The 115,343-nt window shown below is 48.6% G+C and carries 86 protein-coding genes, 1 tRNA gene and 4 rRNA genes (1 of these 91 only partly in view); 45 read left to right on the forward strand and 46 right to left on the reverse strand.

Going from position 1 to position 115,343, the window contains the following annotated elements:
* Positions 1-198: 198 nt before the first annotated feature.
* Positions 199-417, forward strand: coding sequence for a DUF2795 domain-containing protein (locus tag KDW_RS18370; protein WP_151757445.1), 219 nt, complete (start codon positions 199-201; stop codon positions 415-417).
* A gap of 167 nt (positions 418-584) precedes the next feature.
* Here KDW_RS18370 and KDW_RS18375 read toward each other — a convergent pair whose 3' ends face one another.
* Positions 585-1,787: a transposase gene (locus tag KDW_RS18375; protein WP_151757446.1), complete on the reverse strand. Its 1,203-nt coding sequence runs from the start codon at positions 1,785-1,787 to the stop codon at positions 585-587.
* A gap of 41 nt (positions 1,788-1,828) precedes the next feature.
* The gene (locus tag KDW_RS31850; RefSeq protein WP_162005369.1) at positions 1,829-1,984 is read right to left on the reverse strand and encodes a hypothetical protein; all 156 of its coding nucleotides are present in this window, start codon (positions 1,982-1,984) and stop codon (positions 1,829-1,831) included.
* A 463-nt stretch (positions 1,985-2,447) separates the two neighbouring features.
* Between KDW_RS31850 and KDW_RS18380 the strand changes: the two genes are divergently transcribed.
* From KDW_RS18380 to KDW_RS18405, 6 genes are all read left to right on the forward strand, one after another.
* Complete coding sequence (locus KDW_RS18380) at positions 2,448-3,806, forward strand: ABC transporter substrate-binding protein (protein ID WP_151757447.1); 1,359 nt, start codon at positions 2,448-2,450, stop codon at positions 3,804-3,806.
* A 158-nt stretch (positions 3,807-3,964) separates the two neighbouring features.
* The gene (locus tag KDW_RS18385; RefSeq protein WP_151757448.1) at positions 3,965-4,894 is read left to right on the forward strand and encodes a carbohydrate ABC transporter permease; all 930 of its coding nucleotides are present in this window, start codon (positions 3,965-3,967) and stop codon (positions 4,892-4,894) included.
* 49 nt (positions 4,895-4,943) lie between these two features.
* A complete protein-coding gene (locus KDW_RS18390) occupies positions 4,944-5,846 on the forward strand; it encodes a carbohydrate ABC transporter permease (protein WP_198925363.1) in 903 nt (300 codons plus the stop codon).
* Positions 5,847-6,329: 483 nt separating this feature from the next.
* Positions 6,330-7,910: a PTS transporter subunit EIIC gene (locus KDW_RS18395; RefSeq protein WP_151757449.1), complete on the forward strand. Its 1,581-nt coding sequence runs from the start codon at positions 6,330-6,332 to the stop codon at positions 7,908-7,910.
* Positions 7,911-7,934: 24 nt separating this feature from the next.
* The gene (locus KDW_RS18400) at positions 7,935-8,384 is read left to right on the forward strand and encodes a PTS sugar transporter subunit IIA (protein ID WP_151757450.1); all 450 of its coding nucleotides are present in this window, start codon (positions 7,935-7,937) and stop codon (positions 8,382-8,384) included.
* A 213-nt stretch (positions 8,385-8,597) separates the two neighbouring features.
* A complete protein-coding gene (locus KDW_RS18405) occupies positions 8,598-9,788 on the forward strand; it encodes a cytochrome P450 (protein WP_151757451.1) in 1,191 nt (396 codons plus the stop codon).
* A gap of 50 nt (positions 9,789-9,838) precedes the next feature.
* On the opposite strand, the gene nth is transcribed toward KDW_RS18405, so the two are convergent.
* On the reverse strand, positions 9,839-10,522 hold the full coding sequence (gene nth / locus KDW_RS18410; protein WP_151757452.1) for an endonuclease III: 684 nt from the start codon (positions 10,520-10,522) through the stop codon (positions 9,839-9,841).
* A gap of 163 nt (positions 10,523-10,685) precedes the next feature.
* On the reverse strand, positions 10,686-11,573 hold the full coding sequence (locus tag KDW_RS18415; RefSeq protein WP_151757453.1) for an NAD(P)-dependent oxidoreductase: 888 nt from the start codon (positions 11,571-11,573) through the stop codon (positions 10,686-10,688).
* Positions 11,574-11,749: 176 nt separating this feature from the next.
* Here KDW_RS18415 and rfbB point away from each other — a divergent pair, with 176 nt between their 5' ends.
* Positions 11,750-12,790, forward strand: a complete 1,041-nt coding sequence (rfbB, locus tag KDW_RS18420) for a dTDP-glucose 4,6-dehydratase (protein ID WP_198925364.1) — start codon at positions 11,750-11,752, stop codon at positions 12,788-12,790.
* Positions 12,791-12,799: 9 nt separating this feature from the next.
* On the opposite strand, the gene KDW_RS18425 is transcribed toward rfbB, so the two are convergent.
* Together KDW_RS18425 and KDW_RS36000 are read right to left on the reverse strand one after the other, a co-directional pair.
* Positions 12,800-13,723, reverse strand: coding sequence for a heme-dependent oxidative N-demethylase family protein (locus tag KDW_RS18425; RefSeq protein ID WP_151757454.1), 924 nt, complete (start codon positions 13,721-13,723; stop codon positions 12,800-12,802).
* Positions 13,724-13,791: 68 nt separating this feature from the next.
* Positions 13,792-13,950, reverse strand: coding sequence for a helix-turn-helix domain-containing protein (locus tag KDW_RS36000; RefSeq protein ID WP_151757455.1), 159 nt, complete (start codon positions 13,948-13,950; stop codon positions 13,792-13,794).
* 547 nt (positions 13,951-14,497) lie between these two features.
* Between KDW_RS36000 and KDW_RS18435 the strand changes: the two genes are divergently transcribed.
* Together KDW_RS18435 and KDW_RS18440 are read left to right on the forward strand one after the other, a co-directional pair.
* On the forward strand, positions 14,498-15,397 hold the full coding sequence (locus KDW_RS18435) for an NAD(P)/FAD-dependent oxidoreductase (RefSeq protein WP_198925365.1): 900 nt from the start codon (positions 14,498-14,500) through the stop codon (positions 15,395-15,397).
* A 488-nt stretch (positions 15,398-15,885) separates the two neighbouring features.
* A complete protein-coding gene (locus KDW_RS18440; RefSeq protein ID WP_151757457.1) occupies positions 15,886-17,250 on the forward strand; it encodes a GNAT family N-acetyltransferase in 1,365 nt (454 codons plus the stop codon).
* Positions 17,251-17,269: 19 nt separating this feature from the next.
* On the opposite strand, the gene KDW_RS18445 is transcribed toward KDW_RS18440, so the two are convergent.
* The gene (locus KDW_RS18445) at positions 17,270-18,034 is read right to left on the reverse strand and encodes a TIGR01457 family HAD-type hydrolase (RefSeq protein ID WP_151757458.1); all 765 of its coding nucleotides are present in this window, start codon (positions 18,032-18,034) and stop codon (positions 17,270-17,272) included.
* 246 nt (positions 18,035-18,280) lie between these two features.
* Here KDW_RS18445 and KDW_RS18450 point away from each other — a divergent pair, with 246 nt between their 5' ends.
* Positions 18,281-18,604 carry a nucleoside triphosphate pyrophosphohydrolase family protein gene (locus tag KDW_RS18450; protein WP_151757459.1) on the forward strand — a complete coding sequence of 108 codons (324 nt, stop codon included), beginning with the start codon at positions 18,281-18,283 and terminating at the stop codon, positions 18,602-18,604.
* Positions 18,605-18,727: 123 nt separating this feature from the next.
* The gene (locus KDW_RS18455) at positions 18,728-21,265 is read left to right on the forward strand and encodes a glycoside hydrolase family 3 C-terminal domain-containing protein (RefSeq protein WP_151757460.1); all 2,538 of its coding nucleotides are present in this window, start codon (positions 18,728-18,730) and stop codon (positions 21,263-21,265) included.
* Between the two features lie 51 nt (positions 21,266-21,316).
* On the opposite strand, the gene KDW_RS18460 is transcribed toward KDW_RS18455, so the two are convergent.
* A complete protein-coding gene (locus KDW_RS18460; protein ID WP_151757461.1) occupies positions 21,317-21,760 on the reverse strand; it encodes a hypothetical protein in 444 nt (147 codons plus the stop codon).
* A 288-nt stretch (positions 21,761-22,048) separates the two neighbouring features.
* Here KDW_RS18460 and KDW_RS18465 point away from each other — a divergent pair, with 288 nt between their 5' ends.
* Together KDW_RS18465 and rrf (KDW_RS18470) are read left to right on the forward strand one after the other, a co-directional pair.
* Positions 22,049-22,933 (forward strand): SCO6745 family protein, encoded by an 885-nt coding sequence (locus KDW_RS18465; protein ID WP_151757462.1) that lies wholly within the window; start codon positions 22,049-22,051, stop codon positions 22,931-22,933.
* A 135-nt stretch (positions 22,934-23,068) separates the two neighbouring features.
* A 5S ribosomal RNA gene (gene rrf, locus KDW_RS18470) occupies positions 23,069-23,185 on the forward strand.
* A gap of 97 nt (positions 23,186-23,282) precedes the next feature.
* On the opposite strand, the gene KDW_RS18475 is transcribed toward rrf (KDW_RS18470), so the two are convergent.
* The 3 genes from KDW_RS18475 to KDW_RS18485 all read right to left on the reverse strand — a co-directional run bounded on the left by KDW_RS18475 (position 23,283) and on the right by KDW_RS18485 (position 28,214).
* Positions 23,283-23,358, reverse strand: a tRNA-Ala gene (locus KDW_RS18475).
* 111 nt (positions 23,359-23,469) lie between these two features.
* Positions 23,470-26,430: ribosomal RNA gene (locus KDW_RS18480) — 23S ribosomal RNA — on the reverse strand.
* A gap of 305 nt (positions 26,431-26,735) precedes the next feature.
* A 16S ribosomal RNA gene (locus KDW_RS18485) occupies positions 26,736-28,214 on the reverse strand.
* Positions 28,215-28,967: 753 nt separating this feature from the next.
* On the opposite strand from KDW_RS18485, the gene rrf (KDW_RS18490) reads away from it, so the two are divergent.
* Both rrf (KDW_RS18490) and KDW_RS18495 read left to right on the forward strand, forming a co-directional pair.
* A 5S ribosomal RNA gene (gene rrf, locus KDW_RS18490) occupies positions 28,968-29,084 on the forward strand.
* A gap of 862 nt (positions 29,085-29,946) precedes the next feature.
* Positions 29,947-30,183 (forward strand): hypothetical protein, encoded by a 237-nt coding sequence (locus KDW_RS18495; RefSeq protein ID WP_151757463.1) that lies wholly within the window; start codon positions 29,947-29,949, stop codon positions 30,181-30,183.
* Positions 30,184-30,260: 77 nt separating this feature from the next.
* On the opposite strand, the gene KDW_RS18500 is transcribed toward KDW_RS18495, so the two are convergent.
* Positions 30,261-31,970, reverse strand: a complete 1,710-nt coding sequence (locus KDW_RS18500) for a hypothetical protein (protein WP_151757464.1) — start codon at positions 31,968-31,970, stop codon at positions 30,261-30,263.
* A gap of 384 nt (positions 31,971-32,354) precedes the next feature.
* Between KDW_RS18500 and KDW_RS18505 the strand changes: the two genes are divergently transcribed.
* The 4 genes from KDW_RS18505 (at position 32,355) to KDW_RS18520 (ending at position 36,770) form a co-directional block, all read left to right on the forward strand.
* A complete protein-coding gene (locus tag KDW_RS18505) occupies positions 32,355-33,239 on the forward strand; it encodes a class I SAM-dependent methyltransferase (protein ID WP_151757465.1) in 885 nt (294 codons plus the stop codon).
* 149 nt (positions 33,240-33,388) lie between these two features.
* Positions 33,389-35,167 carry a cation:proton antiporter gene (locus KDW_RS18510; RefSeq protein ID WP_162005370.1) on the forward strand — a complete coding sequence of 593 codons (1,779 nt, stop codon included), beginning with the start codon at positions 33,389-33,391 and terminating at the stop codon, positions 35,165-35,167.
* Between the two features lie 395 nt (positions 35,168-35,562).
* The gene (locus KDW_RS18515; protein WP_151757467.1) at positions 35,563-36,123 is read left to right on the forward strand and encodes a hypothetical protein; all 561 of its coding nucleotides are present in this window, start codon (positions 35,563-35,565) and stop codon (positions 36,121-36,123) included.
* Between the two features lie 347 nt (positions 36,124-36,470).
* On the forward strand, positions 36,471-36,770 hold the full coding sequence (locus KDW_RS18520; protein WP_151757468.1) for a GlsB/YeaQ/YmgE family stress response membrane protein: 300 nt from the start codon (positions 36,471-36,473) through the stop codon (positions 36,768-36,770).
* Between the two features lie 136 nt (positions 36,771-36,906).
* Here KDW_RS18520 and glpK read toward each other — a convergent pair whose 3' ends face one another.
* A complete protein-coding gene (gene glpK, locus KDW_RS18525) occupies positions 36,907-38,409 on the reverse strand; it encodes a glycerol kinase GlpK (RefSeq protein ID WP_151757469.1) in 1,503 nt (500 codons plus the stop codon).
* Between the two features lie 463 nt (positions 38,410-38,872).
* Here glpK and KDW_RS18530 point away from each other — a divergent pair, with 463 nt between their 5' ends.
* Together KDW_RS18530 and KDW_RS18535 are read left to right on the forward strand one after the other, a co-directional pair.
* Positions 38,873-41,374, forward strand: a complete 2,502-nt coding sequence (locus tag KDW_RS18530) for a DUF2298 domain-containing protein (protein ID WP_151757470.1) — start codon at positions 38,873-38,875, stop codon at positions 41,372-41,374.
* A 315-nt stretch (positions 41,375-41,689) separates the two neighbouring features.
* Positions 41,690-43,969 carry a PAS domain S-box protein gene (locus KDW_RS18535; protein WP_162005371.1) on the forward strand — a complete coding sequence of 760 codons (2,280 nt, stop codon included), beginning with the start codon at positions 41,690-41,692 and terminating at the stop codon, positions 43,967-43,969.
* A gap of 20 nt (positions 43,970-43,989) precedes the next feature.
* Here the strand turns inward: KDW_RS18535 and KDW_RS18540 are convergent, their stop codons facing one another.
* A complete protein-coding gene (locus KDW_RS18540; protein WP_162005372.1) occupies positions 43,990-44,244 on the reverse strand; it encodes a hypothetical protein in 255 nt (84 codons plus the stop codon).
* A 328-nt stretch (positions 44,245-44,572) separates the two neighbouring features.
* On the opposite strand from KDW_RS18540, the gene KDW_RS18545 reads away from it, so the two are divergent.
* The 7 genes from KDW_RS18545 (at position 44,573) to dinB (ending at position 54,709) form a co-directional block, all read left to right on the forward strand.
* Positions 44,573-45,247: an HAD hydrolase-like protein gene (locus tag KDW_RS18545; RefSeq protein ID WP_151757473.1), complete on the forward strand. Its 675-nt coding sequence runs from the start codon at positions 44,573-44,575 to the stop codon at positions 45,245-45,247.
* Between the two features lie 385 nt (positions 45,248-45,632).
* The gene (locus KDW_RS18550) at positions 45,633-47,219 is read left to right on the forward strand and encodes a S1C family serine protease (protein ID WP_151757474.1); all 1,587 of its coding nucleotides are present in this window, start codon (positions 45,633-45,635) and stop codon (positions 47,217-47,219) included.
* 163 nt (positions 47,220-47,382) lie between these two features.
* Positions 47,383-48,114 carry a YtxH domain-containing protein gene (locus KDW_RS18555; protein ID WP_151757475.1) on the forward strand — a complete coding sequence of 244 codons (732 nt, stop codon included), beginning with the start codon at positions 47,383-47,385 and terminating at the stop codon, positions 48,112-48,114.
* A 41-nt stretch (positions 48,115-48,155) separates the two neighbouring features.
* Positions 48,156-48,368 carry a hypothetical protein gene (locus KDW_RS18560; RefSeq protein WP_151757476.1) on the forward strand — a complete coding sequence of 71 codons (213 nt, stop codon included), beginning with the start codon at positions 48,156-48,158 and terminating at the stop codon, positions 48,366-48,368.
* Between the two features lie 184 nt (positions 48,369-48,552).
* Positions 48,553-49,194, forward strand: a complete 642-nt coding sequence (locus KDW_RS18565; RefSeq protein ID WP_162005373.1) for an NAD(P)-dependent oxidoreductase — start codon at positions 48,553-48,555, stop codon at positions 49,192-49,194.
* A 390-nt stretch (positions 49,195-49,584) separates the two neighbouring features.
* The gene (locus KDW_RS18570; protein ID WP_162005374.1) at positions 49,585-53,574 is read left to right on the forward strand and encodes a tetratricopeptide repeat protein; all 3,990 of its coding nucleotides are present in this window, start codon (positions 49,585-49,587) and stop codon (positions 53,572-53,574) included.
* Between the two features lie 25 nt (positions 53,575-53,599).
* A complete protein-coding gene (dinB, locus tag KDW_RS18575; protein ID WP_151757479.1) occupies positions 53,600-54,709 on the forward strand; it encodes a DNA polymerase IV in 1,110 nt (369 codons plus the stop codon).
* A gap of 78 nt (positions 54,710-54,787) precedes the next feature.
* Here dinB and KDW_RS18580 read toward each other — a convergent pair whose 3' ends face one another.
* Positions 54,788-55,603 carry a MerR family transcriptional regulator gene (locus KDW_RS18580; protein ID WP_162005375.1) on the reverse strand — a complete coding sequence of 272 codons (816 nt, stop codon included), beginning with the start codon at positions 55,601-55,603 and terminating at the stop codon, positions 54,788-54,790.
* A 254-nt stretch (positions 55,604-55,857) separates the two neighbouring features.
* Between KDW_RS18580 and KDW_RS18585 the strand changes: the two genes are divergently transcribed.
* Positions 55,858-56,649 carry a class I SAM-dependent methyltransferase gene (locus KDW_RS18585; RefSeq protein ID WP_151757481.1) on the forward strand — a complete coding sequence of 264 codons (792 nt, stop codon included), beginning with the start codon at positions 55,858-55,860 and terminating at the stop codon, positions 56,647-56,649.
* Between the two features lie 47 nt (positions 56,650-56,696).
* Here KDW_RS18585 and KDW_RS18590 read toward each other — a convergent pair whose 3' ends face one another.
* Positions 56,697-57,293 carry a hypothetical protein gene (locus KDW_RS18590; RefSeq protein WP_151757482.1) on the reverse strand — a complete coding sequence of 199 codons (597 nt, stop codon included), beginning with the start codon at positions 57,291-57,293 and terminating at the stop codon, positions 56,697-56,699.
* 236 nt (positions 57,294-57,529) lie between these two features.
* On the opposite strand from KDW_RS18590, the gene KDW_RS18595 reads away from it, so the two are divergent.
* The 3 genes from KDW_RS18595 to KDW_RS18605 are packed head-to-tail and all read left to right on the forward strand — an operon-like array spanning position 57,530 to position 58,723.
* Positions 57,530-58,084, forward strand: coding sequence for a cytochrome P450 (locus KDW_RS18595; RefSeq protein WP_151757483.1), 555 nt, complete (start codon positions 57,530-57,532; stop codon positions 58,082-58,084).
* Complete coding sequence (locus KDW_RS18600) at positions 58,081-58,461, forward strand: cytochrome P450 (protein ID WP_151757484.1); 381 nt, start codon at positions 58,081-58,083, stop codon at positions 58,459-58,461. Before KDW_RS18595 ends, KDW_RS18600 begins: the two co-directional genes overlap by 4 nt.
* Entirely contained in the window at positions 58,427-58,723 is a 297-nt protein-coding gene (locus tag KDW_RS18605) for a cytochrome P450 (RefSeq protein WP_162005376.1), read from the forward strand. The genes KDW_RS18600 and KDW_RS18605 overlap by 35 nt, the downstream gene beginning before the upstream one ends.
* A gap of 39 nt (positions 58,724-58,762) precedes the next feature.
* On the opposite strand, the gene KDW_RS18610 is transcribed toward KDW_RS18605, so the two are convergent.
* The 13 genes from KDW_RS18610 to KDW_RS18670 form a co-directional block, all read right to left on the reverse strand.
* Positions 58,763-61,897, reverse strand: coding sequence for an Eco57I restriction-modification methylase domain-containing protein (locus tag KDW_RS18610; protein ID WP_151757486.1), 3,135 nt, complete (start codon positions 61,895-61,897; stop codon positions 58,763-58,765).
* A 217-nt stretch (positions 61,898-62,114) separates the two neighbouring features.
* Positions 62,115-63,629, reverse strand: coding sequence for a zinc ribbon domain-containing protein (locus tag KDW_RS18615; protein WP_233097810.1), 1,515 nt, complete (start codon positions 63,627-63,629; stop codon positions 62,115-62,117).
* 26 nt (positions 63,630-63,655) lie between these two features.
* Positions 63,656-64,066 (reverse strand): IS200/IS605 family transposase, encoded by a 411-nt coding sequence (gene tnpA / locus KDW_RS18620; RefSeq protein WP_151755659.1) that lies wholly within the window; start codon positions 64,064-64,066, stop codon positions 63,656-63,658.
* 113 nt (positions 64,067-64,179) lie between these two features.
* Positions 64,180-64,500: a nucleotidyltransferase domain-containing protein gene (locus KDW_RS18625; RefSeq protein ID WP_151757487.1), complete on the reverse strand. Its 321-nt coding sequence runs from the start codon at positions 64,498-64,500 to the stop codon at positions 64,180-64,182.
* Positions 64,501-65,008: 508 nt separating this feature from the next.
* On the reverse strand, positions 65,009-65,209 hold the full coding sequence (locus tag KDW_RS18630; RefSeq protein ID WP_162005377.1) for a hypothetical protein: 201 nt from the start codon (positions 65,207-65,209) through the stop codon (positions 65,009-65,011).
* 2,360 nt (positions 65,210-67,569) lie between these two features.
* Positions 67,570-68,328, reverse strand: a complete 759-nt coding sequence (locus KDW_RS18635; RefSeq protein WP_162005378.1) for a transposase — start codon at positions 68,326-68,328, stop codon at positions 67,570-67,572.
* A complete protein-coding gene (locus tag KDW_RS18640; RefSeq protein ID WP_151757490.1) occupies positions 68,276-68,896 on the reverse strand; it encodes a hypothetical protein in 621 nt (206 codons plus the stop codon). Before KDW_RS18640 ends, KDW_RS18635 begins: the two co-directional genes overlap by 53 nt.
* A 248-nt stretch (positions 68,897-69,144) precedes the next feature.
* Entirely contained in the window at positions 69,145-69,864 is a 720-nt protein-coding gene (locus KDW_RS18645; protein ID WP_151757491.1) for a hypothetical protein, read from the reverse strand.
* Complete coding sequence (locus KDW_RS18650; RefSeq protein ID WP_151757492.1) at positions 69,848-70,615, reverse strand: ParA family protein; 768 nt, start codon at positions 70,613-70,615, stop codon at positions 69,848-69,850. The genes KDW_RS18645 and KDW_RS18650 overlap by 17 nt, the downstream gene beginning before the upstream one ends.
* 1,365 nt (positions 70,616-71,980) lie before the next feature.
* Positions 71,981-73,735 carry a hypothetical protein gene (locus KDW_RS18655; protein WP_151757493.1) on the reverse strand — a complete coding sequence of 585 codons (1,755 nt, stop codon included), beginning with the start codon at positions 73,733-73,735 and terminating at the stop codon, positions 71,981-71,983.
* On the reverse strand, positions 73,690-73,911 hold the full coding sequence (locus KDW_RS18660) for a hypothetical protein (protein ID WP_151757494.1): 222 nt from the start codon (positions 73,909-73,911) through the stop codon (positions 73,690-73,692). Before KDW_RS18660 ends, KDW_RS18655 begins: the two co-directional genes overlap by 46 nt.
* Before the next feature lie 1,901 nt (positions 73,912-75,812).
* Positions 75,813-77,093 (reverse strand): hypothetical protein, encoded by a 1,281-nt coding sequence (locus KDW_RS18665; protein ID WP_151757495.1) that lies wholly within the window; start codon positions 77,091-77,093, stop codon positions 75,813-75,815.
* Positions 77,094-77,308: 215 nt separating this feature from the next.
* The gene (locus tag KDW_RS18670; protein ID WP_151757496.1) at positions 77,309-78,622 is read right to left on the reverse strand and encodes an acyl-CoA thioesterase/bile acid-CoA:amino acid N-acyltransferase family protein; all 1,314 of its coding nucleotides are present in this window, start codon (positions 78,620-78,622) and stop codon (positions 77,309-77,311) included.
* 256 nt (positions 78,623-78,878) lie between these two features.
* Here KDW_RS18670 and KDW_RS18675 point away from each other — a divergent pair, with 256 nt between their 5' ends.
* Together KDW_RS18675 and KDW_RS35065 are read left to right on the forward strand one after the other, a co-directional pair.
* A complete protein-coding gene (locus KDW_RS18675) occupies positions 78,879-80,303 on the forward strand; it encodes an MFS transporter (protein WP_151757497.1) in 1,425 nt (474 codons plus the stop codon).
* 339 nt (positions 80,304-80,642) lie between these two features.
* Positions 80,643-80,798, forward strand: coding sequence for a DUF5679 domain-containing protein (locus tag KDW_RS35065; RefSeq protein ID WP_201364053.1), 156 nt, complete (start codon positions 80,643-80,645; stop codon positions 80,796-80,798).
* 122 nt (positions 80,799-80,920) lie between these two features.
* Here the strand turns inward: KDW_RS35065 and KDW_RS32970 are convergent, their stop codons facing one another.
* Both KDW_RS32970 and KDW_RS18685 read right to left on the reverse strand, forming a co-directional pair.
* Complete coding sequence (locus KDW_RS32970) at positions 80,921-82,690, reverse strand: hypothetical protein (protein ID WP_198925366.1); 1,770 nt, start codon at positions 82,688-82,690, stop codon at positions 80,921-80,923.
* 499 nt (positions 82,691-83,189) lie between these two features.
* Entirely contained in the window at positions 83,190-84,272 is a 1,083-nt protein-coding gene (locus tag KDW_RS18685) for a serine/threonine protein kinase (protein WP_151757498.1), read from the reverse strand.
* 539 nt (positions 84,273-84,811) lie between these two features.
* Between KDW_RS18685 and KDW_RS18690 the strand changes: the two genes are divergently transcribed.
* Positions 84,812-85,432 (forward strand): TetR/AcrR family transcriptional regulator, encoded by a 621-nt coding sequence (locus KDW_RS18690; RefSeq protein ID WP_151757499.1) that lies wholly within the window; start codon positions 84,812-84,814, stop codon positions 85,430-85,432.
* Positions 85,433-85,511: 79 nt separating this feature from the next.
* Here KDW_RS18690 and KDW_RS18695 read toward each other — a convergent pair whose 3' ends face one another.
* Positions 85,512-86,855, reverse strand: a complete 1,344-nt coding sequence (locus tag KDW_RS18695; RefSeq protein ID WP_151757500.1) for a lipid II:glycine glycyltransferase FemX — start codon at positions 86,853-86,855, stop codon at positions 85,512-85,514.
* A gap of 567 nt (positions 86,856-87,422) precedes the next feature.
* Positions 87,423-88,226: an NAD(+) diphosphatase gene (gene nudC / locus KDW_RS18700; RefSeq protein ID WP_151757501.1), complete on the reverse strand. Its 804-nt coding sequence runs from the start codon at positions 88,224-88,226 to the stop codon at positions 87,423-87,425.
* Positions 88,227-88,854: 628 nt separating this feature from the next.
* Between nudC and KDW_RS18705 the strand changes: the two genes are divergently transcribed.
* Both KDW_RS18705 and KDW_RS18710 read left to right on the forward strand, forming a co-directional pair.
* Positions 88,855-90,006: a right-handed parallel beta-helix repeat-containing protein gene (locus tag KDW_RS18705; RefSeq protein WP_162005380.1), complete on the forward strand. Its 1,152-nt coding sequence runs from the start codon at positions 88,855-88,857 to the stop codon at positions 90,004-90,006.
* A 237-nt stretch (positions 90,007-90,243) separates the two neighbouring features.
* Positions 90,244-91,379 (forward strand): IS630 family transposase gene (locus tag KDW_RS18710; protein ID WP_151757411.1). Its coding sequence is split into 2 segments (ribosomal slippage): positions 90,244-90,664 and positions 90,664-91,379, totalling 1,137 coding nucleotides; the frame shifts between segments, so codons are not numbered across the junction.
* An 84-nt stretch (positions 91,380-91,463) separates the two neighbouring features.
* Here KDW_RS18710 and KDW_RS18715 read toward each other — a convergent pair.
* Entirely contained in the window at positions 91,464-92,297 is an 834-nt protein-coding gene (locus KDW_RS18715) for a 5'-3' exonuclease (RefSeq protein ID WP_151757503.1), read from the reverse strand.
* A 175-nt stretch (positions 92,298-92,472) separates the two neighbouring features.
* Here KDW_RS18715 and KDW_RS18720 point away from each other — a divergent pair, with 175 nt between their 5' ends.
* Positions 92,473-95,568, forward strand: coding sequence for an FtsX-like permease family protein (locus tag KDW_RS18720; protein ID WP_151757504.1), 3,096 nt, complete (start codon positions 92,473-92,475; stop codon positions 95,566-95,568).
* A 113-nt stretch (positions 95,569-95,681) separates the two neighbouring features.
* Complete coding sequence (locus tag KDW_RS18725; protein ID WP_162005381.1) at positions 95,682-97,385, forward strand: pentapeptide repeat-containing protein; 1,704 nt, start codon at positions 95,682-95,684, stop codon at positions 97,383-97,385.
* A 51-nt stretch (positions 97,386-97,436) separates the two neighbouring features.
* Here KDW_RS18725 and KDW_RS18730 read toward each other — a convergent pair whose 3' ends face one another.
* From KDW_RS18730 to KDW_RS18740, 3 genes are all read right to left on the reverse strand, one after another.
* Positions 97,437-97,946 (reverse strand): GNAT family N-acetyltransferase, encoded by a 510-nt coding sequence (locus KDW_RS18730; RefSeq protein ID WP_151757506.1) that lies wholly within the window; start codon positions 97,944-97,946, stop codon positions 97,437-97,439.
* Between the two features lie 223 nt (positions 97,947-98,169).
* Complete coding sequence (locus KDW_RS18735) at positions 98,170-99,480, reverse strand: serine hydrolase domain-containing protein (RefSeq protein ID WP_151757507.1); 1,311 nt, start codon at positions 99,478-99,480, stop codon at positions 98,170-98,172.
* A gap of 364 nt (positions 99,481-99,844) precedes the next feature.
* Positions 99,845-100,267 (reverse strand): SRPBCC family protein, encoded by a 423-nt coding sequence (locus KDW_RS18740; protein ID WP_151757508.1) that lies wholly within the window; start codon positions 100,265-100,267, stop codon positions 99,845-99,847.
* Between the two features lie 149 nt (positions 100,268-100,416).
* On the opposite strand from KDW_RS18740, the gene KDW_RS18745 reads away from it, so the two are divergent.
* From KDW_RS18745 to KDW_RS18755, 3 genes are all read left to right on the forward strand, one after another.
* Positions 100,417-100,794: a DUF4111 domain-containing protein gene (locus tag KDW_RS18745; protein WP_151757509.1), complete on the forward strand. Its 378-nt coding sequence runs from the start codon at positions 100,417-100,419 to the stop codon at positions 100,792-100,794.
* 840 nt (positions 100,795-101,634) lie between these two features.
* Positions 101,635-101,895 (forward strand): hypothetical protein, encoded by a 261-nt coding sequence (locus tag KDW_RS18750; protein WP_151757510.1) that lies wholly within the window; start codon positions 101,635-101,637, stop codon positions 101,893-101,895.
* 59 nt (positions 101,896-101,954) lie between these two features.
* The gene (locus KDW_RS18755; RefSeq protein ID WP_151757511.1) at positions 101,955-103,280 is read left to right on the forward strand and encodes a PP2C family protein-serine/threonine phosphatase; all 1,326 of its coding nucleotides are present in this window, start codon (positions 101,955-101,957) and stop codon (positions 103,278-103,280) included.
* Positions 103,281-103,289: 9 nt separating this feature from the next.
* Here KDW_RS18755 and KDW_RS18760 read toward each other — a convergent pair whose 3' ends face one another.
* A complete protein-coding gene (locus KDW_RS18760; RefSeq protein ID WP_151757512.1) occupies positions 103,290-104,012 on the reverse strand; it encodes a dienelactone hydrolase family protein in 723 nt (240 codons plus the stop codon).
* Between the two features lie 350 nt (positions 104,013-104,362).
* Here KDW_RS18760 and KDW_RS18765 point away from each other — a divergent pair, with 350 nt between their 5' ends.
* Positions 104,363-106,204: a glycoside hydrolase family 15 protein gene (locus KDW_RS18765; protein WP_151757513.1), complete on the forward strand. Its 1,842-nt coding sequence runs from the start codon at positions 104,363-104,365 to the stop codon at positions 106,202-106,204.
* Positions 106,205-106,266: 62 nt separating this feature from the next.
* Here KDW_RS18765 and KDW_RS18770 read toward each other — a convergent pair whose 3' ends face one another.
* The 8 genes from KDW_RS18770 to KDW_RS18805 all read right to left on the reverse strand — a co-directional run bounded on the left by KDW_RS18770 (position 106,267) and on the right by KDW_RS18805 (position 114,776).
* On the reverse strand, positions 106,267-106,989 hold the full coding sequence (locus tag KDW_RS18770) for a TetR/AcrR family transcriptional regulator (protein ID WP_162005382.1): 723 nt from the start codon (positions 106,987-106,989) through the stop codon (positions 106,267-106,269).
* Between the two features lie 425 nt (positions 106,990-107,414).
* Complete coding sequence (locus KDW_RS18775) at positions 107,415-108,410, reverse strand: sigma-70 family RNA polymerase sigma factor (RefSeq protein ID WP_151757515.1); 996 nt, start codon at positions 108,408-108,410, stop codon at positions 107,415-107,417.
* Positions 108,411-108,812: 402 nt separating this feature from the next.
* On the reverse strand, positions 108,813-110,348 hold the full coding sequence (locus tag KDW_RS18780; protein WP_151757516.1) for an ISL3 family transposase: 1,536 nt from the start codon (positions 110,346-110,348) through the stop codon (positions 108,813-108,815).
* 162 nt (positions 110,349-110,510) lie between these two features.
* Positions 110,511-111,728, reverse strand: coding sequence for a tyrosine-type recombinase/integrase (locus KDW_RS18785; protein WP_151757517.1), 1,218 nt, complete (start codon positions 111,726-111,728; stop codon positions 110,511-110,513).
* Positions 111,729-111,776: 48 nt separating this feature from the next.
* Positions 111,777-112,046, reverse strand: a complete 270-nt coding sequence (locus KDW_RS18790; RefSeq protein WP_151757518.1) for a helix-turn-helix domain-containing protein — start codon at positions 112,044-112,046, stop codon at positions 111,777-111,779.
* A 14-nt stretch (positions 112,047-112,060) separates the two neighbouring features.
* Positions 112,061-112,423 (reverse strand): hypothetical protein, encoded by a 363-nt coding sequence (locus tag KDW_RS18795; protein ID WP_151757519.1) that lies wholly within the window; start codon positions 112,421-112,423, stop codon positions 112,061-112,063.
* A 167-nt stretch (positions 112,424-112,590) separates the two neighbouring features.
* Positions 112,591-113,382, reverse strand: a complete 792-nt coding sequence (locus KDW_RS18800) for an ATP-binding protein (RefSeq protein ID WP_151757520.1) — start codon at positions 113,380-113,382, stop codon at positions 112,591-112,593.
* Complete coding sequence (locus KDW_RS18805; protein WP_151757521.1) at positions 113,382-114,776, reverse strand: hypothetical protein; 1,395 nt, start codon at positions 114,774-114,776, stop codon at positions 113,382-113,384. The genes KDW_RS18800 and KDW_RS18805 overlap by 1 nt, the downstream gene beginning before the upstream one ends.
* A gap of 421 nt (positions 114,777-115,197) precedes the next feature.
* Between KDW_RS18805 and KDW_RS18810 the strand changes: the two genes are divergently transcribed.
* On the forward strand, positions 115,198-115,343 hold the start of the coding sequence (locus tag KDW_RS18810; protein ID WP_151757522.1) for a TetR/AcrR family transcriptional regulator. Its footprint extends 427 nt past the window's final position; the window shows 146 of its 573 coding nt (coding positions 1-146); its start codon is at positions 115,198-115,200; its stop codon lies beyond the right edge, outside the window.

Below are 115,343 nucleotides of genomic sequence, written 5' to 3' on the forward strand. Positions count from 1 at the left end.
AATTAGTGGTGAAGTAGATAGTGAGAAAACCAGATGGTTGAAGGACATTAACAGTTCTATACATACTTTTTCGCATTACTATCACCTGAATATATTGGCTATAACAGACTATCCTATAGGTCGTCTGCAAGCTAAAAAAAATAGTTATTGTTCAGTTTTCTCTATATAAAGAACTGAACCTTAAGGAGGATTTTTACAATGACAAAAGCAGATTCAACCAATATTGAAACCTACTTAAAAGGCTTAAAGTTTCCAGTTCAGCGCGAAGAGATTGTGAATCTTGCCCGCAAACAAGGTGCCAATGAGCAGATTTGTCGTCAATTGAGCCAGCTACCCAATGTTCATTATCGTTCCATGAACGAAGTGAATCGCGATCTGTCCCTGGGTACCGGTTCAGGTCAGGCTGGTCGCAATTAGCTTGCCTGCCAGGCAGATAGCGTGGAATGTGTCTATCAACCACGCTATCTGCCGAAGCACAAAAAAGAGTAGCTCCCAGGAGTTGCTCTTTTTTGTGCTTGCGCCCCCTATCTGGGAGCGTCACGCTCAGCCACACGCGGGCACTAAAGTGCCCATCATTCCATGAGTTATCCCGAATTTTGAGAACGGACGTTCAACCCTTGATGGAAGGCTGTTGAGGGTTGAACATTCCAGGCAAATAAAAATACAGGTCGGATCTCTTGAAAGAAGCGGCTTAAAGCCCATCTGAGACGATAGATGGGAACTTTCGCTTCTTTCTGCTTTTTCCCTGTTCGATGACAATACTCACGGAAAATCCATGTAATGATATCTCTGTAATCATCATCTAAAAGATGCAAAAGCAATGAATGGACGAGCGATATGATATGAAAAAACTTGTTACGCTTCTCCTTCTTCCAGATGCGAATCGTTTCAATCGCCAATTCACTCTTTTCATAGCGAAACACGGTTTCTACTTGCCATCTTCTGCAGTAGGCTTTGTAGATCTTCCATGCTTGCTCTTCCGTCTCAATGCATCGATTCGTCACTAAATACCATGGTTCTCCTCCTCTTCTTACAATCACAACCCATAATGTTTCTGAATAGGATGCATGTCGTACCTGCATCCAGGTAATCCCTGTCTTGCGATTCTCATGCTTTACTGCATCCCAAATCATACGATGATCTCTTGATCTTTTCTTCTTTCCTAATTGACCTAATGAGTTCTCTTCCCCATTTTCATCAAAAAAATGATGCCCTTTCTTCCATCGAATCACGAAATCAACGTGCCGCCTCCACATCATCTCTAACCATGGACCACCAGCGTATCCCCGATCAAACACGTGCAATACATTTCTTCCCCACTCCCTCGCTACTTTCGCTAACATTTTTTCCTCTTCCTCTTTGGTCGTTTGAGCATCTGGACCTCTTCTACTCCAAAAGTCCATCATTGCCAGTGATGGCTTCCCTTTCTCTCCTACAACCACACACGCTGTCCACTCGTATCCTTGCACAATGATCGGTTTTCCTCCTGGCTGATTAAATATTCCCTTCCGCGATTTTTTTCGCCTTGCTGCTTTACTTGACCGAACTGCACACAAATCTTCTGCTTTTTGGCTCTCTGGCTTTTCTATCTCACTTCCGTCCCAAACGACGAGAATCTCCTCTCCCTCTCTCTTTAACTCTTCATATCGCTCTTGGGCCTGATTCCATTGGAAGATCCTGATCAGCTCTTCACTCCATTTTTCCGATGTGAGCAGGCGATGAATCCTCTTTTCTCCTGCTGTCGCTTGTCTCCCGCTGAGCATGGTTGACCCTAATTCGCTGACCATCAATCCTGTTGACTGATTTCTAGCTTCGATAATGGTTCGGATCAGCTGGAGAATGTCCGCACTAACCGCTTATCCACATACGCGTCTAGCGGCCTGGCAAGCGGCTCCAGATATTCTTCCATCAAGCTGGTAACTCGCTGCAATTTTTCCTGCGCCTCTTGCCGCTTTGTTCCTGCTATGGCATACTTGAGTGACATCGATGTTCAAAGACCTCCTGCTTGCGTTTTTTTTTGGTAGTGCAAGTATAATTCAGGAGGTCTTTGTTTTCTTCTTTTCACCCCTTTTTTCTTACTCGAACACATGTTCTCAAAATTCGGGATAACTCATGATATTTTGAGTGCCAAAGGCGCGAAGTTCCAACGAGTAAGATCTCGATAGTATGAGCTTTAGTTATATATTTATGCAAAATTTATGATGGCAATTTCTAGTAATAAAAACAATCAGAATAATCTCATAAATCAATAAGAAGTAAAACAAAATTTTGTCAAAGATGAATTTTCCGTGCCAAAAAGGGCTGAAAGTTGTAACCTCAAGAGACTTTTTTTGTGTTCTCTCTGGTAGAGGTCAAAAAATTTGGCTATAATATGATCCTCAGAGATGGATTAATGCCAATCTTAGCAATAATTCCGGATCATTCTATCCAAGGGAGGATTCCTTCTTATGATTCATGAGCAACGTCAAGCTCTCGATGAAATGATTGTCAAAATGCGCTCAGGCCGCCTGACACGCCGCAGTTTTATGCAGCGTGCCGCAGTAATTGGCCTGAGCAGTTCTGCTGCGGTTTCGTTACTTGAAGCCTGTGGTGGTAGTTCAAACAGCACTGGTGGAAATGGCGCTGCAACCAATATTGTCTGGCAGAGTGATAACGATACCACGCACACTTATGAAGGTATCGTTAATAAATTCAACAGTACAGTTGGTAAGCAAAAAGGTATCCACGTTCAGTGGATCCAGGGACCAACACAAACACAGGATATGTTAACCAAATATAATAACATGTTCCGTGCCCGTAGCCACAGTAACGATATTATCTCTCTCGACATCGTGTATCCAGCCCAGTTTGCTGAGCAGCAATGGACTGTGCCGATCGACGAAAGCAAATGGCCATCCAGCGAGCGCGCCAAATATCTTCAGGGTCCAATCAAAGGTTGTACGTACAATGGTAAGCTGTGGGCAGCCCCATTCCGAACCGACCTTGGTCTGCTCTACTACCGCAAAGACCTCGTTCCTACCCCACCTCAAACCTGGGATGAACTGACAAAATCCGCTGCCAGCGTCTCACCATCCAAAGTGAAATATGGCTATGTCTGGCAGGGTTCACAGTATGAAGGCCTGGTCTGTGACTTTGTTGAGGTTCTCTATGGTTTCGGCGGCTCCGTACTGGATGCCAATGACGCCACCAAAGTAACCATCAATAGCCCACAGGCGTTACAAGCTCTAACCACGATGACCAGCTGGGTCGGTGGCATTTCACCAGCCGCCATCACCACCTACACCGAGGATCTGTCACTGGCAGCCTGGGAGCAGGGCAATGCGGCTTATATGCGTAACTGGCCATATGCCTATGTAAAGAGCAATAACGCACAGGAATCCAAGATTCCGAACAAGTTCGATATTGCTTCATTGCCACATGGTGGTTCTGAGGCCAATGGCCACTCAGCTATCGGTGGTTGGAATATGGCCATCAATGCATACTCACAGCAGCAGGATGCCAGCTGGGAATTCATTAAATACGCCTTGAGCCCTGAGTCTCAGAAGGCTGCGGCAATTGGTGCCAGCTACACAGTTACATTGCAGAGCGTCTATGACGATCCCGATGTACTGGCCAAAGTACCTCTGTTTGGCAAGCTGAAACCAATTCTGCAAAACGCCCTGCCACGTCCTGTTTCACCAAAATATGTTGATGTCTCGGATGCAATCCAGCGCAACATCTACAAGGCCCTCAAAAAGGATGCAAGTCCTGCTGATGCTTTGAAACAGCTTGAATCTGACCTGCAAAAAGTAGTAGGCTCCAAGTAATTTTTTTCTTAAACTGCCAGTGAGGTTTAAACAAACTTCACTGGCACGTTTATCAGTGAAACTGAACTTCTAGTGACAAACGAAAAATAGCAGGCACCTGTTAGCAATGATGTTCTACCGCCTCTATTATCTTTTTTGAAGTAAAGCGAAAGAGAATTATGGCAACACAACAAGCTGAAGTAAGCACCAGAAAAAAACCAACGCGACGAGGGGGTAATAAAGATGGCAGTGGAATCATGCCATACATATTGGTGCTTCCAACGATTTTGCTTATCCTGGTGGTCGCAGTCTATCCAATGCTGGATTCTTTGCGTATCAGCCTTCTTAGTAATCCCTTCCTCCCCTCACCAGGCTTTGTAGGTCTGGACAACTATACGAAAGTCCTTACAGACTCCGTCTTTCAGAATTCGATTTTGAATACGGTTATTTTCACCGTAGTCAGCGTGGCCCTCGAAACCATCTTTGGTCTGGGCATCGCCTTATTGATCAACAAAACCTTCCCTGGTCGTGGTCTGGTGCGTGCAGCTATTTTGGTACCCTGGGCCTTCCCAACCGTCGTCTCAGCCCAGATGTGGTTTCTGATGTATAATGACCAGACAGGTATCATCACGTTTATCCTGCAATGGATGCACCTGCTCAAACCTGGCGACACACTGATTGGTAGTCCCAGTGGTGTCATTATTGCCGCATTGATTACAGACGTCTGGAAAACCACACCATTTATGGCCCTCTTGATCCTGGCAGGCCTGCAGGTTATTCCCGATGAACTCTATGAAGCCGCCGGTGTAGATGGAAGTACACGCTGGCAATCCTTCTGGCGTATCACCCTTCCATTGCTGCGTGATTCCATGATCATCGCCCTGATGTTCCGTACCCTGGATGCCCTGCGCGTCTTTGACCTGTTCTATGTCTTCGGCAAACGCTCAGTACAGTCCATGTCAACCTATGCCAACTACTTTATGTTTGGTGGCACAACCAGCGATTTCACGCCCGGTGTAGCAGCCGCAGTCATCGTCTTCCTCTTTGGTATTGTCATCAGTCTGATTTATGTTTCGCTGATGGGTAATACCTTAAAACGAGTGAGTTAAAGATGTTTATAGATAACCAGAACATACTTTCAGGAGAGGACGAGAGACAATGGCTGTAACGGAGCAAGCAACTAACAGGTCTATCGCACAGGCCAAAGCACGTATCGCTGCAAAGCAGCGCATGGAACAAACAGGAAAAATAGCACGCTATATCGCGGTGATAGTGATTGTAGTTGTCTCACTGGCCCCGCTCTACTGGACATTCGTGACCTCGGTCAAAAATGGTCTTGAGATTAATGCTTCACCGCCAACCATTTTTCCGCAGCAGTTTGACTTCAGCAATTATGTCCAGGTACTGACCAATTCAACCTTTTTCTTGCCGACATTGAGAAATAGTGCGATTATTGCCTCCGTCACCACGGTGCTGGCTCTGCTGTTCGGTATTCTCTGCGCTTATGCGCTGGGACGCATGAAATTCAAAGCCAAACCAGCGGTCCTGGCAACCGTACTTTCAGTACAGATGTTTCCGTTTATCGCGCTACTCGGACCACTGTTCGTCTTATTCACAGGACCAATCTATCTGTACAATACCTACTGGGCCTTGATTATTGCTGACCTGGTATTGAACATTCCATTGGTCGTCTGGTTCCTGACCTCGTTCTTCCGTGATCTGCCACCAGATCTAGAAGAGGCAGCCCGCATAGATGGTGCATCACGGCTCAAAGCCCTGTGGTATGTCATTATGCCATTGACGGCTCCTGGCATCTTCTCATCGGCGATCCTTTCATTTATCGCGGTCTGGAACGACTTCCTGTTTGGTCTAAACCTGACCAGTGATGAGAGCGCACAACCTGTAACCGTGGGTATCACCCGCTTTAATTCCGAACACGTCGTCGCTTATGGACAATTAGCTGCCGCAGCTATCATTGTGACTATTCCCCTGGTCATCGTCGTCCTCTTCTTACAGCGCCGTATCGTCTCCGGTCTGACAGCAGGAGCGGTTAAAGGCTAATCTTACTCAGACAGACAAAGCGTTTTGTACAAACGCCAGCAGCCAACCCTTGAATATCCAGGGCTGGCTGCTTTTTTTTTCTTCATTGGCATAATGTATTCACACGATCTCTTCACCACTGTTTTCATACCAGTGGCATTCAAAAGCCTGGGCGCTTTATTGCCCCAGTGCGCCCAGAAGAAAAGACATCGGTAAGAGTGAGATTCAGACACATTCTGATCATAATCAGAGATATGCTATGTAATCTAGTGGTCTAGACATCTTGACATTTATAAGGGAAAATTTTATATTTTATGCATGGTCTATCTCATAATTATGCAGAGGAATTCATAGAGGTAGAAATAAAACAGCATCTATTCTAACAGACTTGTTCTCACGAGGTGCAGCTATAGGAGACAGCATTCGTCTACGTTGCTATAGCTGCATATATGTTCTTAAGAGTGGAACTTCAATTCACTCTTTTCGTAGAGGAGAGAACTTGCGATGAACTCAATCAGCACATCAACAGCCAGCCCCGGCGATCGTGTCCTGGGTGCTCTACAAACCCTTGGTCGTTCCCTCATGCTTCCTATTGCCGTACTGCCTGCGGCCGCACTACTCCTACGCCTGGGACAGACGGATATGCTTGGTCAGTTCCACTGGCATTTCATCAACTGGGAAATCCATCTGGACTGGATTGGCAAAGCTGGCGATGCTATTTTCAGCAATCTTCCCCTTATTTTCGCCATTGGTATCGCTATCGGCCTATCGGGTGGTGAAGGCACAGCCGCCCTGGCAGCCGTGGTGGGTTTCCTGGTCTTTACCGCGGTCTTTAACAACATTATTCCTCAGATTAAAGCTGCGGACGGCACACTCAAGCCTGACCCAAACATTACCATGGATGTCCTGAGTGGTATTCTGATGGGCCTGGTCGCCGCTGGATTGTACAAAAAATATCATGATATTCGCTTGCCCGATTATCTAGGTTTCTTTGGAGGCCGACGCTTTGTGCCGATCATAACCGCGCTGACCGCCCTGGTGCTTGGACTTATTTTTGGCATTATCTGGCCTCCGATCGGACAGGTCATTAATGCAATCGGTAGCGGAATTGTCTCTCTTGGACCCTTTGGCGCAGGTATCTATGGCTTCTTGAACCGCCTGCTGATCCCGACCGGTCTCCACCATGTACTCAATTCATATTTCTGGTTTGAACTGGGTAGCTATAAAGGTGCGGATGGAACAGTAGTGCATGGCGATCTGCACCGCTACTTTGCTGGGGATCCATCGTCAGGAAACTATATGGCCGGCTTCTTTGTAATGATGATGTTTGGTCTACCAGCCGCATGTCTGGCCATGATCCGGCATGCCAAATTTCCCAAGGTAGCCGCCGGTATTCTGCTCTCAGCTGCCATAGCATCATTCCTGACCGGTATTACCGAGCCCATCGAGTTCGCCTTCCTGTTCGTGGCACCACTGCTCTTTGTGGTACATGCCTTGCTCACCGGTACTGCCCTGGCCGTCTGCTATCTACTTAACATCAAGATCGGCTTTGGCTTCTCCGCCGGTCTGATCGACCTGCTGCTCAACTTCAATAAATCCAACACCAGCAATCCCTGGCTCCTGATCCTGGTAGGCCTGGTCTATGCGGTGATCTACTACTTTGTCTTCAGCTTCTTTATTACGCGCTTCAACCTGGCCACACCTGGACGCGGTGAAGACTCGACAGGAATGGCAGCCGACTGGATCCTACCTGAGTCCCAGCGTGGACCTGCTAAGCGTACAAAGGAGAGCCCTGCGGTTGATACAGCGGCAACAGCGGAGGAAGATAAAGATACGGTACTGGCCCGTGAAGTCCTGGATGCGCTGGGTGGTAAGGCCAATATCGAGAGCCTGGAAGGATGTATCACACGCTTACGCATCTTCGCCAAAGATCCAGATGCCATCGATGAAGCTCGCTTGAAGTCTCTGGGCTCATCGGGAGTCATCAAAAAAGGGAAGATCGTGCAGGTGGTCATGGGTACGCAATCGGATCGCATTGCCAGCCGTATCAACAGCCTGCGTAAGCAGGATACTATTGACGTGTAGGATAAAACAGAAAGTTGATAAGCCATGACACAAATACACGTACTCGCCCCGATTGATGGCATGGTCGTTGAGCTTGAAAAAGTGCCTGACGAAGTATTTGCCCAGAAAATGGCGGGCGATGGCGTCGCGATTGATCCAACTGGCTCAATCGCGGTGGCACCGATCAGTGGAGAGTTGATGAAGTTGTTTCCAGGGGGCCATGCCTTTGGAATTGTGGCAGGTGAGGTGGAGTTGATCGTCCATATCGGTTTGGACACGATTGAACTCAATGGTACCGGCTTTGAAAATATCGCCACCGAGGGACAAATAGTAGAGGCCGGAACACCAATCGTACGTTTTGATCGCGCCATCATCGAAAGAGAAGGCAAGGTCGTACTCAGCCCGGTCGTCTCTAGCGGCCTGGGCACCATTATCAGCCGTGCCAGTGGTGCCGTCAAAGCGGGACAAGACATCCTCTTTGTCCTGGAAATCTAAACGTTCATCCTGCCTGCCAGATGCTACCCTATACCTCTGCAATAGTGCAGCATTCGGCAGGCTCTTCTTTTTTATAGATGAGAAACATCCACAACACGTTTCCTTGAACTCACGTCCAAAGGGATGACGAAACAGGCCAGGATCGGCTACACTATAAGTCCGACTGGCAGATACGCCAGCAATAAATAAGCAAGGCTAAGGACACGTAAGCGCATGCACAACACGGCATTCCCACCAAGCAACCCATCATTGACAGCCCGGATCCTCCAGGATCCCCTCAATCCTTTTCACTGCTATCGCCAGCTACGGGAACAGCATCCTGTCTATTACTCACGCGAATTTCATAGCTGGTTTATTTCGCGTTATGAAGATGTGCAAAACGTGATCAATGATCCAGTCCTCTTCTCTTCCGAGCAATCCATTAGAAGCCGGCCAAAGGCCACCAGACAGAATAGCAATGCGGCCAGAACCCTGCTCTGGACAGATCCGCCGCGCCATCGGCAGTTACGCTCGTTGATCAACCTGGCTTTTACGCCACGCACCATTGCCAATCTGGCACCGCGCATCACAGAGATTGTGCATGCCCAACTGGATCAAGTTACGCCCTATGGCGAAATAGATATCGTCGCTGACCTGGCCAATCCCTTACCCATTATCGTCATCGCGGAACTCCTTGGCGTACCGATTCAGGACCAACAACAGTTTAAGCATTGGTCCGATATTATCGTCAGTCCGGCACGGCAGGAGAAAAAGCAAGCGGTCATTGCGATGAACAACTATTTTCAAAGTATCGTGCAGCAACGCCGCCAGCAGCCCGAGGATGATCTAATCAGCGCCCTGCTGAGTGCGCATATTGAAGGCATTTATCTCACTGAAGCCGAAATCTTAAGCTTCTGCCGACTCCTGCTGGTCGCCGGTCATGAAACCTCAACCAATCTGATCGGCAACGCCTTACTGACCTTTGCCGAACATCCACACGTCTTTGAAGAATTAAAGGACGATCTCACCCTGATTCCAGATGCCATCGAGGAAGTGATACGCTATCGCACCCCGATCCAACGCCTGCGCCGGGCAGCCACAGTCGATACAGAGCTCGGTGGACAAATGATCAAAGCAGGCGATATCGTGTCGCCGATTCTGGGCTCTGCCAATCGCGATGAGCAGCGTTTTGTAGATGCGGAAAGATTTGATCTCCACCGCAATCCCAACCGGCATATTGGCTTTGGCCATGGCATCCACTTCTGCATCGGCTCCTCCCTGGCGCGCTTAGAAACCAGGATCGCGCTAGAAGTCTTGCTCACACGCTTTACTGGCATGCAGCGCAAACCTGATAGCAAGCTTGAACATGTCGCCAGCTCCTTTGTGTATGGGGTTAAAAGCTTGCCAATGACGTTTGAAAACTGATGGTCAGACAAGTTCTGGCCTCACACTTATATGTGAGGCCACCAGGGGAATTACTGAGTAACATGTAGGGATGATGAGGGGCATTGTTGAGCTAAAGTACATTGTTCACAATGTGGATTGCGAGCCATGCAGACGGCTCGTCCGTGGTAGATAATGCGATGAGCCAGGCTTAGCCATTCTTCACGTGGGAGCTGACGCATCAGTTCCTGTTCTATTTTGACTGGATCACTCTGCTGCGTCCAGCCAAAGCGCTGGGCCAGACGACCGACATGGGTATCAATAATAATGCCATCAACGATCCCAAAGGCACTTCCCAGGATGACATTGGCGGTCTTACGCGCCACGCCAGGTACTTTCACCAGCTCTTCCATGGTCTGTGGCACTTCTCCCTGATGAACGAGCAGTAAATACTGACAGGCAGCTTGAATCTGTTTGGCTTTCTTCCGATAAAAGCCCGTGTTGCGCACATCTTCGGCCAGTTCTTCCATTGGGACAGCCACATAATCTTCAGCCCGGCGATATTTTTGGAACAGGTCTTTGGTGACAGAATTAACGCGTTTATCTGTACACTGGGCCGCAAGTTGCGCCGCCACCAATAAATCTAACGGGGTCGTAAAATCCAGATCATAGCGAGCAACCGGATAGAGCTGCTTGAGCTCATCAATCGTATCCTGAATGGGTAATGCAGTCGCTGACTGTGGAGTGGAAACTGTCTTCTGAGGCGTATCTTCCATTATGATCCTTTATCTTGACTATAACTATAGTAGCAAAAGCCTGTTATTACTCTATTCTCATTGCGTGGCACAATTAAGGCAATAAAACAGGACAATTGTATAGCCTGAGGAGGGAAAGAAGGTCCAGTGGACTATCTTTCCCTCTGCAATAATAGGATCCTGACTATTCTATGCCTGCCTCATCTTCAATCCCACGGGTCAATTCCGCCCAGTCGTTTTCACCACGGCCTTTCGCGATACCAGATAGGAGACGGTCGTGTAACTGGCTGGCAAAGGGCATGGGCATCCGCGCCTGCTCGGCGGCATCCAGGACCAGATTGATGTCTTTTAAAGCCAGCTGAATTGGAAAACCCACGGGCTGAAAGTTTTTCTCAGCAATTTTCTGGCCATAATTCTTGTAAATCGGGCTGCCAAAAATGGTCTGTGTCAGCATATTAAAAACTTGCGTGCGATCAATACCATTTTTTTCGGCCAGCGTAAAAATCTCGCCCATCGATTCCATCGCGGACGCAATCAAGAAATTGCCACTAATTTTGACAATATTGGCATGGGATGGATCTTCCCCAAAATCAAAGATGCCCTGTCCCATGGCCTCGAGTACAGGTCGCACGCGTTCTTTCGCCGCCGCATTGCCAGCCTCGACAATCCATAGTTGCTGAGCCGCCGCCGCCTCAGGGCGTCCAAAGACAGGGGCCGCTACATAGGAACAGCCTTCTTTTTCATGGAGTTCATGCATCTTATGGGCCAGCGCAGGTGAAACCGTGCTCATAGAGACATGGACGCCACCAGGACCCAGGCGAGACAGTAAACCATCGTGGCCGAGTGTCACCGCTTCCAGCGCCTCGTCGTTCGCCAGCATACTCACAGCGATACCACCGCGCTCCACCACATCATCGGGACGGATCCCACGTTTGGCACCGGCCTCGACAATTTTCTCTGTCTTGCTCAGATCACGGTTGTAGACCTTCATATTATAACCAGCCTTGAGCACATTAATCGCCATGGGATGTCCCATGTTGCCCAGGCCAATAAAACCGATAGATTCAGTCATAGCTTTACACATTCCTTTCTACTATTCTTATCACGTTTAGAAAGTGATGCTGAGTTCGCTCTATCACACGAGAATGCTCAACGTTTCCATATAGATGCTATGATAAGAACAGGTAACACATAAATTTGTCAATGATTATTATAAATCAATCTCTTATTATACTGAGGGGAACTGGTATGCGGATACTCGTCACCGGAGGCGCTGGCTTTATTGGGAGCAACTTTGTCAGATATATACTGGATAATTATCCTGAAGATGACATTCTTGTCTTTGACATATTAACCTATGCCGGTGATCTCGCTAATCTTCCATCGCTAACTTCTACACATCGACTTTCTTTTATCCAGGCGAACATTTGCGATGAACAAGCTGTCGCACAGGCCATGGCAGGTTGTGATGCGGTCGTGCATTTCGCGGCAGAAACCCATGTTGATCGGTCGCTATTGAGTGCCCAGGATTTTATTGCCACCAATGTACAGGGCACCTATGTCTTGCTAGAAGCAGCGCGCAAGCAACACATGCAGCGCTTCCTGTATATTTCTACTGATGAAGTCTATGGCAATGCCTGCTCGCCAGATGGGATGAGTCGTCCATCCGTGGAAACTGATAGTTTGCGCCCACTCTCGCCGTATGCAGCCAGCAAAGCCGGAGCCGACACGCTGGCTTTCTCTTACTGGGCCAGCTATGGCCTACCGGTTACGATTACGCGCAGTAGCAATAATTATGGTCCCTATCAATATCCCGAAAAACAACTGCCCTTATTTATCTTGAACGCCCTTGAAGGTCGTCCCCTGCCCATTTACGGCGACGGACAACATTCCCGCGACTGGATCCATGTCTATGATCATGTAGCAGCACTGAGCGTCTTACTCCATCAAGCAGATAGCAGCCTCGATGGTCAAATCTTTAATATTGGAGCCGATCAAGAACGAACCACGCTGGAAAATGCCGCTTTAATCTTGAAGAGCCTGGAAAAGTCTGCTGAGCAGATCAGCTTTGTGCAGGACCGGCCAGGCCATGTCAGACGGCATGCGGTAGATACTACTAAAATATACCAACAATTGGGCTGGCAAGCCCGGATCTCTTTCGATGAAGGTATCAAGCAAACTATCGAGTGGTATCAGACCCATACAGACTGGCTGGCAGGCATCAAAGAGAAGCACAACGAGTTTCTACAATCCGCTCTGCAACGAGGCACGCAACCAAAGGAAAGATAGGTTGCTTGATTAGTGGCTGCGCAACTGCAAATAATCAAGCAACAGGTCCGCGAATGGAGCAATGCCTTTATATGCCAGCACCTCGGCGGGAGTACTGCGCAACACACTGGCCATACGTCGGGCATGCTTCACATTGTGGGTCAGTTCAGCCACGGACTCCTGGTAGGTATGGACGGTAAAAAGAATCGCACCTGTGGTTGGAAGTCGGGACAGCGTTTGCCGTTCAACGCGTAGGAGGCAGCGCTCACCGATAGTTTCTGGCGTCAACGTCTGATAGGATTGCTGGATCTCATGGGCGGTACGTGGGGTTATATCCAGTCTATCTATCGTGCGAAATGCCCAGTTGAGTCGCCAGACGGGACGGCCCACTTTTAAGCGTTCCAATAATAATTGTGAAGAGCGCCCAAGCTGTTCCGCAAATAAAGCAACGGGATCATGGATGTGCAAGAAGGATTGTCCCAGCTTCTCCTCTAAACACCAGGAATTCGGAAAACAGAGTTGTCCCGCGACCAGAGGAATACCGCCATCGACGCTACCATCCAGCAGCAACAGATCTTCCTGAAGCTGCCGGCCCAGCCAGTCCAGTGGCGATAAGGGTAAACTGGCGTGTACACCGGGTTGAAAGGTGACACATTCCTGTAATAAATGATTATGCCAGATCCAGTGCTCAGTTTGCATGGTCAGCGAAAAATGCTGAGGATAGCAAGCTGCCAGGTGAGGTAAAAGATAGGTCAGCGTATCCCATTGCAGCGGCTCAGTATGTGGCAAGGCCTGAAAATAATAGGAAGTATCGTCGTTCAGAAGTCGCTGCTTCAAAGTGATCTCTGCATGATAACAAGCAGGATCAACCTCGATCACAAATCCCTTTCCCAGGGCCCGTGTGCCCATCGTCATAGAGAAATGATCGACATCGAAAGGAAAGTATTGAAACAAATAATTTTCCCTCCCAATATATATTGTGCGATATATATAAATGTTTATCGCACAATATATACATTACGTCAACTAATAAATAACGATGATGCCGAGGGAAGGATGCTACTTGTTGTCTTAGAGACATATTCTCTCGAATACCCCCAACGATCAGCTAAATCTGCTTGTTTCCAACCACGCTGCAATCTGTACGTGCGTATTAGCCGCCCAAACTCATTGTCGTTCATAAACGCCTCCACTAACCCACCTTAATATCCTGTTACAATTATGTAACACTTGTGCTTACTTTACTACTCTCAATAAACACCAAATCCAATCTATCTGCACGAATATACTGCGTCAGCATACATTCAGGCTATCAAGTATCAGGTCAGCATAGCTATTTAAGCTCCTTTCACAAAGTAATAACACATGCGCACATATGTATTGATAAAGTTATGACGCTTGTAATCAGAAAAATGAGTAAATTGTTATGAAAAAGGTAGGAAAAGTGGTAAAGAAGTTGTCTTGATAGAGATAAAAGCAAACATCCCGGCATGCATTTTGAGGCTTCAATATAATATATAAAAAGGGACTAAAATAATATAAAACTTATATGCTGTGCTATGGTTGCTACACAACCTTGCATCATATCTGCTTCAGCTGATTATAGAATGCTACGTACTGAATAATAAATACTGGTTCATTCCCCCCGCTTTGCTATGCAAAGAATAAGGAGATGTTGCAGGTAACACAGCTTGAGTCCCATCCATCAGAAAACAGGAGGCTTCTCAGGTGCTTGATGTAATTATTGTTGGTGCTGGCCCTGCTGGTCTAAGTGCAGCCCTTATGCTTGGCCGCTGCCGCCGCTATGTATTGGTATGTGACAGTGGACAACCACGCAATGCTAGCTCCCGCGCCGTGCATAATTTTTTGACACGTGATGGTATTTCACCTAAAGAATTTCGGCAGATTGGTAGAGATCAATTACAGCCGTACACCAATGTAGAATTGCGCGCCACTACAGTCACAGAAGCAGTGCGAGAGGGTAATTCCTTCGCAGTAAAACTTGCGGATAACAGTATCCACACAGCGCGCTCCCTACTACTAGCTACAGGTCTGATCGATACCCTTCCAAACATCGAAGGCTTTTCACAGTTCTTCGGTGCAGGTGTCTATTCATGTCCCTATTGCGATGCCTGGGAACTGCGCGATCAGCCACTGGCAGTCTTTGGTCAGGGGGCAGCAGGAGAAGCGCTGGCATTACAGCTCCTCCAGTGGAGCCGCGATATTGTATTGTGCACAAATGGGCCAAGCCAGCTCGATGCCAGGGAAATCGCATTCCTGACCCATCATGAGATACGCATTTGCGAAGAGCCGATTGCTCGCTTAGAAGGCTTTGATCAACAATTAGAACGCATTGTATTTGCGGACGGCTCCGTCCTGCCACGGCGGGCACTCTTCTTGCAAACAAAACCGCAACGACGCGTAGAACTGCTAGAAAAACTGGGCCTTAAAATGCCTGAAAGATATCAACAGCCGATAGCACCTGGAGTTTTTATGGCTGGCGATGTCTATCAGACGCGCTGGGTCAGCGGTGCGGTAGCCGATGGGGCCGAGCTCGGTGTCCTCATCAACAAAGAACTGCAAAAAGAAGATCTCACCAGGAGCTATCGTTCATTCAAAGAAGAATAACCATTTTGCCTGCGGGTGGCTGCTTCAATGGCCATCCCGCAGGCAAAAATAGCTAAACAAAAACTTGACAAATACCAAGTTATCTTCTATATTTGTGATGACCATTAATAGGTCCATATACACGATATTCAGAAAGGAGGATCTGCTATGAAAAATTCAGCATCTATGCCGTTGTCAATTTCAAGCACAAGCCTCACTGGAATCATCGTGTCCACACCGATCCCTTCTATCATCCTTGCATACGTTGATCTCCGGACCATAGGGGCAGTCTGCCCGCGCCCGGTTGGATATGTATGGAGCATGATTTCTTCTACTTGATCAGGTAGCAAAGACACTCTCCGACCGTGGGCACCAGCAGCGTGTAAACCCACGGCTTTTTTATTGTCCTATGAAATCCATGGCTTACCATTGCTGTTCATTCTTTGATACCACTATAGCGTTATGTCACAAGTAGTTGAGCTTTTAACCGAGAAATGAGGAAAGCAACAATGACCATTACCACAGATATTGCTGCCGCCGACTATACGCGCACACTTGAAGGAGGCTTAATCGCCCGCTGGTCAACCGCAGCCGATACCGAGAATATTGCCGAGCTGATCAGCTCTGTCTTTCGTGAGAAAGAGGAAGACGAGCCCAATCATCATCTCGCTTACCTGGTCAAACTACTCATGAGCGGCAAACATCCAGTCATGGGGCCTGGCGATTACGCCATTGTCGAGGATCCCAATAAAGAGGGGAATCCAGTGATAGCGGGTGTCTGCCTGCAACGTATGGAATGGAGCTATGAGGGCATTCCATTTTTGATGAGCCGTCCCGAGATCGTGGCCGCTGATCCTGCGTATCGCAATCGCGGCCTCATTCGTATCCTGTTTGAATTTGTGCATGCCCGCTCTGCCGCCGAGGGCCGTCTGGTTGACGCGATCACAGGCATCCCCTATTTCTATCGCCAGTTCGGCTATGAATATGCCCTGGAGCTAGAGGGTGCGCGTGGTATCTCCCTGACGAGCATTCCTAAAGCCAAAACAGGTGAGACAGAGCCATATACCCTGCGTGAAGCAACCCTGGAAGATGTGCCAGCGCTCCACAACATATATACACACAGCATCAAAAATGGATATGTGATAACCACCACCATGGATGAAAACTACTTGCGCTGGACCCTGGAAGAATGGAAGGAGCATCCTGAACGCATCAAATATAACTCAACCCAGGTCATTATCAATTCTGAAGGGACCATACAAGGCTGGCTATACGTGCAAGGCAGGCGTAGAGACCGTAGCGTGAATATCTGGAGACTGTATATGGCACCGCATGTGAACCAGCAGGCAATCATGCCATCACTGCTACGTGCGTTACAAAGTTATGGCCAACAGCTACCAACCAAAAGTCCAGAAACTGAAGCTTTCAGTGAAATCAAATTTTGTCTCGGGGAGAAACATGATTTGTATGATGTACTCGGCACGATGGGCACCATCAATGTGCCTGCATATGCCTGGTATATACGGGTGGCGGATCTACCCGGATTCATCCAGCATATCGCTCCAGCCCTGGAGAAACGCTTGCTGAACACGCCGGTGGAAGGCTATAGCGGCGAATTGAAGCTGGACTTTTATCGCGGTGGTTTGCGCCTGGTCTTTGAACAAGGACGCCTGACAACAGCCGAAAACTGGCGTCCAACCGTGTTCAACTACAATGCAGATGGTGGATTTCCACCACTCGTCTTTCTCAAGGCGCTGTTCGGCTACCGTAGTCTGAACGAACTGCGCCAGGCATATCCAGACGTCTGGGTCAACAATGAAATACTCTTCAATACTCTGTTTCCTGCCAAACCATCAATGGCACTTGTATTGTAATTTAAGCTGTTGAACAGAGTTATATCTCAACATCTGCAATCGAATCTAGAATCCAGGTGGGACGATACGGAAAGCGTTCCACCTGCTCCCGTTTGGTGACCCCTGAGAGTACCAGGATCGTGCGCAGACCACTCTCGGTACCAGCAACAATATCGGTATCCATGCGATCCCCAATCATCGCCGATTCTTCAGAATGGGCATTCAGCTTGCGCAAGGCCATACGCATCATCAAAGGATTGGGTTTGCCAACAAAGTATGGTTGAACGCCAGTCGCCGCACGGACCAGAGCCGCGACAGCACCGGTCGCCGGTACAATGCCGCCCTCGCCAGGTCCCATCACGTCCGGATTAGTCGCAATAAAGCGGGCGCCGCCATTAATCAAGCGCGTCGCCAGGGCCAGGCGCTCAAAGCTATAGGTCGTCGTTTCGCCGATAACCACGTATTCTGGTTCCTGACTGGTCAGAATATAACCAACATCATGCAATGCAGTGGTCAGACCGGATTCACCAATCACGAAAGCGCTGCCACCCGGACGCTGCGAGTGCAAGAATTGAACTGTAGCCAGAGCAGACGTGAAAATAGAATCAGCAGAGACATTTAATCCCATATAGGCCAACCGCATCTGTAGATCACGAGGAGTATAAAGGGAGTTATTGGTAAAAATCAGAAAAGGAATGCCCTTATCTTGCAATTTATGCACAAAATCGGCAGCACCAGGAATAAGCTTTGAACCCCATAATAAAACGCCATCCATATCAATTAAATAATTTTTGACACCGTCCATTTGTATACCCCAGTTCTGTGTCTATTATCGCCTTTACGCCAGCAGGAAACATCAAATAGTGTAGCCCACCTATCAACCGAATGTCAATGCAACACAAAGCCAGCTAAACCTCCTCCACTACCATCACAAGGTCCTGAAGTTTGACGAGAATGAGCAGAATAGTTACAGTACAACAACAACGAGCAATCGAGAGTACCTTCAGAGTGAAGGTAAACACACAATTGAAAGGAAAAGTGGAGAGCTACTATGGATATCGCAACCTATGCTAAAGAAGTTCACAGAACTTGCTCGATAGAAGATCAGCGCGAACGGCTTATTTTAAGCGCGCTTGGAATTGCCGGTGAATCCGGTGAGATTGTCGATCTCCTCAAAAAAGTGCTGTATCATTCCCATGACCTCGATACCAATGATCTCTGTAAAGAACTTGGCGACCTCCTCTGGTATATGACAGTGCTCAGTGAGAGCGTAGGGTTAACCCTGGACGATATCATGCAGGCGAACGTTGCCAAGTTGCGCCAGCGCTACCCCGACGGCTTTGATCCCCAGCGGAGCAAGAATCGTGAGCAATAAAGCTAGCCTTCTGCCTTTGCAACCAGCGTCGCAGGTTAGTTATAATAACTGCAGTGCCTATCTTCATAGATATGCATTGCTGCTACACTGCTATGGGGCGATTTAAACAAAGGGAGTTGCTGTATGGTTGACAAAGTAGAAGATCTGCTGGGGCAGATGACGTTACAGGAGAAGGTGTCGCTGTTAGCCGGTGCTTCGATGTGGGAAACGGTGCCGATAGAACGGCTGGGTATTCCGGCCTTGAAAGTATCTGATGGGCCCAATGGAGCGCGTGGTGAAGGCAATATCATGATCGGCTCGACCGATAGTAATAATGCAGAGGGAGGCGTAACGTCAGCGTGTTTTCCAGTGGGCATCTCGCTAGCGGCAACCTGGAATCCAGAGCTGATTGAGCAGATAGGCCAGGCGCTGGGACAAGAAGCAAAGTCCAAGGGGGCGCGGGTCTTACTGGCACCCACAGTCAATATCCATCGCTCTCCACTCAATGGCCGTAACTTTGAGTGCTATTCTGAAGATCCTTATTTGTCAGCCAGAATGGCGGTTTCCTACATTACGGGTGTCCAGAGTGAAGGTATCGGCGCGACCGTCAAGCATTTTGTGTGTAATGATTCCGAGTTTCAACGCAACAGCATCAGTTCAGAAGTGGATGAGCGCACGCTACGCGAGATCTATCTGGCACCTTTTAAAGCCGCGGTCCAGGAGGCGGGTAGCTGGTTAGTTATGTCCTCGTATAACAAGATAAACGGCACCTTTGCCAGTGAAAACCAGCATACCCTGACCGAGATCCTGAAAAAGGAATGGGGCTTTGATGGCGTGGTGGTCTCAGATTGGTTTGGCACCCAGAGCACTGCGCCCGCGGCCAATGCTGGTCTGGATCTGGAGATGCCTGGTCCGGCAATGTGGCGGGGCGACAAGCTACTTGAGGCGGTAAACAAGGGTGAAGTCAGCGAGGCAACGATTGATGACAGCGTGCGTCGGCTGTTACGCCTGTTTGTCAAAGTGGGCCTGTTTGAACCCCATGAAGTGAAGCCAGAGCAAGCCATCAATCGGCCAGAACATCGTGCGGTCATCCGCCAGGCCGGAGCGGAAGGCTGTGTCTTACTCAAAAATGCTCAGGATATTCTGCCACTATCACCTGAAAAACAGCAGTCTATCGCGATCATCGGTCCTAATGCAAAGACCGCACGTATGATGGGTGGTGGGAGCGCCTTTGTAAACGCGCATTATGCAGTCACTCCTTACGAAGCCATGGTCAAACGAGTTGGTGATAATGTAACCTTGCATGATGAAACCGACTTCAGCACCCATAACCTCTTACCTTTGCTGGATAGCCAGATCTATCACGATAATGAAAAGAAAACCGCAGCGGGTATCAGTATTGAATACTTCCGGAGCAATGACTTCAAGGACAAAGTAGCGGAGCAGGAGCATAGCACCAGTTCCGAAAAGGTCTGGTTTGGCACGCCCGCTGAGACAATTGATCCGCGTAATTTTTCAGCCCGCTTGAACGCTTATATCCGTCCCACAGTCACAGGAGTCCACACCTTTGGTCTGGCCAGCGCAGGTTTGAGCAAGCTCTATATCGATGGTAAAGAATTGATCGACAACTGGGATCAGCAAATCAAAGGACAGACATACTTTGGGATGGGAAGCACAGAGGCACGCGGCACAATTGAGCTGACAGCAGGAAAAGCGTATCAACTCACCATTGAATATGCCAAAGTTGATCCAGCGGTACCAATATCGGCTATTCGCCTGGGGTATCAGCCACCGGTGGCCAACGATGCGCGACAGCGAGCGGTTGAGCTAGCCAGGCAATCGGATATCGCTCTGGTCTTTACTGGTCTGAATGGTGAATGGGAAAGCGAGGGTTTTGATCGACCCGATATGGATTTGATGCCTGAACAGGTTGAGTTGATTGAAAAGGTAGCTCAGGTCAATCCCAGGACCGTGGTTGTACTAAATACGGGTTCGCCGATTACCATGCCCTGGCTAGATAACGTTGCGGGTGTCCTGCAATGCTGGTATCCGGGACAGGAATGTGGCAATGCGATGGTAGATGTACTCTTTGGGGATGTCACACCTTCGGGCAAGCTGCCTCAGACCTTTCCCAAACGGCTTGAAGATAATCCAGCTTACATCAACTATCCAGGTGACAATGGCCGTGTCCATTACGGTGAAGGCCTGTTTGTGGGCTATCGCTACTACGATAAAAAGAACGTAGAGCCATTGTTCCCATTTGGCTTTGGCCTCTCCTATACGACCTTTAGCTATGCTTCGTCAATTGAGCTCAGTAGCCGGACCCTCCAGCCTGGTGATCAATTGCAAGCAAAGATCAAGGTCACGAATACAGGAAAACGTACTGGTAAGGAAGTAGTACAGCTCTATGTACGCGACATCAAATCCAGCCTGCACCGCCCCGAAAAAGAGCTCAAAGCCTTCGCCAAAGTCTCACTTGACCCAGGCGAGACCCAGATCGTGACCTTTACCCTTGAGCGCGACGCCCTGGCGTACTACGATGATCTGGCCGGACAATGGGTGGCCGAGTCCGGCGATTTTGAGGTCTTGATTGGCTCTTCGGCCCGGGATATTCATGCTCGTGCCACCTTTACGCTTACCGAGACAAGTTACTTCAATGATGCCCCGAAAGCCACCAGGTAAAATATTGCATTGAAACACTGGCTATCATGAGGCTGGTTTTAAAAGCCAGCCTCATTTGACTTTTAAGTAATTGGTCACCACCGAGATCTGGTTTGCGTGTAATACTTTTGCTTGATCCACCTGACCACTGATCTGCACAATTGCCCCTGGTTGAAGATCCTGTGGATGACCCATATTGACGTTCTGGTCAGACTGCCAGGTGACTGTGATGATATGTTGTGTACGGGCATATGAGCCATCATTGGTGCGCTCCAGCACATAGCCCTGAAGTGAATGATGGGTGGACGTAGAAATAATCTCGCACATAACATTTGTCGAGCTTCCCGCAGCAGCCGAAGCCAGTTGTATATTGGTTGAAGGTAGAGAACCTTGTAATGTCAGGCTATGGTTTGAATATAATAAAAATCCAATACCCACAGCCAGCACGATAATCAGTACGGCTGGCAAAATACGATTGGAAAAACGTGGTGATTGACCTTTCTTTGCTTCTGGCATAATTCTCGCTCCTCATCAAGAAATGATAGTTTTAAGCATGCCTATGCGTTTCTAGAAACATAGTATTTCTGACCCAGCAACTACTCCCCAAATATTGGTTCACATGTGCAAAACGTTCTGACCATATCGATGAATATAGCATATGCCTGTAATAGACGCAACTTTGGCGCCTACAGCGTCGGACTTGGGGGTAAGACTATGCTATATAGCTGTAGAAATTGTATGCTATAGAAACGTGATCGTGAATATGTATAGAATTAGAGATGGTGAACGGAAAAGGAGTAAGCAATGAACGCTTTATTTTCCCCTGATGCTAATCCAGATAAAAACGCGTCCAGGCTGGCCTGGAAGGCAATGGAGCCCTACCATGCAATGATCTATTTCGCTCCCGAAGCGCGCACAGCCTATACGGCCGCCGGGCTAAAAGGATATTGGATGGGCTATTTTGCTTCACGAGCAGCCGCACTTGGTCCCGTCTCAAGCGCGGTTGTCAGTGCTACGTTTTACAATTTTCATCCAGCTATGGTCGCACGGGCTATTCCCGATGCCTGGCGCTTCTCATCTCCGGAACAGGTGCTAGCAGCACGGCTAGAAGCGGCGGATCTGGCACTTCAGCGCCTGCTCGGTGATCTGACAACCTCACAAGAGCTGGCAGAAGCAGCCGATTTAGCCCGTACGGCGACTCAAGCCTGTTCAGTCGCAGGTCGAACGCTCTTTGCGGCCCACTCTGCGCTCCCGTGGCCAGAAAAGCCACACCTGACTCTATGGCATGCGACGACACTGCTACGCGAATTTCGTGGAGATGGACACGTTGCTACCTTATTGGCCGAAAATATAGATGGCTGTGAGGCCCATCTCACCCAGGTAGCCACAGGCCGCATGCAAAAGGAAGCGATCCAGCCGCTGCGAGGGTGGAGCGATGAAGAGTGGGAAACCGCCAGGAATCGTTTGATACAGCGCGGCTACTTAGATAAAACAGGCACACTAACGCCCGCGGGACAAGAGGTACGGCAGCGCATAGAACAGCGCACCGATGAGCTGGCCCTACCTCCCTGGCAATCACTGGGAGAAGAAAAATTTACACGCTTATTGTCCTTAATGCGTACGTTCAGTAACAAAATTTTTGAGCAAAACGGTATTCCTACTCCCAGTCCTATCGGTGACTTAAGATAAATGTGTGATGGGAAGTTGGCGGGTGTGATCACGCTCGCTAATTTCCTCGCGCTTATTCATAGGAAAAAGGTATTGACAAAAGCGCAAAGCTGTTGTAGTATAGCAAGTGTCAAGAACACCTGTATGTGCAGGCGAGCTGGTGACTGTAGCGAAGAGGGCACACCCGTTCCCATCCCGAACACGGAAGTTAAGCTCTTCATCCCCGATGATACTACGTGGGCAACTGCGTGGGAAAATAGGAAGTCGCCGTCTCACCCGCCCACACGGGTGTTTTTTTGTGCCCTTTTATAAAAATGATCCACCATAAAGAACAGGACCGCAACCTATATGGCTGCGGTCCTGTTCTTTATGGTGGAGACAAGGAGACTCGAACTCCTGACCCCCGCCGTGCAAAGGCGATGCTCTACCAACTGAGCTATGTCCCCATAAATTGACAACTGCAATAACGTATATCCTCAATTTTGCCGAGCGCCTCTGCCAGCCGATGAGCTGAAGCTGAGTGCACTCACGCGAGTGTCCACGATGAAGATACTATGTGAAACAAGCCGTACGATCATTAGGGCGACTTCGCTGCGCCTGTTACCAGGTGTCCACGTGTCGTCTATTTACCAGGTCGTCTTCCTGGGATCTTGATCACACGAAGTGATGGGAAAACTCGTCTTGGGTGCGGCTTCGCGCTTAGATGCCTTCAGCGCTTATCCTTTCTCGACATAGCTATCCAGCTCTGGCCCGGGCAGGCCAACTGGCACACCAGCGGTCGAGCCATCTCGGTCCTCTCGTACTGGAGATGACGCCCCTCAATTTTCCTACGCCCACGACGGATAGAGACCGAACTGTCTCGCGACGTTCTGAACCCAGCTCGCGTGCCGCTTTCATGGGCGAACAGCCCAACCCTTGGGACCTACTCCAGCCCCAGGATGCGACGAGCCGACATCGAGGTGCCAAACCTTGCCGTCGATATGAACTCTTGGGCAAGATAAGCCTGTTATCCCCGGGGTAGCTTTTATCCGTTGAGCCACACTCCTTCCACTCGGGAATGTGGGATCACTAAGCCCGACTTTCGTCCCTGCTCGACCTGTCCGTCTTGCAGTCAAGCTCCCTTCTGCCTTTGCACTCTTACGGGTGATGTCCATCCACCCTGAGGGAACCTTTGGGCGCCTCCGTTACTCTTTGGGAGGCGACCGCCCCAGTCAAACTACCCGCCTGATCTTGTCTACGTCCCGGATCACGGTGACGTATGAGAAACAAACCGCAACGAGAGTGGTATTTCACTGTTGTCTCCCCTACCCCCACAGGGATAGGTTCTCCGACTCCCACCTATGCTACGCACGCTTCAACTCGTTTCCAGGTCAAGGTGTAGTAAAGCTCCACGGGGTCTTTTTGTCCTGTCGTGGGTAACCCGTATCTTCACGGGTACTTCAATTTCGCCGAGTCCTCTGTCGAGACAGCGCTCAACTCGTTACTCCTTTCGTGCGGGTCGGAACTTACCCGACAAGGAATTTCGCTACCTTAGGACCGTTATAGTTACGGCCGCCGTTCACCGGGGCTTAGATTCGCAGCTACGATCACCGCTCCTCGTAACCTTCCGGCACTGGGCAGGAGTCAGCCCCTATACTTCCGCTTTCGCGTTCGCAGAGACCTGTGTTTTTGGTAAACAGTCGGTTGAGCCAATTTCTTGCAACCCCCTCACGCCACTCCGAAGAGCCTCGCTACTAGGGCACCCCTTCTTCCGAAGGTACGGGGTTAATTTGCCGAGTTCCTTAACAGAGGGTCGCTCGATCACCTGGGGAGATTTCCCCCTGCCTACCAGTGTCGGTTTGCGGTACGGGCGGAGAGCATTCTGGCGAGAGGCTTTTCTCGGCGGCGTAGGGGCCAATGACTTCCGCGAACTGACGTCCGCTCGCTGCACGTGTCATGCACAGGAAACCGGGATTTTCCTCGGTTTCGCACTTCGCCGTACAGACCCATCCTGTCCAATCGATGGGCTCACCTTCCTTACCGCGTCCCCCCATTGCTCATAACAAATGTCTCCGGTGCAGGAATGTCCAACCTGCTTGCCATCGCCTACGACTATAACGTCCTCGGCTTAGGACCCGACTCACCCTGGGACGATTGACGGTGCCCAGGAACCCTCAGGCATTCGGTGTGTCTGGTTATCACAGACATGACGCTACTCATTCCGGCATTCTCACTTCTCTTCGCTCCACCAGTCCTCACGGTCTGGCTTCTCTGCTTGAGAACGCTCCCCTACCAACCTTCTCATACGAGAAAGTTCCATGGCTTCGGTATGATGCTTGAGCCTCGATACGTTGTCGGTGCCACTACACTCGACCAGTGAGCTATTACGCACTCTTTAAATGATGGCTGCTTCTAAGCCAACATCCTGGCTGTTTGGGCGTACTGACTCCCTTTTACACTAAGCATCAATTTTGAGACCTTAGCCGATGGTCTGGGCTGTTTCCCTTTTGACGACGAAGCTTAGCCCCCGCCGTCTCACTTGCATGCATGCTGTCCTGGCATTCGGAGTTTGGTTGAGTTTGGTAACCAGCACGTGGCCCCTAGCTCATTCAGTGCTCTACCTCCAGGATAGTGTTTCATACAGCTGTACCTCAATACATTTCGGGGAGAACCAGCTATCTCCGTGTTCGATTGGAATTTCTCCCCTATCCACAAGTCATCCCCCAGTTTTGCAACACTGGTGGGTTCGAGCCTCGACGGACTGTCACATCCGCTTCACTCTGCTCATGGATAGCTCACACGGTTTCGGGTCGCATCGCCGCAACATTCGCCTTATTCAGACTCGGTTGCCCTGGGGCTCCCCAGCTTTACCACTGGTTAACCAGGCTACGACGATGCACTCGCCGGATCATTCTACAAAAGGCACGCCATCAGCCCTTAGTTCCTCATGGAACAGTGGCCTCTGACTGCTGGTGAGTACGTGGTTTCAGGGTCTCTTTCATCCCCCTCTCGGGGTGCTTTTCACCTTTCCCTCACGGTACTTGTTCGCTATCGGTCGCTAAAGATGTGTAGCCTTGGAGGGTGGTCCCCCAGCTTCCCACAAGGTTTCACGTGCCTCGTGGTACTCAGGATACCGACCCACGCTTCTCGCTCGTCCTCTACGGGACTGTCACCCGCTCTGGTTGCGCTTTCCAACGCATTCAAGTAAGCAAAAATTGTTTGTTGTCGGTCCTACAACCCCGATCATCTCGAAAGATCATCGGTTTGGGCTCCTCCCGGTTCGCTCGCCACTACTACGGGAATCTCGGTTGATTTCTTTTCGTCGAGTTACTGAGATGTTTCAGTTCACCCGCTGCCCCCCGTCACTGCCTATGTGTTCAGCAGGCGGTCTCCAGACATCACTCTGGAGGAGTTGCCTCATTCGGAATCTCGGGGTTCATCGCTTGCATGCAGCTCCCCCCGAACGTTTCGCCGGTCTCCGCGTCCTTCTTCGGTCTTTAGCGCCAAGGCATCCACCTCGTACTCTGTGTAGCTTGTTCTCTGATTCTTCATCATGTGTGTCTGTGAATGCTTGATCTCTTGTTTGCTTTCGCAAAAAATTGCGATCCTCTGCTTCAACTCTGGCTGACATAAATCGCTCAGCAAAATTGAAGATATACACTATTCAGTTGTCAAGGTGCGATGCTGGCAGGCCACACACCGGAGCGTGTGTCTGTTGACCCCAACATCTGGAGAGTGGAAACCAGTCCAACGGCTGGCACAAATACGTTCTTGTCCTGGTCGACCTGGAAGTGTGACATCATGGTGGCCATGATGGATCATGACCGATGTCAAAGCTCCCTAGAAAGGAGGTGATCCAGCCGCACCTTCCGGTACGGCTACCTTGTTACGACTTCACCCCAATCACTGACCCCACCCTCGACGCTTGCCCCTCTTGCGAGTTAGCCCAGCGGCTTCAAGTGTTGCCAACTTTCGTGGTGTGACGGGCGGTGTGTACAAGACCCGGGAACGTATTCACCGTAGTGTGCTGACCTACGGTTACTAGCAACTCCAACTTCATGGAGGCGGGTTGCAGCCTCCAATCTGAACTGAGGCCAGGTTTGACGAGATTGGCTCCCTCTCGCGAGTTCGCGACTCTTTGTCCTGACCATTGTAGCGTGTGTGTCGCCCAAAGCGTAAGGGCCGTGCTGACTTGACGTCATCCCCGCCTTCCTCCATTTTAAAATGGCAGTTTCGCTAGAGAAATTCAACTAACGACAGGGGTTGCGCTCGTTGCGGGACTTAACCCAACATCTCACGACACGAGCTGACGACAGCCATGCAGCACCTGTGGATCCGCCCCGAAGGGACAACCAGTTACGGTTGGTGCAAATCCATGTCAAGCCTTGGTAAGGTTCTTCGCGTTGCATCGAATTAAACCACACGCTCCGCTGCTTGTGCGGGTCCCCGTCAATTCCTTTGAGTTTTAATCTTGCGACCGTACTCCCCAGGCGGACCACTTCTTGTGTTAACTGCGACACTGAGGGGGTCGATACCCCCAACGTCTAGTGGTCATCGTTTACGGCTAGGACTACCAGGGTATCTAATCCTGTTCGCTCCCCTAGCTTTCGCACCTGAGCGTCAGATGCTTCCCAGGACACTGCCTTCGCCATCGGTGTTCCTCCGGATATCTACGCATTTCACCACTCCACCCGGAATTCCGTGTCCCTCTGAAGCCCTCAAGTCAGACAGTATCCGAAGTACTTCGTCAGTTGAGCTGACGACTGTCACTCCAGACTAATCTGACCGCCTGCGTGCGCTTTACGCCCAATAAATCCGGACAACGCTTGCCCCCTACGTATTACCGCGGCTGCTGGCACGTAGTTAGCCGGGGCTGATTCCTCTGGTACCGTCCGTTCTCGTCCCAGAGAAAAGCAGTTTACGATCCGAAAACCTTCATCCTGCACGCGGCGTTGCTCGTTCAGGGTTGCCCCCATTGACGAAAATTCCTCACTGCTGCCCCCCGTAGGAGTCTGGGCCGTTCTCAATCCCAGTGTGGCTGATCGTCCTCTCAGACCAGCTATCGATCGTCGTCTTGGTAAGCCATTACCTCACCAACTAACTAATCGAGCGCAGGCTCATCCTCAGGCGCCCTTACGAGCTTTGCTCTTGCGAGCCTATGCGGTATTGTCGGCGATTTCTCGCCGGTATTCCTCACCTGATGGTAGATTGCCCACGTGTTACTCACCCGTCCGCCACTCCCTGCTTGCGCAGAGCGTTCGACTTGCATGTGTTAGGCACGCCGCCAGCGTTTATCCTGAGCCAGGATCAAACTCGCCATCCAATTGTTGCGTTTATACAAACATACACTCACGCGGAGGTATGTCAATTGCATGTGAATTGCGATCAAGGCCAAGTCTTACAACATTGGCTGTAATTGTTCGCAGATTATTGTTGTGATCACTACTATACTTGCATACAGTAGGATCGAATTGACAGGAAACTAGAAACGATTCATGTTGTTCCAGTTGCTGTTCTGCTTTCCACTCTTCAGTTGTCAAGGTGCCCACGAACCGCAGTTCGTGTGGAACGATCAAGCGCTGTATTTCTGCTTGCTTGTCTCGTGTGGCTGTAGTATCGCATATCCATTGTGCTTTGTCAAGCGTTTTTCCGACCAGTTTTTGGTCGCCTCCGAAAACTCGTTTTTCATGTATGCGCGCCCGGCAAGCCAGGATGTGCGTCTCAAAAAAGGGCTGGCATTCTCGCTGATACAACACAGTGTTGAGAACAGTACTGAGATATATGCCATCATCGGAGGAGCCACGTTAACGTGGCACAATCGGAGCGAAAGGGACAGGAGCACTCACTTAAGGAAAGTGGGTGATTGTCTTGTTTCGACAGCTCGCTGATTATGCCATACTCTGGATATTCCTGTCAAGTACTTTCTCTTTTAATTTTAACTCAAGCGCAAAATTGATCGCCGGCTCAAAGGTGGTGAAAAAGGTGAAGCACAATAATCTAATAAAGGGGGTTGACAAGGATCAGTCTTTCAGGTATGATACTCCTCGTTAGCAAAACCACTTGTCTGTGCAGGCGAGCTGGTGACTGTAGCGAAGAGGGTACACCCGTTCCCATCCCGAACACGGAAGTTAAGCTCTTCATCCCCGATGATACTACGTGGGCAACTGCGTGGGAAAATAGGAAGTCGCCGTCTCACCCGCCCATATGGGTGGTTTTTTTGTTGCCTTTTTATGACTGCTAACATGGCTATCTGCGCGCTGGTTTTGAGGATATAAATAGCTGAACAAAATTGAAATATATGTCGATATAGTTCAGTAAATAGCGCATCGCTTCTTGAAAACATGCTTTTAGTTCTGGTGCCTGTTGAAGTGAGTACCTTTACCATCATTACCGTGCAGCCAACAAACTCATTTGCGTATGTCTATCACAAGCTCTTGCCACTCAATTATGAACTCCATTTGCATGCAACTTCACTCCCACGATTGAATGGCGAGATATAAAAATATAGATCCAAACATATTGAATAATGATCATAGACGTGCTATTCTATATAGACAAGCGGAACACTGGGAATAGAGTCCGTCGTTCCCCTGAACGTATTATCAAGTACACGTTGAATGATCAACGCAGACAGGGTTTCCTTGATGAATACGCCTGGCAGCAAAGTAGTTTTTAGCCACACCACTTCGGCATAGGTGCCTCTTCTATTGAGAAGCAAGATGTAACAGGCCATCCAGGGAAGGAAGGCTTCACAATTTTCTTTCAACAGTTTTCACACAGAATGAGGTTGTCAAAAACAAGACCTGGCCGAGGAAGAATACAAATATGGTGTGGCGCTTCATTTTCCAGTAGCTCTATTGGAAAATGACTGAAGCTGGCCGGCTCATCTACTATCTGTAAGATTCAGCCACGAGCATTATCCATTCAATGTATCTCCTCTCGATTCATCTTGCATGAGTATTCAATAGGTATTGATGAAGAATACTCTGCGCTCATTTACAACACTGCTTATTCATTTTGTATCCAGCCTACCTGCTGGAGGAGAAGAAACCCCTATGACACAATACCAGATGCAGTTGATCGTGCCGATGGATAGTGCCAATAATCGCAAAATACATAAAGAGATTGAATATCTGGAGCAGTGCTTCAAAGATATTATCGGCAATTTTACTTCATATACAGATCAGCTTTATCGTGTGTATAGCCTGGTTTGTACCGAAGAACAATCAGATATGTTGTCAACAAAAACGAGAGGTCGTTGCGCGCTGTTAGAAGTTGTGCCATTGGTCTAAATTGTAACCAGCATCCCCATCCTTGTCTGAGCAACGCTTGGCATGTTTATTTGTATGTAGTCCACATACAAGCGTTGCTATCCCTCGACTAAACGCCTTCCAATCTCCTTACTCTGCCTCCGAGTAGCAGCTATCCCTACAATCAGAAAAGGGATTCCCCAGATAACTACGCTGGTGAAATACGTAAACTGAAAGCCAGGGACCAGATTATAAAAAATCCAGAGGCAGTAGAGGCCGACCATACTCATGGAAAGCAAACGACCAAGCAAAGCCACATCCAGGGAGCCAAATATAAAATGTATCGGCTCACGCTTGTCTCCAGGATCGCCTTGCGTTACCTCCAGTAGCGCAAATAGCCCAAACAGGATAATCACATACCAGGGCCAGAACCAGGGAGAGCCAATCACACAATACAGGAGCCAGGCAAAAGCCAGCCAGATGATCATGGCAAACCATGTATTGATATACTGCGGCCGCCATAATGAGCGTATACAAATAATGGCATAGCTTACAACAAATAAACCTGTACTTAGCATGTGTGACAGGATTTCTAAATGTGAACCATAGTCCATTTTATGTGTTATTGGGATGCCCCTGAAACTGGCATAGCTATTCACGATTGTTTCATAGAAACTATTTATGTTGCGTGAGGCAGAAGGGGTAACTTGTAGAACCTTCAGTAAAGCACCATTGGCCCAAAATGGTATATGCATAGCTACAATCAATCCGCTATACACGATAAGCGCCACGACTGTCTGCAAGATACGCGACTGTAAACTTCTCACCGCGCTCCCCTGCAGTACTATAAATAATACAATGCCAGGCATGAGTACCACGTAGGAAATTTTCAGACAGGTAATCAGGGCTAAAATGATGACCGCCACCAGATATGATGATCGCCTGTTTTCGGGATATGGAATAAGAAACCACAACGCGAGCAATAGCATAAAAAGGATCGTGATATCGTTATGTGCATTCACACAGGATTCCAGCAATAAAAAAGGATTCCAGGCAAATGCCAGCGTGCATTGTATCCTTCTTGTCTGCCAGTTAGCTTCAGAAATGAGCGGATTGGTGTGCTTTAAGCGTCCGGTTAATATCCAGATCAGTTGTGTAGAGCCCAGGTGCATCATCAGTCCAAATATGCGCAGGAGGAGCTCCATCGATAGTACGTATTTAAAGCCAATAACAGTGGCGATTATTTGCAGTAGCGCGGTGATCGCCAACCATGTCGGCCCATAAACTGAAGGCTGGTTGACCCAGTACAAGAAGCCATACACAAAGTCTGGTTTGATCGCGGTTGGGGCAACAACCATCGGATTAAGATGATAAAATATCGCCATGCGCGCATAAGCAATATAAGAAAATATATCCTGTGAGGTGACAAGGGGCAGCAAAATATAGGCGCTCCCGATGAACATAGTTGAGCACACGATAAAGCGTTGGGTGACCAGACGTGGTAAGAAGCGAATGGCGGCGAAATAGAGCGCAAAGAGGGTGATAAATAGTCCCAGAAATGCCAGTGCTAATGGCCATGATTTGATCAATGTAAGGGGCATAGCCTCACCAACTGCACCTGGAATAATTGGATGTCTGGCTGGATGGAGATGATTATAAAAGACGCTGTATAACCAGAAGTGCCGCTCACTAAAGGTGAAATCGGCGATCAAAACCACAGCCAATATAGTCAGTACGAATATCCAGGGAAGAAAGCACAAGAGTTGCTCAGCAGCAGTCATACCAGGCGTGGATCTATGTACGGGAGCCTCAAGTTCATTTTGGGCCATAATCAGCATTCCTCATGTTGATTCTGCTTTTTTCCTACAATATCCTGGCCAGACAAAATAAGCTCGACATGTAGATGAGCCTGCTGCCAGTATGTATGTGCCACTGCTAACACGCCAGGAAGTTGTAATCAGTAACAGTTGGTCTTTGGATCTATCAAATCGTTATATATAGAGGAGAAGTTGTAACCTCTCCCCTATGTCCTTTTATAAGGACTGGTTTATACCACAATTACTATTTCACTAGCCTCATCCGTATAAATTTATTGACATGTTCCACAATATGTAACTATACTGGCAACAGCCACAGTAAAAAGGGATCAAAAGCGTATTTTTCTAGTTAGCAGGTAATACAAAGAATTTATGTTCTCCACTTAAGGAAAAGTTATGAGAACAGAAAGGCTTTATAGCATGTCATCCATAGGTGATTCGGAGAACAAATATCTCATTGATATTGAGGAGGGCGCGGAGACGGCACGGTTGCTCGAACAAAATTTACTCTATAATCGAGCGCAGGGCGGTCTCTTCCCTCAAGGGCTGGATCTGGGGCCGATACAAAGCATTTTAGATATTGGTTGTGGCCCTGGCGGATGGGCGCTGGAGGTTGCCTATGCCTATAAACACTTCGGGGTTGTAGGTATTGATATTAATGCTGCAATGATACGCTATGCATTCGCCCAGGCTCGTACCAGGAAACTACAAAATGTTTCATTTGAAGTTATGGATGCCACTCAAACGCTCGATTTCCCCGATAATTCATTTGACCTGATTAATACTCGCTTTGTGGCAAGCTTTATGACACGCGAAACCTGGCCAGAACTCGTAAGGGAATGTATGCGCTTGCTTAAGCCAGGTGGCATCATACAAATGACCGAGATGGAAATAGGGATCTCAAATAGTGCAGCCATAGAGAGGCTCAATAGCTATATTTATCAATCTATGTATAAGCAAAAACGTAACTTCTCTGTGGATGGACGGTCTATCGGGATTGTGAATATGCTCGGGAAATTACTTCAGCAGGTTGGCTGCATTAACATTGGCACCCATGCATTCACGATGGATTCCTCTTTCGGCGCTGAGTTACATTATAGCGCCATTAAAGATATGGAGTTGCTGTATCCATTGATCAAACCGTATCTGGTCAGATCAGATGTTGTAGATGAATTCACCTTCGATGCTGATTACGCCACGATGGGAACCGATGTGATGCGTAACGATTTTGTCTCCATCTCATTTGGTTTAACTGCATGGGGCTATAAAGCTACCTCGTAAGTCTTGCTATCATAGGCAGAGATTATTTTCACACCATAACGCATACCTGGATATAATATCAAAAGGTATGCGTTATTATGCTGTCTACAATTGGGTCTCCATCCTTATTGGGAATAGAAAGGGAGAGAGATCTTGAAAGGCTCAACACAATGCACGATTTTCCGCTGCTCGTTAATATTACGGTCGCTTTAATTGCGGCTGTGGTTGGTGGCCTGCTTGCTCGTCTTGTGAGGCTACCCACCATGGTTGGATATTTACTGGGTGGAATCGTGATCGGCCCTTTTACACCGGGCTATGTCAGCGATATGAGTACAATTAAACAATTAGCGGATCTGGGTATTGTGTTTCTGATGTTTGGGGTCGGGCTGCATTTTTCGCTACAGGATCTATGGATGGTGCGTCGTATCGCGTTTCCCGGTGCCTTATTGCAGATGGTGATCCTTACCCCGCTGGTAATGCTGATCACAACATTCCTGTGGGGCTGGTCATTATCCGCTAGCCTGCTAGTTGGTCTGGCGGTGCCACTGGCCACCAGTACAGTAGTCATGCTGCGTAACCTGATGGATCAGGGATTACTTAACACGTTACCTGGAAAAGTAACCGTTGGTTGGCTGGTACTTGAGGATCTATTGACCGTCCTGGTATTGGTGCTGATTCCTGCCTTTTCCGCCCATCCTTCTGGATCACCGCTGTGGCAAACAATCAGTCTGGCTCTGCTTAAAGCAGTCGCCTTCGCGGCAGTCATGTTGCTTGCCGGCACGCATCTGATACCTGGCCTGCTACGCTGGCTCTCATTTACCCATTCTCGTGAGCTCTTTATTGTCGCGACTGTGGTTGTCACGATTGGAACAGCGATCAGTGCAGCGGCCTTCTTTGGTGTCTCGCTTGCGCTTGGCGCTTTTCTGGCAGGAGCTGTGATTAATGAGTCGATGCTGAGTCAACAAGTGGAGCGCGAAATCCTTCCTTTTCGTGAGACGTTTACAGTTCTCTTCTTTGTCTCAATTGGTATGCTGGTCAATCCACTGCAAATGGTGGGCCACATCTGGGAAATTTTTGGGCTGACGGCGATTATTATAGCTGGCAAATATGCTTTGACGTTGCTGTTTGGCATAGTTTTTGCCTGGCCAGCTCGGACAACGTTTGTGCTGGCTGCGGGTAAAGCACAAATTGGTGAATTCTCGTTTATTCTTGGTGAAACTGGCGTTGCATTGGGACTCCTGGCTACTGCGCAATATTCTGTCTTACTGGCAAGCGCCATCCTGACGATCATCCTGAATCCATTCCTGTTTCGTACTCTCCCCTGGACCGAGAAGCAGATCAGCAAGGTACCAGCGCTGTGGTCACGTATGAACAAATTGCCTGTCGCTGCGCTGACTGATGCTGATGCTTACCATGATCATGTGGTCATCATTGGTTATGGTCGGGTGGGCGAACATATTATTCATTTACTGGGCCTGCTGGATGTGCCCCGGCTCGTAGTTGAATTAAATGTCCAACGTATTCAGGCTCTTGCCACTCAACATATTCCCATCCTGTATGGCGATGTAGCCAGTTCTGATATCCTCTCCCATGCCCAGGTCCAACGGGCTCGTGCGGTAGTGATTACGATTCCAGATGAAACGGCCTCTGAAATTGCCGTGATGAGGATTCGCCAGATCTCCAGAGGAGTGCCAATTATTGTGCGCGCAGTCACACAGGAAGGTTTGCAGCGCCTCTTTGCCCTGGGAGCTACCGCAGTCATTCAACCTGAACTTGAAGGTGGACTTGAGATTATTCAACAGACGCTTTTGCGGCTGGGCTTCCCTAATCAGGAAATCCGTGAGTATACGGATAGGGTTCGTAACGATCATTACAATATCGATACACTCACAAATGCAGAACGCCACACACTTGAGAATATACGAGCTCAAAAAAGCAACCACGATTAATATATCAGTGTAAAATACGAATCATGTTGTCCCGAAACATGGTTCTTTTATGCTTGCTGTAGATGCCTGGCAGCTGATAGTTCCATTTCCATTATCACGATACGTGAGTTTTCCATGACTGTATCCTTCTCTGTCCGCAAAACATTGTAGTAATATGCCTATCATGCCAGGGGACATTTGGGGAAAATGTAGCTGATCATATCCTTTGAGCACATAACCGATCATTATCGTGCCTTTATTTTATGATAAAATAGTGATAATACAAATAAGCCTATAGTGATGTTTTTCAATATTATAACGATTATTGCTTGCTTATGGTCGTGTTATTGAAAATTGTCACCTGACTCTATCACATGGTTTTTATTGTTCAGCTAGCTTCATGGAGTTTCACTATAATGAAAAGACGGGTACCGCTGTGCATGCTTGGCTGCGTTTTTATGCTCCTGAGCATCCTCACCGTTCACAGCTTAGCATATGCTCATACACAGAAGCCAGTTGATACTGGCTTCAGCGAACATAAAGGCAATGGCTATATTATCAGTTATCCGAAGGACTGGACATTCAGCACTAATACAACCAATGCAGGTGGTTACGTGGGAGATTTCTTTACAGATCCGACGAACACCTATGTCTTTCATGTCTATCCCAGTCAGGATAAAACTTCGGATAAACAGATTCTAGATCATTTGCTCACCAGCGATCTCCGTAGCACCTTGCTGCCCGGTGCCTCTACCATCACCATGAATAGTGTGATCTGGCAACAGGGTAAAGCGCTCAGCACCGATCAAGTCACCAACAAGCCATTTGAGAGAATCGGCTGGGTCAGCAAAAATCCTGTTGCTCCCGCGTTTATTCCTTACTTTGTACTGCATGCTGAGGGAGATCCAGCGGCATTTGAGCAATATACAGAAAAATATTTTCTGCCGATGCTCCATTCGTTTCGTTTCACCAGATAGATCAAACTGCGCGCCGGCAGGAGCACAATCCAGGCATTCACTTTTATGGGGTAGAGAGAGGGCATTCATCAAAAGGCCCTCTCTCTACCCCATAAAATAATATTTACTGCAGTATCCCTGGTAATCTTCTTAAGAACTTATCAGCTAGTACCGTCGTAATATTAGAAATCTTAAAGCAAAATAAGGAGATGATTAATATTCTCGCAAACGCCAAAATTGTGTATCCCTTTCTATTTCTGTAACCGTATAACATCCATAACGGAGAAACAAATTAAGTTCTCCAAACCTGAATAATCTTTAAATGAGTTACAAAAAACAGTTTTCTTAGTTAAGAAGGAGAAACGAATATGTTTGCTGCTACAACACTTGCTTTTGCTGCAATTGATCTTGGTGGACTCGTCTGGTGGCTGCTGGTCGGCTTGATTGCTGGCGCACTGGCTGGTCTGGTCATGAAGGGCGGCGGTTATGGCATCGTTGGCGACATCATCGTTGGTCTCGTTGGCGCATTAGTTGGTGGTTTCCTGGCTAGCTTGATTGGCCTGGGTGGTTATGGTTTCATCGGTACAACCATCGTTGCTTTCATCGGCGCTTGTGTCTTCATCGCTATCCTGCGCGCTGTTACTGGTAGCCGTAGCCGCCGCGTATAACGCATCGGCCATAAAGATGAAGGACAACATCACGACGCTTGTCCACTGCTCTTAAAGAGCTACACATAAAAAAGGCCCCGTCTCTGCTAACTTTGTGGAGACGGGGCCTTTTTTATGTGTATGTGAGATTACGGTGTTACTGTTCCCAGTGCAGTGAACGCTCAACGGCTCGCTTCCAGGTATCGTAGTGTTGAGCACGCTGGTCCTCACTCATCTCCGGCTCAAAGGTGCGGTCAAGTGACCAGTATTCAGATACTTCTTTCATACTCTTCCAGAAGCCAACGGCCAGACCAGCCAGGTAGGCGGCACCAAGGGCAGTCGTTTCAGCGACTTTAGGCCGCTCGACCGGAACCCCTAGAATATCTGCCTGGAATTGCATCAAAAGATTATTGGCCACTGCTCCACCATCTACACGCAGAGCCTTGAGTTTGGTGCCGCTATCTGCGGTCATTGCCTCCAGCACGTCCCGCGTCTGATAACACATGGACTCAAGCGTGGCTCGGGCGACATGTCCAATGGATGAGCCTCGTGTTAGACCAACAATGGTGCCACGTGCATAGGGATCCCAGTGTGGAGCGCCCAGACCAACAAATGCAGGAACTAAGTAAACGCCGCCATTATCTTTTTCGGTTGCGGCCAGAGCTTCAACTTCCACACTGGTCTGAATCGCTTTCAAGCCATCGCGCAACCATTGAACGGCCGCACCGGTTATGAAGATACTGCCTTCAAGAGCATAGGTGATATCAGCATGTGAAGGTTCACCCAGGCCCCAGGCGATCGTGGTCAGGAGTCCATTTTGGGATGGAACAGCTCTGGAACCGGTATTCATCAACATAAAACTACCCGTCCCATACGTGTTCTTGGCCATGCCGACCTCGTAACATGCTTGTCCAAAGGTGGCCGCTTGCTGATCGCCGGCAATACCAGCCATCTTAATGGGTCCACCAAAGAACTCAGGATCCGTCTCACCATAGACATAACTGGACGGCATCACGGTTGGTAACATTGAGCGCGGAATACCCAGCTCATTCAACAAGACGTCATCCCACTCACACGTGTGAATATTGAAAAGCAGAGTACGGCAGGCGTTCGTGTAATCAGTCACATGGATCCGCCCTTTTGATAGTCTCCATAGTAAGAAGGTATCAACCGTACCAAATAATAGCTCGCCACGCTCAGCCTTTGCGCGCGCGCCCTCGACATTATCCAGGATCCACTTCACTTTTGTTCCCGAAAAATAGGCATCGGTGACCAGGCCGGTACGCTCGCGAATCTCTTTATCAAAACCTTTAGCAATCAATTCCTGACAGATCGGAGCCGTCAGACGGCTTTGCCAGACAATGGCATTAAAGACTGGTTTCCCGGTGGCCTTTTCCCATACCAGCGTTGTCTCGCGCTGATTCGTGACGCCCAGGGCCGCAATATCGGCTGCGGTGGCCCCGGCCTTTTTGATTACTTCTTGTGCCACCGCTAATTGACTGGACCAGATGGCTTCAGGATCGTGCTCAACCAGGCCAGGTGCTGGATATAACTGGGGAAATTCTTGCTGGGCCACACGTACAATTGATCCGCTATGGTCAAACAGCATCGCCCGCGAACTTGTCGTACCTTGATCTAATGCCAGAATATATTTTGCCATGATACTTTTCTTTCTAAAGAATGCATATCACTGCATTCTTCTTTAACACCATTGTCTGCACTCACAAAAGTCTCTGTACCTGACGTCCCTCAAATCCCATTATAAACCAGTTTGCCAGACTCAGTTAATATCTAAGCACAGCACTAACAGATTCTACTTCTAGCAACTGAAGACTGCTATAATTCTATCTTTACGCAGGCGAACATGCTAACTCTACAATTTCAGTCCGCACATAAAATGAAAATAGATAAAAGGCAGCACAAACAAAGCAGGCAGGAGCAAGCAAGCAACAGTAAATCGCTAACCAAAAGCCCTATAGAAAATATTCGCTCCTCCAAATAACGCAAGAATATGATACAGTTTACAGAAAGTAGCTAACACGATGTGGAGTTTTTTTCTTAAGTTTTAAAGATGTAAAGTCCGGAGTCAGGACATAGCTTCTGTTTTGTAGAGATGAGTATATATGTTTGAGCTATTTCAGATGTGGGCGCTGGTTGAGGTCCTGGGGATTGTCTTCCTGCCGCTCACAGTCACCGTTTTTCGCAATATCCCAGACCGTGGCTGGGCCTGGAGTAAGGCGCTGGCTATCTTTGTGCTGGCCTTCTGTGTCTGGTGGCCTTTGATGGTGATCCAGGCACTGCCATTTAGCAGGTTCTTTATTTTAGCGGTGGTCTTACTGCTTGTGCTACTGAATGGCATTGGCTTTTTGCGTACCCGCCAGACGATCAGCCATATGCTACGCTCCAATGGTCTGTATATCATAGCAACCGAGGCGGTTTTTCTGCTGATGATGCTGCTGTTGGGCTGGCTACGCTCGTTCAAACCAGATATTTATTCTTTTGAAATGTTCATGGATGGTGGTTTCCTGGCTTCGATCATGCGTACCGAGCATTTTCCACCACCGGATATGTGGTACGCTGGCTATGCCATCAACTACTATTATTATGCCCACTATATCGTGGCATTACTGGCCAAATTTCTCGGGCAGATTCCATCGGTGGCCTTCAATACCGGTATCAGCATGCTCTATGGCCTGACGGCGGTCAGTTTGTTTGGTGTCACCAACAATCTTATCGCGTGGTCGCGCCAGGTGCGCAGACGTCAGCAGGCGCTTGAATCGAATGTCGAGGTACATGAGAAACCGATCTATGCCACGAAAAATGCGTTGCTGGCCGGGATTCCATTCGGAGCTTTGACCGTCGCTCTGGGATTGGTGCTGGGTAATCAGGCTTCGACGTTGCAGTGGTTTCATGATCGCAGTCTGAACACAAACTACGACTGGTTTAATCCCACCCGCATTATCCCCCGTACCATTAATGAGTTTCCTGCCTTTAGCTTTCTGCTCTCCGATTTCCATGCCCATGTGCTCTCGCTGGCCTTTACGATTATGGGCATTGGCATGGCGCTCAATCTCTTGTTGGAACATGAAGGCCAGGGAATCTTTGTCTTTGGGCGTGGCTGGCGTTTGCCACTGACCTTAGGCACGACGGCGCTCTTGCTGGGTGGCCTGTTTGTGATGAATGGCTGGGACCTGCCTACCTATATGGGACTGGCGCTTGTCTGTATTGGCCTGCAACAATGGCTACAGCATGAGAAGCGTTGGAGTTGGACACTCGTCCTGAATATTGTCTCGGCCTCACTGGCCCTGGTCGCGCTGGCGGCGCTTCTGTTCCTGCCATTCCATTTAAACTTTATCTCGCCTTCACAAGGTATCGGGATCGTTGCCCTGACAGAGCGCTCACCCTTACGCGATGAATTGCTGATTTATAGTCTGTTTGCCTTCATGTTTCTCTCACTCCTCTTCAGCAATATCGCGGTCCGCTTTCTGGCAGCTCGGCGTGCTGCCATCGCAGAGCAGTCTATTACTGATGAACAGGAGGAGAATACGCTTTCGTCCGAGCAGACTACTGAAAGCGAAGATGAATCAGAGCACGTGGCAGAGCAAGAGCTGGCTGTAGCCGAAGGGGAGCATGTCAGCTATCTTTCCTGGCCATTCATCGGACTGATGACAGGACTCGGTTTTATCGTGATTGGTTTGTTCTGCCAGCTGATTAGTCCTGCCAATGCGACGTTCTTTATCACGCTGGGCATAACCGTTACCGGGGCCGTCGTCTTGCTACAGCATACGGATGATCGAGCCCACGCCTTTACCATCCTGCTGGGTGCACTGGCAATTGGATTGGTCGCCGCCTGCGAGGTCGTATTTCTACGGGATGTCTTTGTAGACAACAATCCGCGCATGAATACGGTCTTCAAATTCTACTTCCAATCCTGGATCTTGCTCTCGATTGCCTGTGGCGCTGGCCTGTACTATATCCTGGAAAACTTCCGTCGTTTAGAATTTGTACAGGCAGCCAGACGCTATGTTGTCACTGGTGGCAAAATCCTGTGGGCCCTTGTGCTGCTGCTCTTTTTGCTAGCCAGTGCAATCTATCCCATTTTCGCGCCCTATTATCGCTTTGCCGGCGTGGACCCCACCACGCATCAAGTTGGGATGTTCCGAACCAATAGTCTCGATGGTCTGAATTATCTTAAAGATGAGGGAGCCATTCCTGGCGATTACGATGCGCTTCGCTGGCTCAATAGCCATATCAGTGGCTCACCGGTCATCGTAGAGGCAGTCGGTGATGACTATACAGGTTTTGCACGCATCTCAGCTCTAACGGGTTTGCCAACGATCATGGGTTGGATTGGTCATGAGTATCAATGGCGTGTGCAGTGGTTTAACAGTAATCCGGACAATGCCACCGACTTTGATCGGCGCAAAACAGATGTCAGCCAGATCTATTCTGATCCCAATCCTCAAAATGTCCTGGCGACTATGAAACGTTATCATGCTCAATACATCTATGTCGGCGCATTAGAGCATGCGACGTACGCCGGTGCCAAACTGGATCGCTTCGCCGATTTTATGCAAGTTGTCTATCACACCAAAGACGTAACCATTTATAAGGTCAGATCCTAAAGTTCCTGTCCTGTCAGTTCCAAACACACCAAAATTTGGGACTGGCAGAATTGCCCTGACGTCGCTTCCATGGCATGCTGTTCAATCGTGTGAGCGAAGTCGCCTGACTGCCGTCACCTTTCCGCACTACTGATCGGCTTGCTATTGTTGCATTGCGGCGACTTCGCTAGCCGCGAGTGAGCGGCGTTCACGATTGCTTTTTCAAGTCATGTGGATATTCCTATCATCCATCCATTGTCTTCCTGACAGACCTCCAGGACGAGGTATATATATAGACAGATAGTAGAATATTTTTTGAGTGTGGAGGTTAAGCTATTGGACTCCGACCATCTTGCATTTTCAGGTCACGATCAGGTTGCTGAAGACCAACAGCCATGTCTTCAGACCACGCATACCGATCTTTTTCTAGCCCTGGCACGAGATAGCGCGGATATTTTCTGGTTAGTCACTTCCACAGGCGACTTTGAAGCGTCTTGCGCTACAAGTTGGAAGGACTTTACCGGGCAAACAGCAGAGTTCTCGATGGGAGGTGGTTGGATGGAGAGTATACATCCTCAAGATCGCGCAAAAAATCAGGCAGCTTTTTTACAGTCCTTGATCACGCAACACGCCACGGAAATCGAGTGCCGCCTCAAAAGGCATGATGGCGTCTATCGCCTGCTCCGACTGCGCTATATTCCAGTGAAAAAAGCGAATGGAGATATGGCTCAGGTTATCGCCTGCGGCCATGATATGAGTGAGAAGCCACGGCAGCAGCAGCTGAGCGAGGAGCAGACACAACTCGCTATGGGTACCGCTAAGATCGGTTTATGGAATTGGGATATGCGCACGAATGAATTAATCCTGACCGATCAGTGCAAGGCTCTCTTTGGCTTCCTCCCCCGCGATACGGTAAGTTATGAACAACTGCTGGCGGCTATCTATCCCAATGATCTGGATCAACGCGATCAAGCAATTCAGGAGTCGCTGAGGGCCGGGAGTGAGTATAGCGTGGATTATCGTACGATCTATCCCGATCAAACGGTCCATTGGCTCACCGTTCGTGGCCGTTGGCTTTACGATGAACAGGGTTTTCCCACGCATATGATTGCGGCCGTCATGGATATTACCAGCATCAAGCAGGCAGAAACACAGCACGCAGAAACCACCAGCAAACTGGCCTCGATTCTCGAGAGTATCAGCGACGCTTTTTTCATGATCGATAACCAGTGGCGCTATATCTATGTGAATTCCCAGGCAGAAAAATTACTGGAGAAAAAGATAACGGAACTGCTCGGTCAACATATTGAACAGGCAACGCCTGCTTTTGCCGATCCTTTCTTTCACCGTAAATTTCAGAAGGCCGTGAGTACCCAGCAAGCCCAGCACTTTGAAGCCTTCTCAGTACCCCAGAAAAAATGGTTTGAGCTCCATGTCTATCCCTCTTCTGAAGGGCTCTCGGTCTATTATCAGGATATTACCGAGCGTAAAAGAGTCGATCGGGCCCTGCGCGAAAGTGAGATGAAGTTTCGGCGCTTTGTCGAATCCAACATTGTCGGTGTGCTGGTGGCCGATATCTATGGCAATATTTATGAGGCCAATCAGGCCTACCTGCTCATGACAGGGTATAGTACCGAGGAACTTACCAGTCAGGAAATCCAATGGACCTCGCTGACGATACAGGATTCGTTGCCGCGCCAGGCTCAGGCGATCGAGGAGTTTCTAGCGACCGGCGTGAGTAAGCCTTTTGAGCTCACCATCCGCCATAAGGATGGCAAACTGGTGCCAATCATGATGGCAATCGCGCAACTCAAGAGTTCATCGACATTGAGCGTGGCGATTGTGATGGATATCAGTGCGCGTAAAGAGGTGGAGCAGCAGAAAGATGTGTTTTTGAGTATTGCCAGCCATGAGTTGCGCACTCCGCTGACGGTAATTAAGGGCACTCTCCAACTGATCCAGCGCCGTATGAAGCGTATGGCGGCCCTGCCTGAGTCGAAGAATCCGGCCATGGAGACAGTCCAGCATAAAAATGCCGAGGATCTGGCGCATGCCTTACGACAGATAGATGCTCAGGCACGCCTGGTCAATGACCTGCTCGACGTGTCCCGGATCACCGTTGATAAGTTAGAGCTCACGAACCAGCGTTTTGACCTGGTCAAACTCATTTACGAAACGGTCGAGGATTTACGCGCCACCACACCCGGACGTACACTCAAACTCCTGATGTCCCCAAAGAAAAAAACCTTCGTGCACGCGGATCCAGATCGCATCGCCCAGGTGATCAGCAATTATGTGACTAACGCCATCAAATATTCTGATCCTGAACGCCCGATACGAATTGGACTTCATAACAATGGGGAGTGTGTGCGTGTCTGGGTACAGGATAAAGGTCCAGGGTTGACGGAAGAAGCACAGGCACAGATCTGGAAACGTTTTTATCAGTTAAAAGAAACATCGACATCCTCTGATAACAAACAGGGACTGGGCCTTGGCTTATATATTTGTCAGACGATTATTCAACGACATCATGGCGAGGTGGGTGTTGATAGTGTGCTCGGCAAAGGCTCAACATTCTGGTTTACGCTGCCATTAAAAGTACGTAAAACTCCATGAGCCAATATCTCAATCCTGGCTCAGGCTTCATTTTCGGTATCGTCGTCATCTTCCACGACATTCACGCCTTCTCTCCTCAGTTCGATCAGAATATCAATAACGCCCTTGGCGCTTTCAATCGCTTCTGTAGGAGAGGGTGAATATTCATAAGCTGGATCGGTCTTGATCGTGCGACCATTCCATTTGAAGACGCCATCAAACTCAAACTCGGAAATCTTCTCTACCCAGATAGTAATCCCTTTATAGCGTGCCGTAATCTCTTCTCTGTACACCATTGCCATTTCTCGCTAACTTGCTATCCTGATGCCAACCATAATCCATTTATTATGCTACAACACCTTCAGTATACACCAGTAAGACTGAAGTCCTCATGCATGACACAACAAAATATTTTGAGCGCAGCAGGTGAGAAAGTCCAGACAATACACATACTAGAATGACGAACATACATATGCTCCACTGATAAATTTGCATAAAGTTTCCTGAAAGTTCCTGGCTCTTGCATAAATGCTTATTCTTTGATAGAGTTCCTGATACATAAACGTGAATCACTAGCATGCTCTTAAGGCATAAATAGAGTTATTATAACAGGAAAAAGGTATTATGTCGTACACGCTTTTTATTGATGCTGACGATACGTTGTGGGAGAACAATATCTACTTTGAGCAAGCTACCGAAGACTTCATCAGCTTCCTCGATCATTCCTCCCTCTCCCCCGATGAAGTCCAGGCTTTCCTCAATGATGTTGAGCGTCAGATGGGCTATGGTTTTGCCAACTTCACCAAAAGCTTGATTGCTGTCTATCAGCAGTTGAGTGAGCGACCCGTGAGCGATGCCGATATCGAGCAGATACAGCTCTTTGGTACCCGCCTGGCCAATAATCCAATGGAAATCATCGAAGGAGTTCCGGAGACGCTAGCTGATCTATCACATCGCCATCAGCTCATTCTGCTCACAAAAGGACATGCAGAGGAACAGAAACTAAAAATCGAACGTTCCGGCCTGGCGGATTATTTCGAATATACGCTGGTGGTTCCTGAGAAGCACATGGAGGCCTATATTGAACTGATTGACGAATATAAGTTGGAGCATAATCAAACCTGGATGATTGGTAATTCACCCCGCTCCGACATCAATCCAGCCCGGGCCGCAGGACTGAACACAGTATATATCCCTCATTCCCATACCTGGACCATTGAAATGCAAGAAGTAGTTGAAGATGGCCCTGGACGCCACCTGAATCTCACCAACTTCTCAGAACTCCGCAAACATTTCTAGTAGCTTCGGAGCTCGCCTCCGATTTTGTAGCTTCGGAGCTCGCCTCCGATTTCGTAGCTTCGAAGCTCGCCTCCGATTGGATGCTCGCACATTGATACCCATTTATCTACCCGCACAAAAAAGTAAGCCCATATAAGCGGGGAGGTGCAGGAGGGGCCGCAAGCCCCTCCTGCCGGGGTTCGCGGGGTGTCCCCGCCATTCCCCTCCACTCTTCTCCCGCCGCAGGCGGGAATGGAAGAGAACATTTATACCTTATTTAAAATAGAAGGTTCTAGCAATCCATCTTTTGGAGGAGTACAAACAGCGAACAACACACTATAGTTTTTACTATGGAGTTGTTTATTACTCATGCATATACTTCGGTCATGATTAAGGGGGATTCCTCATGTCACATTCCAACAAAAATCCAGATCCTTCCGAATCATTTAACCAACCACTAGAGCCTTCAGAAAACACCTGGGATCAAACTGCTGACAGCCCTACCGAGTCCAGACCAGTAATCCACTCTACGCCACAATTCCCACAGTCGGGAAACATTCCTGGTAGTGCGTCCCAAAATGTTCCTCAACAACCACGGTCACCCACGGACTCTTCATATCCACCTATGGACGAAAGATCGGATATTTATCGCGCTAATGCACCAACTGAGCAGCCACCTGCTTATCGTTCAGTGAACAACGCATCAACACCATATTATGTGCCTCCGAGTGTACCACCACCGTATACTCAGGATGCGACACAACCGACTATGCCACCTCCTTACCCTACGGGTAATGGACATGCGGGTGACGTTGCTGGTGCTACGACTCCCCGCTCGCTATCCAATCCAGCCAGTGATACCCGGCAAAACGCTTATTATGGTCAAAATATGGCTCCGATGGGCGCACCACCGATGGGAAATAACTATCCACGCAGTCGTACCGGAGGCGGAGCCAGATGGGTTGGTATCCCATTGCTGGCGCTCCTCTTTGGCGCACTCGGTGGGTGGCTCGTCTCAAGTGGAGCCACCACGAATCCAGCGGGCGCGATCTTTAATCCGGATGGCAATCAGAGCATTGAACGCGTGGCGGCCAAAGTTCGTACCTCGGTTGTGCAGATCAATGTAGCGACCCCCAGAGGGAGTGGCATTGGTTCAGGTGTGATCATTGATCCACGTGGCTATATTGTCACCAATAACCATGTGGTAGGAAACGGCCAGATTTATCAGGTTGTGCTCTATGATAATACCAAAGTACCAGCAAAACTGGTGGGCATCGATCCTCAGGATGATCTGGCGGTCATCAAGATTATTCCTCCCAATCATATGTCCGTGGCAAAGATTGGTGACTCCTCACGCCTGCAAGTGGGTCAGCCAGTCCTGGCCATTGGTAATCCACTGGGCATTACCCAGACCGTTACCAGTGGTATTGTCAGCGCGCTGGGTCGCAATGTTGGTGAGGGACAAAATAGTATGATCATCAACGCCATCCAGACCGATGCAGCCATCAATCCAGGCAATAGTGGGGGCGCCCTGGTCGATATGCGCGGCAACCTGATCGGTATCCCTACCCTGGTACCCATTGATCCTGAATTTAAAACACCAGCCACGGGAGTCGGCTTTGCCATCCCATCCAATCGCGTCAAATTTATTGCGCCCCAATTGATTAAAGCGGGTCGCGTCACAGACTCTGGTCGAGCAGATATGGGTGTCTCAATTATCAGTATCGATCCAGATATCGCATCACAGGCACAACTTCCGATAGATCATGGCGCACTCATCGTCAATGTAAATCCCAATAGTCCAGCCGCACAGGCGGGTCTGAGACGTGGAGACATTGTGGTACAGGCAGACAACCAGCAAGTCACTGATACCTCAAGCCTGCTGGATGCTATCGCCAACAAACGCCCTGGGGACATCGTAACACTCCAAATTTATCGCGGGAATCAGCAGATGACGGCAAGAGTCAAATTAGGAACACAACAGTTCAGTTAAGGTTGTGCGTAAAGAATACAGCTTCGCCGAAACCGTACAATAGGTAATATAGCTGTATTCTGAAACTCCTGCACGTGATAAAACGTGTGTTTGACAGGATTTCTTTATAGATTACCATTGAACGACCCGGATTTACGCGTTTGTAAAGAAAGGCAAATTCACGATGGGAAAGTTTCTTCAAGGCCTTTTAGTTGGTGCGGCCGCAGGTATGCTGGTTGCGCCAATGAAGGGTGAAGAGCTACGCAATCAGCTCAAAGGACGCATTAAAGAGCTTCAGGATAAAGTATCAAACTCGAACCTGACGCTGCCTTCGCTTCAGGAACAACGTAACAACTACACGAAAAACGCAAAAGTTGAGGATGGCGAACCAATTACGCTGCCAGTGGAGACCTTTGAAAAGCCTGCGACAAGTAGTGTGCCATCCCCAATGAAAAATACTCAGCCTTCTGCAACATCTAGCGTGGCCAACAATACAACTGATAGTACTTCCACTCCTGCCAGTGCAAGTTCACCTACTTACACGGGTACAGCAAAAGTAGCAAGCCCTAAACCATTTATATCAAGTGATCAGACCGAGAGCAAACGGCCTGCACCATTGGATACAACATCAACCACAGCTAAACCAGATATAAGCACGAACACAGGATCTACCCAGCCCAGAATACCAACGCCAGGGACAACTCAGCCCAGACGCTATACCTATGATCGTACGCTGGGTGAAGAGGATAACGAACCCATTACCTTACCAGTTGAAACGTTTGAGAATCCCAAACCTGCTCAAAAGCGCGATACAAATGGTTCAGCCAATAGCAGTAAAAACAGCCTGGATCCGAATAAGCGCGTCACAAATTCGGTGCCGCGTAGTAAGTCAGAGGACAAACCTCGTAAGTCCTGATAAACAAAAACGTGATCAGATGGTTCCTATACGTCACGAGCATGAGTGCGCCGCCAATTGGTGGCGCGCTCATGCTTTCCACGAAACAATACACCACGCCATTCACCTGGTGCTCTGTCAACGTTGATGAGAAAGGCAGGGGTGCTGGGGATGGCAATCCCCTGACGGGGTTCCAGGGCTGTGCCCTGGCCTCCCTCCCCTCTCCCGCCCGCTACGCGGGCGAACCTTTCCAATGGAGCCTGATAGAATACTGATTCTTGCATTGGCCCAAAACACTCACAAAATACTTGACGCCGATAGTTGTTATCGATGATGCTATAGAGAGAAAATAATCTGGTATTTATTGTGTGCTGGCAGCATGCATATACAATTTCCGTGCAGATGAGTAATATCAATCCAAACGGACAACTATTTTTTTCAGAGAAAAGGATCTCCCGTATGAAACTGGTAATCTTTGGGGCCACAGGTGGTACCGGCCGAGCCCTGGTGGAACAGGCATTGGAGGCTGGTCACGATGTTACAGCCGCCGTACGCAACCCTGCCAATTATCCTATCCAGCATGAGCGCTTGCATATCGAAAAAGCGGATGTCTTTGATCCGGCAGCGGTTGACGCCGTGATGAAAGGAAAAAATGCGGTGCTCTCGGCCCTGGGAACCCACAAGCGCGGCCTGCTGGGAGCATTTAAACCAGATGGTATTTATTCAGAAGGTATTAAGAATATTCTTCAGGGCATGCAGAAGAATGGCATCCGCCGCCTGGTATGTGTCACAGCAGCGGCCGCCGATGATCAATTTGTCCCTCAGGGCTTCTATGGCTCGGTAATCATTCCCTTGTTCATGCGCAAACTATATGCGGATATGAAGTTGATGCATCGAGAGATCAGTAAAAGTAATTTTGACTGGGTTGTTGTGCGTCCCGCTCAATTAACGGATTATCCACGTACCGATGAATATCGGATTTCGCTGCGCCCCTCATCAAAAGATCGCACCACCAGGCGCGCTGATCTGGCCGCATTCATGCTTAAAGAGCTTACAGATACCCAATATTTACGAAAATTACCCGTCATTGCTGACCAATGATTCAACCGCATATTCTTAGAAAGCCATAGCAAACACTGCTCTTACAATTGAATAGAACGCACGTCAAAATAAAGGCACCATGCGCATGGAGCAGATGGTGCCTTTATTTTGCCTTTCATATTCATTTTCTCTTGCTTACATTCCAGTTATAAAGCGCAGGAAAAATTGTCTTCTTTTATTGTATTATCGGTCAATTTCTAGTATATTAAACATCACCAATTTCTTATTATCCATAAGGGGCCTATTGCAAATAACCATACATCGTTCACTGTCTCTACATAGTTGAATAGCAAAGCCAGATAAAAAGAAAGCATTAAACTTATGAATGAGGACAATCATGCGCTTATAAGCTCACCCCTTAAGCTAAGGCAAAACGGACCGACAGCAAACATGCTGCCAGCAACGCCTCTTCCTCAATCACCCTCTCCTGCTGGAAAGCACAACGACACTGAACTTAGTGCGTTATTGCAGAACAGCCTGAAGCAACTCCAACGCTACCACACACCAATCTATCGGGCGGTCGAGTATATTTATTTTGCCGGTCAGTATGAACTGGCTGTTCCAGAGTCATTACTGATCCTGCTGGCATCAGATTGTTCCATCGAAACCCTACTGGCTCATCCCGCTAATTCAGGACTGATTTACCGAGATCCAAATATTCCTGCGCTCATTCGTACGTTACACGCGGATATTGCCCGCGAAGCACTTGCGTTTTACCAATCAGATCAGCAGCAGTTGATCGGCACCTATATTCACGTTATCGATGCCACCAGGAGGGAACAGCGTACGTTTCTGCAACGCCTCTTAGAATATCTGGTCCGGGAGAAATCATTCTCATTTGTGCATCTGCTTTTGGTAGACCATGAACAAAAGTGTCGCGAGATCATCGCTCACTGTGGCAATGCAGAATTGCTGAACTGGACCCAACTGTATACGATGGTGGGAGATCTTGCCAGCGCGGACCAGATCACCATCCAGGGCTTACATAAGCTTCCTGAATCAGATTTAGATTGGATGGCGGCTATCAAACAAACTGAGCAGAAAGGCAGTCCTGAATATAAGGCGGCACTTCTGAGCCGAGTTTCCCAATGGCTTGCACATAATCCACAGGACACGAATGTGCGCCATGCCTACCTGGGCTTTATTGAGCGCCATGGTACGCTGGCCGATATTTCCCGCTTGATTAGAGAGACAGCGCAGTGGCTGGAGGAGAATCCGCAAAATGTTAATGTACGTCAGATTTATTTGAAGTTTATCGAGCATTGGGGAACCTCGGAACAGGTAGCTACGCTGTTACACTCGACCGCACGCTGGCTGGTTGAGAATCCAGATGATACCCAGGTGCGGCAAACATTTTTAGGCCTGGTTGAACGTGTCGGAACTCCTGACTATATTAATGCCTGGATTGAAAGCACGTTCGTATGGCTTGAGGAGCATTCTGAGGATGTCCATGTACGGCAAGCATATCTTATTCTTGTCGAGCGCTGTGGCAGTCCTGAGCAAATTAACCGTGTGATTGCAACCACGGCACACTGGCTTGAGATGCATCCACAGATCTCGAATATTCGCCAGGTATACTTTAAATTCGTCGAACATTGTGGTAGTCTCAGTCAGATCGCGACGCTATTAACCACCACGGCCGACTGGCTCGCCAGCAATCCACAGGATTGCTATGTGCGCCAGGCCTATTTGAAATCCTTGGAGCGGCGGGGAAGTAAAGAACAAATCAGCGCGATCCTGGATGTCGCCGAGTTCCAGGCCGTGATGACTATTCCAGATAGCAATGTTCTGCATATCTACCTGGATATGATGCGGCGCTATGGCTCAGAAGAACAGATTGTGGCTGCTATTGCTTTGACCACGGAGAGCCTGCATGCCAATCCACAGAACTATTCGATCCGCACAACCCACCTGGAACTCGTGAGCCATTACGCCCATGTTGAGCAAATACAACAGGCGATAGATGAGACCGCGGCCTGGCTGACGATCAATCTACAGACGAGTTCGATTCGCGCCACCTATCTTAAAATTGTGGAACAATATGGGAGCCGCGAACAGATTCATACCGCGATTCAGTCCACCAAAGCCTGGCTACAAATGAATCCCCAGAGTATCAATACCCGGGCCATCTATCTGAATTTGATCGGCCAATGGGGGACACATAAAGAGATCATAGATGCGCTAGCGAATACATCTATCTGGCTGACTGCCCATCCACAGGATCCCTATGTGCGCAATGCTTATTTGAAGTTACTCTATCGCTATGGGATTCGTGAAAATGTCGTCGAGGTTATTGATATGACAACCGCGTGGCTGGCTATCCATCCCGATGAGGCTCGCGTGCGCGCAACGTATCTTAAATTGATCGAGCGCTATGGAACGGCTCAACAGGTGGACACTGCTATCGTAGCCACGAGTACGCTGCCGGCGGTCCATGTACAGGAGTCCGCGATACGCATATCGTATATGGGATTGGTACAGAAACGTGGTCTGCCACAGCATATCACCATGGCGATCGATCAAGCCCTCATCTGGCTAACCCCGAAACGTCAAAGTGCTGAAGTTAAAATCTATCTGGAACTACTGGAACAACATGCGACCGCAGACCAGATCGTAGCTTTCATCGATGCCTTGAAAGCGTGGTTAGCTTTCCATAAAAAGAATACCCATATCTTTGTGAGCTATCTCAAATTACTTACACACTATGGCACACCTGAGCAGTCAGCAGACCTTCGATCAACCCTCGACGACTGGCTTCCTCTCTTACAACACAACAACACCGCATTGATTTCTATGATTGAGTTCATCATTCGTGCGGGCAATCCGGACCAGGCAACGTATCTGATTGATTGTCTTGAGGGGTGGTTACCTGAGCAGACAGCCGATGAAAATGTGTTGGTCCACTACCTCAACCTGGTAGGCAAACGTGGAACTCCGGTGGCTATTCAACGAGCACTGGCCTTCATTACTGATCTTTTAACTACGGATAACACCACTTCGTACCTGCTCTCAGCCTATCTGAATCTCCTCGGCCGCTATGGCTCAGCCGAACAGATTCAGCGGGCGCTGCATTTCAGCACAGGCTGGCTGACGCTGCATCCAGCGAATCCTTTTCTGCTAACGGTCTATCTACAACAGATCAAATACCATGGCACGCATGAACAGATTCTGCAGGCGCTGCAATTTACGACCGACTGGCTCGCCGATGGGACGCCTGATAGCTATTTAATGACGATGTATCTGAGTTTAACCAGACGCTATAGTTCACGCGAACAGGTGCTCATAGCCCTTGATCTCACCGCCCGCTGGCTGGCCAAGCATCAGATAGACAACTTTGTGCTGGAAACCTATCTGGATCTGGTGGAGGCGTGCGGCTCAACACCACAGATTTTACGTGCCTTACTCATCACCACCGATTTTCTGCTTGCGCTACCGGCAACTGAACATACCACGATTCCTGCTGTCTACTTAAAACTCCTCAAACATTATGGCACTGCCGGCCAGTTGCACGTGGCCCTTGACTTTACAGCCTCCTGGTTAGATACTCATAAGGATGATGTGTTTGTACGGGCAGCCTATTTGCGCCTGGTTGAACATTATGGAGACCGTAAGCTGATTGATAAGCACATTACGCTTACTGCGGATTGGCTCAAGCAACACTGGGATTGCATTCACGTCTGGACCTCGTATCTGAAATTACTGGAGCAGCATGGGACGCCTGAGCAGCGGGTCTCCATCCTGGATGACCTGGAAAACTGGTTAGCGCACCATCCAACTTACAATAATGTCTGGCTCACCTATCTGGCTATCGTGCGCCAATATGGCACGGATAAACATATTGCCAGGGCCTTGCTGAACAGTGCGGACTGGTTGGAGCAACATCCAGAAATGGAGAATCTGCGCACAAGTTATCTTATGCTCTTAGAAGAACATGGTGAGACGTTGCATGAATATAAATATTATGATCAGGCCCTCACCATCTATGCACAGGCACTTCAAAGGGATCCAGCTAACGTTGCATTCTATTATCATCAGGGCATTACACTACGAAAACTCTATCGCTACGATGAGGCGCTGGCGACCTTTGAGCAGATTGTAACGCTGGCTCCAGAGGATGCGACAGCGTATATCAATATCGGCAAAATTCTCTATAGCCTCAAAAGATATACGGATGCGCTGGCAGCCTATGAGCAGGCTCTTCAGCTTAATCCGCTGGCAGCGCAGGCGCATGGAGATAAAGGCACGATATTGCGCCGCCTGGGTCGGCATGATGAGGCACTGGATGCCTATGCCCGGGCCATCCAACTTGATCCGCAGGATCCTGTGGTGCGCAGCAAATATGATGAATTGCAAAAGCGTTACGGTAAACATAAACACTGAAGCACAAGGAGTAAAGCAAGCGACCATGCCACCGATGCGGAAAATTATCCATGTGGATATGGATGCTTTTTACGCCGCCATTGAGCAGCGGGATCATCCAGAGTGGCGCGGGAAGCCAGTTGTGGTTGGTGGCGATCCACAGCGGCGCGGCGTGGTCGCCACCTGCTCATATGAGGCCCGACGCTATGGTATTCATTCAGCCATGGCCGCGCAAAAAGCCTATCAGCGCTGCCCCCATGCCATTTTTGTTCCTCCACGCTTCGAGGTCTATCGCTCGGTCTCCGCGCAGATTATGCATATCTTTCGCAGCTATACCGACCTGGTTGAACCGCTTTCACTGGATGAGGCCTATCTGGATGTAACCTTCAATCATAAAAATATTCCATCAGCGACCCTGGTCGCACGTGCCATCAAACAGCAGATCTATGCCGAGACCCAATTGCGCGCTTCGGCCGGCGTTTCTTTTAATAAATTTATCGCCAAACTGGCGTCAGATTATCATAAACCAGATGGTCTGACAGTGGTGCCACCGGAAAAGGCCAGCGACTTCTTAGAACACTTACCAGTCAACAAATTCTTTGGCGTTGGCAAGGTGACGGCAGCCCGCCTGCATGAATTGCACATCGATACAGGGGCAGACCTGAAGCGTATGACGGAAGAAGAGTTACAGCGCTTATTTCACAAGCAAGGAAGCATACTCTACCACTATGTGCGCGGAGAAGATGATCGTCCCGTCCAACCTACACGCATCCGCAAATCGGTCGGCAAAGAAACTACGCTGGCGGATGATGTCAGTGATCCCGAACGCCTGTTACAAATTATGCAACAGATGGCTGGTCAGGTGGAGCGCCGTTTAAAAGAACTGGAACTGACAGGCAGAACAGTAACGCTAAAACTGCGCTGGAGCAACTTTCAATTGCTTACGCGCAGCATCACTACCTCGCAAGCAATCCAGGACGCGGATACCATGGTTGCCATCCTCAAGCCGGTTCTGCTCAATCAACTCGCAGGTGGTCCAAAACGCGTCCGTCTGGTTGGTGTAACTGTCTCACATTTTGTAAATCATGATATGGAAGAAGAAGCAGAACGCATCCGCCCGCTCCCACTCTGGGACGAATCCACCTGGTTGGCGTAATACGTTCTATAGCAAAAACGTTTCCTGGTGGAGTGTGTTTGGGGCACGGCAGCAGCCGCGCCCCAAACACACTCCACCTTATACTTTCTCAACGGGGAACTGGATCTCTTCCTGTTCTCGAAACTGCTCGCCGTCCTGGAGATACACTTCACGACATGAGCCAACGTAACGATAGCCATGCGAGTAAACCCAGAGGCCGATCGCTTCATAAACTTCAGCCACTGCCTCCTTACTATAGGGATAGACCACACTTGCGACGTTTTCCTCGGCAAGCTCATAGAGAGTGAAATCAGGTGACTCGGCTTGCTGAAGCTTGCGTCCCAGCGCCGCGTCAACTGGAACGGCAACCTCAACATACAGATCCTGCTCGCGGTATCCTTCGTGATGGTAGAGTGTCATCCAGGGGCCAATTTCTTTCAGGCCTGACTGACGAATAATCAGCTGTGTTTCAGCCTTGAATTTGAGCCAGTCTTCGAAATTGGCAACGAGATTGCGTCGTGAAGCAATCATACTGGCAGGAATAGATTTAAGTACAACATCATATGACATATCATTATCCTGTTCCAACATCTTCAAGCGAGTCTCAACACGACTGAGTTTTTCTTCTCCCTCACGCACCTGCTGCTGAAGATCCAGGCGTTTCATCAGCAACATGCCACGAATCTGTGGCACCGGAACCTTTTCAGCCAGAAGTTGTGCGATTTGATCCAGCGAGAGGCCCAACCACTTCAGGGCAAGAATACGATTGAGTAAAGGCAATTGCTCCAATGTATAGAAGCGATAGCCGGTTGCCTCATCAATAGCCGCCGGACGCAGCAATCCTAGCTCATCGTAATACCTGAGTGTTGATATAGGCACCTGACTGAGTCGCGAAAAGTCGCCTATCTTGATCATCCTTGTCCAATCCTTCATATGCGCATAGATAATATCCAGTGAAACTTCCACGCCAGAAGTATATATCTCTCAAGTTACTTGAGAGTCAAGAGTAAAAAATCAAGTCAACTGACACGCAAAAAAGCACTAATTAAACTTTTTAATATCTTCATACGTATTTGTAATAATTACGTTTCATATTTTTCTCTGCCTGCTCAGTTTACAGGAAAAGATGTTGCGGAAAAATAAACAGTGCAGAAAGGATAGTATGTTTTATGCTCCATAAATCAAAATATTATGCTCCCAAACATGCCGAGTCGTTTAAAGATCAAAGTATTGCTGAGTCCTATCATTATCGACCGCCATATCCAACAGAGACATTTGAGATCCTGGCCGGACTCGTTAAAGGAACGCCGCGCCGCGTGCTGGATGCTGGTTGTGGCATTGGCTATATTGCACGCAATCTTGTCGCGGCGGTCGATCATATTGATGCCGTCGATTTCTCACAGGCCATGATCACTGAAGGTCAATCCCATCCTAATGGCGACCATCCCAGTCTCCACTGGTTGCATGGCTCCATGGAAGATGTAGTACTAGAGCCACCTTATGGCCTGATTGCCGCCGGAGAAAGTGTACATTGGATGAACTGGGAAATTGTGTTTCCACGCTTCCAACAACTGCTGGTCCCAGATGGCTATCTGGCTATCATTGAGCATGAGACAGAACCCGATGATTGGTCGCTCTTAAGTAACCTGATTCCTCACTATACGACCAACAAAGACTATGAGCCATCCAATATGATTGTGGATCTAGAGCAACACGGCCTGTTCAAAAAAGTTGGAGAGCAGCGCACCAGCTATATAGCCTATCCACAATCCATTGAGGACTATATAGCCTCCTATCATTCACGCAGTGGCTTCTCACGCGAACGGATGGGTGTAGAGCAGGCCACCGCTTTTGATCAGGAAGCTGAAGTGACTTTGCGCAAGCTCTATCCTGATGGCACTATTCCGCTGCAGGTCGCCAGCAATATCATCTGGGGCTTACCCGGTAAAGGCCAGGCATAAAAGCTAGAACATAGAACGCCAGATTAGCGCTAATCTGGCGTTCTATTTTATTTATGTGTCACCAGGGGTAAGCCAAGCAACTGGACCGCTGCCTGTGTACGCGCCTCATCGGCGCCAGCAATCAGTCCCAGACCTGGATGATCAAGGTGAGCCACACTGGCGGCAAGGGTAAAGCCAGCCGTGGCTATACCTTTATGCGAAGCTTGATTGGAGATCTGGTGGATGATCCAGAAGCGCTCATAGTCATGATTGGTGCGCTGAATGATCTCTTGTAATAATCGTGGATAATAGCCATGTCCACGCCAGGGCAACAGGGTAACAAAGTGATACAGATAGAGGTTACGTCCGGCCACATAAAAGTTGACGTTGGGACTGCCAAAGGCCGCATTTCTGACCGCGCTCCACCCATAGGCCACCAGATGTTGATTTATGTACGCAAGATAAGGACGATGTCCCTGCTGGTAGCGCTCTTCTACACTGGTAACCGGAATATTGGAGAGTTTAGCCACAAAGGGAATATCCTCTGATGACTCGACATGCCAATCCTCTACGTCAGATAGCTCTGGTAAAGCATCCCCATTCCACCATGTCCATACATATGCGGTCTTTCTACCTGCGCGATAAATCTCTTCTTTATTGCCCATCGAGTATTTCCTTTCTGATCACCCACGCTCTGGCTATTTTTCCCACCAGCATCGGCGTCAAATATACATGTACTTGCATTGACTTCTCACTATTGTCCAGCTATTATATTCATGAGTATAAATACCTCTTATATTCATAGAGATCGCCATCTACATACCCGTCTCAAAAGAACCACAATAAAAAATACAACAAGAAGTGTATCCTTAATCTATTACTCGTCTCTGCATGGAGGATTATGAATACCACCACCACGACTTCGGTTATCAACAAACCGGTGCCAGGTCCACAGGGCAAATTCTTGCTTGGCAGTTTACCTGATTTTATGCGTGATGCTCTTGATGCCAGCTACAAGGGCTTCCTTGAGTATGGTGATATCGTGCAATATCACCTGGGCCCGCGTATATTGTATATCGTATCGCATCCTGACATCACCCGTACTCTGCTCGTCGAGAAAGCACGAGCATTTCCCAGAAATGAAGCAAAGGATGATGTTGGTATCATAACAGGCCAGGGGATTATCTCTAATGATAGTTATGAATCCTGGCTGACGCAGCGGCGCATGATGCAACCCATGTTCCATAAGCAGCGTCTGGCCACGATGGGAACGCGCATGGAAGCAGCCTCTCAACACCTATTAGAACGCTGGGACGCCCATCCAACGGGACATAGCCTGGATATTTCCAAAGAGATGGTACGAGTAACCCTCGATATCATTAATCAGACCATGTTCAGCGCACCAACGTACTTGATAAAGTGGATAAAATTGGGCCCGCTACGGCAACGGCAATGAAATATTTAGAGCATCATATCAGGAGTCCATTTAAGGCACCCCTTAGCTGGCCTACACCACGAAACCGTGAGTTTAAAACGGCTAAAGCCACCCTGGATGAGGTGATTTATGGGATCATCCGACAACGTCGATCAAGTAATGAGCAACATGATGATCTTTTAGATCTCTTGATCAACGCCAGAGATGAAGAGACGGACCAGAGCATGAACGATACACAACTCCGAGATGAGGTGATTACCATCTTTGGAGCCGGCCATGAGACAACTGCCCATACCATGACCTGGGCCTGGTATCTGCTCTCGCAACATCCAGAGGTACGTCAACGATTACATAATGAAGTGGATGAAGTCTTACAAGGACGCACCCCAAACCTTTGATCCCGACCGTTTCAGCGCCGAACGCAGCAAGGGTCGCCATCCCCTGGCGTATATGCCCTTCGGAGCAGGCCCACGTAAATGCATCGGCTCCAACATGGCCTTGATGGAAGGTCCCTTGCTCTTAGCCATGATCGCCCAACGCTACGACCTCGAACTTGTTTCCGGCCAACGCATTGAAGGAGAGGTCGCCATCACCTATCGTCCACGCTATAGCATGAATATGTTCTTAAAACCTCGCTCTATTCCCCAAAAGAAACAATAAAAGCGAAAACGTAGGTTCGATCCCTGTCGATTGTTTCCCTTATTCCTCGTACATATTTTCGGCGAGCTGCTCGCATTCAGACCAACTCTCCGCGACGTTTCCCTGCATCTGCCATGGCGTCAAACGAGGTCCCAATTGAGTGGCAATGTCTATCGGAAATTGCCACTCCCCGACTTCAAATGTATCGCGCCCAACGTGTCTAAGGTGTGCAAAAGCCGCTAAGGTCAGGGCTGTGTGCCGCAAAGCGTATGGCTTCTCTTTATCTACGCGCCAGAAACCCTTGAGTTGCTGTGGATCGGGCCGCAAGATCCAGGCCAGTTCATGATAATCGAGTCCATAAAGATCGGCGATCAGCGCATCCAGCATACAACGCAGACGCAGGCGTTCATGCACAGTGAGGGCCCATAGCTGCCGCCAGTGCTGCCGGCCCAGTTCTGGATAAAGCAGCCGTAATTCCAGCCACTGAGGCGCATAACATGGCATGATCAGATTCAATTGAGCCGCCCATTGCACGCACTTACTCTGGCAGAGTAGAGAGGGTGGAAGCAGCGGCGTTTCGGCGATGATAAAGTAGTTAAGGTGGAGGCCACTTAGACGACAACGCAACGCGTAATCATAGACAAACGAGTTCAGGTTCGCCGCCAGCGCCGCCACGCTAGCGATGTCAGTATTGGCAGGTTGCAGCACCGGAATCACATTGCCGCAGGGAAATCCATGCAGCATACTGGCATACATTGAACGCGTATTGCTGGCCGAACAGATATCCATAAAGCCAATTTTGTTTCCACTTAAAGCTTTGCCACTGGCCTGATATGTCGCCAATGCCATCAAGTATTGTGGCTGGATACGCTTGTGTGTAAAAGGAATATCCTGCCAGACAGCTCTGCGTCCTCTTCCGCTGATCCATCCCTTCTCACTGGGATCAAAGGCGCCGATCATACGTCCTTCATATAACGGTAATGCGCGGCGCTGCTGTGGATCGTGCCAGCAACTAGAGTGGTCGGATCGGTAGCCTTGCTGCTCCCATTGGTGGCGGGAGGAAAAGAGCATGGAATCGCTGGTCATATCAAATTCACGGGCATAGCGAATACGCCACGTTCCCTCCAACTGCTCTCCCAGGAGTACCGCGTGGGCATAGAGCTTTTCCAGGATCGCGCTATCCTGTGACTTCTGTACCTCAAGGATCACCAACGAGCCAGGACTTAAAGTGGCGATTTGCTGGCGGGATAGCTGGAGCATGTCTTGTTCAGGACACTCCAGGGCCGCCAGTTGTTCTTGATTAAAGAGAGCGGAAATATGGCGGCTTGTGCCACCTTTCTGGATCAACACAAAGGCGAACTTAAACGAGCTATGAATTGGGAAGATATGGCGGCGATTCACAAAACTAATTAATAAGCGCCAGGTACAGTGATCAAGGAACAGCCGTCGCAAAGCTGCCGTGCCCTGATCACTATAGATGCCAGCCGGCACCAGCATGCCCAGATATCCCTGCGGCTTGAGCAGATAGTGGGCCAGTTCCAAAAACAATTTATAGGTGTTAAAGTCGCCGCTCCCCTGATAGCGGAACGGCGGAGTGGCGGCGGCCTGCGCCAAAGATAATTTATCGCTGGCCGTGCTCGCATGTTTAATCCAATTGCTGATATTTTTATAGTACGCCTGTCTGGCTAACCAGGCGGTTTCAATCTCCTGATCCACCTGAAACAGATCCTGTTGCGCCGACAATGCTTCCTGTTTATCGTAGGCAAGATAGCCCGGATCATACTCACTAAAAAACTCACGCGATCCAGGCTTAAGTGCCTCCCAGGGCGGATTCGCCAGGCAGGCATCAAAACCCCAACTGGCGGTCTGAAAGATCTCGGGAAACTCCAATTGCCAATGGAAAAATCGATGTTCAGCCACCAGTTGTGCCACCAGGTTATCCGCCATAGGATTCTCTTGAGAGCGCATCGATTCAGATGGCCAGAACCAGCGCGCACACCAGCGATCATGGAACTGCTTCCGTTCATTATAGACAGAATCTTCAACAGTAGTTTGATAGACAGAATCTTCAACAGTAGTTTGCTCCCACGCGCCAATTAACGCGTTGCCAGTCTTGATATGTCCATCCACACATGTCAGCGCCATCCGCCGGTCCGCGACCTCCAGCCACAGACTTATCCGTGCCAGTTCAACCGTAAAAGGACAAAGATCAACCCCATAAAGACAGTGCGCGGCAATCTGCCTGCGTAGATATGTTTCTGAACCAGCAAACTGTTCATCATAATAGCGATATGCTTGCTGGAGCGCAGTGGCAAGATAATCGAGCGCACTGGAGAGAAAAGAGCCCGTGCCACAGGCGGGATCACATATCTTCAATGCCAGAATAGCCTGCGGTGGTCGTGGTATACGCTGGCCAGCACTATCTGTTGTATACACCAGCGGTTCCAGCGTACGCTGCGCGATCAAACGAGTCAACTGCGACTGCGTATAAAAAGTACCCGAACCTTTGCGCCTGCCTCCACGCCGCGCCAGATAAAAAGTTGGCTCCCCCTGATCATCTAGATAGAGACGAAAATCCAACATACGCTGATAGATCTGGCCGATAGCTTCAACATGCAGGACCGCAAAATCAACAGGCTGACAATGTACATATGTGAGCACTGTTAGCAACCTGAGCACACGCTCATCCGAGATCCTGACCACTCCCTGATCTTCAAACAGCGCCAGAGCTCGCAGCACACCATCGGAACTAGCTTGATCGCCAGCGTGAAACAACATGCCGCCTGTTGAAAAATCCGGCATATCTCCCATGGATTTCCTATAAAGGAGCGTGAAAAGTTTGCACAGACACGGCCAGGCCGATGATTGGTGGGATTGGGGAGGACTGTGCAACCGCTCGTAGAGTGCGGCAAGGCTGTCGTGCTGGTAATCCTGATGAGCGATAGGCACGAGTTGTCGTGCTTCCATAAACAGTAGCACCACACAGCGCATAATCAACTGAATCATTGCCTGATAAAGATCATCTAGTGCCTGACGTCGGGACAACAATGTACCATCTGGCTGCTGGCGCAGGCTGGCGATAAGCTGATAGTGACATATGTGCGCGGCATTTAATTCCTTCAGCAAGATCCCTAACACAGCCTCGACCTGCTCGCCAGTCGCAAAATATGCTATAGCTCCATCTACACTCGCCATCTCACGCCTCCCATCCCACTCCCACTACACCCAATAGCGCTATAAAGACTGCCTATTCATTATAGTTAGCCTGCCTAAAAATCGTGACTCAAACGGCACGGAAGCCAAAAACATGTTCATTCAGTGAGAAGCATGGTACGTGACACTCCGCACGCCCTGAAGGGGCGGCGGCTTCTTCCACTCCTGCGTACGCCACTGTTCGAGATAGATAGCGTTGCTACAACTCACTGAACAGAGGTAATGGGCGAGGAATAGCTGAGGGCGCCACCATCCTGGCGTGATCCTCATGGGCGGTGCCATGCCCCTTGCCCGTTCCGTGCCTCCGTGCTCGGCGGCGCGATGGGCCACCTTTGCTGTTGGCGTCTTGGGAACGGACAACACCTGATGATTTCTCATCCCTCTCTCCTGGACCCAGGAGAGGAGCGCGAGGCTTTTCCTGATGGTGAGCACGTGTACGCAAGCGCTGACCAATGACCACGCTCGCATTGCGATCGGCATGGCCCTTCATGCCACACGCAGGACACCAGGCCAACGGTGCCCCAGGGGTGTAGCCTGCTGGCTCGGGCCCCTGCTTGGCATGGTAACGTACAATCAGGCCATGACAACGGGCGCATTCGCGGCTCGTGTTGCGCGGGTTCACCCGACTCGTGATCATGCCCTCGTTCCACGCTTTATATTTGGCATTGGTGAATATACGCCCCTTCATCCAGAAGGCTCGTTTGCTGTTCCCTCGGCGACTGTAGCGGCCTTTTTGCGGCTTCAGGTTGCCCAGGTGTTCAAATACCAGCACACTCGCCTGATGCTGACGAGCAAAGTGCACAATGCGCGCACTGATCAGGTGTGCCACCTGCTCATCCACATGACGGATTTTCTCCCATAATGCCACATTATCGGGTTCGTTTTCGGCCAGGATACCCGTCTTACGACGGTTGCGGGCGATCCGACCAAGCAGCCACTTCCTACGGCCATTTACGCGTTTGCCGCCACTGAGAAAGGTGGTGGCAACGGTCGAGCCGTCGGCTGTTTGGATCGTACAGACCGCCAGATGATGGTCGAGATTGAGATCAATGGCACAGATGCGTGTCTGGGCATGAGCCAGTTGCACAGCCACCTTCCCCGGACTGGTGAAGGTCTTTTCGACCGGGGTATGCAACCGCCAATGTGAGCCATGGCGAACCAGCGACGGACTCCCGGGCTCATAGCCATCGGGCAGGTCACGGCTCAAGAGCCGAACGTTGACCCAAATCCACCTCGCCCCTGTCCAGAGCTTGAGAAGAATGGAGGACGCAGTTCGCCCTTTCCACTGGCCCTTGTAGAACGTCGGCGACCGATTCCAGGTCCGCGGGGGAACCGGTGGGTGCTCGGTGAAACGCTTCTTTTTGAGGGCCGCTTTCTCTTTGCGCGCACGCCACTTCTGCAAGCTCGTCTCAAAGGCGTGGGCGGAGCCAAGAGCTGCGTGAATAGCGGCACGGCGAAAGAGGGCAGGAACCTGAGGAGCAATGGCATCGAGCGGCATCACCGGATCGGGGTTTTCTTCCGTCGCATGGGTCAATGTCTCAAGGGCATGCAAGGCTCTGTGTGAGGAAAGCAACAGCACCTGCTCGTGAGCTGTGATGACCTCAAAGTAGAAGGAAGCCACTGTGTTGAACAATGCCTGGGTGGTCGTAAACCAGGCAGCATACCGGGATGGATACTGCATTGCTTGTGTGATGGTTTTCGTTGCCTTTGCCATGCGATGACTCCCTCCCTTCCTCCCCGCTAGATTCCTTTTTGCGCATTGATATAGTGTTGAATGGTCTCAGCACTCACTGCACCAGCCGTGCTGGCAAAATAGGAACGGGTCCAGGTCGAAGGCATTTTCTTCATGATAGGGGCGAACTCCCTTCGTAAATGAAAGGACGTGATGCCCTTAAGTTCTTTCACCACATCAGCGGCACTTTCAGAAGGCCAGACGCGGATAAAAAGATGAATATGGTCAGGTTGAATCGCCAGGGTGAGAATACTCCACCCTTTTTCCAGACATTTCTCTTCGAGTATCTGTTGACACCGTTCTTTGATGGGACCCGTAAGAATGGCTTTGCGACGACGAGGACACCAGATGAGATGATACACAATAAGATGGACGCGGTGCTCGTCACGCTGATACTGCAATGTACTCGTCTTTTCCATTGTTGCAGTATACAGGAGAAAAAGACGATATTGCAACAAGCGAGGGCTAAAGCCCACGAGAAACCCGCCTATCTGCCTGGGTTCAAACCACAGCGGCTTGCGGCGGGTTACGCTTATGTCACAAATGAAAGATCGCGATACAAGAAATCGACGCGTTGACCCTGTATAGTTAGCCATGCGCCACCATTTACCCAGGTGCCCCATCTCCCTAAATCGGTCACAACAGGATCAGGAAAATCGTTTATTTCACGCGCAATAGAACGCACATGTTCAATATCTAAAGGGTTATCTGCCTCATAATAGAGGCCAATATCAAGATCTGAATCTGTTCTTTGCGTATTGCTCGCGTACGAACCGCCCAGGACAACCGCCTTCAGACCCTGTACATTTTTCAATTTTTCAACAATTTGCTGCAACAATATTTCATGTGCCATCGATTAAAATCTCTCTTTCAATGCATCAGCAAAAGTATAACACGAAAAACGAAAAAGCATCCTCAAAGAAACTGAAATTTGCACATTCTGGTTTCGCCACAACAAAAACCGTTAAATTAAACTATAAGAAAACTTGAGCTCAAAATAACGTACACGTGTACGTATACGTGTACATTATTTTGAGCTCACGTGACAAAAAAAACCGTACCGGCAGCCTTCATGGCTAATACTTTTCACTTAAGGGATTGAATGGCTGAAATGATAGCATGACGGTGAAGGAATACCTTCTCAAAGGATCAAGAGAGGTAAAACGTGTAGGTTCGCTTTTCTTGATCCTTTGAAGTCACTGGGCCTCTGATCGGCTCAGATGCTTTCGTCAATCTCGTCCAGAAAAAGGCTTACGTGAAACGTATTAGCCTTCATGGCAGCAACCCGTTCACGTCCGAGCACCTCCCCCCAACGTACCGGCAGCGCTCGCCGCCAATACGTTTCGGTGAAGGAGATAACCTCAACGGTATGGCGTGGCGTCGTGTACGTGGAGAGGGCGCCACACGCAAAGGCCACACTGCTGCGTTTGCGCAGGCCAGCGTGCTCGAACGACGCGCAGTGCTGTGGCGCCTCCAGGGATCGTGTGTGCCGTGGCCTGCTCGCACAGCAATGTGGTGGGTGAGCGCGTGGATCCTCCCCGTACCTTCTCGAAGAGGATCACGAAACAGGATCCGTCTCGGTGTAGGCGCCACAGGCATGCGATGCTCTTTGAGCCCCTCGCTCCATGATCACGCCGCATGCCGGCCTCCGCGTGTGGCGCCCTCTCCACGTATGATCCGCTGCTTTTCTCCACCATGTTTTTTATGGTCACAAATGCGCCTCACCGAAACGTATTGGCGCTCGCCGCTGCAACCCGTTCACGTACACATTCCTATCAACTAATTTGCCACCATCCAGGACGTCTTATAAAAATAACAGGCACTCACCAGCTACAAAAATTTACCTGGCACCAGAAACGCTCTCAGAGGTCCGAAAAAGGCCTTGGAAAAATCCATCTACAACATGTATCGTTTAAACACCCTGAAGACCTTCAACGATTCTCACAATCGCAAACAAGATACTTCTTTTATATCCAGGCCAAACATTCATCCACCTACACATAAAAAATTCCAGCAGATTTTCTTTCTGCTTTTGTAAAATCCATCTCTAAATCTTTAGAAAAGACTATCAGACAACGTATACGTCTACGTATACGTTATTCCCCTCACAAAAAAACATTTTATACAAAATACTGCTGCAGGATCAGGTCTACGTGTACGTGTACGTGTACGTGTACGTGTACGTGTACGTCTACGTGTACGTGTACGTGTACGTGTACGTGTACGTGTACGTGTACGTGTACGTCTACGTGTACGTGTACGTCTACGTGTACGTGTACGTGTTACGTGTACGTGTACGTTACGTGTACGTTTTTTTTTTTGTTACGTCTACGTGTACGTGTACGTGTACGTGTAACGTGTACGTGTACGTGTGTTACGTTATCGTGTACGTGGTACGTGTACCGTGTAGTCTTCTGTCTTAGTTATGTGTTCGTGTACGTGTATTCGTGTACGTGTACGTCTAGTGTACGTCTACGTGTACGTGTAGTGTACGTGTACGTGTACGTCTACGTGTACGTGGTTACGTCTCGTGTACGTTCGTACGTGTACGTGTACGTGTACTGTCTTCGTTTACGTGTACGTTACTGTCTTACGTGTACTTGTTACGTGTACTGTGTACGTCTTACGTTACGTGTACGTTGTTACGTGTCCGTGTACGTGTACGTGTACGTGTATTCGTGTACGTGTAACGTGTACGTCTACGTGTACGTGTACGTCTACGTGTACGTGTACGTCTATCTGTTACGTGTACGTGTACGTGTACGTGTACGTCTACGTTACGTCTACGTTACGTGTACGTGCGTACGTTGTACGTCTACGTGTACGTGTACGTGACGTGTACGTGTGTTACGTGTACGTGTACGGTGTACGTGTACGTGTACGTGTACGTGTACGTGTACGTGTACGTGTACGTGTACGTTACGTGTACGTGTACGTGTACGTGTACGTGTACGTCTACGTGTACGTGTACGTTGTTACGTGTACGTGTACGTGTGTTACGTGTACGTCTACGTGTACGTTACGTCGTACGTGTACGTTACGTGTACGTGTACGTCTACGTGTACGTGTACGTGTTACGTGTACGTGTACGTGTACGTGTACGTGTACGGTACTGTACGTGTACGTGTACGTGTACGTGTACGTTACGTGACGTACGTGTACGTGTACGTCTACGTGTACGTGTACGTTACGTGTACGTGTACGTGTACGTGTACGTGTACGTGTACGTCTACGTGTACGTGTACGTGTACGTGTACGTACGTGTACGTGTACGTGTACGTCTACGTGTACGTGTACGTGTACGTGCTACGTGTACGTGTACGTGTACGTGTACGTGTACGTGTACGTGTACGTCTACGTGTACGTGTACGTGTACGTGTACGTCTACGTGTACGTGTACGTCTACGTGTACGTGTACGTGTACGTTACGTGTACGTGTACGTGTTACGTGTACGTCTACGTGTACGTGTACGTGTACGTGTACGTGTACGTCTACGTGTACGTTGTACGTGTACGTCTACGTGTACGTCTACGTGTACGTGTACGTCTACGTGGTACGTGTACGTTACGTACGTGTACGTGTACGTGTACGTGTACGTCTACGTGTACGTCTACGTGTACGTGTACGTGTACGTCTACGTGTACGTGTACGTGTACGTCTACGTGTAAAAAGCCACCGCTCTCCTGTTGGCGAAGATCATTAGGTAAAAATGAATATCTGCATGTATATATTTACTAATTACGTTATTTTGCATTGAATGGATGCAAGTTGTTCAATATAAAATTCCTATAGTTTTTATAAGAAATTTCATAGAAACGTCTGGAAAAAATACTATTGCGGAGGTTCCTGGCTTTGATTGGTGAGGTTTTTTGCGGAAGAATGAGTGACGTAGATAAAAGCGTAGGCTGAATGATTCATGAGTTATCCCGAATTTTGAGAACGGACGTTCAACCCTTGATGGAAGGCTGTTGAGGGTTGAACATTCCAGGCAAATAAAAATACAGGTCGGATCTCTTGAAAGAAGCGGCTTAAAGCCCATCTGAGACGATAGATGGGAACTTTCGCTTCTTTCTGCTTTTTCCCTGTTCGATGACAATACTCACGGAAAATCCATGTAATGATATCTCTGTAATCATCATTTAAAAGATGCAAAAGCAATGAATGGACGAGCGATATGATATGAAAAAACTTGTTACGCTTCTCCTTCTTCCAGATGCGAATCGTTTCAATCGCCAATTCACTCTTTTCATAGCGAAACACGGTTTCTACTTGCCATCTTCTGCAGTAGGCTTTGTAGATCTTCCATGCTTGCTCTTCCGTCTCAATACATCGATTCGTCACTAAATACCATGGTTCTCCTCCTCTTCTTACAATCACAACCCATAATGTTTCTGAATAGGATGCATGTCGTACCTGCATCCAGGTAATCCCTGTCTTGCGATTCTCATGCTTTACTGCATCCCAAATCATACGATGATCTCTTGATCTTTTCTTCTTTCCTAATTGACCTAATGAGTTCTCTTCCCCATTTTCATCAAAAAAATGATGCCCTTTCTTCCATCGAATCACGAAATCAACGTGCCGCCTCCACATCATCTCTAACCATGGACCACCAGCGTATCCCCGATCAAACACGTGCAATACATTTCTTCCCCACTCCCTCGCTACTTTCGCTAACATTTTTTTCCTCTTCCTCTTTGGTCGTTTGAGCATCTGGACCTCTTCTACTCCAAAAGTCCATCATTGCCAGTGATGGCTTCCCTTTCTCTCCTACAACCACACACGCTGTCCACTCGTATCCTTGCACAATGATCGGTTTTCCTCCTGGCTGATTAAATATTCCCTTCCGTGATTTTTTTCGCCTTGCTGCTTTACTTGACCGAACTGCACACAAATCTTCTGCTTTTTGGCTCTCTGGCTTTTCTATCTCACTTCCGTCCCAAACGACGAGAATCTCCTCTCCCTCTCTCTTTAACTCTTCATATCGCTCTTGGGCCTGATTCCATTGGAAGATCCTGATCAGCTCTTCACTCCATTTTTCCGATGTGAGCAGGCGATGAATCCTCTTTTCTCCTGCTGTCGCTTGTCTCCCGCTGAGCATGGTTGACCCTAATTCGCTGACCATCAATCCTGTTGACTGATTTCTAGCTTCGATAATGGTTCGGATCAGCTGGAAGAATGTCCGCACTAGCCGCTTATCCACATACGCGTCTAGCGGCCTGGCAAGCGGCTCCAGATATTCTTCCATCAAGCTGGTAACTCTCTGCAATTTTTCCTGCGCCTCTTGCCGCTTTGTTCCTGCTATGGCATACTTGAGTGACATCGATGTTCAAAGACCTCCTGCTTGCGTTTTTTTTTGGTAGTGCAAGTATAATTCAGGAGGTCTTTGTTTTCTTCTTTTCACCCCTTTTTTCTTACTCGAACACATGTTCTCAAAATTCGGGATAACTCATGTACAACGATCAGTTGGTTATAAATAGAGACTGGTAAGATATTCTAACGATCTTCATATTTCTGAAGAAGAGCAGTTACAGCTTCATTAATCAGAGATGTCTTAGGCAATTCACGCTGATATGCCAGATCTTCAAACCGCTGCTTGAGCTGCTTATCCATCCATAAGGTGATACGTTCATGCGTACTCTCGAACGGTTGAATATTTCGACGTCGTTTGACTCCAGCACGATTGTCTTCACCGGAGGCATCAAGGTCGTTGAAATATTCATCATTCTCTATATCACCTGCCAGAGGTCCGCTTAATTTTCTGGTTGATGCACTAAGCGTGTTTGCATCACGCCGTGTGGCAGCTTGCCTGGCTCGTGGAGCTGATCCTTCAGTCAACGATCCAGTGTTCGTTCGTGCTTTTGTGCTCGTTTGTGGCTTTACACTATCTCTGGATTTCTCGCCGCTATCAGCAAAATTCATTTCGTCAAATGCTGATGTCTGCTGGTTGCTAACCTCAGAATTTGAAAGGGATCCTTTTGTTGTATTTTCCTGAATCTGAGGAGCCACCGCTGGCTCTTCAGATTTGATCGATTCAACAGTTGGCGCAACCTCAGGCTCTATGTTGTTAGCTTGCTTATCACTGACAACGTTTTGTGCCTGGATCTCAGTGCGTGCTGGCTCGACTTCGGATGGAGCCAGCACGGCTGGTCTGGGTTCACTGGACTGGCTTGGGCGCAGTAAGGGGTTGATAAATTTCTTAGTGTCCTTCGGCACGCTCAAGTACCTCCTTTACCAATTTGCTATAGGCGATAGCACCGGTGCTATTAGGTGCATAATCAAATAAGCAGGCAATCTGATTATGGGCTTCTTCGACTTTAATATTACGAGGAATGACTGAATCAAAAACTAGTCCCTGGAAGTGTTCGCGGACCGCACTCAACACATCGGTGCTCAGACGAGTGTGATCATCCAGATTAGCAACCACACCAAAAATTGGCAGGCTCACATCCAGATTTTCGCGGAGCTCTTCCATGGTTGTCTCAAGAATACTGATACCGATCAAGGCATAGGTGGTTAATGCGATGGGAATGATCACATCAGTACAGGCAATAAAGGAATTTACGGTGAGTACACCCAGATTAGGCGGTGTATCAATCAGAATATAATCAAAATTTGCTTTCACCTGATTAAGCGCACGAGCCAGTTTGTGCTCGCGACCAGGTGCTGAGGCCATCAAAAGATCAGCTGCACTCAAATTAATTGAGCTGGGCGCAACAAATAAGCCTTTCTGGCCAACAGACTCAACGAGAATATCAGCCATTTTCGCGCCCTGGGTTAAGACATCAAATAATGTGAGCTCCTGATCCAGGCTTCCTAATAAACTATAGGTGCTGTTACTCTGAGCGTCAGTATCCACAAGTAACACACGCTTACCAGCGCGAGCCAGTCCATAAGCGACGTTGACCGCAGTGGTAGTTTTCGTAACGCCACCCTTATTATTGCAAAGTGCAAAAATTCTTGTCATGATTGCTGCTTTTTTTCCTTCCCTGACAGGGATAAACTCTGAACGGAGTTTCCCTTACGATCCTTTATCTATCAATATAATCTCAGAAGATTTGCCAGCGGCAAAGCACTCATGGCTATCTCTTTGATGAAAACCGTTCCTTATATATGAGGAGTGATTTTGTCATCGCAAAAGTTTAACCACTATAACTTCTGAAGCTGTTTGCTTACGTTCTCATTCATGAGCGAAAAAGCACTCTAGTTTTCTTACATTTTTATGAAGAAAACATTCCTTATATAAGGAACGGTTTTGCGCTCTCAAAACTTAAAATTACGTTTTTTTGATTTGAAATTTAACGTATACGTATACGTATACATCTACGTATACGTGAGCCTCTCTACAATAGAAGACGCATAGACTCTTGCATTGTAACATACTTTTTAGCGTAATCATGGACATAAATTGAATAAAATAAGCTCATTTTAACGTATACGTATACGTGTACGTCGACGTACACGTATACGTATACGCGCATTGCTGAATGTGCGGATCGGTACAGAGTTGTGACCTTTGAGAGCTCCATTTCCAGGATTTCATCAAAAGCGCATCCAGCTGTCATATTGACAGATTTTTCATCTTTGACCATCTGTTCTATGAATTTTTTTCCATCTCGACTATGAAGTAAAGCGAGCAGTTTTGTAGGGCGGGAGCCATTCCTACCAATTTCATCCAAAGATATACATGCTTGCATCCATGGATTCTTCTTTGTTCGAAGCATAGCTTAGATGCTGGATATGAAGAGATTTTTCATAGTCGCCGAAAACCATCAACAAGTATTGGATAAAACGCATATTTATGACGTGCGCAAATTGCCGTAGGGATGGGACAACAAATCAATGTGGCTATTTGGCTTTTAGAAGCCGAATAAGCGATGTGTGTTTTATTTTAGCTATAATGACTAGTCTGATTTTTTTAAAGCCATTTCCTGGGCTTCTCAGCGCTTTTCTAAAAATTGATAACAACGTCTATTTGCTTAACAACAAAGAAACAATCAACGAGAGGATGAGGAATTGCAGCAGGTATCACAGTTTAGACACTGGCTCCATAGGTTCTAAGACCATAAATTTAATGGAGGAAATGATACCTGCTGATATTGACCACAACTAGTGAGCACGATATTGTTTGTTCCGTATTTTTTTGTCGCTGGCAAGGAGAAGTCTCATTTCAGAAACTAATTGTGCATATGTCATGTTGGAGTAAAGATCTATAAGCTTGAGTGTGTCTTCATCTGCAGCTTCATTCAGATAATATTTACAGCGGGAATTGAAGTATGCTCCTGGTTTCTGTAGCGAGTCTCCACCTGGTTCATGCAGGGAGAGGATCGTGTCAATGAAGGCCGTTTATAATAGTCTCTGGCTTGTATTTAGCTAATAGAGACTCATTCATTTTCTGGACTCTCTCAGTATTTTTATCGTCAAAGATCTGAGTTATAAACTTAGCAGCATCTCTACGTAACGTAACGTTATTATTTATTTTATTAAATAATATATTTATATTACGTTTACGTATTACGTTACTGAACTCTTCCCCATAGGTTTCTGAGTCTAACTGAGTGGGTATGCGTAAGACTTTTTCTGGTTTTTTGTTATCGCTGAGATCAAAAAAATAATTGCTGTTTGTGTTTGCATCGGCCTCACAAGCTATTTCATCCATGTTTTGTGGCGTGACTTCTACGCTCAATGTTGAGTCTACCGAAGGCGTTGAATCTGGTAGACTCGAGTCTACCGGTGTGTAGTCAACGGTAGACTCGACTTTTGAATAGTCTACCTTGCGCTGCTTCGCGGTAGACTCGACTTTTGAATAGTCTACCTGGTGATTTTGCGAGTCTACCACTCCAGGTAGACTATTGCTGAATTGTGTTTCCCGATTAGCAGGAGGCTGATACCAATCCTCTGGATACTCATTGCGAGAGAACTTCTTTGTTTTCTGTTGTGCTACTGGTGCTGAATAGAATGCAATCTTCTGAGGAGCCTGTGGCACATATTCACGACCGGTACACTGAAAGATGTATTCGCAAGCCGCATCGCTATCTACCTGGTAGAGAGATGCTATTTTTTTAATAATACTGAGCTCAACTGACTTCCAGATATGGCCTTTTGTATGTGAGAGCAGACCAAAATTATGTAAGCGTAGATGATATGAGTTCATTTGCTCATAAAGCTCTTCGAAAAAGTCTCTTGGCAACCACATATCCTGCCAGTTGATAGTTGTATCCTCCAGTAGATCGCTATAAGCATAGAGCAGCTGAGTGACCGAGTCTACCGCTTGTGGATGGTTTGAGTATCCTTTTTCTTCAGAAAGGTAGACTTTTTTCTCGTCTGGAGTAGACTTTTCTGTCCGGGTAGACTTTTCGATGGTCTGCAGGTAGACTTTTTGATGCCCGAGTCTACCATCATGGTAGACTTTTTGATTTTCATCGCTATTTTGGGTTGAGATGATGGTAGACTCGGGCATAGAAAGGCGACTTTTTCCAGAATAGATCTCACGTGATTGCTTTTGCACCCCTGGTTGAGTAGCGGTTCGTGCACCTGGTAGACTTTTCTCATTTGTCCGGTAGGCTTGCAAGGGGAGAGCAATTTTCGTAATTACTTCATTGACCAGGCGTTGTGCAATATGTTGCCCCTTCGCTATATCAATGCCTTCTGATCTGATGACTTCTAGCATTGGCTTGAAGAGCGCCTGTTGTATGCTTGTATCGCAATCTGCGAGCTGTAGCTCCTCGTGTCCAGGCATTTGCGTGGTAGGGAGCAGATTGAGGGAAAGAAAGCGCTCTTTGACCTTCCTGGTGAACTGACGAACCTTGGTACGACTCTGTGTGATCAGGCTATCAAGTGCTTGCAGGTTTGCTGGTGGCTGATATTTCCCCAATGGGAAGACGATATGCAATTCATGATTATGTTTAAATTTACGTAACAGATTGAGTGCGCAGAAGACAGTTACATACTTGTGGGTTGTATCATATCCCCATTTGATGGTGCTGGCCAGCGTACGTAGTGTGCGTGTGCTGATGACCGCAACATTTTCTGTTAGCTCTCCTAATTCTGGTAGAGCATGCTGTTTGATCGTGGCATGACGTAACACCAGTGAAAGAAATTCGAGACCACTGCTTGGAAATAAAAATTAGCAATGATTGTCAGTGTATATGGATCTACCTGCTCATAGTCAGTGTTGTGGACAGCATTCGTGGCAAGCGCTGGCAGAGGACCCTCTATCCTCGGCGCTTGCCAATCTTGTCCATCGATTATACTTGGCTGCATATACATTTCCGCTTCCTCATTGACGATGTTCAGTGGTATGAAACCCTTATACCCCCCTGTGCCGTTGCCCATGCTTTCCACACTTTCCACTTTACTTCCCATTTCCATGCCCCTGATATGTATTGAATACTACCTGGACTGAGTATTGTCTGAACAGTGATATATCTGGTTAAAAAGGCTCATATTTTTTTTCGGATAGTACTACTGTATGGTTTTTTCTCTTGACCAATTGTGCACTTTCCGCCATGTTGCTATTTCAAGTCGTGATGTACATAGTACATTGCAAAATCGCTTTTTGCCAGTGGTAATGTGGTTAAATGTGCACCTACTACTCTGACCATTTTAAGCTCAGAAATGCACCTAACAATGGTGGGGTTTTCTCCCAACCCTGGTGGGGTTTTCTCCCAACCCTGGTGGGGTTGCCGTTTTTGAGCACAGTACTTCTGGTATAATCGTCGCTTTTCGTGTGTTTGCTCCCTTGCTTTGTATCCAACCAGGCGGTGTTACGGTCGTTATGCTTTGATTCTTCTGAAGTTATGAATGCCAATTTATTCATTTAGTGCAGAAGGAAAAATCGACAAAAATCGATTTTATACAGGCCTGTGTTATACAAATCATTAAGAGAAATCATCAACTCAACATCACAATCAGTAGAAAATGCACCGAACCCCGGTGGGGTTGGTGGGAGGTTTTTGGGAGGTTTCGCTACCCAAAAATTGCCGAACCCTGGTGGGGTTTTCTTCTTCTTTCTCACAAAAAAATCATCGCTTAATGAGATTATATTCATCTATTTTCAGCGAAGAATGCACCGGACCCTGGTGGGGGTAAAGACAATGTCACTCCTGAAGAATGCACCGGACCCTGGTGGGGTTTATCGAGAATTCTATCCTGAAAAATGCACCGAACCCTGGTGGGGGTAAGCGTTGCTTCTTCTGGCAAAAATGCACCGGACCCTGGTGGGGTTGAATGAACTTCTTATCCTGAAGAATGCACCGGACCCTGGTGGGGTTTATTCTGACTAAAAAAGGGCAGGTTGGCTCTTTTTTTGTGGGAAATGCGCCGAACCCTGGTGGGGTAATTTTTTTTGTTGCGGATGGATGTGTGTACTTATATATATGTAGAGGTTGAGCGTACGTATTCCTGCTCTTTTTCATCAAGTTTTCTGAGATAAGGTATGAGCACGCTGGAGGCGATGTGCTCTTTTAAGAAATGCGCCAGACCCCGGTGGGGTATATTGATGAAGTCATATATTTAGTATGCCTATATATAGGCACATATGTGATGAGTGGGGGCTTATATATATTAAAAGTGATGTTGTTGTATCTATTTGGATAGGTATGGAAATGCGCCGAACCCTGGTGGGGTTCATCGAGTTTCTCATTCTGGAAAATGCACCGAACCCTGGTGGGGGTAACTATTAGTTCTCCTGGCGAAAATGCGCCATACCCTGGTGGGGTTCATCGAGAATTCTATCCTGGAAAATGCACCGAACCCTGGTGGGGGTAACTGTTGATTCTCCTGGCGAAAATGCGCCACACCCTGGTGGGGTTGAGTGAGATGCCTATCCTCAAAAATGCGCCATACCCTGGTGGGGGTCAAGAGGGCACCTTCTTGAAAAATGCGCCGAACCCTGGTGGGAATCAAGTGCTGCTTTTTTAGTGGCGGCATGGCAGAATTTGTGTCAGAATGTCAATGAATATGGAGCAGGCATGACAGAGTGTATTTTGATGGTGATGAGGAACATGGATTGATTCTGGTTAGGAATATCGCCGAATATGAATATAAAAAATGCGCCATACCCTGGTGGGGGTGTGGCGCGGATGGCTTTATTTGCTAGGGAGTTTCGCGATAGGCAAGCTTATTTTTCCGGTAAATGCGCCATACCCTGGTGGGGAGACGCCTTACTGCTGCTCACGTTCTCGGGTTCGCGTTTTATTACGGACGCGTTTTCGTAATGGATTGTTCATGGCCTGGTATTCCTGGATCAGTTTGAGGGGTGGTAAGATCTCCCAGCGTGATGCCAGCCAATCTTTGCTCCAGCGAGTTTGATTTCGATCTACATCTGTAATGCAGATCTGCTTGCCAATAATCCCCATGCTCTCAAGTTTCTCTAAAGAAGCTTCGATCCGTGGTACGAAGCGCGACGTCATATGCCGTTCATCGACTTCTATCATGCTGGCAGCCAGGAGCTCTGACATCATAATTGGGGTGCTGAAGTCTCCTTGTTTGGCTTGCTCGCGCCAGCGCTCGGTCATATACAGTGCAATTCGTAAGGCATAGCGATCATTTTGTGGATTGAGTTTAAAGATCTGGCTATCTACTTCTGCGAGATAATAGTTCTGGTGTTGTTCATAGGTGCTGATCCAGTCGCCCGGGGAAACCAGGAAGCCAACGATGATTCTTTCGTTGAGCAGGGTTTTGCGGCTGACAACTGAATAGCGCATATAGGTACCATCAACCTGGATTGAAACTGATTTTCCTTTGACGGTGATCGTGCAGTTACCTCGGACATTACATGAGGCAAGCAGCGCCAGATCTTGCAGGACACGCTGTTTCTGTTCTGTTCGATAGCCATCCGTATAGCGTTTGGTGGTGCCAGGATGTGCCACCCGACTATGCTTTTGTACGCCTTGCCACTGGAGAATTTCTTCCAGGAGTATGGCGACACTTCCATTTTTCGAGACACGGTCGTTGTGTCGGCGAATATTCCAGAGTCCTAATACAATACGGGCCGTTAACACTGTACTTTCACTCAACTGGCGAATTTGTTTTAATGCCTGTGGGATCTCCAGTGGTCGCTCAGGTGTCCCTAAATATACTTCAAGGGTATTAGACGCTAAATAGGAAATTTCGCCGTCTCCTGGCTTCCACATGTTCTTTTGTGCCAGTGAGGCTTCCCGGACCGCCTGGTCTGGCCGATAGTTGGTGATTTTAATGTTCTCTGGAATATAGGGCGTGACATTTTCAAATAAGGTATTTTCACTCTCGATTTCAACGCCATCCAGAATACGGGCGATATACTCGGTGGCCTCTTCCTCCGTCATGTAGTCAGTAATACCTGCCAGGGTCTGATCAAGGAGGGTGGATAGTTCGTTATCGCTCTCAATATCTTCGGTAAGTAATGCTTCTGTATCGTCGTTCGTTGGTACGAGATTAAGCTCCTGTTGTTGATGTTTTTCCATCAAAGATTCCCTTCAGGATACTTGCTATAAGTTACACAATTCATCACACCATGGCGAAAAAGATTGGTCCTCTTCTTATTGTACCGTGCATTTCCGCGTTCTTCAGTTTGTGTCTTTGTCGGAATAACAAATATTCATACTTTATGGGTAGGGTAGCATATTGGTTGACTCTTGTGAAGGGTGGGCATGTTGATTTGATTGGCTTGTTTGCTTGTTTACGCCCCAATGGTGTGGGAACCAAAAGTGTGCTGTAGAAAGTCGAGTGTTGTTTGCCAGGCATTTTTGGTGGCATGCGCGTTTCCTTCAGGTGTTCCTCCATAAGCATACCCCCGTGCCTGATTGATCGTGGTTGGCATATATGGATAGCCTGTTTTATGTCCGGCATGCGTATACATAATATGACGATGAGGATATGGATGGCGATGTGTGTTGAGTCGCTCATTGATCATTTCTCCAAAGACCGTTGATGGCCACATTTGATCGTCTTCGCCTGAAAGTAATAGGACTGGCGCACGTATTTTTTCTACTGCTATGAGGGCTTGTTCGAGATCGTCACGATGCTGTAAACTTTCCAGGTAGAGATCGCGAAATGCGATGGGAGCCTGTATCTGTTGTTGGTGGTTTACATAATCTTGAAATGTTGCAGTGGGGCGATACGGTAAAAATGGCACTGGCTTTGCTCGATAGGTCCAGGATGAGCGCTCGCTCCTATCTGCTTCGGTTGCTCCTAAACCTTGATGCACAGCGGCGCTGGGAGCATAACCAATAATGGCTTGAATCTCTGGAAAGGTTGCTCCTGCTAGTAAAGCGAGCTCTGCACCTTTGGAAATTCCGATAATCGCGATCTGCTTGCTGTTTACCTGTGGAGCTACTTGTAACCATTGTATGGCTGTCTGGATATATTCCAGTGGGACTTCTTGGAGCGTTTGTGGTAGTGGTGGAACACCGAAGTAGCTTAAAGCCAGGGCGCAGTACCCATGGTTTGCCAGCAGGGCAGCTTCCTGTATTCTGCTGACACCACTGGAACCGCTGAGGAGAATAACTCCTGGATAAGAACCAGGAGTTGAGGGCTGGCAATAGGTCGCAATGATTCCTTGCTCTTTTACTTCTCTGACGCTGCTATTGGCTGATAAGAAAGATCGTCTATATAAGAGATCAATATGTGAATAATTTTTGGTTGCGACGTTGAAATAGATGGCGAGTGGTTGCAATGTGGTTTGAGAAAAGAACGCTTGTTTTCTCTCTTCTACCAGAGGATGCATCGACCAGAAGAGTCCCATTGGATCTATCTGGCTATAGGTTCCTGCCAGTGGTGCCTGTGTCGCAAGGTTGACGTTGCCATGTCGATCGGCTCGAAACGTGGCGTTTGCTTTCCAGATTACACCAGCCTCGTCTCTGGTGGTTGCGCTGATGGTTGCTTCTTGATGAGGTGCGAGGTGACTGAGCTGTAGTGTAACTTCTTGATCAACTTGTGCTTGTAGAGGCGTAATGTGTAATTTCATGTTCTGTGATGCACAGTTTGTATCCATATTATAAAAACATTCCTTGCAAAAGTAATATTCTTATAGTAATTCATACCATATTTGAGTTGCTTCATGGAAGACCTCTATCTGGCTGTGGTTAAGGGGAGGGGAATATCGTTGTACATATGTGTGAGTTGAAGAATGACAAGATTGTGACAATTTTGTGATTATATTGCAACATACGTGTTTTATGCTTCTGAAGAGTCATCTGTGATAGGACTCTATGTCCGCGGTGTGTGTAAGAAAATTAGGTGGTTAAATTATGAAGCAAGATATCATTCCTACTCAAGCTCTATCCGGGCCGCCAGCTTCTTCGCCTCGCTCTGATTCTTTGGAGATGAGGCCGGCCGTAACTATACCTTTGGGATCGCCTGACTATCTTTCGATTGGCTTGAATATTTTTTCGACTATGCTATTGCGTATTGCTAGCCGTATTAGCTTTCTTTTACTTGGGTTTTATCTGGGAGAGCATTTTGCTTCGGCAACCGTTGTAGTGCTGGTACTTGAGTCTTTTTATATCAGTGAGCTACTGCTATCTCCTATTGCTGGTAGTTTGTCGGACCGGTTGGGGCGTAAACCTTTTTTACTTATCGCTCCGCTGCTGGGCGCGCTGGCTGCTCTCTGTCTCCTGATTGGATCCCGGCTCTATCCTCATCCTGATGGCTCGCATTTAGATGCCCATTTATTGTTGTTGTTGCTCCTGATTCTGGGTGGGCGTCTCTTAGAAGGCGCTACCACTGCGCTGAATACTCCTGCTTGCCTTGGATACATTACGGATACGACTATGGGCTCTGATCGGTTACGTGTACGGGTGATGACGGCTTTTGAAGTAGCTACTGTGGGGGGGCTGGCGCTGGCGATCCCTTTTGGCGGTCAGGTTGCCAAGTGGTTAGGTACCTGGGGATTTCTGGTTGTACTTGTTTTCCATATTCTGAATCTTTTGCTGGTTATTTTCTTTGTGAAAGAAAGTCATCAGCGTGCGAACACTATTGCGGACCATGGTTCACTGGTTGAAAGCTTAAAGATGTTACGTGATAAGCGTATCTTTACTTTTTTACCTGCCTGGTTATCGGTGAATACACTGGTGGGTGCCTGGATAACCTTGATCGTAATTATGTTGACCTATCCTAATCCTGCTGCTGACATGCGCCATCCTCATCAACTCCTCTATGGAGGATTTAGCAAAGACATTGCCACATTAGTCTTTGGGGGCTTTGGTCTGTTTTTTCTGCTTGGTATGGGATGCTGGATGTTGATTCTGCCGCGTCTACGGCGCACGACGATTATGATTATTGGTTTGATCGGACTGGCGGTGTGTATCGCGGCCCTGACCGTGATCAATGGTCTGGGTGAAAATATGGCCTCTCTGTCCGCCAGCGCACACACTAACCTCCTGTTGCTGCTCCCGCTGGTATTGATAGGGGTTCTTCTGCTGAGCGGCTTTACACCGGCCTCTCTGACGCATATGGCGACCATCTCGGAGCGTAAGGTCGGGAAGCGAGGGGCAGTCATGGGCCTGTATTCGGTTGTGTTAGGCATTGGGCAGTTGATTGGAGCTTCTATCGGGGGGATGACCGTTGATCTTGGGGGATTTTATGGTCTGATGGGCTTCTCGGTAGTATTGGGTATTCTTTCTCTGATCAGTGTGATATATATGCGACGTCATCAACATGATTTGCTTCAATAGTATATTTGGAAACGTTCCTGCTGAAGCAGGTCAATCTGTGATGCTGCTGTACAGCGCTTGTTTGTTGAAAATACCTTCTTCAGGTGTATACTGATCTCTAGTGTAGTATTTATCCATTGCCTGAATGGTAGTAAAGGATGCGCAGTTTTTAGATTCGTGAATCTGTTCTCAGGTGGCTTTAATAGCGATTTTGTCTATTTCAGTGGGATATTTCATCCCTCTACCTGAGTCCTGTTGCATTCGTGATCCGTTACAACAAGAGAAGTGCATGACTGCCTCCTTGTAATAGGCTCATGCAGAACTTGAACACTATAAACATTAGTGAGGAGATATACAACAATGGCAGATATCGCATATTGCGTCAAGTGCAAAGAAAAAAGAGACATGAAAGAGGCTCACCAGATTACCATGAAAAATGGTAAGCCTGCTCTCCAGGGAACATGCGTTGTTTGTGGTACGAAATTGACCCGCATCCTTTCTAGCCAGAAAGCATAAGCTTCTCAGACTTTAAAGTCCCACTGCTTTTTTGAGCGTGGGACTTATTTTTTTATATTGATAGGCCTCCCTGCTTCAGAAGCAGGGAGGCCTGTATTTTTTTATCTGATGAATTGTTGATCCTATTTAGTAGTACACGGAGTAGGACAGGGAGCAAGTGCCGGGTTGAGGGCAACGGTTGTGTTACCAGTGCCGGTATTTTGCTGACCCTGCGTGGTTGGTTGTGTCGGATTGCTCGCTTGCTGCGTCGGTGGCGTTGGATTGTTCGCTTGTGGCGTTGGTGGTGTTGGATTGTTACCCTGACCCTGAGGGGTAGGCTGGCCCTGGGGAGTCGGTTGACCTTGAGGGGTAGGCTGACCCTGAGGAGTCGGCTGACCCTGGGTTGGTGTGGCTGGACAGGTGAAGTTAACCTGGTTGGTTGCCTTATCGAAGGCTACCTGACATGCCTGGCCATTGATCTGGGTGGTACCTGTACAACCATTAATCACGGTTCCGTTGACATTGCAGTTTGGTGTTGTGGCCTGGCCATTACCACCACCGTTGCCACCGTTGTTACCACCACCATTTGCGAGCGTGATTGTCGCATCTGTGGCAATGCCGTTCCCATCGGTGGTGACCTGAATTGGAGTTGTGGCGTTTAGCAGTTTGGCACAGTTGAGTCCTCCATCTCCGAAGCCAGCGTTGAAACGTTGTGCCAGGAAGGTAAAGAGTGAGTTCGCGGCTGCTGGATCGGGCGAGGGCCGGTTTTTGGTGAATTGAGCGTCCAGTTGGATACGTGCTGGTGCGATTGCCAGGTAGTTTTTACAGTAGGTTGTGGTGTCTCCTGCATCTGCCCCTGCACGTCCCGTTGGTAGCTGATCAACGCCACGGCGGTAGAGGTTCATTTTGTTGCTATCCTGGTTACCATTATTGAGGGCCATTGGATCACCCAGAGGAACAATCGCTACTGGCGCGGCCTGATGGGCGGCTGCCTGGAGTTCATTGAGTGGCAATGCCGGGACCATCTGGCCGTTGTTGGCGAGATCCGGGGCTGTCCATGGCTGGCAATTGAGCGCGCCATCCATGGCGATATCGAGCAAGCGATTGTCACTACCATTGATCTGTGTTTGCGCGTTCTGTTGCTGGGCGACATTGGTGGCTGTATTTTGTGCCATCTGGCCATTGGCCGTCACAAGGTAGGTTGTGGTGACGTTGTCGCTTTGATCCATGTCAATAACGGCAAAATCTCGTACCGTTGGGCAGGTCATGCCGTCGGCGGCTGTCCCGAGCGCTGGAACGGTCAGTTGCCCTTTTTGGATTGCTGTATTGGCACTGGCGAAAAATGCACGTGCGTTACAGTAGGCGAATTGTCCGAAAATGGAGTTGTTGGCTCCGTTTACGCAGCGTCCTGCGTTTAAGCTCCCATTTTGGTCTTGTAAGGTCAGGTTCCCTCCATTAAACCCAAACCATAAGCCAACAATCGCATTGGCAGGCAGGGTGGGTACCACAGGTTTGACCGCAGGCTGGGTGCCTTTGTCAATAACTAATGGATTATAGACAGAGATTTTCCCTGTTGCGGGATCTATCACAGCTCCCTGTACAAATGCAGCCTGTCCCGCGTTTGCCTCGTTGCAAGGGCCATTATTGGCATCGGTGGCAACGAGTTGATAAGGTGTGGCAAGCCCTCTTGCGGTTAATGGGTTACGTGGAACGATGAGTGAGCAATCTGCATTGACATTGGCGTTGGCGGCATGTGAGGCCAGGCGGGGCACGATGAGCACCATTCCTGCGATTAAGATCAGGAATACGGTGATTCCTGCTCCTATCAGCATCAAGGGCGAGAAACGTGGTGTGCGCTGTTTTGGAGTCATGCCTGGTCCTGTTTTACGTCTCGGCTTTGGTAGTGTAAACACTCTATAAAATCCCTTTCAACTCTTGTGCCAGTGTTTGTCATACGTACATGTGTTTTGTAAAGATAGTTGGCTAAGGACAACCGCTTGTCCGCTTAAACGGTTTTGTGGCAGTAATCTTCTCGTTTAAAATATGGCTTGTTTGACTGCCCCTCTTATTTCTTCTTCCTCTGTACTGCTTTTCTCTTTACCATATATTTCTATGTACGCATGTTTGTGTAAACTGAAACACCATGAATTACTCTGGTGCTTTTTAATCAGTAACTGTTTATGATAGTAGCATGTTCCAGTCAATCTTGGCTTTAGAAAGTCAATAAATGACAGAAAAGTACCAATCATGGTGGAGATATCTTAACCAGAAGTGGGATGAAATAACCAATTAGTACTAAAAAATAGTGTATCTGGCTATTGAATCTGGTTAACTAAATGCAATCTTTGTGGAGATTTGTTAATGTGTGTCTGATGGTGAGGCTCCTGATAGGCATGAGCCGTAGCCTCACTCTTAGCCTTTGAAGGTGAATGGTGATTTGAATTGTTTTTTCAAGGATTGGCTAGCTGGCTGTGATGCTGGCGCTGGTGCGCTTTTGAAACCTTTTGCCTCGGCAATCTTATAGGCCCATTCTAATTCTTCGGCGAAGCGTTTGATGCTGGGAAAGCGCCTGGCTGGCTCTTTTTCCAGGGTACGTAAAATTACCTGTTCAATATTGGCTGGATAATCCAGGCCGCGCTCTTTAAAAGATGGGGGGGCTGTAAAGAGATGCTGGTGGGTTATTTCGTAGAATGTACCATTAAAAGGCCATTCTCCACTGAGCCACTCATAGATCATGATGCCCAATGCATACTGGTCGCTCCCTCGGCAGGGCTTGCCCTGTAATTGCTCTGGCGCGGCGTAGGGTGTGGTGCCTTCAAATTCACGGAGTGAGGCATGGATCGGGCTCAGGCTATGCGAGATGATCGCTGTCCCAAAGTCGCTGAGCATGATTTCATGATTGTTTCCCAGTAGCAGGTTGTGCGGTTTGATATCTCGATGTACCAGTCCAAGATTATGGATATAGTGGATGGCAGGTGCAATGTGTTGAATATAGTGGATGACTGTTTCAAGGTCTATGGCTATTCCCTTTGGATGTCTCTGTCTGAGGTTTCCATTAGGTGCATATTGCATGACAAGATAGGCGACATCCTCTTCTATACCAAAATCTATGATCGGTACAATATGCGGATGATCAAGGTTCATCAATGACGCAGTCTGTTTGAGAAACTTTTCTGCGTTCTCTCCCGTCCATCGTCCATAGAGTAGCTTGAGCGCTACATGGGTTTGATCTTGAATATTTTCGGCAAGGTACACTTCTGAGAGGTCACTTTTACCGAGCAGCCGCTCTATATGATAGTGGCTAATATATTGATACCCGTACTGGCATCCATTCATGCATTTCCAAATTTCGTTGGTGGCTAGTACTCTGTCAGATATCATGTGATAGGAAAGCGGGGATGCAAGGGGCGGCGAGCCCCTTGACTGGGGGATCGGGGCTGTGCCCCCGGCATCTCCTCCCCACCTCGCCCGCGTAGCAGGCGAACAACCACTCATCACACGAAGTTTGACAGAGTACTAGTAGTCTGTCAGACGTCATGTGATAGGAAAGCGGGGATGCAAGGGGCGGCGAGCCCCTTGACTGGGGGATCGGGGGCTGTGCCCCGGCATTTCCCCCTCCCGCCCGCGTAGCGGGCGCACAACCTAGCAAACGAAGTTTGACAAAGTACTAGTTGCACATTTTTGTATGCTGTCTTGTCTACTGCACTTTTGTGTATTTTCTTATTTTCCGCAAAAATATAGCTTTGATCTTTGTTGTGCTATTTTCTTTACCGCCAGTATGCAATAGAACCATTACTGCGATTGTACTGGTAGAGCAGAATGCTTGTCAACTGATAAGGGACAACTATCCTATGGTCGTAAGAGTATTCCCTGACCTTGACTTTTTCTGACTATGTCGTTAAAATGTTGACCGAAGAGTCATAAATTAAGTTGAATAGTCACATCTCCCACCCATCAAATCAAGTCAGTGCAGCAGGCGCGAGGTGCCAGTGAAAAACGTATCTATACCAGTCACTACACAAGGAGACAATTGAATGGCCAGGCCAGTGCATCGTTCCCTGAAGGAAAAACAGCGTCAGGAGCGCGAAGAATTGATTTTGCAGGTGGTAGAAGAGGTGCTGCTGGAAAGAGGCTATCGGGATACTTCGATGGAGGAGATTGCTACCCGTGTGGGCATCGCTAAAGGGACGCTCTATCTTCACTTTACGAAAAAAGAGGATTTGATGTTTGCGTTCTTTGAACGAGAAATGCAAAAAATCCTTTCTGCGATTGAGCAGCCGTTTCCTGCTAATATGAGTGCTCAGGCCAAGTTAGAATCTATTGTCCGTTCAATGCATAATGATCCTTCGGGGAAGCGGGGCGATCTTTTATATATTCTGTTTCATAGCGAGGATTTTAAAATAATTCTCCAACAAAAATCTGCCACCACGCTGACGCGTATCTCGGATACGGTGTTGTTGTATCTGGAAGAGGGGAAGGCGCGCCATGAGTTTGATCCACATATTCCTACCGTCATTATGCTCAATAGCTTTTTCAGTGTGTTGTCTCCCCGAGCTCATCGTCGCTTGTTGCAGAGTGGTGAATATTCTCATGAAGAAATAATGCGTTATGTGCAGAGGATTTATTTCCGTGGCATTGGTGGACATATCTCTTGAGGTGAGTTGATTGCTTCTTTTTTGCTAACGCCGTGTGCTGGCTTTGGAAAAAAGCCAGCACACATGTTGTTTTATCGTGCTATTCAGCTGCTGCCTTTTCCGTAGAGGACTGTTCAGCTGGTGTCTCGGGTTGTGGGGTTTCAGGAACCTCGGGTTTTGTTGGTGTCTCAGGAACCTTTGGTTCAGCTGGCGTTTCAGGGACCTGTGTTTCCATTGGTGTTTTGGGTGTTTTTGTTCTGGCTGGTTTTTCTCTGGATTGCCCGGACGTTGCAGCTGGCTCGGCCTGTTTTGTCGCTGGCTCTGGACTCACCTGCGGAGCGTTCTCTTTTTGCTCTTTGTTTTTCTGCTCTTGTTTGATGGCGGCTTTCTTTTGCTCAGCGATCACAAGTTGCTTTTGCGCTTTGCGATTGTTGTACCAGAGCCGCGCCTGGAGCAGGCGTCGGTAGAGCGTATAGATGACGGGTATGTATGCCTGGTCCTGGGTTTCCATGGCACGCATTGCGTAGCCGCCAAAGCCGCTTTTAAAGACGTATACGCCCCACATTGGCTGGCCTTCTTCAAGGATGTCTGGAATACCACGGAAATTGTAGTACCAGCAGCCCTGCTGCTTGGCCCACTGGAAGGCGGTCCATTGCAGGAGATGGTTCGGCATGCGATCGCGCTGCTCGTTGCTGGAGGCTCCATACATATACCAGCACCAACGTCCATGGGCAATGAGCAAGGCTGCTCCCAGTGGTTGCCCCTCATATTCAGCGATTAAGAGTCTGGCTCGATCTCCATAGAGTTCGAGGAGCTGCTGGTAAAAATCTTTGCCGTAGATGAAGAAACTATCACGGTCGCTGGTCGTATTGAGCAATTGGTAGAAAATATCCAGATCTTTTTCGTCATTCCCTATACGTACGGTTACATCCTTACGACCGGCCAGACGAACACAATAGCGCCAGGTTTTTTTCATGCCGGCCATCAGTTTTGTTTCATCTGGTCGCAGGTCTAAGACCCATTCGTGCCGTAGGTGGCGTGCTTCAGGATTGGAGACGAAGCCGTGCTTTTTTAATGCCTGTGGCCATGTTTGATCTTCAGTGGTGACACCAGGCTCTATCTTGAGCATAAAGGCATGCCGTTTGCGGGCTTCCGCACGTGTAAAGGCAAGCAAGATAGCCATGGCCTCTGAATTTGGATCTTCAATAACTGGACCACGGGGAGCATAAAAATAGGGTGTTGGTAAGACAGAGATGCGGGAGATAATGATGAGCATAGCAGCGCAGAGTTGTCCTTCGTCGTTGAGCACTCCAATTGGCAGTACCTCATCGTTACGAAATTTGAGCAGTTCTCCCCATTCATATGTTTGCGTAATGTTGCAACCGGTGGATGTTGCGATAAAATCATTCCACTGTTGTTTATCTGTGATGATATCTGCTTTCATTTTCCCTCTGTATCGTTTGATGTTTTATGGCGTTTTACCTGCCTCTTTTGTCCAGGTTTGTTGATGTGCATGTATCTATCCTGGAGCAAGCTTGAGTGTGTCGTGAGCTGGCGCCAGTTCCATCATCTGGATCGACCAGTGCTAGCATTGTCCCGCTTTCTCGGTTCTCTTTTCTCTGTATGCCACCGCCATTGGCGTCCCACCTGAAATGAGCCAGCTTGCCAGGACCCTGTTGTCTAAACTTCAATACGTGGAGATCAATATGATTGTCATAGTAGCATATACGTGCCGATTACAACAAATTCTTCATTAAATATGTCATATATTCCTATAATTGATGTTTAGACTGACTCAGTAAAAACGGCAGTCTTTCGCATTAAAAAACCGCCGAAACCAGTAATTTTCTTTCAGATTTAAAAACAAAAAAAGCTTATTACCTGGATGTACTTTAACACATCGCGCTCTTTTCGTCACGAGAACTATGACCCCCTCTCTTATCTTCTGGGAAAGGGTCCTGAAATAGTGAGCGTCGTAGCCGGTCATGTTTATCCATGACTGCTACGACGCTCAATGTCTTCTTTCTTGTGAGGAAGCGCTGATACCGCGTGTGCTATTTTTGTTGTTGTTCAAGCCAGCTGGAGATGAGCATATAGGCCAGACTGACATTGGGGGCGTTTCGGGCAGCGTTTCACGAGTGAACCAGCGGACGTCGTCCAGCTCTCCATCCTGGGGGTGGATCTCTCCACTTTTATAGCGGGCTGTGAAGCCGACCATGAGTTGATTGGGAAATGGCCAGGGTTGACTTTTCATATATTGCAGATCGTCAACTTCTATGCCTGCTTCTTCTTTGACCTCGCGATGGACGCATTCTTCGAGGGTTTCTCCTGGTTCGACGAAGCCTGCAATCAATCCATAGCGCTTGCCCCAGCCCGGTTTATGGGATAGCAGGAGCCGTTCTCCATCATGGATCAGGACGATGATGGCGGGTATGACTGGTGGATAGCCGCTGTAGTCTCCACGGGTGCAGCGTTTTCCCCATCCTCCCTCGACTGAGACCATGGGGGAGCCGCACACAGGACAGTAGCGGCTGGTCTGCTGCCAGCTGATGATTTGCGAGGCGTATGTGGCTATATTGTATTCAACGCCATCCATCGAGCTGTAGAGCTCCCATAGACCGATGGTTTTCCAGTCTGCTGGAAGTTGTTCCTCTTCATCAATGGCACAGGCTATGCAAGGTACTCCATTGAAGCGACCCAGATAGAAGAGTTCATCATGTTTTAGATTGGCTACGAGTGTTTCCTCTCTTGCAGGAGGCTGATCTGCTGATCGTGTGTCTTTACCAGCAGTTTTTGCTTTTGAAAAGGAAACCATAGGGCTTCCCCGGATGGAATAGAGAGTGGTGGATATGCTCTTTCAAAACCAGCGTTACTATTGGAAATTTCCATTCTGCTATCGATATTTTCCATTCTGTGTCCTTTATTACACCCCGCTCCTGGTCCTGGAGAATGCAATGCGCAATACTGCCTTCATACCCGGGTGGATGGAATGGTGGTAGATGTATATGTGATTATAAATTCATAGATGCTTTACTTTTAGGATTGATAATGTCATTCAACCGTATAAGCTATGCTAGCTGCGTGTGAGCGGCGTTTACGATTGCTTTTTGTAGGCTGTTTCATGGATGGTGGTAAGATAAAACCATCCACCTCGCAACGCACATGGTATAGAGCGTCACAGACGTGAAGACGCATGTACAGGACCGTACATAGCATCAATTTTATAGTATCACACGTTGACTCTATCTGAGAATGCGTGGCTCTGAATCTTTACCGCATTTTTACTTGACAAATGAGAGTTATTAGCCTATTCTACAGTGTATTAGTCATTCCAGATTATGGTTCTGGAGCTGGCGATTATGCTATCTATGCTATTTAATACATTGATATAAAACTATGTTTTTCGGGGCGCGCTTTATGCGGTCGGGGCTGGAGGTGTATTTTTGGAACACTCTGTTTTGGATTCCTGTCAATTGACCACACATACTGATACAGCAAACGTGCGTATCGTATCTCAATCCTCTCAAAATCCTGCTGTTTATCCCACTATTACTGCGGCTGTGCAGGCTGCTGTCAGCGGCGATACCATTCTGATCCAACCTGGCATGTATCATGAGTCGCTGGTTATTGATAAAGCTGTATCTCTCATCGGCACAGGTACGCTGACTGATGTGGTCATTGATGTCGTGGATGGCCCCTGTCTCTCTTTGCAAGCTCATGGCATCCATATCGAAGGCCTCAGTTTGCGTAGCCATTTTGTGTTTCCTCCTGACCACTCTGATGCTACCTGTATTGCTTTGGGTCTGACTGAAATTGTTGGCTGTGATCTCTCCTCTCCCTCTGCTACCTGTCTCCTGGTCTCGGGTCCCGAGGCGGTGGTGACGGTTCGCCGGTGCCAGATTCATGATAGCCAGGCGTATGGTGTCCTGGTGGATCTGGTGGGGACGTGTAATATTGAGCATTCAGTCATCCAGGACCATGCTCGGGCTGATGTGGCTGTGTTGCAAAATAGTACTGTCTCATTATTGGATTGTACATTGTGCCATGGAGCTGGCTATGGGGTGCTGGTGAAGGATTGTAGCCAGGGTCGTCTGCGACACTGTGATATTTATGGACATGCAGAGGCAGGTGTTTTGATCGCGCAGGGTAGTGTTGCGGATATTGTGCTGTGCACTATCCACGATGGTCGAGGGCCCGGGGTAGTTTTCTGTCAGGATGCGCATGGTTTGATGGAGCAGTGCCGTGTCTATCGCACTACCAGTTCAGGCGTGGAGATCAGGCAGCAGAGTAATCCAATCATTCGCCAGTGTAAGATCTTTCAAGGAAAATGGTCTGGTATTTTGATTGGGGAACGTGGTAACGGCATTGTTGAGTATTGTGAACTTTTCGCGAATGCTATGGCTGGTATTGATGTAACTGGTGGAAGTGATCCAGTGATTCGCTTTTGTCGTATCCATCAGCATGTCTATCCGGGCATTGCTGTTTTTCTGGGTGGTCGCGGCACGGTTGTGGATTGTGATCTGAGCAAAAATATGCAGGGACCGCTCCTGGTTGATGCTGGTTCCTATATTATGCAAGAGCGCAACCATAGCTAGTAGTCTGTCAGACATCATGTGATGGTGAGGCGGAGATGCAAGGGGCGGCGAGCCCCTTGACTGGGGGATCGGGGGCTGTGCCCCGGCATCTCCCCCTCCCGCCCGCGTAGCGGGCGCACAACTCATCACACGAAGTTTGACAATGTACTAGTACTCTGTCATCCTTGATTTGATAAATGGGAACAAAAGGAGTATCCTTGAGTCACGAATCAAAAAACCGATCTCAAGGAGGCATCCATGAAGAAGTATAGCATCCAGTTAGACGCAGAACAACGCAAGCTGTTAGAGAGTATGCTCACCGGAGGCAAAGCTTCAGCGCGCAGCCAGACCCATGCGAGGATTTTACTGAAAGCCGATCAAGGAGAGCATGGAGCGGGTTGGGAAGATCAGCAGATTGCTGAAACCCTAGGCGTGGGAACGGCAACCGTAGGACGGGTCCGTCAACGCTTTGTGGAGGGAGGGCTGCTGGATGCACTCGTGCGGCGTCCCCAGCCGGAACGACCGGAGAAACGGAAAATGAATGGGGAACTGGAAGCGCAGTTGGTCACGCTCGCGTGTAGTCAGACGGAAGGAGGGCAAAAGCGCTGGACGATGCGCATGCTCGCGGACAAATTGGTGCAGTTGGGGTACGTCGATCAGATCAGCCACCAAACGGTGTGGGTGACGTTAAAAAAAATGAACTCAAACCGTGGCTAAAGAACCAGTATTGTATTCCCCCGGAGGCTAATGCAGATTTTGTGTATCATATGGAAGATGTGCTGGAGGTGTACCAGCGTCCGTATGATCCAAAGCGTCCAAAGATCTGCATGGATGAGGGAAGTAAACAGGTGTTGGCCCATACCCGCGAGCCGATTCCGATGGAAGCGGGTGAACCCGAACGCATCGATTATGAGTACGAACGGAAAGGAGTGTGCAGCGTGTTTGTGGCGATGGAACCCGAAACCGGGACCTGTCAGGTGCGTGTGAGTAAGCGGCGCACGAAAAAGGATTGGGCACTCTTTTTGCGCGAGATCATTGACGTCCAGTATCCCCATGCGGACAAGATTGTGTTGGTGATGGACAATCTCAATACCCATACCCCCTCTTCGTTTTACGAGACGTTTGAACCAGCCGAGGCCCGCCGATTGACCGAGAAACTAGAAATCCACTACACGCCCAAGCATGGGAGTTGGCTGAATATGGCCGAGATCGAACTGTCCATTTTAGCGCGTCAATGCTTGTCCGATCGCTTTCCAAGCAGAGAGGCGCTTGCCGCTCAGGTGGATGCCTGGCAACGTGAGCGCAACCAGGCAAAAGTAACGATCAACTGGCGTTTTACCACCGCGGATGCGCGCATCAAACTCAAACGCCTTTATCCATCAATTGAACAATGACAAACTACTAGTCGGTCAGTGCTCTCGCTCTCTGGTTGTAAAGGGAGCTATATACTGACCGGGTGTGTATTGTGCTTGCTTGCTTTAATCCCAGAGTTGCAGCTTGCTAAGAATATCTTTGGCTGGTAACCAGCTGGTGATAGTGCCGCTGGTCAGGGTAGATAATTGAGGATCCGTAATCATACGCATCCTCAAGAGATGCCTGTTCTGTAGCACTTTTTCCCAACCTGCCAGGACTTTTTTTTCGATACTGCCACCTAATCTTCCGCTATCGACCAGTTCTTCAAGCAGCATCCCATCTGCTAAAAGACGTGCTGCCGTGCGTGGACCAATGCCGGTAATACCCTGAATATTATCCGAAGGATCCCCGGTCAGGGCACGATAGTCACACCATTGAGTAGGTAAAACACCATATTGGGTCAGGATCTCTTCGTGGCCGATAATCCACTGCTCGCGCTTGCGGGCCGTATTTAAGATCACAGTTGTCTGATTGACCAGTTGATAGAAATCTTTATCCATCGACATAATATAGATCTGCCGACCACTTTCCGCCTCCATACCGACCAGAGTCGAGATCAGATCATCGGCTTCAGTTGTCTCTAGTTCCAGCCAGCGAATCTGCAGCAGATCCAGGCCAGCTTTAATATCAGGCATCGCATCAAAAATGGTAGGATCTTTCAGAACACGCTGCGCTTTATAGGTGGCATCCTCTGCCAGCCGTGCGCTTGTACCCTGCGCACCATCAAAAAAGACCACCCACTCGGCCTCCCCGATCTCCACAGCAGCTTTGCGCGCAATCGAAAAAAAGCCAAAAGTAGCCGTCCGATCCACTCCTGATCGACTCTTAATCGGCACCGGAAAACCAAAGGCGGCCCGAAACAATAAATTGTGTCCGTCAACAATCACAAGCGGCGGCATAATGACCTCTATCCTCTACCTTTCTCAATATTGTACATGCTAGAACCCATCCTGTCCATTAAGCATTGACCTACCTTAGCAAATAGATGCATACTGTACACAATTCATATTTAAAACTCTATCTGATAGATTTTTATCTCATATCTACTTTGTCCCTGAATACGAAGAGGATTTTATGCTCAAATCAACGCGATCTCAACGAGGTAATCGTCGTCTCTCCCCCTTCTCATCGGTGGTAACACTCGCACTGTGGCGCTGGCGACAAACAGGATTTCTTTTAAGCATTATTGCTCTGGGCATGATTGCAGCGGTCCTTATCGCCAGTTCTATCCCACTGTTTTCTGATGTGATGACGACGGCGGGCCTGCGCAACACTCTGCGCTCAACTCCCGATGATTCGGAGATTGTGGCCACGTCGAATACGGCCGGGCTGTCCGCTGCTTCCATTAAGGCTGTGCATGATCAGTTTGAAACCTTACTCCAGCCGAGCCTGGGTTCATATGTGCAGGCGCCGGAGTTTTCTCTGACGATCGGGGATTTCTCTTTTGCGGCTCCTGCGAAGGAGAAGCGGTCTTTGGTGGTCAATGCGGTTAATATGGCGCATGCGCGGGCGCACGTGGCGCATGTGCAGGGCCAGATGGCCAGTCCAACCAATGCTCAGTCCAATGCGCTTGATGTGATGATCACGCCTACGACGGCGAAGCGTCTGGGCTTACACATAGGTTCGACAATTCCACTGTATTTTAATTACTATACCAAACCAATACCGGGCGCTTTTTCTAATCAGCCATCTCCACTTCAGCAGAAGCTACTTGTGACTGCTCGCGTGTCTGGTCTATTTGATATTGATCCAGCCAATAGTGCGTACTGGCATGGCAATGATTATCAGCCGACCAGTGTGTCAGTGCAGGGGCAATCGTCTTATACGTACGACTTTATGACCTCGGATACGCGTTTTGTGTCTATTGTGGAGCAGGTCAGGACCCTGAATAAGGCGGATGCGACATTTTCTACCATGGGTGCGTATTCGCTGCTATGGTCGTATCATTTGAACCCTACCATGGCTACGGTTGGCAACCTGGATGCTTTGATTAACAATATCGCGTCCCTACAGAATCAGTATCAGGCGGATTATGGGGATAGCACCTTTGTTGAGGATGCGGCGCGTACCTTTCCTTTTGTTTCTAAAATCGATCTTTCCAGTACGCTGTTTAGTTATCCAGAGGAGCCCAGTAACCTGGAGCGTTTTCGCAGTCGTATCTCTGTGGCCCAGATTCCGGCGGCAGTATTGACGATCATGATTATGGTCTTGATCCTCTTTTTTGTGAGTTTGATGACGAATTTGCTGGTGGATCGTCAGGCGGAGGCGATCGCGCTTTTGCGGTCACGTGGGGCGAGTAGCAACCAGATTTTCTGGGCCTTGATGACACAGTGTATCGGCCTGGGAATTGTGGCTTTGGTGCTGGCTTTACCGCTGGCGGTCTTCCTGATTTTTTCGATTGCGTCACGCATGCTGCCTGCCGCTTCGCGTGATGCGCTCAATGTCATTACCAGTAATCCCGTGGTGGCCCTGCAGAGAGGCCTCTGGTATGCGCTGGCCGTGATTCTGGTAGTCTGGCTGACGATGGCGATCTCGATCTTTGCGGCGTCGCGCTCGGATGTACTGGCGCTGCGGCGGCAATCCTCACGTTCGAATAAGCGTCCGCTCTGGCAGCGTTTGAATCTGGATGTGATTGCGGCGGCGGTTGCCCTGGCCGGTTATGGTATCTCGTATTATCTAACGGCGATCAGTGATGTTATTCAGGGCGATGCCAGGACGTTGATTGCGACGCCGTTGTCGATTATTGCTCCGTTTTTCCTGATCATTGGCTGTATGTTTTTGTTCTTACGGATCTTCCCCATGCTGTTGCGTTTGTTGGCCTCGCTGGTTGCACGTGGTCGTGGCGCAGTCTCGATGCTGGCCCTGGCACAAATCGGCCGTACACCACGTCAGGCGATTCGTATGACGCTGCTGCTGGCGCTGGCCACGGCATTCGCACTCTTTACGCTGGTCTATACGGCGACGCAGGCCCAGCATATTCAGGATATCTCCATTTATCAGGTCGGGGCTGATATCAGTGGCGAAAATAATGCGACCATCAGTCAATATAATACCGCAGTTCTGATCAATCGCTATAAAAATGTGCCAGGCGTGCTGGCGACCAGTACGGGCTTTGATACGCAGGCGGTTGGCGGTCGTGGTGGCGGTATTACGCTGGACATGCGGGCGGTGGATGCGGCGACCTTTGGTGCGGCGGTGAACTGGCCCACGCAGGATGAGGCGAAACAGGGCAATGCCCTGTTAACACAGATGGTTCGCAGGGATACAATGGCGACCAAACTGGAGGTCCTTCCCGTCGTTATTGATGCGAATACCGCCAGCCGACTCCTGCTGCACGTTAATTCCGCGTTGACGGTGCGTATTGCCGGCTTGAATGTACAGGATATGTCCTGTGTCGTGATTGGGATTGTGCCGCATATTCCCACCATTAATGATCGCATTGGCGTTGGCGGGAAGGGTGCTGTGGTTCCCGGCGGGATCTTGCTGGACTATACCACGTATAAGACGGTGTATACCAATAAGCTGCATCGCTTGAAGGATACGTTTATTGTTTCCGATGTTCCGACGCTCAATCATGTCTGGTTGCACACGAAGTCCGATGACGCCTCCCTGATCGGTATCCGTACCTTTTTGAAGAAGCCGCAATACGCGCTACAAAATGTGTCGGACCGCTGGCAGATCCTGGCTTCCTTAAACACTGATCCTCTGTACCTGATCCTTTCGGGCTTGATGGCGGTTGGAACGGTTACGGCCCTGTTGCTGGCTTTGATTGGTGATTTGCTGGCGTCCTGGTTGAGTGCGCGGATGCGTCTAACTAACTTTGCGGTTTTACGGGCGATTGGTACCACGCCGCGTGAAGTGGCCAGTATGCTGACCTGGGAGCAGGCCATTGTCTATACGATTGGTTTGTTGCTGGGCATCGGATTTGGCCTGGTGCTGGCGAATACCATGATTCCCGCGCTTTCATTCACGGACTTGAATAGTACGCTGGCTAATAATGATCAGTTGTATGCTCTGCAAACAGCCTTCCCAACACGCCTGATCTTTCCTTCTACCTTGATCTGGGGATTAGTCGCGATGGTCGCCCTCTATGGGATCGCGCTGGCCACGATGGTGCGCGTGGTCTCTCGACCCACTCTCGGTCAGGCATTGCGTTTGAACGAGGATTAACAGCAGGTATCTAACCTGGCTGATGTTTCTTTTGCTGGGGCAGCAATAGTATGTGTTGCTCCAGCATTTCTATGTATAGTTCTGATCATACATTTTATGCTGGAATAATAATCATGAGTGATGCTACTGAACCTATACAACCCTGGCTGGAGGATAGTGCGCGTCCTTCCAGCACGAATCGAGAGGAATGGCAAGCATATTGGCAGGCTTGTGGTCTGTCCTGGCGCACCGAGCCTGAGATTGATAGTGATCGTCAGGCCTTTCTGGCGTACCGCGTGTCTATCCTTCCCGATATTGTGCGCGGAATCTATCCCTTTAAAGATATAGCGCTCAGTCGTGCTGATCTGGAGTGGTTACTGCTTCACCATGAGGATGACCGAGGGCCAGTGCAGTGGAATGATGAGCGTCAGCGTGAGCGCCTGGGATTGGATGTGCGCGGAAGTGATCTGCGTCGCGTGCATCTTCAGGCTTTGCCGCTGGCACGGTTGCGGGCCGCGCTGACCTGGGATGAATGGACGGGGGCTACTGCGGCACAGCGACTGCAGGCACAGGCTCAATTGGAGTATTGCGATTTTTCTCACGCCCATCTAGAGGGCGCGATCTTGAACCGCGTGCAACTCCAGCATACCAGATTTACCAATGCTTTTATGGAGCAGGCGGATCTGAGTGAAGCCCAGTTGCAGCATACTCAACTGACGCGTGCGCACCTCCAGCATGCTGATCTGCGGAAGGCAAACTTGCGCGGGGCTACTTTGCGTGAAGTTCAATGTCAGCATGCCGATCTAAGCGAAGCCACTTTACAGGGTTGTGATCTGAGTAAAGCTGATTTCCAGCATGCCACCTTACGTAAAATTTTTGCGCAGCAGGCTGATTTCAGCCTGGCTTGTTTGGATCATGCCTATCTCCATGATGCCCATCTGGATGAAGTGAATTTGCGCAATGCCAGTCTACAAAAAGTGGATCTCAGTCTGGTGTATCTCACGGGGGCCAGTTTGCTACAAGCTCAACTTCAGCAGGCTTATCTGCGTGGCGCACATTTAGAGCAGGCGGATCTCAGGCGTGCGCATCTGGAAGGTGCCGACTTGAGTCGCGTTCATCTGGCTGGTGCCAGCCTGCAAGGTGCCTTTTTTGATCGCTTAACCTGTTTAGATGGTGTGCTTTTTAGTCGTGCCGCCGGGATTGATTGTGCCTCGCTGGCCGATATCCATTGGGATGCTGTTAATCTGGCAGGTATTGATTGGTCTGTTATCACCAAACTTGGCGATGAAAGACAACTTCAGCTGGATGGATCACGTCAGGACGCTCCTGACCCACATCTGGTTTCCCAGGCTGTGCGCGCTTATCACCAGTTGGCCCATGCTTTGCGAAATTATGGACTCTATGAGGAGGCGCATCGCTTCCTATATTCGTGCTATCGTTTGCAGTGCCGTGTCCTATGGGTACAGGCGCGCCAGCGTAAAATTTCCTGGAACAGGCGCATCCGCCTGCTGGTTTTCTGGTTGGGATTTCTCTGCCTGGACATTTTTGCGGGTTATGGCTACCAACTGTCCAGACTGCTTCCAACTTATCTTTCGACTATTTGCCTGTTTGGACTACTCTATTTTATCACTGGTTTTATACTGCAACCCGCTCATCCGCTAACCTGGTACGCTGCGCTGGCCTTGAGTGTAAGTGCTTTTCATGGTCAGGCATTCTGGTTAAACCAGCCACCAGCGAACTATATTCTGGTCTTTTTAACCCTGGTTGAACGCGTGCTGGGCTTCCTCTTTACCATCCTGATTGTTACCGTCATCTTGCGCCGCTTTCTTCATACATAAATCGATGTGCAACTTTCTGAAGAGTCCTTTAACATTTGTATGTACCGTTTGTCAGACTCCGGTTGCAAATAAGCGCAGCTCCTCGACATCGTTGGGGAGCGTGATCAGGCGTTCAAAATGCAGTCCCAGCTTTTCTAGCAAGTGGGCTGAACGCTGATTATCCAGGGAGGTGATCGCCACTATCCGTTGGATGCCCAGGACCTGTTGTCCATGTGCTAAGACCGCAGAGGCTGCTTCATAGGCATAGCCCTGGGACCAGAACCGGGGGAAAAAAGCAAAGCCAATATCCACATCATCCAGGGAATCTCTTTTGATCAGTCCGCAGAGGCCAATCGCAGTCTGATCCTCTTTTAGAGCAGTCAGGTACAGACCAAAGCCTTCGCGGGCGTACATAGCCACTGGCCCATTTATAATATAGGTACGGGCATCTTCAAGGGTTCGTATCCCATTATCGCCAATAAATCGTATCCATGAGGGCTCATTCACCAGAGCAAGGATAAATGCAGCATCTTCAGTGGTGAGCTGGCGGAGGATCAGTCGATCTGTTTCAAGTATATTCAATGGAGTGGAACCTCTTTCTGCGCATATGTTGGTGTGTTTCCTACTATACCATATCATATATGTTGAGTGGGAGCATATATAGTTCTTCTGAGTCGAGTCGGGCTTATGAGGACAGAAGAGCAGAGCATATGCCTATCGCGTGCAATCACGACTGTACAAAGCAGACTGGCGGGCTCGACTGAGAATGTCGAGCCCGCCAGTCTGCTGTTTGCCTGTAACATCCTTACTCAGCAGGAAACGCTGTCGCATAGGCCGGTTGTTTTCGTGTGGCGATGGTAAAGTGAAGTGGATAGGTGATGATCAGGGAGTGGAAGGCTCCATTGCGTTCTTCGGTGAAGTGATAGGCGACATCATGGTCGCTCTCGGCGATGAACATGTTTTCACTGATGGGCAAGAGCGGCACTTCTTTGCTGCCTTTTTTCAAGAGGATACGTTGTTCTTGCTGGATGACTTCTATTGGTGAGCCGGGCATATCATAGTGACCAACGATTTTTTGGAAGGTCGCGATTTCCTGGGAGAGGGCCTGATGCGTGATGGGTGGAAATGTGATGTATTGGGCGGCGATCTCCAGGGCGATACGTTCTGTGGAAAACTCCCGATGGTTGGTTAAGATGAGGAGAGTAAGCTCATCTTCAATAAAGCGCACGACCAGCGAGCGGAAACCATTGGTCCAGCCACCATGGCAGGCCAGGGTTTTTCCGCGATAGGTTGAGAAAGACCAGCCAAAGCCGTATTCAACACAGCGTCCATCGGCCAGGCGTACCGGTGTAAACATCAGGCGCTGGGTGCTGGCATCGATCAGGGTATGGTTATGCAGGGCCTGCTCCCAGATCAGGAGATCTTCAAGGGTGGATTCCATTGCTCCTGACGAGTGCATACTGATGGCGCTGGTAAAAGGGGCCGGGACAATCTTGTTGTCCTGTGTGATATAGTCACTGGCCCGATTGCGGATGATGGGCGTGAGGCACTGAAAGTAGGAATGCCGCATGCCGAGTGGCTGTAATATGGTGTCGCGTATGAATTCTTCATACGGGGTCTGGGTGATGCGTTCTATGATCAGACCGAGCAGATGGTAGCCGGAATTACCATAGAAGAAGTTTGTACCAGGCTCAAACAGGAGTGGCAATGGCTTAAAAAGATTGATGACATCTTCTAGCGCGAGGTGCCGGGCGGTCTGGGCTTGAAATGCTGGTAATTCTGCCACGTTGGCCAGTCCAGAGGTGTGCGTTAACAGGTGCCTTACCTTGATATGTTGCCACGTGGACGGACAATCTGGCAGCACGGTTGCCAGCGTATCTTCAATGTGTAATGTTCCCTGTGTTTGCAGGATCAGGATGGCCATGGCCGTGAATTGTTTGGTTAGTGAGGCGATGCGGAAGACTGTGTCTGGTCGAATGGGGACATTCCATTCGAGGGAGGCCAGTCCATAGCCCTGACAATGGAGCAGGCGGCCAGCCTGTAAAACACCGATTGCTGCTCCCGGACCATTGCCTTTCAGGCGTGCATCTACTAACGCGTCGATAGTCTGTCTCATTGGATGCTCCTTACAAGAAAGAGATGAAAAAAGGCAGGCTATATGTGGGTGTCCTCGGATCTGGTTTCGTTCGCTCTATCATTCGTAAAAGAGGCAGGATGGCCTGGTGAACGAGCTCGACGAAACAAGGGTTTCCTCGATATCTATGCTCGCTCATCAACACCTTCATGGTGGAGCACATAAAAATCAAAGGGGCATGCAGCACGCGGCAATGCATCTTCGTGGCGAAAGGACACTGAACTATATCCTATCTATAATCATAATGAATTCCTGCTCGAAATGCAATCGTCTAGTGTTAGACGCCAGGACTTTTATATGCTGGATCATGGCGGTCACAGCCGTCATGATCCCTTGTGCGTGAATGTTATGCCTCAACGAGTTTTTTCAGACCGGCTAAGATGCCGTTGTCGTTCTTTTCTTCCGCCTGTTCCTGGGACGACTGCTCTCTTGGATCTTCCTGAGTGATGGTCAGTGTTGTCTGACCATTGGCTTCTTCTATCGCATAGATCATGGTAAAGAAGTTCGCTGGCGTATTTTCCAGGCCTGGACGAGGGGCGAACAACGTGAATTTCACCAGTTTTTCTGGCTCAATCTCAAGAATGGTGCCTTTCTGCTCATAGACAGTGCCTTCCCACTCATTGCGGTAGACAATTGAACTGCCTTTCTGCCAGTCGGTTATAAGATTGGTTCCATATTGCCACTGTTTGACCAGTTCTGGTTTCGTGATGGCTTCCCACACGCGTGTGGCTGTCGCGTTCATCGTGATCTTTGAAATACTGGTGTGCATACTAAATTCCTTTCATTCATGCTTTTCGTTATCACCAGCTTAAGCCTACCATCAATTCAGGAAAATTTCGGTCCTTTATTTTTCCTTCTGGTACAATAGATGCCAGGATGTTTTTTGTCTGGATTCTTCAAGGAAGGTCGTAAGCGCTCATGAAGCTGGATACTCGCTTTCAACAGGTACCACCCGACATTCAGGCGTATTCTTTCCAGGTGGTTGAAACACTTCAAAGTATCTGCAAGAACATATCGTGGGAGTCTATATTGTCGGTTCGGCGGCATTGGGTGGCTTTCTACCTGTTACCTATCGTCCTGAGGAAGAGTCTGCCCACTGGTTTATCCTGGACCTCGAAAGCGGCTGCAATCGAGTGGGCCAGCACACGTGTTCCTGAACGCGATCTTCTTCAGCACGCGCTGGATGTACGCGCTGGCGTCACTGATACAAGCCTGGATCAAGCCAGGGCAGAACACCTGCTGACCCATATCGATGCCAGGATAAAAGCTATCAGGCAGCGTGAAGCGCAGGAGTAAGCTGTACCAGTGACAGATATCTTCTGGTGCATTGAAGCACAAGGATGCCAACTCCTGTTTCTGCCTTCCTACGTTCCGATCATTGCATTGAGCGAAAAATCGGGATTGTACGTGCAGGACAATGTTGTGCTTGCTGTTGGGTTTGAACCTGTGGTGGTATTCCATCATGACGTTCTGCGAATCTTCCCTCCATCATCTGTTGTACCCATTGAATAGGGATTACGCGGCATGTGCGTTGGTTTCCCCGGTTAGACGCGTTTTTTGTTATTGAGCATGCCGTTATTTGTAAAGGATGCTGCTCCTACCAATTCTGAGACGAAGAAATATTAGAAGACATGGTATAAGACGTATAAGACGTTTCCTTGTTGTCCTGGAAAAGATTATTATGCGGCTCTCTTCTTTTTCCTGCCGCTTTATGGAGCCTTCATACCTTCTTATCTATGCGTTGTTGTGTGAGGTTTTTCCTGCTATTTGGGGATGCTATCTTGCATTTCTCTGGTTGCGATTCGTTCTCTTCTTTGATCGATTTTCTTTTAACTTACGTTCATATTCTTACCTGATATTGCATTTGCTGTCAATAGTTATGGTACAGATGGCTATGAATTTGACGATATTTTAGTAATAGCAGGATATTCGGGCTCTTTTTTTTGCTCCTCGCGCTGTAGTTGTGAAGCATAGTGGGAGATATCGACAATCCCTGTCGCTTATACTCAGCACATGTTCCTTGCATTGTCGGCCTGGACGAAACAATGTGTGTTGGATTTGTAGATAAAATGTTTTTTTGTGGTAGGTGATGTGGATAGCGTCACGACATATGTCTGGTTCAAGGAGTCTTTTCCGATGAGTGAGGTTGCTTTACTTCGTCAGCAGATCGAGCTAGAACTGGTTGCGCTGCGTAACGGATTGTCAGGATTATCCAGTGGATTGGCGCGCCATGCTTTTATCCATGCCCGAATGGATCGTATTGGGACCTGTCAGGATAGCCTGGCTGATCAATTGGGCGAGGATGATGCGACCAGGGTGGTGTGCCAGTTGTATGTCCAGGCGATGGAGGGACCGAACGCCTGGATTGAGCCTGCTACTGCTGGTAGTGCTTCTTAGTGTTTTTCCAGGTGTGTGTTTGTGGCGTGTAGCATTTGGGCATACCAGAGGAATGTGGCATGTTTGCAGAATTTTTGACTATGTATGATATTCATCGCTGGTTGCGCTATGTGACCTGGATTGGGATTGCGTGTCTGGCTGCCTTCTTTCTTTTTGCTGATGGCGGCCTCCCGCCCTGGTCATGGCTTTTGTTAATTCGGGCCTGCCAGCTTTTCCCTGCACTCTGGGCTACGGACAGAATGTCTGCTGCGATGCCGTTGGGCAATGCTTTTCTCTGGTCGGTGTTATGGGGTGTACTATGGTATGTCCTTATGCGTGGTTGTCTGGCACTTTTTCAACATCATAAACAGCGTTCGCTACAGCTCTCACAACAGATGGCGGCTACCTGGTTGCCATCGCCGCAGTTGTCGCTGGCCACTTCCTCTCCACAGGTAACAACTGATACATTGAGCATGACCGTACCGCGTTTACGGTTGCCACAACGTACTCCTACTCCGCCACTACCCACGCGGCGTGATCCAGACGATCTGGCAGAGATTCCGACGCGACCAACACACGAGCCGCGTCCGACGACGCCTCTGGTGGCTGCGTCTCTGGATAATCCTCGCGTTCAGCCTTTGCGTATAGGTGTGGGCTGGCATACAGGACTGACCAGGAGTGCGGCCCCTAATGAGGATAGTGTGGTGGTGGTGTTTCAAGGGACTTATACCTTTCAGAGTCAATTATTACCATTTAGCTTGTGTGTGGTGGCGGACGGCATGGGAGGCCATGAGAATGGGCAGTTGGCAAGCCAGATTGCCATGCAAACCATGTCCCATACGGTGTTGCAAAATATTATCATGGGACGCGAGTTCAGTGATGAGTTTTTTATGGATATGCTGGTAGGTGGAGTCAACTGGGCGAATCTGGCGATCTATCACCGTGGTCAGGCTGATGGCGTGGATATGGGAACGACCCTGACGGCGGCACTGATCATCAATATGCGGGCCTATATTGTGAATGTAGGCGATAGCCGTACCTATTTGTTTCGTGATAGTGCTGGCCTGATTCAAATTACGCGTGATCATTCCCTGGTGGCGTCCCTGGTGGCCTTTGGCGAGATTACGCCGGACGAGATCTACACCCATCCTGATCGTAGTAAAATTTATCGTAGCCTTGGCCAGGGCGATGAGTTGCACGTGGACTCTTTTATGATTGACCTGCAAGCCCATGATCGCCTGGTGCTCTGTTCAGATGGACTCTGGGAGATGGTGCGTGATCCTGCGATTGAGCGCATTGTACGTAGTGGCGATAATCCACACGCCTTATGTGAGCGCCTCGTCCAAACAGCCTTACGCGGTGGCGGCGCAGATAACATCAGCATCGTCATAGCCCATCTCCCGTAGCGGCAGCCTTCATGGCTGCGGCGGTTGGGTGTTGATCAGGTGTTGCCGTAGCCATGATACGGTATGTTGCCAGGCGTCATTGGCGTCCTCTGCCCGGTAGGTATCGCGGTCAGGATTGAGAAATGAGCGTGACGCGTGGGGATAGATGATGATCTGATGTTGTGTCCCCATGCTGGTCAGCTTTTCTTTGAGTTCATTGATATATTCCTGAGGCCGTGTTTCGTCCTGACCACCGTAAATCCCTAAAAAGGGCGCGTTGGTGTCATGGATGGAGGTTTCAGGTGTGATATTGGCCGGATTGTCGTGATCGCCATAGAGGATGACAAGCGCGCCCAGCGTTATGCCTGTTGAGGCTAAGAGCGTGGCCAGATGGCCACCCATACCAAAGCCTAGACCCCCGACTTTTTCGGATTGTACCAGGGGCGAGTGTTCTAAATAGCGCATTGCCTGCTGGAGCTCTTGTAACACCTGTTCCTGATCGAGTTGCTGTGAGAGGTGCCGCGCCACTTCGATGGTGGTGGCGACCTGACCGCGATAGAGATCTGGAGCCAGGGCGGCAAAGCCTTCCTGTGCCAGGTGTTCAGTCACCTGTTGAATATGCGTGTCAATTCCCCACCACTCTTGCAGAACGACAACCCCTGGAAAGATACCCTCTCCTTTAGGATGGGCTAGATATCCGTAGGTTGATGTTCCTTCCCCTTTGAATTCAACAATTTGTGAATGAATAAGCATGTATGTACCTTTATCTTCAATTTTTGTTGCGTATTATTGCCAGTATGCCTGGTTTGTTTGCGTACGCCTCTTTCTTTATATACGCCTGATTATACTGCTGCGTTGGTTTTATGAATCTTGTCGCCTCCAAATTGGCTATAGAAAATCTCTTGTCTGGCATGGGAAAGAGAGACAGGCTCACCCATTGAGGTTTGACTGTCTTCTGTGTTGGTTTTTGCAACGTCTTATGATTAGCAAGCTATGCGCACATTTCTGTGTGGATGCTATCTGTGAGTTCATAGGAATACTTGATCGTTGGACTTCTGCTTTGACTCTGGCTTTTCGGTCGCGATTATCTGAGGAAACAAACTATGGAACATGCGCGCACGGCTGCTTATCAGCCTATTGAGGATTATGGAATTATTGGCGATCTCCATACGGTCGCCCTGGTGGGTAAAAATGGTTCTATCGATTGGTGCTGTATCCCGCGCTTCGATTCTCCTAGCGTGTTTGGTGCGTTGCTGGATGCTGAAAAAGGTGGCTTCTTTCGGATTTCGCCTGTTTTGCCTGCGACTGCTAAGATACGCTCACACCAACTGTATTATCCCGAAACAAATATTTTAGTCACGCGCTTTTTGACCGATGAAGGCATTGGTGAAATCACGGATTTTATGCCTATCAAACAGGCCTGGGATACCAGCCATCCTCATCATATTATCCGTTCGGTTGCTGTAGTGCAGGGCTCATTACCCTTTGAGATGCTGTGCCAGCCTTCCTGTAATTATGCCCGTGATGTGCATAATCTACACTTTCGTGAACACGGTGCTATTTTTAGCAGCCAGAGTATCTGTCTTGGCCTGGCGACGACCGTTCCTCTAAAGGAATATGGGAAGGGTGGAGTGCAGGCGCAGTTTCGCTTGCGCGCGAATCAGCACGCCTATTTTTTGCTGGAGTGTACCAGTGAGGGTGATGCGAAACTTCATCCTCTGACGGATCGCCATTATCAACAGGATTTTCAGGATACGATGGAGTATTGGCAGCGCTGGTTGTCCCGATGTACCTATCAGGGGCGCTGGCGTGAGATGGTGCAGCGCTCGGCGCTGGTGTTGAAATTGCTGACGTATGCTCCAACCGGCGCTATTGTGGCGGCGGCCACGACCAGTTTGCCGGAACGCGTTGGGGGGCCACGTAACTGGGATTATCGTTATACCTGGCTGCGGGATGCCTCCTTTACGCTCTATGGTCTGCTGACCCTTGGCTTTACGGATGAGGCTGAAGCGTTTATGGGCTGGCTGGATCAACGTTGCCATGAGTTAGAGCCAAATGGTTCCCTGCAGCCGATGTATTCGATTGAAGGCAAGCGCAATTTGGATGAGTTGGCGCTGGACCATCTGGAAGGATATCGGAAAAGTGCTCCGGTGCGCATTGGCAATGGTGCCTATAGTCAAAATCAACTGGATGTCTATGGTGAGTTGATGGATTCGATCTATATCTTTAATCGCCATCAAGATATCTCGTACGATCTCTGGAAACAGTTGCGTCACTTGATGTCCTGGCTTGGTGAACATTGGCGCGAGCCTGACGAGGGGATCTGGGAAGTTCGCGGTGGGCCGCGCAACTTTCTGCATTCGCGTGTGATGTGCTGGGTCGCCTTTGATCGCGCGATCCGTATCGCTCGCCATCGAGGTCTGCCGGCACCGCTGACCGAATGGACGAATGTGAGCTCCGAAATTTATGACGATATTATGGAGAATGGCTGGAGCAAGGAGAAGCAGAGCTTTGTGCAATATTATGGCAGTGATGAGATCGATGCCAGTTCCCTTCTGATGGTTCTGACCAAATTTTGTGGACCCACGGATCCGCAAATGATCAGTACGCTGGATCGTATTGTGCGTGAGCTGACCAGTGATTCCCACGTCTATCGCTATAATCCTGATAAAGCTGCCAGCGATGGACTGAGCGGCACCGAGGGAACGTTTACTCCCTGCAGTTTCTGGTTGGTAGAAGTGCTGGCCCGTGCTGGACGCCTGGTAGAAGCGCGTCTGGTGCTGGAGAAGATGTTGAGCTATGCCAATCATGTTGGCTTATATGCCGAGGAATTCAGTGTGACCGGCGAAGCACTGGGGAATTTTCCGCAAGCCTTTACCCATCTCGCTCTGATCAGTGCCTGCTATAATATGGATCGCGCGTTAAATGGTACCCTGACAGGATAACTACGTACTCGCTCTGCAGCCACACGTCTCTTCATTTTCTGCTGGGATGTGTGGCCTGGACATCACGGATGCTTATTCGTAATACCCTCAAAAAAGATTTGTCCGATTTGCTGAATGGCGTCATCCGAACTGATGGACAGGTCATAGTGCTGTTCCAGTAACGCATCATAGCTTCTTGGTGTAATTAAACCACAGAATGTGCGCAAGATAATCGGCGTCGAAATAGCCGTCGTAATCTCGCCCGACGCCTTGCCCTCTTCAATAATTCCTCGAATGCGTAGAAACAGAAATTCCATTACCTCGCGAAACAGGTTCTTCTGTTCCTGGAGTTTGTGTTGGATATCCACACCACTATAGATAGAGGTCAGTAGTTGTGTGTGTTTGCACATAAAACCCTGGTAAAGAAAGGTGAGGATAGCTTCAAAGCGGGCGCGGGCAGTGGTATGTTGGGCGATCATCGTATCGAGTTCGGCTAAAAACGTATGCAGATCACGTTGTATAATCGCCGAGATCAGCTCATCTTTCCCTTTGAAATGCAGATAAATCGTGCCCTTACTGATGCCAACCCGGGTGGCGATTTCCTCCATTGAGGTTTCATAATACCCCTTCTCAAGCAACACCTGCTCCGCCGTCTGCACGATCAGTTTTTCCCGTTCTTCGCGTTGCTTTTCTTTCAGTGAGATGTGTGCAGAAATTGATGGCATGGTTGCCCTTCCCAGGATAGCTGACTGTGACAGCCGCACCTGATAATTGAATGTCTGGTAATTATATGACTGTGTAGTCATTATTTTACCAGTATCGTCATGATGCGTCAAGTCTCTTTGTGATGTGTCTTTGATCGTGACCAATTGGGGAGACGAGAATAAGAACACAAGTTCTATAAATTGATGATTCTTTAATACTTTTTTCATACATCTGGAGGAAATGCTATGGTAGACTAGAAGTACTCATCATCGAGTGATGTCTGGTAGGAGAGTAACGGCATTCCCTGGCAAGGAATACGCGCGGCCAGGTTGTAAGGGGAAAACTCTAACCAGGCATCTTCTTCTTTCCTCATAGAGGATAAAAATAGTAGTGTGTGCATAGGGAAAATGGACAGAAAAAAAGGTCGAGCCTGGTGCGCTTGGCGGGCGCAAGAGTGGCTCAACCTCTGGTCTGGCAGGAACTTAGCTTCGTCCCTGCTCCTCATCATCGAAATGGCTCAATCGCATCACCCCAAAAAGTCCTGAAGCCTTTTGTTGCGGCTAGGCGGATCTAGTTTACGCAGGGCGCGAAACTCTACCTGGCGGACCGCCTCATGACTCAGGCCTAACTTTTTTCCAGTCTCCGATAAACTATGTTCACCCTGGCCATCGAGGCCGTAACGCAGTTGTAACACCCTCCTCTCACGCTGAGACAATGCATCCAGCAGGTCGTGGATATGACCTTTGAGCGTTTCCGAAATAACAATACGCTCGGGTGAATAAATAGGATCATCCTCCAGGATATCGCAGAGAGATATCTCGTCATCGCCACCTTTGCGTGGCATATCCAGGCTGACCGTTTCCTGGTTGGTGGAAAGCAGTGAGATAACCTGTTGGACGCTAACATCCATCTGCTGGGCCAGCTGCTCCAACGTAGGCTCATTCTCTAATCCATGCTCTTGCTGAATCCGACGGCGTATGCGACCCAGACGTTTAATCTCCTCCACCTTATACAGAGGAACACGAATCATATGGGCCTGTTCAACCAGGGCGCGCGTAACATACTGCCGAATCCACCAGGTGGCATAGGTACTGAAGCGATAGCCTTTCCTATAATCAAACTTCTCCACGGCATGCATAAGGCCAATATTGCCTTCCTGGACGAGATCCATCAGGTCAACACCGAAGCCTTTGTACTTGCGAGCGATATGCATTACCAGGCGAAGATTCGCCTCAACCAGTAACCGTTTGGCCTCATCAGCTTCACGGTTTGCCTCGACTTCTTTAGGCTCCTTCGGGATTCGCTGTAGACCGCGCTGCCGTTTACCTGTGACGAGTCGTGCTTTCTCAATACGTTGGGCCAATTTCTTTACTTCATCAGATGAAAGTAAATCCACCTGCCCAATTTCATAGCGATAGAAGCGGGAAGAGTCATTCAAACTGAGTGCTTCCGGATCTGCTTCGATGCGCTGTATATTGTCGGTTGTTGTTTGTGCTGCGTCGGTTACCACTGTGCTTTTCATCTGGACATCCTCCAAAATATGGACTACTATTGGCCTCTGATGAAACTGAGTATACGTGGTGGAGCTTTCTACGATCTCCTACATTCCTTCCAGAATGTGCAGCACAAATTCGTCGCTTTTTTCCAGCAGCAGCCCAATCAACCGCATCCCACCCGGACACAGGACATTTTCTCCCCTATCCGAGCATGATCTGACCCTTTTTTTCTCAAAGAAAAACAGAGGAATGTACCTGTCTTATACCAGTCTTACCAATTTCGCTTTATCGTGAGGAGCGTAGAGGATGTCTTTTCTGAAGATTTGAGCTCAAAAGTGCATTCGTACCGAACCGTTATTAACCGGTGTAAACCGCCTTGTTTTTGGAAATTGGCTGTCAAATTGGGGTTCTCCACCAAGTTTCGTGAATCAAGATGTACATAAAACCCTCAGACGTAAGAGATCAAAGTTGGCGCGCCCATACATACTCCTCTTGATCAATTTCAACCGATTGATATGGCCTTCCAGCAAACCATTACTGTAGGGCAAGGTCAATCCAGCGCGCACCGCAGCATAATCCCGTTGGACTCCTGAGGCGAAGGACTGCAATGCTGGAAGACCGCTCTCATTGGCTGCACGAAGCCAGTGATCCAGCTGATCTCCTTGATGTTGACGAACCATCTGCCCAAACTCTTGAACCAGATGATAGACCTGCTCCGCCGTTGCACTCGCTTGCCGAAGCATTCCAAGTTCCTGCTGTTCTTGTTCATCGAGGTCCTCTGGCGGTTTCACCAGCAACCAGGTGACCCGTTTGTTGGAGAGAGGGAGCTGAATGCGGTGTGGTTCCTGCTTGGAGGATGTCTGGGCACTCAGGTACGTGAGATACCGATAGACGGCACGTTCTGACCCATGATACCCTCGGGCTTTGAGCTCACGGCAGAGCACAGAACCTTTCCGACATCCCTCATTCCAGCGTTTAAGGAGATAGGATTGATAGGGGTCAATGACACTGCTGGAACGGCTGGTACGGTGCCAGGAAGGAGCTTGAGGTTGGGTCAGCCAGCGGTAGACGGTTCGCTCACTCAGACCTACCAACGGGGCGATCCGCTCAGCACTCAACCCTTGTTGCGCCAAGTTCTGAAGCTCTTGATATTGCTGCTGACGGGTCTTTTGTGGAGCTGAGAGCAGGTGCTGTGCCATGGGAGAGGTGGTTACTTTGAGTTCCGTCCGAATGCGAGGAAACAGTGCTGAGACACTCTCGGTCAAATTGTGCAGCACATGCCAGCGATCAGCGACCTGTCTGGCCTGAGGCGCTGCTTGTTGTGCTGCTGTCGCGTATTCACTCCAGCGATCGCGACTGATGATGGTGACCTCAGGGTGTTCGTGCAGCCAGTTCTTCACCGTGTGAACGGTGCGATCGGGGAGCATTTCAATCGGCTTGCCTGTCGAGAGGTCGCAGATCAAGGTCCCATAACGCCTTTTGCGCTTGTAGGCCCAGTCATCGAGTCCAATCATGGTTACAACGCCGGTCGGAGTCGGTAGTTGGAGTAGACGCAGGAAACGCAAGAGGCTTGATGGACTTGCGGCCATTCCTAACTGGCTTGCCACACGTGTTCCGGCCTCTGCCCCCAAAGCCAGACCCAGGTGTTGAAGGGTGGCCCGCAAACGATTGGTATGCTGAGTGTAATGGCTAGCAAGCGGCCAAAAGCTTTCAGCAAACGTCTTGTGAGGGCAGGCCGGGTTCCGGCAAAAGAAACGTCGGACCATCACCTGGAGTCGGACAGGATATCCACTCACAGGCAGGTCGCGAAGGTGACGGGAGTAATGACTATGAATATGGGTTGCTGTCGTGCCACATGTGGGACAAATCGTAGTAGCTTCTGTTGAGCTGAGCACGACATTGACGGTTTCATCCACGTGAATCTGCTCAATCTTCACATGGATCTGCTCAGGAAAAATGATCATGAGGTTTTTCAGTTCTTCTACAAGCGGTTCTGAATAAATTTGCTTCTTTTCTTTTATTTTACCACATATTCTCTTCACGAAAATTGGTGGAGAACCAAATTGGCTGTCAAAATCTGGTGTCCAGCCGCATTGAACAAACCCTGTTTCTACCTGCCCTTATGGCTAAACCGATCCAGTCATAATCTCTCCTTTTCTCGCGATATGATAGTGGTGATCGAGTTCCCTCATGGCATCCCGCTGCATGGCAGGAGTGACATGTGAGTAAATGTTGAGCGTAATGCTGACATTGGCATGTCCCAGCAGTTCCTGGATCACCTTGACGTTGACGCCCATGGACAACAGGATGGTGGCCGCCGAGTGGCGCAGATCGTGGAAGCGGATATCTGGCAGGTTCGCCTTCTGCAAGGCCTCCTTGAATTGTGCCCGCAGGGACGACGGCTTGACATGTTTTCCCAGCGTACTACAGAAGACCAGATTATGCTGCTCCCATGCCTGTCCCGCCTTTAATCGCTCCTGGAGTTGTTGGGCGCGATGCGCTTTCAACGCTTCCTGAATAAAGATCGGCAGAACAATGGTACGCTTACTGGTCGCCGTCTTTGGATCCGTTTCCAGATACATGTGCAGTGCTCCATCGTGCGGTGGAATGTAAGAAACCGTTCTTCTGACGGACAGGATACCCTGATCGAAATCAACGTCATCCCAACGCAAACCAAGGATTTCTCCTTTTCGCAGCCCTAGAGAAACTGCTAACAGGATGATTTGTTCAATACGATATCCTCTGGCTGCTTCCACTAACTGCATTGCCTGCTCATGTGTCAGGTATTTCATCTCCGTGCGCTTCGCCCGAGGTGCCGTCAAATGCTTGCACGGGTTGAACGCGATCCGGTGCCACTTGACTGCGTCGTTCAGGGCGGCACTCAAGATGGTATGTATAAGATGAACGGTGTTGGGCGAGATACCATTGTTGCGTAGCGCTGTATAGAGCCGCTGGACCTGCGTGCCCGTCAACTGCTGCAACGGAATGTTCCCAATCACCGGAATGACATTGCGATGCATATAGCTGCTGTACGAAACATAGGTCGTTGTTTTGATCGCCAGAGAATCACGGCGCATCTTCAGCCAGTCATTGAGATACTCGCCTACCTTCTGATTGCGCTCCGTGACCAGCGAACCCTGCTCATTTTCGCGAATAAGCTGCTTTAATTTCTCCTTTGCATCTTTTCTCGTTCTGGCATAACGCTCGATACGCTTTCCATTAACTAACCTCAGACTTGCTACAAAGCGTCCGTCCTGGCGTTCATAGATGGTGCCATCCCCATAATCGTTTTTTTGTTTTGAGTTTCGTGCTGGTGTGCTAGAATTGGATGCCATTTTGACCATTGGATGCACTTTTCTTTCTCATCATGGGCAAGACTGGATATATCTATTTTACAGTATTTGTCTGCGATTTTGAAGCCATTGCCATACTTCATTACGATCAAATCTGTATGTATTGCCAAACTTGTGGACAGGCAGTCCTTCGCGATTGATAAGCTCTGAAATTTTCGTTTTGCCGAGCTTCAGGAATTGCAGCAACTCCTGCGTATCAATTAAAGCCTCTGGCGGAGGCGAAAGTGGTTCCGCAATAAATTTTTTGTTGGTTCCTTGTGCGCCAAAACCTTTGTGAGGATTTACAGAATGCGATTTTGTACGTGGCATTGCGTTATCTCCTGTTAATCCATATCAGCTGATATGAAAACGTTTTGATTAATAAGCACATACCCTTGCTCAAAAGACTTGATATGTAAATGATGAGGAGCAAGCTTAGAGTTCGCATTGCTGATATGTTTGCGCAGCAACTGCTTATTCGGAATCCCAGCCCACTTTTGTAGATCTGATCGCAGGATGTAAGGGAAAACAAATGCATCCGTCTGAAAAGATATCTGATGCTCCCGTTTTTTGAGAAAGAGACTACAGAGTCGATATTCAGTCGGCGTGAGTGGAACAATATGTTCATTGCAGAGTAATTTGCCATACGTATCACGACACACAATCGAAAGATCATTCCGCAAAATATATTTCGTTATCGTTGCCATTGTCATCACCATTTCTATGCAATAAATGCTTGCTTGCTTTTATGCAGCAAGAATAGCATCCCTGGCGCCACAAATGATGAGAAGATTTTCTTTTGTCTTCCCCAAAATCTTCTCTCTACACGAAGAGAGTTGTACGTACAAATGTATGAAGAGTGCTCTCTGTGAGGTTATTGCCCATGAATGCGGTAATCTTGAGCGTGATCCATTTTGAGCTGGCGGACAAGGTGCTTGTCATTAAAGCGTGAATGAAGACGAGTTTCCACCTGTTCCCAGCTAGCTGTGTTCATCGTAATCACCGTTGGAGCCTGGGCATTATAGCGATGATTGAGTAATTGGAATAATTTGTCCGCTGCCCATGGTGTATTGTTCTGTGTGCCAAAGTCATCCAGAATAAGTAGATCGGTATTACACAGTTGTTGAAAACGCTCATCATAGTCTTGTTCAGCGTTTGGGGAAAATGCTGCACGTAAATAATCGAGCAAGCGAGGAACGACTTGAAATAATACCAGATTTCCTGCTTCGATTTGTTTCTTGGCGATGGAAACTGCCAGATGCGTTTTCCCACATCCATATTCACCAATCAATATCAACCATCCCTTTGGCTGACAGGCAAACTCAAACGCTTGCATATATGCTTCGCGAACACCCTGGATAAAAGGATTGTAGGTCTCAAATGAGGCGGCGCGAAAACGCTCTAAGGTATGTATGCCTGAAAGCTTGATGAGTTGTTGTTGCTTATGCTGTTGTATCTGCTCAATACTGCATTGACAGGGAAAAGGCTTGCCAAATTGGGGATGTCCAACAGGAACCTCTACACGGAGATATCCAGCACCTTTGCAAACGGGACATGGTTGTGGGTCGCTGCATTCTTTTGTTATTGTAGGCTGTTTGGCATGAGCTTTTCTCTGATGCTCCATCTCTCTCTGCGTTGTCTGTATCCAGTTTGTGACGCGATCCATTAAATTGTATCCTTTCCAATGTAATTTAACTTTTTCTTTAGTTGCAAAATCTCATGTATCTCCGCAAGTTTTTTAGACCACTCCGCCTGACTGTGTATTGTAAAAATATGTTGATCAATCTGCACTTCTACGAGCCACCTGTCCTGTGCCCAGGAACTACGAGCCTGCAACTGGTATTCATGTTTCTGGCCATCTTGTTTTACTTGTGCTGCGAGTTGGATCGCCTCTTGCTCAGTCATTATTGATTTAGGATTTGCTTGCTGTGACATGGATGTAGATGTGATGTGCTGTCCGCTAACCTCTAGTCTCGGAGGTAGGGTTGGACGTGATACTTGCTTTCGTATGAGTTCTTGGTGCCGTTTATGCTCCAGGGCGGCAATGATACGGCGTTTCCCATGGCTGTTATGGTGAGCCAGATCAGTGATCTTCATTCCCAATGGATCATGATTTTTCTTCCAATACTCATCTGAACCATGGAGCCAGGCTTTTTCAATATCCTTGAGACTTAATGCTGGCCGCAATTTCATAATGACTGCCGCCGCACGAGCTTGTTGATGACGTTCCAATTCCTGGAAACTTTGACCTCGCAGGTGTTCAACCATCTGAATGATGATTGTGATGGTTTCAGATGCATCCATATCAGGAGCGTTTATTGCGTGCTGAGATAATTTGTTCTGGCTATCACGCAGTGAAGCTTGCGGAGATCCTATAGGGAGGGTGGGTGTAATGGCCATCTCATTTTGATTTTTATCAGTGTCTATAGCAGCTACTGTTACTATCTTTTTAGTATCTTTAAAACTCTTTCTATTCTTGTCTGTTGAGCTATAAGGCTTTCGATTGGCTCTAGAGGCTCTACGGTTATTGTTTTTATCATCGGCACTATTTCCGTCATTTGCCAGAAGCATTTCCGACAAACGCCGGAAGTATTTCCTATATTTGTCAGAAATATTTCCCCTTTCAATCAAGTGTTGTAGTATCGGAAAAATTCCCTGCTTTGTTGGAGGATTATTAATACCTGCTTGAATTTTTGCAGGATACAGTGTATAGCGATTCGTTTTTTCGGACTCATCGACATTGATATACCCCAATGCCACAAGAAGAGGAATAGCCGTATCGCGTAACGTACGATCACTGATTTCATTATCCATTTGAGCCACTATTTCGCTTTGCGTTTTGTAAAGGGTAAAATCTTCTTCCTGACCCTTTGGCCCTTCATAGGTCGTCAATGGACGAAGATTCTCTTCCATATGCTTTTTAAATTCCTGGTTGATGCTTACCTGATAGAGCAAAAAACTTAGTAATGTCGAGGCTGCTTTGTTACCAACGCATGCTTTCCTTAAACAAGGCCGTTTAATCAAAATATCTTCTACTGGAAACTGAACACACCACTTCATGATTGTTTCCCTCCTAAATCCATAAGAAGATAGCCGATTTCATTTTTATCTGAAGCAACTGTTGTGCGGACATATATATGAGCATATGAGTAGGTTGGATACGTCTGTTTTACCATTGGCTTCTTTCCTTAGTCTGTAAATACCGGTGGCAGTGATTATTTCAGTGAGCTAAGCAACTGCTTGTATGAACTATGCCGATTTTGAGCTTGTTTGTACAGACACAGAACCTACACAGAACCTACACAATAGCTATACAGTTCGCTGTGAATGCGTTTTTGGGAGGGCAAAGTGGGAACTTGTGGAAAACATAACCAACAGTTCCGTATGAGAGCTGTATTCTGGAAGTTGCTCAGCCTTGCAAAAAGCTTTCCTTTTTATTATAATGAGTATGTACTCAGTCATTATTCGATTGGTGAGAGTTATGGCAAGACCCAAAAGTCCAGAGAAACGCGACGCTATCCTTGCGGCAGCAGTTCAGCTGATTGCCGAGCAAGGTTTAAGTATCCCTACGTCCAAAATCGCCAAAGTAGCCGGAATCTCAGAAGGATCACTCTTTACCTACTTTGA

It is taken from the genome of Dictyobacter vulcani, assembly GCF_008974265.1.
Classification (GTDB): Bacteria; Chloroflexota; Ktedonobacteria; order Ktedonobacterales; family Ktedonobacteraceae; genus Dictyobacter; species Dictyobacter vulcani.

What these genes read in the sequence shown, in the direction of transcription:
- KDW_RS18615 (WP_233097810.1), bottom strand. Translation starts at nt 63,629, where the DNA reads ATGGCAAAGGCAACGAAAACCATCACACAAGCAATGCAGTATCCATCC.
- KDW_RS18735 (WP_151757507.1), bottom strand. Translation starts at nt 99,480, where the DNA reads ATGAGACAGACTATCGACGCGTTAGTAGATGCACGCCTGAAAGGCAAT.
- KDW_RS18500 (WP_151757464.1), bottom strand. Translation starts at nt 31,970, where the DNA reads ATGGCCCAAAATGAACTTGAGGCTCCCGTACATAGATCCACGCCTGGT.
- KDW_RS18765 (WP_151757513.1), top strand. Translation starts at nt 104,363, where the DNA reads ATGGAACATGCGCGCACGGCTGCTTATCAGCCTATTGAGGATTATGGA.
- KDW_RS18395 (WP_151757449.1), top strand. Translation starts at nt 6,330, where the DNA reads ATGAACTCAATCAGCACATCAACAGCCAGCCCCGGCGATCGTGTCCTG.
- KDW_RS18790 (WP_151757518.1), bottom strand. Translation starts at nt 112,046, where the DNA reads ATGCCACGTACAAAATCGCATTCTGTAAATCCTCACAAAGGTTTTGGC.
- KDW_RS18580 (WP_162005375.1), bottom strand. Translation starts at nt 55,603, where the DNA reads ATGATCAAGATAGGCGACTTTTCGCGACTCAGTCAGGTGCCTATATCA.
- KDW_RS18660 (WP_151757494.1), bottom strand. Translation starts at nt 73,911, where the DNA reads ATGCAGCCAAGTATAATCGATGGACAAGATTGGCAAGCGCCGAGGATA.
- KDW_RS18465 (WP_151757462.1), top strand. Translation starts at nt 22,049, where the DNA reads ATGAACGCTTTATTTTCCCCTGATGCTAATCCAGATAAAAACGCGTCC.
- KDW_RS18740 (WP_151757508.1), bottom strand. Translation starts at nt 100,267, where the DNA reads ATGCACACCAGTATTTCAAAGATCACGATGAACGCGACAGCCACACGC.
- KDW_RS18600 (WP_151757484.1), top strand. Translation starts at nt 58,081, where the DNA reads ATGAAATATTTAGAGCATCATATCAGGAGTCCATTTAAGGCACCCCTT.
- KDW_RS18450 (WP_151757459.1), top strand. Translation starts at nt 18,281, where the DNA reads ATGGATATCGCAACCTATGCTAAAGAAGTTCACAGAACTTGCTCGATA.
- KDW_RS18610 (WP_151757486.1), bottom strand. Translation starts at nt 61,897, where the DNA reads ATGGCGAGTGTAGATGGAGCTATAGCATATTTTGCGACTGGCGAGCAG.
- KDW_RS18795 (WP_151757519.1), bottom strand. Translation starts at nt 112,423, where the DNA reads ATGGCAACGATAACGAAATATATTTTGCGGAATGATCTTTCGATTGTG.
- KDW_RS18590 (WP_151757482.1), bottom strand. Translation starts at nt 57,293, where the DNA reads ATGGGCAATAAAGAAGAGATTTATCGCGCAGGTAGAAAGACCGCATAT.
- KDW_RS18605 (WP_162005376.1), top strand. Translation starts at nt 58,427, where the DNA reads ATGAAGTCTTACAAGGACGCACCCCAAACCTTTGATCCCGACCGTTTC.
- KDW_RS18415 (WP_151757453.1), bottom strand. Translation starts at nt 11,573, where the DNA reads ATGACTGAATCTATCGGTTTTATTGGCCTGGGCAACATGGGACATCCC.
- KDW_RS18665 (WP_151757495.1), bottom strand. Translation starts at nt 77,093, where the DNA reads ATGGAAAAACATCAACAACAGGAGCTTAATCTCGTACCAACGAACGAC.
- KDW_RS18390 (WP_198925363.1), top strand. Translation starts at nt 4,944, where the DNA reads ATGGCTGTAACGGAGCAAGCAACTAACAGGTCTATCGCACAGGCCAAA.
- tnpA (WP_151755659.1), bottom strand. Translation starts at nt 64,066, where the DNA reads ATGGAAAAGACGAGTACATTGCAGTATCAGCGTGACGAGCACCGCGTC.
- KDW_RS31850 (WP_162005369.1), bottom strand. Translation starts at nt 1,984, where the DNA reads ATGTCACTCAAGTATGCCATAGCAGGAACAAAGCGGCAAGAGGCGCAG.
- KDW_RS18755 (WP_151757511.1), top strand. Translation starts at nt 101,955, where the DNA reads ATGTTTGCAGAATTTTTGACTATGTATGATATTCATCGCTGGTTGCGC.
- KDW_RS18595 (WP_151757483.1), top strand. Translation starts at nt 57,530, where the DNA reads ATGAATACCACCACCACGACTTCGGTTATCAACAAACCGGTGCCAGGT.
- KDW_RS18540 (WP_162005372.1), bottom strand. Translation starts at nt 44,244, where the DNA reads ATGGTGTACAGAGAAGAGATTACGGCACGCTATAAAGGGATTACTATC.
- KDW_RS18760 (WP_151757512.1), bottom strand. Translation starts at nt 104,012, where the DNA reads ATGCTTATTCATTCACAAATTGTTGAATTCAAAGGGGAAGGAACATCA.
- KDW_RS18775 (WP_151757515.1), bottom strand. Translation starts at nt 108,410, where the DNA reads ATGAAAAGCACAGTGGTAACCGACGCAGCACAAACAACAACCGACAAT.
- nudC (WP_151757501.1), bottom strand. Translation starts at nt 88,226, where the DNA reads ATGGTTTCCTTTTCAAAAGCAAAAACTGCTGGTAAAGACACACGATCA.
- KDW_RS18800 (WP_151757520.1), bottom strand. Translation starts at nt 113,382, where the DNA reads ATGGATCGCGTCACAAACTGGATACAGACAACGCAGAGAGAGATGGAG.
- KDW_RS18510 (WP_162005370.1), top strand. Translation starts at nt 33,389, where the DNA reads ATGCACGATTTTCCGCTGCTCGTTAATATTACGGTCGCTTTAATTGCG.
- KDW_RS18725 (WP_162005381.1), top strand. Translation starts at nt 95,682, where the DNA reads ATGAGTGATGCTACTGAACCTATACAACCCTGGCTGGAGGATAGTGCG.
- KDW_RS18635 (WP_162005378.1), bottom strand. Translation starts at nt 68,328, where the DNA reads ATGTTAGCGAAAGTAGCGAGGGAGTGGGGAAGAAATGTATTGCACGTG.
- KDW_RS18370 (WP_151757445.1), top strand. Translation starts at nt 199, where the DNA reads ATGACAAAAGCAGATTCAACCAATATTGAAACCTACTTAAAAGGCTTA.
- KDW_RS18455 (WP_151757460.1), top strand. Translation starts at nt 18,728, where the DNA reads ATGGTTGACAAAGTAGAAGATCTGCTGGGGCAGATGACGTTACAGGAG.
- KDW_RS18780 (WP_151757516.1), bottom strand. Translation starts at nt 110,348, where the DNA reads ATGATCATTTTTCCTGAGCAGATCCATGTGAAGATTGAGCAGATTCAC.
- KDW_RS18505 (WP_151757465.1), top strand. Translation starts at nt 32,355, where the DNA reads ATGAGAACAGAAAGGCTTTATAGCATGTCATCCATAGGTGATTCGGAG.
- glpK (WP_151757469.1), bottom strand. Translation starts at nt 38,409, where the DNA reads ATGGCAAAATATATTCTGGCATTAGATCAAGGTACGACAAGTTCGCGG.
- KDW_RS18445 (WP_151757458.1), bottom strand. Translation starts at nt 18,034, where the DNA reads ATGGACGGTGTCAAAAATTATTTAATTGATATGGATGGCGTTTTATTA.
- KDW_RS18545 (WP_151757473.1), top strand. Translation starts at nt 44,573, where the DNA reads ATGTCGTACACGCTTTTTATTGATGCTGACGATACGTTGTGGGAGAAC.
- KDW_RS18720 (WP_151757504.1), top strand. Translation starts at nt 92,473, where the DNA reads ATGCTCAAATCAACGCGATCTCAACGAGGTAATCGTCGTCTCTCCCCC.
- KDW_RS18405 (WP_151757451.1), top strand. Translation starts at nt 8,598, where the DNA reads ATGCACAACACGGCATTCCCACCAAGCAACCCATCATTGACAGCCCGG.
- KDW_RS18685 (WP_151757498.1), bottom strand. Translation starts at nt 84,272, where the DNA reads ATGAGTGGTTGTTCGCCTGCTACGCGGGCGAGGTGGGGAGGAGATGCC.
- KDW_RS18375 (WP_151757446.1), bottom strand. Translation starts at nt 1,787, where the DNA reads ATGGTCAGCGAATTAGGGTCAACCATGCTCAGCGGGAGACAAGCGACA.
- KDW_RS18495 (WP_151757463.1), top strand. Translation starts at nt 29,947, where the DNA reads ATGACACAATACCAGATGCAGTTGATCGTGCCGATGGATAGTGCCAAT.
- KDW_RS18585 (WP_151757481.1), top strand. Translation starts at nt 55,858, where the DNA reads ATGCTCCATAAATCAAAATATTATGCTCCCAAACATGCCGAGTCGTTT.
- KDW_RS18715 (WP_151757503.1), bottom strand. Translation starts at nt 92,297, where the DNA reads ATGCCGCCGCTTGTGATTGTTGACGGACACAATTTATTGTTTCGGGCC.
- KDW_RS18770 (WP_162005382.1), bottom strand. Translation starts at nt 106,989, where the DNA reads ATGACTACACAGTCATATAATTACCAGACATTCAATTATCAGGTGCGG.
- KDW_RS18530 (WP_151757470.1), top strand. Translation starts at nt 38,873, where the DNA reads ATGTTTGAGCTATTTCAGATGTGGGCGCTGGTTGAGGTCCTGGGGATT.
- KDW_RS18560 (WP_151757476.1), top strand. Translation starts at nt 48,156, where the DNA reads ATGAGTGCGCCGCCAATTGGTGGCGCGCTCATGCTTTCCACGAAACAA.
- KDW_RS18400 (WP_151757450.1), top strand. Translation starts at nt 7,935, where the DNA reads ATGACACAAATACACGTACTCGCCCCGATTGATGGCATGGTCGTTGAG.
- KDW_RS18565 (WP_162005373.1), top strand. Translation starts at nt 48,553, where the DNA reads ATGAAACTGGTAATCTTTGGGGCCACAGGTGGTACCGGCCGAGCCCTG.
- KDW_RS36000 (WP_151757455.1), bottom strand. Translation starts at nt 13,950, where the DNA reads ATGAACGACAATGAGTTTGGGCGGCTAATACGCACGTACAGATTGCAG.
- KDW_RS18460 (WP_151757461.1), bottom strand. Translation starts at nt 21,760, where the DNA reads ATGCCAGAAGCAAAGAAAGGTCAATCACCACGTTTTTCCAATCGTATT.
- KDW_RS18625 (WP_151757487.1), bottom strand. Translation starts at nt 64,500, where the DNA reads ATGGCACATGAAATATTGTTGCAGCAAATTGTTGAAAAATTGAAAAAT.
- KDW_RS18675 (WP_151757497.1), top strand. Translation starts at nt 78,879, where the DNA reads ATGAAGCAAGATATCATTCCTACTCAAGCTCTATCCGGGCCGCCAGCT.
- KDW_RS18640 (WP_151757490.1), bottom strand. Translation starts at nt 68,896, where the DNA reads ATGGAAGAATATCTGGAGCCGCTTGCCAGGCCGCTAGACGCGTATGTG.
- KDW_RS18650 (WP_151757492.1), bottom strand. Translation starts at nt 70,615, where the DNA reads ATGACAAGAATTTTTGCACTTTGCAATAATAAGGGTGGCGTTACGAAA.
- KDW_RS18785 (WP_151757517.1), bottom strand. Translation starts at nt 111,728, where the DNA reads ATGGTCAAAATGGCATCCAATTCTAGCACACCAGCACGAAACTCAAAA.
- rfbB (WP_198925364.1), top strand. Translation starts at nt 11,750, where the DNA reads ATGCGGATACTCGTCACCGGAGGCGCTGGCTTTATTGGGAGCAACTTT.
- KDW_RS18570 (WP_162005374.1), top strand. Translation starts at nt 49,585, where the DNA reads ATGCTGCCAGCAACGCCTCTTCCTCAATCACCCTCTCCTGCTGGAAAG.
- KDW_RS18745 (WP_151757509.1), top strand. Translation starts at nt 100,417, where the DNA reads ATGAAGCTGGATACTCGCTTTCAACAGGTACCACCCGACATTCAGGCG.
- KDW_RS18555 (WP_151757475.1), top strand. Translation starts at nt 47,383, where the DNA reads ATGGGAAAGTTTCTTCAAGGCCTTTTAGTTGGTGCGGCCGCAGGTATG.
- nth (WP_151757452.1), bottom strand. Translation starts at nt 10,522, where the DNA reads ATGGAAGATACGCCTCAGAAGACAGTTTCCACTCCACAGTCAGCGACT.
- KDW_RS18690 (WP_151757499.1), top strand. Translation starts at nt 84,812, where the DNA reads ATGGCCAGGCCAGTGCATCGTTCCCTGAAGGAAAAACAGCGTCAGGAG.
- KDW_RS18380 (WP_151757447.1), top strand. Translation starts at nt 2,448, where the DNA reads ATGATTCATGAGCAACGTCAAGCTCTCGATGAAATGATTGTCAAAATG.
- dinB (WP_151757479.1), top strand. Translation starts at nt 53,600, where the DNA reads ATGCCACCGATGCGGAAAATTATCCATGTGGATATGGATGCTTTTTAC.
- KDW_RS35065 (WP_201364053.1), top strand. Translation starts at nt 80,643, where the DNA reads ATGGCAGATATCGCATATTGCGTCAAGTGCAAAGAAAAAAGAGACATG.
- KDW_RS18440 (WP_151757457.1), top strand. Translation starts at nt 15,886, where the DNA reads ATGACCATTACCACAGATATTGCTGCCGCCGACTATACGCGCACACTT.
- KDW_RS18695 (WP_151757500.1), bottom strand. Translation starts at nt 86,855, where the DNA reads ATGAAAGCAGATATCATCACAGATAAACAACAGTGGAATGATTTTATC.
- KDW_RS18515 (WP_151757467.1), top strand. Translation starts at nt 35,563, where the DNA reads ATGAAAAGACGGGTACCGCTGTGCATGCTTGGCTGCGTTTTTATGCTC.
- KDW_RS18805 (WP_151757521.1), bottom strand. Translation starts at nt 114,776, where the DNA reads ATGAAGTGGTGTGTTCAGTTTCCAGTAGAAGATATTTTGATTAAACGG.
- KDW_RS18750 (WP_151757510.1), top strand. Translation starts at nt 101,635, where the DNA reads ATGAGTGAGGTTGCTTTACTTCGTCAGCAGATCGAGCTAGAACTGGTT.
- KDW_RS18670 (WP_151757496.1), bottom strand. Translation starts at nt 78,622, where the DNA reads ATGGATACAAACTGTGCATCACAGAACATGAAATTACACATTACGCCT.
- KDW_RS18550 (WP_151757474.1), top strand. Translation starts at nt 45,633, where the DNA reads ATGTCACATTCCAACAAAAATCCAGATCCTTCCGAATCATTTAACCAA.
- KDW_RS18385 (WP_151757448.1), top strand. Translation starts at nt 3,965, where the DNA reads ATGGCAACACAACAAGCTGAAGTAAGCACCAGAAAAAAACCAACGCGA.
- KDW_RS18520 (WP_151757468.1), top strand. Translation starts at nt 36,471, where the DNA reads ATGTTTGCTGCTACAACACTTGCTTTTGCTGCAATTGATCTTGGTGGA.